Raw genomic sequence first — 96,193 nt, forward strand, 5'->3', positions numbered from 1 at the left:
ATAAGGTTACTCAAGGAGAAGCGCGTGGATAAGCGTTTATTGGATGTGTTGGTATGCCCATTGTGCAAGGGTAAGCTGTTATTAAAAGACGAGGAATTGATTTGCCGTTTCGACCGTCTGGCTTACCCTATTCGGGACGGCATTCCGGTTATGCTGGAGCAGGAAGGCCGCCTCATTCCCCTGGATGAGAAAGAAAAATTATGACTGACTTTCATGTGGTGATTCCGGCGCGCTATCAATCGTCGCGTTTGCCCGGCAAATTAATGATGAAAATTGCAGACATCACGGTGATTGAGCGGGTTTACCGTCAGGCCGTGCAGGCGAAGCCCAGGTCCATTGTCATCGCCACGGACAATGACGACATTGCAATGCACGCTGAAGCCTTTGGGGCGAAGGTCATGATGACTTCCATTGATCATCAGAGCGGTACGGATCGTATTGCTGAGGTTGTCCAAAACGGGGAATACCGTGAGGACGATATCATCGTCAATGTGCAGGGCGATGAGCCGTTTATTGCGCCGCAATTAATAAGACAGGTAGCCGACAGCTTAGCCAAGGCGGAAACGCCGATGGCGACGCTGTGCTGGCCCCTTGACGATTTGGAGCAGCTTTATAACCCCAATGTCGTTAAAGTGGTGCGGAATCAGTTTAATCATGCCCTCTATTTTTCGCGCAGCCCTGTTCCTGCTCATCGTGAGGACAGGGAGAGCCTGCGCATGGTGTATAGGCATATTGGCTTGTATGCTTACCGCGCTGCTTTTTTAATCCAGTTAACTGCCTGGCCTCCCTGCGAACTGGAGCGGCTTGAAGCGCTTGAGCAACTGAGGGTGTTATGGGCAGGGTACACCATTCGGGTAGACGAAGCCTGTGTGAAGCCCCTGCAGGACATTAACACCGCCGACGATTTGCAGTTGGCGAGAGAGTACCTTACCGCCTGATCAAGCCGCCGGAGACACCAGGCGGCTGGATAAGTCATGACCGAATTCAGCCAGCTCTCTTTCAGTACGGCAGGCGCCAAAGGTTACAAAGAAAAGTTCCTGGCTTCGTGATTTTAAATAATTGCCAAGATTAAACGACAAGGCCTGCAGGGGTTTAAAGACATTGATTCGCAGAAACTGCACCCATTTGTGGCGTATGCCGTCTGACAGTTTCTCCATGTTGTTATTTCTGAAGTGCTTGTCCGCACTGGCTTTTAACTCGGAAAAATAGGTTTCATCCTGGCTTAAACGGACATTTTCATTAATGTAATCCTGATTGATTCCTCTAAACTCCGCATGCATGCTGGCCAGGGTGTGAAGTCTGGGGTCCACTCTGTCCATCAGGGTTTTTTTACACTCCACCAGTGGGAGCTTGGGCAGGGATTTAAGCTGTTGAAGCTGTGCTAATTCGTTCTCATTGGAGGTTTTATGGATAGCCTGGTCAATGTATTTCTGGGTCAGGCGTTCAAACTCTGTTTCAAGCTTGGCCAGGATTTCACAGGATGTCTTATAAGTCTTTGTTTTTAAACGCCGCTCAATTTCCATGGCGTCCAGGATCTTTTGTTGGTAGTGCTCAAATGCCGAGATGAATCGTGTTTCTCCCAGCTTCCATCGGTTGGCCCATTCCTTAAACTCACTCCCTTGCAGTGTATCTAAACCGGCAAAGGCCCTATCCAGTGTTCCAAGCGTTTTTTTCAAGTTTTCATGCGCTTTTTTTAGACTGAATTGCAGGGGATTGTCCTCATCCAGAAGCGGGTAAGGGTAGTTCTCGTAGAGCGCGTTGGCTTTATTGAAACAAGGCGTTATATGGGCTTTAAGTTTTTCTTTTACCTGTTCGGTCTGACTTTTTAATTGATTAATTGCAACGTCAGTCTCCCGTCTTAACTTGAAGAGGTTCTCTTTACTCTCAGCGACTGTGCTCATCAGCTTGGTGGCCAGTTCCACAGCGCTCTTAAATTCGCTCGTTTCCTGTTCGTTGAAAGTCAGTTCGGGAGTGGATTGAATAAAACGCAATGCAGCCTCGGCATCGACCAGTTCGTCATTCAAGCGCTGTCTTAATCCCTTTTTCTTCTCTTCAAATTGTTGTTTGAGCATTTGGATTAATGGAGCGGCTTGCTTTTGCAGTTCTATTAAAATTTTCGTGCGGTTTGCGATTTGGTCCAGTCGTTTTTCCTGTAAAGAAGCCAACTGGTGAACTCTGTCTAAGGGAGAAACCAGTTCAAGAATTTTTTCCCTCTCCTCACCGTATGGGCCGGCCTCATTCTCCACTTCGGAACGGAAAGTCTCCAATTCGCCCAGCAGTTTACGTGCTGATTTCCAGGGACCATGCTCGCCCAATACTTCAGGCAACAGATGAAAATACTCTGAAAGCCCCTCCGTGAGCGCATCGATATCGCTTAAAATCATTTTCTCTTTGCTCAGGATTTGAAGGTGCTCTTGTACATTAATCTCTTTTAAAACATGGTAATTTTTAATGGATTGAATGGGAAATCCATCAATAAACGCAGTCAGGTTATAATAAGCAGCAATGGCCTTGCTGTACATTTGTCTATCGATTTTGGGCGGCAGGGCGACATCTAACAATTCGTTGCTTAACGCGCTGATGTCTTTCGCTTCCATTTTGGATAATGCGGTGCGCAAAAGCAAAAAGCGCTTTTTTTCACCGAGGTGCATCAGCAATTGATCATGAAGCTTGTCGAGCGCGCCGGAATGAACGATGGCAGGGTATTTTTGAAATTTTTGCTTTAATTCGTTAGTGAATTGCAGCAGATTTTTAACAAAAAACGGGGTATCTTTATCGTCTTTGTTGTTAATGTCGATAACGCAAAAAGTCAGCAGAAAGGTTTCAAACTGTTTTTTAAGCGCAATTTTGGCAGTCAGCATGAGTTGCTCCAGCACGGCCGGATCAAGCTCTGGGGGATAAACCAGGGCTTCACGGGCAAGGATTTTTTCTGCCAGTTCGTTTCGCTGCTGGTTAGTCTCTTTGAGCAGGCCTATCGTGCGCTGCAATTCGCTGATTAAAATGTCATGGTAGTCAGGGTATTCCAGGGTATGTTGGATTCGGCCAGTAATAAAAAGCCTTGCCTTATCCGCGTCAATGGTTTTTTCCTGGTAACGGGTTACCCAGTCAGACAGCAGACAATCCTCTGAGAAGCTGGGTAAAAACGACTGTTTGGCCAATTGGGTATGAATTTCAAGCTGTTCTTCAAGTTGAGCCCGTAGGACTTCGATCGTCTTAAGCAAAGGGGATTGCGGTTCTTTTGCTTCTTCTATGGGGGCAGCTAAGGTTTTGGGTTTGCTTTTATACGCCTTCGCTTTCTTTTTTAAACAATGGATGGTTTCCGGCAAAACGGGGCTTGCAGGAGATTGTTCCAGTTTCGTTATTATCCCATCAAATTCCACAAGCAGTTCCTGTGGCGCCCTGGCAGCTATTTTTTTACGCAGCATTTTGAGTGATTTGGTGATGGTCCGATTGTGATCGATGAGTTTAGCGGCCAGGTTTTCTGCGAGCATTTCCAATTCGGTAAGCGAAAGTGTGTTTTCCGGGGATGGATTCCAGGTCAGGTGCAATGGGGCTGTGATGTTATCCAGATGGCTTACAATACTATTTTTAATGAGCGATTTGAGTTTGACCAGACTGTGTTTCACATCAGAATTCGGTTCACTTTCAGACAGGCTTGACAGTTGAGAACGAAGGGATTGGGCACAAAGACGATAAGCATCAAGACTGTGTGGTGGAAAAGGAGTGATGGTTTCAACAACGGATAAAATTTTTTCTATTTTATCAAGCGCGTTTAACGCCTTATCAAACTCTTTACCCATTCATGTACACCTTATTATTTGAGTCGGGCCTTTGGTGAGATAAAGATACCATTGCAGGCTTAAGAGAATATTAAAGAAATGTATCAATATTGTAAAGCATGGGTGCGGTACGGCACGTGCTCTCCTTAGAGAAAAAGACCTGACATTATTGATGCTTTTTCTGTAAATGAAGTCGTCGCAGGTACAGGAAAAAGGCCGGAATAATCATGAGCACAATGCCGCAGGCAAACACCAGACGGTAATGGCTGGCATCGCCCATGTCCATGTTGCTTTCCGGGGGAATAAACCCAATGATTAAAGTAATAACGCAGCCTGTTAAACCCAACAGGCAGGTCAGGTAATAACCAAAACGGCCCAGCGGTATTTTAAAGGGGCGGGGTTTGTCGGCAAATTTGCTTTTCAGTCGAAACGCGGCGATAAACATCAACACGTACATCAGAATATAGAGTTCCGTGCTTAAGGCGGTAAATAGCCAGTAAATGGCATTGATGGTAGGGAACAGCAGGAAGCCGCCACAAAGCAGAGTGACTAATACTGCCTGCAGAATCAGAATACGGGAGGCGACACCATGGCGGTTTAATCGATAAAGCCAATGCGGTAAAAAGCCATTGTCCGCCGCCAGCAACATGCCTTTGGCTGGTGAAATAATCCAGTTGACCATGCTGCCCAAACTACCCAACAGCAATAAGCCGACAACAACCGGCATCAACGCACTCAAATGGTAGGCTTCAAAAAAGTTGGTGAAAGCCTGCATAACGCCATCCACCAGATTGATTTCCTTTTGCGGTAATACAAAGGCGATGGCCAATGAACCGAAAATCATGGTGGTTAAAATCAACAGAACCGAAAAAAACATGGCGCGGGGGAAGTTTTTTTGCGGATCGCGAACATTCCGTACATGAACGGCCGCCAGTTCCATACCAAGAAATGAGGTCATGATTGCCGTGAGTGAGACCCAGGATTGCGTGTCTTTCCAATGCGGAATCAAATGGGAAAAGCTTAAGTCGATGGCGAGAGGGTGGCCTTTGATTAACCAGATGAAGGCCAGAAATATAATGAGTCCCATGGGCAGAATCATACCAAAAATGGCGCAGACACTGGCAAAGGCGGCGGAGGCGCGAATGCCGGTTAAGCCGAGCAGGGTTAACGACCAGAAAATGATGAGAATCACGCTGATAAGGTAAAATTTATGTTCAGCGAGCGCCGGATTTATCAGATAGGCCAGCGTACCCGCGATAAACGAGAGGATGGTCGGGTACCAGACCATGGTATTAATCCATTGCAACCAAATGGTAAAAAAAGCGACGTTTTCTCCAAAGGCATGGCGAACCCAACTGTAGATGCCGCCTTCTTCATCAGACCAGGTCGAAGACAATTCTGCGGCAACGAGTGCGACAGGAATTAAAAAAACGATGGCTGAGAAAATAAAAAAGAAAATGAGGGAGGAGCCAAACAGGGCGGTGCCCGGTAAATTCCTGATGCTGTCAATGGCGCCGGTGATCAGTAGAACCAGAGCAAATGTCGATATTTTTTGTGTAGACCAGGATTTCATAGGCGAGGCAGGTTGCAGAATTGTCAAAAAGGTAAGCATTATAGAGGCGCAAGCCGTCTAAGAAAAGCGTTTTTTATTTTATTCGTCTGATTCACTGTACCATAAAACCTTGTCAGTTCCATGGCATTGCGGTTAAATAAAGAGTCATTTTAATAAGGAGTACACCATGGGCTGGACTTTTTTTAATCAACAACACCGTGTCAATGCGATTGCGCAAGGGGTTAATGTTGCTGTTGGCATTTTGGCCGTAGTGGATTTCATCACCAACCCGGAAGCCAACACCGCGATCTATGGCGCCAGCCTCTTATTGAATCTGGCCACGGGTGTTGCTCTCAGCGGTGAGTATGGGTTGGGTCAATTCGCCAGTATGGTAGTTAATGTGGCTTACGCTGGACTGGTTTTTGGTCAAGCCGTGAGCAATTGCAATGACGTCAGCAGCTCAACACTCCTTATGGAAGGGGTGGCCATGGGCACCAATCTGGCAGCGACGTTCTACAGTGCGGGAACTCATCATGCAAAAAACACCCCTCAAAAAGAAGCATCGCCTTCTTCCTCTATTGCACAGCCATCCTGATTATATTCCATGCACGGTGATGACTAATCGCCGTGCAGGTGCTGCGTTGCGATGTTCCGCCAGAAAAATACCCTGCCATTGCCCAAGCATCAGCCTCCCTTCGCAGACAGGCAGTGTGAGGCTTGCGCCCAACAGGGCATTTTTAATGTGCGCGGGCATGTCGTCCTCGCCCTCGAGGGTGTGCCGATACAGTTGATTGTCGTCTGGAACCAGGCGGTTTAAGTGGGTTTCCAAATCCATGGGCACATCGGTGCAGGTGTTCTCACTGATGGCCAGTGAAGCGGAGGTGTGCTTAAGGAATAAATGGACAAGGCCGGTATGAATGACCGGCGCTTGCCTGAGTTGCTCATGGAGAGCCGGCGTAATCAAATGAAATCCTCGCGATACGGGCTTCAGCACCCATTCGGTTTGCCAGTAAATGGGCGGCTTTGCTGTGTTACCCATGACGATACCCATCGCGGCAAGCCGGGGAGTTCATGACCTTTCCTTCCTTGTCCTGCCATTCGGCCGGAGAATACAGGTGCAGGCTCAAGGCGTGCAATCCGGTTTGCAATTCTTCAGCGAGCAAACGGTTAAGCAGGCGGTGGCGGGCAACCCGGTTTAAGGAGGTAAACTGATCGCTCACAGCGATGACTTTAAAATGAGTTTCCGCCCCTTCCGGCACATGATGACGGTGGGACTCATTCTCCACAGAAAGATGAAGGGGCGCCAATTGGCTCATCAAATGGTCTTCAATGCGTTGCTTACGGGACATGATCGGATGATTAGGGTTCAGAAGGTTAAAGTATACTCATTGGTTTGCCGTTTGTCATAGTTTTTGCCGATGACAAAGAATAAAAGTCATTTTGTGACAATATTGGGCGTAAATTTAGCTATTTTTGAATAAAACTACCTTCTTTCCCTTCTCATTATTGAGCAGCACGTCATCTCGCGTTATGCTTGTAAGTGCATGATTTGAGAGCGGTTATTGCTCAAGGCAAATGACAGGGTTGGGCATTATTGGTTTTTTGCTGGGAATGGCATTTATATTGCTCAGATAGTTCGTAAACGTTGTTTTATCGGAGGAGAGCAGCATGAAACAGAAGGGTTTTACACTGATTGAATTGATGATTGTGGTCGCGATTGTCGGTATTTTGGCAGCGATTGCAATTCCCGCTTACCAGGACTACACGATTCGGGCGAGAGTGACGGAAGGTTTAAACCTTGCGGCTTCGGCCAAATTGGCAGTCTCAGAAACAGCCATTACCAATAACGCCTTGCCCGCTACGCAGGCTGCAACAGGTTATGTCAGCCCTGCTGCAACACCGAACGTAACGTCCATTACGATTGGTGCTGGTGGCGTGGTGACCATTACCTACACGGCGGCTGCCGGCGGTGGCACGATTATCATGACCCCGACCCTGCAGGCGAACGGTGATGTTACCTGGGTATGCACCGGCGGTACGCTATTGGCTAAATACCGTCCAGCCAGTTGCCGACCATAATCCAGCTTGACCTGAAAAAGACCACGCAAGTGGTCTTTTTTTTTGCAAGCAGAGGGGTTCTTTCGTTTCTTATTGGTCATATAATGACCAGTTGTGTCACCTCTGATCCCTCTAATTCCACGTTGCTTTAAATCGGTTTAACGACGTTTAATGAACAATAACGCCGGACAGTCCCTTCTCTAAGCCTTATCTGGCTTGATTTTTTACAGTTGGCATTGTTGATGCATGACAGGAAGTGTAACGAATCAAACGAGAGGTAGTTATGAGACAGAAGGGTTTTACGCTGATTGAATTGATGATCGTTGTCGCCATTGTCGGCATTCTGGCAGCAATCGCTATTCCAGCTTATCAGGATTACACCATTAGAGCGCGCGTGACGGAAGGATTAAACCTGGCGGCGTCGGCCAAGCTGGCTGTTTCTGAAACAGCCATTACCAATAACGCCTTACCTGCTACTCAGGCAGCAACGGGTTATGTCAGCCCGGCGGCTACACCTAATGTCACCTCGATCACGATTGGGGCAGGCGGTGTCATCACCATCACCTACACGGCAGCAGCCGGTGGCGGTACGATTATCATGACGCCGACGCTGCAGGCCAACGGCGATGTCACCTGGGTATGTACCGGCGGTACGTTATTAGCGAAATACCGTCCAGCCAGTTGCAGACCTTAATTCCCAATCCAGGCAAGGTTTAATCCTTGCCTGACCACGAAGTCACGAGTCAATCAATAGCTGACGGCCCACTAAAATAACCTGTTTCAGAGGGCTTAAGGAGTATACCAGCATGAATGGAAAAGGCTTTACATTGATTGAACTTATGATTGTTGTGGCTATTGTGGGAATTCTCGCAGCAGTCGCCATTCCGGTTTATCAGGATTATTCTATCCGGGCTCGCGTAGCCGAAGGCCTTACCATGGCTGCTCCCGCCAAATTGGCGGTCAGTGAAACAACAATAGACACCAGTGTCTTGCCCGCCAATCAGGCGGTGACGGGGTACGTCAGTCCCGCCGCTTCGGTCAACGTGTCTTCCATCGTCATTGCCGCTGCCGGTGTAATCACCATTACTTATACTCCAGCGGCTGGGGGTGGGACCATTGTTTTAACGCCAACGCTGCAGGCAAATAATGACGTGGCCTGGGACTGCCGCGGCGGCACACTGGCGGCTAAATACCGCCCAGTGAGTTGCGTGCCCTAGCGTTGGCGTTGTGCATTAGTGCACGTGGCTCACAGCTTCTGCTCGACAAGCACATTCTTAAGACGGACATAATCCGGCAGGCCATTCTTATACGGAGGATAGGCTTCACCCTGAATCAGCGGCCGCAGGTAACGACGGCAGGCCTCCGTGATGCCTAAACCATCCTCGGTAATGAAATCAGGCGGCATGGCCTTTTCCTGGTTGGCCACTTGAGCCAGGGGCACGTGGTCTATGGACCAGCGGTACGGCCAATCCTGTTCCCGCTTGATGATGGGCATGATGGCATTGTGGCCAGTTAAAGCCAGTTCAACGGCTGCCTTGCCGAGGGCATAAGCCTGTTCCAGATCCACTTGCGAAGCAATATGACGGGCCGCGCGCTGCAGGTAATCGGCTACCGCCCAATGGTATTTGTACCCTAATTCTTTTTTAACCAGTTGGGCAATCACCGGTGCTACGCCGCCTAATTGCGCATGGCCAAAGGCATCGCGCAGACCCGCGTCGCTTAAGAATTGACCTTGTTCATTACGGATCCCTTCCGATACAACCACCACGCAATAACCGTATTGTTTGACGCTTTGATCCACTTTCGCTAAAAACCGCGAGGGTTCAAACGTGATTTCGGGTAAAAGAATGACATGGGGCGGTTCGCCTTCCGCCTCGCGGGCCAGTCCGCTGGCTGCGGCAATCCAGCCGGCGTGACGTCCCATGACCTCAAGAATAAAAACCTTGGTTGATGAGGCGGCCATGGATGCCACATCAAAACCGGCTTCGCGGGTCGAAATGGCGATGTATTTGGCAACGGAGCCAAATCCAGGGCAGGTATCGGTAAAAGGTAAATCATTGTCGACGGTTTTAGGAATACCAATGCAGGTAATGGGGTAACCCGTCTTGCTGCCCAATTGAGCAATTTTATTGGCTGTATCCTGTGAATCGCCGCCGCCGTTATAAAAGAAATAGCCAATGTCGTGGGCTTTGAAGACGTCAATGAGGCGTGCGTATTCCGCGCCATCGTCTTTTAATTTATAACGGCAGGAGCCAAACGCGCCGGAGGGCGTGTGCATCAGGCGGGCGATGTCCGCGTCGCTTTCCAGCGAGGTGTCGATGAGTAATTCATCCAGTGCGCCAATGATGCCATTCTTCGCCGCATAGACTTTGCCAATGCGGTCTTGGTGTTGCCGTGCCGTTTGAATAACACCGCAGGCAGACGCGTTAATTACCGCGGTTACACCGCCTGACTGGGCATAAATTGCATTTTTAACAGACATGATTTCTCCAGCTTGCTTGCTTCAGTTACTCGCCAAAATTCGAGGAACTGGTTTGGTAAATGTTCTCAAATTCATCCAGGACTTCATCGATGCTTTGAATCAGTTGGGCAAAAACGGTTTCCAGTTCATTCACATGCTTGGCCTTTAAGGCATGTGTCTCCAAACGGGTCACCTGCACCTGCAGATTGGGAACCCCGCAAAAACAGCAGGCGCCGTGGAGTTTGTGTGCCGCCGTACCTAATCCCTTGACGTTTTTATCATGGTATAACTGAATAAATTCCTTGCGATTTTCGCGCAGTTCTTCCACAAAGCGCCCTAAAAATTCTTTCGCCAGCGCCTGATTGCCGGATACCTTCTGCACACAAAGCGCCCAGTCAATGGCCGCCGGTTTGCTGCGTCTTAAAATGGAAAGCAGGGCTGACAGTAATTCCTTTTCCTCAACGGGTTTTTGCAGGTACAGATCAATGCCGGCTTTTTTGAGTTTCTCTTCACTCATGGCGGATTCATCGGCACTGATCACCACAATGGGCGTGGTAATATTGAGCGATGATTCCTGACGTATGCGTTTGGCGGCGTCCAAGCCGCCAAGCTTTGGCATTTGCCAGTCAAGCAGGATGATCTGGTAGTGTTTTTCGCAACAGGCCAAAACCGCTTCTTCGCCATCGTTCACCGCTTCGACGTTGGCGATTTCATTGAGAAAGGAATGAAGCAGCATGCGGTTAACTGGATTATCTTCCGCAATCAGGATATCGGGATGGGAGAGACGTAATTGCCCCCGCAGATTATCCAGTTCATGGTTAACCGCGGCAGGGGCAGGTTGAGACGGATTAATCAGGGTTTCAATGGTGTCATGGAGTTTCTGGATGCTGATTGGTCTGAACAGAAAGCCGCGGGCGCCGAGTCGTTGCGGTTCATGAATAATGGATTTGGAAATTAAAATGGAGGCTTTGGAGTACTTGCGCAGAATACCCGCGATTTTATCTTCAGAGTCTTCATCCACATTGACAAAAGCAAGGGTACAATCATCCCGTGTGGCCAAAGCCTTGTCCAGTTCTGACAGACTGGCGACAGCCACGCTTTGAATTCCGCAGTAGACCAGGCCGTTGCACATCGCTTCCAGATGCAAGGGATTGTCGTCATAACAGATGGCTTTAATGTTCTCAAACCGATGTGCCTGGTGCTTCTCGCTTTCATAGGCGGTTAATTTCTCAAGGCGTATGCGCACAGCAAAGGTCGAGCCTTTGTGCAGTTCACTGGTTAAGGTAATGCGTCCCTTCATTTCTTCGGCGAGTTTTTTGCAAATCACAAGCCCCAGGCCAGAACCGCCAAAGCGGCGGGTGATGGTGGTATCCGCCTGATTAAACGCATTGAACAGTTTGGTCTGATCATCACTGGAAATGCCCATGCCGGTGTCAATGACAGAGATACAGAACAGGTAATCTTTTTCGGTTTCCTGTTCAATGCAGGTTTTCACCAGGACATAACCGCGATCGGTGAACTTAACGGCATTGGTTACGAGGTTAGTCAGGATCTGCTTGATGCGAATGGGATCGCCGAGCACGGTCTTCGGTACATTCACTTCCGTGGAAGGAATCAAATCAATGCCTTTTTTATGGGCATTGGGTGCGGCTAAGGTTAATACTTCATCGACGCAGGCGCGAAGATCGAGCGGGATGCAGTCGAGGCTTAATTTCCCGGCATCCATTTTGGAGTAATCGAGAATGTCATTGATGATAGTCAGCAAATCCTGGGCGGAAGACTTGATGGTTTTGACATAATCCAGCTGCAGGGGATCAAGCTTGCTTTCCAGAAGGACATTGGTGAAGCCGATGACGCCATTCATGGGGGTTCGTATTTCATGGCTCATGTTGGCAATGAATTCTGATTTCTGGCGGCTTTTCTCCTCGGTTTTTTTCTTTTCAAGCGACAATTCGATGTTCTTTTCTTCGAGCAATTCAAGGCTTTGCTGTAAATCTTCGGTAGCCACTTCAATGTGATGGTTTAAGTCTCTGACCGTGTTCAGGTATTGCTGCTGCAAATGAGCGCAGCCGCGCTCGATAATTCCCAGTTCGCCGGGACTGGTGACTGAAATGTGAGTTTCGAATTCGTTACTTAAAATCTGCTTCATGCTGCGGCGCAGGCGGGCTAAAGGCAGGTAAATCCGTTTGGAAAGGAAATAATGAATGCTTAAGCTTAAAAGCAAACCCAACAGGATGATAAAAATGGTAACGATGTACATCTGATACTGTTTAATCACCGACGATTGCGTGTCGATGTCGATTGACAGCCAGCCTAAAATGTCATCCGGCTCCAGATTGGCCCGTTCCAGCGCCGACTGAAACACGCTCGCGGAATATAAATTGTGTTTGGGGATGGTAATCGGGGCTAAAAAATTAATTTCGTAAGGTTCAATCTGTTTGCTTTCGATGTAATCGCCGGTGTATTGCAGGGGTTTAAAGGGTTTTTTAATCAGGTGCTTGCCGCCGCGGTAGGCAATTAACTGGCCGTCCGCGCTGTAAAAAGCCAGCGCAATGATCTCAGGATTGACTGTCGAGGCATCCACCAGCGCCTGCAGGACACGGCGGTCGTTGCGCATCATCGCCAGCTGTGCGGCAGGAAGCAATTGGCGTATGTAGGCTTCGCCGAGCCGGGACATGTGCTGGTTTAAGTCTTTATTGAATTCGCCGTTGAAGAACACCGCAAACAACAAAGCGACCAGCAGGACTGGAATCAGGGTTGTGAGGCGCAGTTGGTATTTAATGCCGAGTTCTTTCATTACCTGCCTCTTGTGGGCTGATCAACAAGTCTCTTGCTGAGCAATTTTTCGTTGAATTGCCAAAAAAAGAAGCGCATTCGGTTACTTTCCGTTGCCTTTAAAGTCGGCTATTATAGCCCGATTATTTTATCGCTTACAACGGAGAACCGGATGGTTGTCAGAACTCGCTTTGCCCCCAGTCCAACGGGCTATCTGCATGTGGGGGGGGTACGTACCGCCCTGTTTTCATGGTTATATGCAAGGCATCATCACGGTCAGTTTGTTTTACGCATTGAAGACACCGATCAGGAGCGCTCGACTAAGGAATCCGTGCAGGCCATTTTAGACGGCATGGCCTGGTTGGGCCTGAATTATGACGAAGGGCCGGTTTATCAGACAGAACGCTACGGCCGCTATCGTCAGATTGCAGAGCAGTTATTAAACGAGGGCAAAGCCTATCGCTGCGTCTGTTCCAAAGAGCGCCTGGAGTCTTTGCGTGAAGCCCAGCTTGCCGCGAAGGAAAAGCCCCGTTATGACGGTCATTGCCGCGATAAGCAGTTGCCGGAAGGGGATACGCCCTTTGTCATTCGATTTAAAAACCCGCAGGAAGGGGTAGTTTCTTTCAGCGATCAGGTTTACGGCGATATCCATGTCGATAACCGTGAGCTTGATGATTTAATACTTGTCCGCTCCGACGGCCATCCAACCTATAATTTCGCTGTCGTCATTGACGATTGGGACATGACCATTACCCATGTTATCCGCGGCGATGATCACATCAACAACACGCCCCGGCAAATCAATCTGTTTAAAGCCTTAAACGCGCCAATCCCCGTCTTTGCGCACCTGCCGATGATTTTGGGCGAGGATGGCAAACGCCTGTCCAAACGCCATGGCGCGGTCAGTGTTCTGCAATTTAAAGAATTAGGCTTTCTACCGCATGCCTTGCTCAATTACCTGGTACGCCTCGGCTGGTCTAACGGCGATCAGGAAATTTTCAGCGTGGACGAGATGATCGCCAGTTTTGATTTAAAAAATGTCAGTCGTGGTGTGTCCAGCTTTAATTATGAAAAACTGCATTGGTTGAACCAGCACTATCAGAAGAGCGATTCTCCGAAGGAGGTGGCCAAGGCCCTGCAATGGCACTTTGAACAAAAGGGGATGGATTGGTCAAAAGGCCCGTCGCTGGCCGATATCGTGGCTGTGCAGGCGGAACGCTGCAAAACGCTGGCGGACATGTGTGAAAAAAGCAGCTTTTTCTATCGGGATGACATTGATTATGATCCGGATGCGGTGAAGAAGCACTTGCGTCCCGTGGTGCTTGAGCCGCTGCGTACGCTTTATGAGCGGCTGAAGCAGGTGGATGCCTGGGAAGCTAACCGCGTACAGGAATGCATTAATGATGTCAGTGCCGAGTATGATTTAAATCTGGGCAAGATTGCGCAACCGCTGCGGGTGGCCGTCACCGGCAGCAGCATGTCGCCAGCCATTGATGTGACGCTGGCGCTGATTGGCAGACAACGGGTGTTAAGCCGGTTGCAGCAGGCCTTGCAGATCATTGAGCAGCGGGCGGCTCAGGCGGCGGAATAACGAGTCCTGGATAAACCGAGGGTTAGCTATTTTTTTATCAATAATAGGTCAGGTTGTGATAAAATCTGACCTTATTTTTTATTGTTAGAAAAAATATGCACCATCTGGAAAACCTATTGTCCTTTTTGAGCGAAATTAATAAGCATCTGTTTTTAGCAAGCGAAGACGCATTGACCCGCAAAGAATTTAAGCGTAAGGGAATTACCCACGTAGTCAGTGTCATTCAATCCAAAGTCACTGTGGCTGACAGCATCAAACACCTGCACATCCCGCTCGCGGATTCGCCCAAAGAAAACATACGCTGTCATTTTGAGAAGGTATTGGCGTTTATTGATGAAGCCATAGCCCAAGGCGGTAAAGTGCTGGTGCATTGTGAAAAGGGCATGTCCCGTTCCGCCAGTTTCGTCATTGCCAGGTTGGTTTTACGTGCGTTAATTCTGTTTTTCATAATAAATACTAAACCATTACTGCGATAGTATAACACTACCTAAAATGAGATTAAGTAATAATTAACAAATCAGCAATTTGCTAAATTGCAATACTATTTACACACTCTTATTAAAATGAACAGCAAATAGAAAGGAAAAGCAGCCTTTCCTTTGATTTAACGCTATACTCTGGGTAATTCATCAGGTGTTTTCTATGCGTCTTCATTTTGATAACAGCTTTGCCCGCTTGCCGGATACGTTTTATACCCTGCTCGATGCAACACCCGTAAAAGACTGTGAGCTGATCCATGTCAATGAAAGGGTGGCTGCGCGTCTTGGGATGGGTGCTGACGTGTTAAGCTCCCCTTCATTCGCCCATTATTTTGGCGGCAATCAACGCCTGCCCGGCAGTAAACCTCTGGCCATGGTGTATGCGGGACATCAATTCGGCTATTACGTCCCGCAACTGGGCGACGGCCGCGCGCTGTTGCTTGGCGAAATCATTAATTCGCAGGGCGAGCGCTTCGACATTCAATTAAAAGGCTCAGGTCAAACGCCTTATTCCCGCATGGGGGATGGCCGGGCGGTGCTGCGGTCGACCGTTCGTGAGTACCTAGCCTCCGAAGCCCTGCATGCCCTTGGCATTCCAACCACTCAGGCCTTGTGCATTGTGGCCACGCATGAGGCGGTTTACCGTCATGTGCCTGAGCCTGGCGCGGTATTAACTCGAGTGGCGGAATCGCACATCCGTATCGGCCATTTTGAGTATTTTTACTATACCCGCCAATTTGAAGCGGTGAAGCAATTGGCTGATTATGTGTTAACACGGCATTATCCTGACCAACCCCACGATGAAAAAGGTTACGAATACCTTTTTGAGCAGGCCGTGTTACGCACCGCCCGCCTGATAGCGCAATGGCAGGCAGTGGGCTTTTGTCATGGGGTGATGAACACCGATAACATGTCGGTGTTGGGATTAACCATTGACTACGGCCCGTTTGGATTTCTGGACGCCTATGACGCTGCCCATGTCTGCAACAGTTCGGATGAGACCGGTCGTTATGCCTTTGACCGCCAGCCAGCCATTGCTTTTTGGAACCTGATGGCCTTCGCTCAGGCGCTAACCCCTCTGCTGCCGCAGGACACGTTAAGATCCCTACTGGATTTGTTTCAACCGGAGCTGGTTAATGCTTACAGTGAATGGATGCGCAAAAAAATGGGCTGGCAGTTACCGCAGGAAGAGGATATGGAGCTCGTCAATGCCCTGCTGGATTTAATGCAGCAGCACCGCCTCGACTACACCCTGTTTTTACGCACCTTAAGTGATTATGCGCTTCATCAGGATGACACCTGCTTTGACCGCCTGACCTGCCGGCCTCAAGCCCTAAAGCCGTGGCTTGAAGCCTATGCGGCGCGCTGTGCTCAGGAACCCGCTTTAGGTGACGAGCGCAGCCGGCAGATGAAACGTGTGAATCCCAAATACATTCTGCGAAATTACCTCGCGCAACAAGCCATTGATGCCGCTTATGAGCATCAGGATTACAGCGAAATCGACAGGCTCTTTCGCCTGTTGCAAAAGCCGTTTGACGAGCAGCCTGAGAGCGGGCATTACGCGCAATTGCCGCCGGAATGGGCGGCGCGGATTTCGGTGAGTTGCTCTTCCTAGGATGACTAAAAACGGTATTGGTTTTGCTGTTGCAGGAATTCCTTAAGCGTGATGGGTTTCGGATTTTTAAAAAAGCCAAAAACCAGTTGGCTTTCATGCTGGATGTCTGCATTAAAAATGGTTTCGTCATCGGTTCCTGGAACAACCGGATCGGACACGGAATCGTAGATGGACGCCACCGGGTGCGGCTTGCCCTGCTCATGCCAGTTTAATTTGGCATGGCAGGTGGGGCAGACTTCAATGGGTAATTGCAAGGCCTTGATGCGGTGTTTCTGCTGTTCAGTCAGGTAAATGCAATGGCCTAAACGGATTTTACCAAAAAAGGGATGCTCACTCTGCTCCGGATGATTTTTTACCCATTCTTCAAGCGTTGCAAGAATGGAGTCAGTGTCTTGACGTTCTTCGGGAGTATTCGCTTCGCCCATGTGGATGGCAAGACCGACATGATTGTCGAGCGCCAGTTGAATGGTTTTGACTAATTCCTGTCCCGTTAATTGACGCGGCGCCAGGGGTTGGCCGCTGATATCAATGCCTTTCAGCAAGCCGTCGCTTTTTAACACCTTCTGAATAAAGTATTCGGCATCCTTTGCCGTGTGATGAACTCGGTCTAAGCTCAGTAAGCCATACGCTTCTTTGCCCAAGGCAGTATCCTCTCTGGCATCGAGCAGGCCTTTTAAAAAGGCATCGATGTAATCGTCCACCGTGCAGCCGTTCATGGGTTTCGGGGTCGTACGGATCTCGAGGTAATTCCCGGCTGAGTTGGCAATGACATCGTAAGTGCCTTCCTGAATGTCTTTCAGTTTCTGCACCATCTTATGAACGAGAGCAAACTGTGCCCATATCAATTGAAGGCAGGCTTCCGTGTCGCGCGGTTCTTCCCTGGATTTATCCTCATACTGTTGCTGAACGTTGAGGAATTGCTGGTAAACCTGCGGACAATGGTTTCTTTCTGCAATTTTCTTAAGTAAGCCCTTGCTGAAACTGCCATTGAGGTGACAATGGAAATCGGCAAAATTCTGTTCCGTTTTAGTTTGCATGACAGCCTCTTTGAGTCGAAAGTCCTGCATTCTATCTGCAAATAAAGCCGACGTCAGCTTCGAGTAACCCTTGGCCTGGTACTCTGTCGTTCAGGCCGAATGGCTATTCCCGTTCAGGACGGTTTTTGCTAGTATGTGGGGCAACATGGAGACAGGGGCAGGCATGGCAAAAGTGCAATTTCAAGTGGAGCCGCATCCTGCACAGGAAGACGAAGCCCTGTTGCGCGCGGGCATTGTCGCGTTTAATGTCAGCTGCATTCATGAGCAGGCGAGCCATTTCTGCCTTTTCGCCAGAGACGACGGCCAATTGATTGGCGGTGCGTCCCTCTGGCAGCACAGTGACGCTTTTTACATCGATGTGCTGTGGTTTGAAGACAATTACCGTCGACAGGGCCTGGGTTCAGAACTTCTCGACAGGCTGGACCAGCAGGCGGTCAGTGCGGGCATCAGGAAAATTTTTGTCGATACCTTTTCATTTCAAGCACTTGATTTTTATGAAAAAAACGGCTTTGAAGTGATTGCCTGCGTACCGCAATACCTCCTGGGTCATGACCGTTATTTTCTTAAAAAAACACTGTCTTTCTGATCTGGCATCAAACTTGCTCAATGAAATGTCCATAGGCGCTTATGGACGCAAATCATGTTTTCGTTAAAGCCCATGTTTTCAAAACTGGTCGGTGTAGTCTTGTTGACGGCCGCTGTATCCGTCCAGGCAACCACCTGGTACCTGAAAGCCGGCAATACCCCCGGCAAAGGCACGGCCGAAGCACCATTTAACAGCATGGAGGCGCTTGGCAATCTTGCCGAAGAGGGGGACACCCTCATTATTCTTCCTTCCAACGAGGTTTTTAAAGGAAAAATCAAGCTTAAACCGGATCAAATCATTAAGGGCGGCGGTGAGATTGATTGCGCAGGAAAACCCTTTGTCTGCAAGGTCAATCAGGCGGGAGCCCAAATCACCAATCCCGATGGCGATGCCATTGAATTGGCGGAAAATACACAAATCATGGGCATTGAGATCATTAAACCCGCAGGCTATGCCATCTATGGAAAAAATGTTCGCAACGTGAAAATCAGCCACACCCGTATTGTCAGCGCCAATCAGGCGGCGAAGGTGCAGGACGAGTTTCTACCGCCGCCGGAGCTACGCGGCCTGATGACGTTTTTTCTGGGTAAACAATACAATAACAGGAATTTTCCCAAAGCAGCCATCGCCTTTGTCGGTGACAGCGATTATTCGCTGGATGCCATTGAAATCAGCCACAGCCTGATTGAAGGTGAAAACGATGGCGGTACGCGAGGATCAGGGATCAGTGTGCTGCTGGCTGAAAAATCATCGGCCGGCATTGCCATGGAGAATAACATGATCAAGGGCAACAGCGTCCTTGCGGGTGTGGTGCCTAATTACCATGCCGGCATTTATGTACTGGCCAAAGACGAAGCGGAGGGGCGGCTGAAAATTAACGGTCTGAGCATCAGCCATTTAAAACGATTCAATGACGGGATTGACCTGATGGCGTTTGATGACGCCAAATTATATGCCCACATTCAAGGTTATCAATTTTACGGCTCACCCTGGCAGGGGCAGATGAGCGAGGGGCTGGAAACCATTACCGCCTATGGACAGGGCAAGTTTGCGCCCCTGGCCAAAATGACGGCGACTGAGCATCATGCGCAAATTGTTCTTCGTGTGGAAGACAGTGTGATTACCGGCAGCGGCGGTCCTGGAATGGTGATGTGCAATTCGCTCGGCAATGCGCCTAAAAACATCATTGATCTGGGGCAGGGGCCTGCTGGCGAAACCGGCACGTTTATCGATAACCCCAGTTCGGGACATAATGAAATTTACAATAATTCACGTGCCTCCGGCAATGGCGTGGAAGTGGTCGTGATCAATGGCAGCGTTTACGCGCGAAACAATTGGTGGGGTGATCATGGCGCAATCAAAGGCAAAGGCGCCGACTTGTCGCTGGATCCAAAACTCGCCCGCCTTTGCGGCATCAATTTAAACGCGGAATTTTGTCAAAAAGGGGAGGTCAGTCAGTTGTATACTGAGCCCGCATTAAAAAAAGGAGGTGTTAAATCCCATTGATCTTGTCGTCATGTTGGTGGTTTTTGTCGTTGGGTGTGACTGCTTTGTTTACCTTGGTGAATAAGACAAACCCGTAGGAAGATGCGAATTAAGATAGTGAGTAAAATATGGACATTTTGATTAATACCTTAGGATACATCGCCTCATCGCTTGTTTTCGCGGCCTTTTATGTTAAACGGATCATGACGTTACGTCTGATTGCGATTGGCAGCAACGTCGCTTTCATTGCTTATGCAACCACGGCGCATCTTCTGCCTATTTTTATCCTGCATTCCCTGCTCCTGCCTTTAAATATTCACCGTATTCTCGAATTAAGACGAAATCTTAAACTGCTGGCCGAAGGTCGGGCAGATGAAAAATCCATTAAAAAGTTGCTGGGGCCAAGATGGATGAACAACAATGAAATGGTGTTTAAGGACGGTAAAACCACCTGGACCGTTTATCTGCTTAAAGCCGATTCAGATGGCGTCGCGTGCACACCCCAGGCACCCAGGGACAACGCGTCGATTTTTGATGACGGGCACCATCCTGACAATATTTATGTCATTAATCCTGAAAAACCGGCTGAGCCTGTTCTGCCGCTTAAATTGATTGGTTACGACAAAGCCAGTAATGTGGACATGGCCGGTACAATGGAAACGGCCTTGTAAACGAATCTGGAATAACGTCGACTGGTACCACTGAATTGCAAATAATTCTCATTTATATTATCGTTCCTGCTCACCAATGAAATAAGGACGATAATGAAAGGATTCACTCTTGTAGCGGCTATGCTGCTCACGGGTTTGCTTCACGCAGCCAGTGAGTGCCGTATTCATACCTGGCATGCGATCAACTCGCTGGATGGGCAGTGGAAGGTCACGTTAAAAATGATTAATCAGCAGGGTGTGTTTGCTGATCGCGATTGCAATCCCTTAACAGAAGCCTCTCTCATGGCAGAACAGCCCCTGATTTATGGCTTTGGCTTTCCGAACGATGCGGATTTCGATTTGGCCTATACGGTCACTGCGGTGAAACAGGAGGCGGGATTCCAATCGAAAGCCTGTGTTTTTGTCGTTACGGCCAAGGGGCCGGCGCAGCCAGACATTACTGCCATTGCCTACCATGGGGCCGAATGCCAGTGGAAAGTGGTTCGGGGTGTAGGGGAAGATTTTACAGTGAGTTAACGACTCTCCAATTCCGACCTCAGAATTGGAGAGTGAGATGCCTTATTGCTGGGATGTATTGCCGGATTGAGGGGCGGGGTTTTCAGAACTGTTTGATTTAGCCAGTTGGGCTGCGCAAGAGGCGGCAATGTCGTTGATTTTATTGTCGTACTCTTTGTCAGTCATGTTATCGGAGTTTTTAATCAGGGTTTTTAATTCCGATTTGGCACAGCCGCAATAGGATGTCGCCACTTGCTTTAAGCGATCATCCATTTTGGGATACACCAGACTCCAGCGATCATGACAGGATTCATCGATATCTGCTTCGGAGGCGCCGGTTAATTCATTGTCTTCTTCAAGGGAATTCAAGGCGTCGTGCAACAGGGTGCGGGTCATGCACACCTGCGCGGCTTTATCCACGGCAGCACTGTCCTGCAGGGGTTGTGTGGAGGCGCATTCGCAATATTGTTCACCAAAATTTTTATAATCGACTTTGTCCTTGGTGGTATTGTCACGACCGAGCCAGGCTTTGACACAGGTGGATTGAAAGGTTTCTTCGCTTTTCGGTGCGGCGGCATTGTCTGCCTGAACAAGTAAGGGAACACCAACAAAAACAACAGCCAACAGGGTTTTTATTGTTTTATTCGAGTGCATGGCGTGTTACTCCGTAGGGTTGATTAAAGGTAATTCTAATTTTCAGCATAGTTCACGGATGAAAACTAAGCGAATGGTTTTAAAAAAATTTTTTTGAAAAAAAGAGTCTTCTCCTCAAGCCTTTTCTCAGGGGGAGAGGGTGTTATCAATAAAGGATATCAGGTACGAATCTCTCTCGTTGGGCTTGAGGGAACGATCCAGGCACTAAAAAGGACGAAGACCGTCGAACGCTGTTTTTTCGCTATCGGAGGCAATCAGGGCTAAGGCTTCCAGGCAGACTGGATTCTTAAGACTGGCCTGGGTAGCCTGGTAACTGGTTTCTGCCAGTTTGACATAAGCCTCGGTTGCTGTGGCATTGGCTTTGTTATTCAGCTGGGTCCAGCACCAGAGAGTTATCCACCAGCTGACTAAGGGTTTGTAAACTTCAAACCAGGCTTCAATCGTGGGAGTGACTTTGTCAAAGTAATAGCCAAGCAACTGTTTTTCCTGCTCTGTGGACAGTTTTCCTTCCATGCAGAAATAAACCAAATCCCATAAAAAATCGTTATTACCGGAATATTCCCAGTCAATTAATTTGAACGATGTCAGTGACATCAGAAAATTGCCAGGGGTGGGATCATTATGGCAGGGTTTCAGCGGGATTTTATATTTGCCGCAAACGGCCGCAATTTTTGCCAGGCTGTCCTCAACGGCAGCCAAATCCTTGGGCAGGGGTAACTGAGCCTTGTCTTGAATGGCTTTTAATAACTCCTTATTGCGTTGAAAAAGATGAATGTCATTGCTGAAGCGATGCGATTGATGGAGGGTGCGAAAAATTCCCGCCACGTTTTCCAGCACGTGCTTTTCTTTAAGCAGCGCAGGAATCAAGGGTTTGCTGCTCTCAAAAAAGCGGGTTAACTGAAGACCGTCCTGGTCATTAAAAAATTCAATGGTCACATTAATCGCCAATTGACTGGTCTGCCTGGCGTTGTAGCCTTCATGTTGCCTGTTAATGAAGCTGGACGTGTTTTTGCCTGGGACACGCAGTACAAACCGTTCGGCCGGGGTGCTTACGCGTTTAAGCTGTTTGACAACATAGGTAAGATTGGTCATGCCGCCTGACAATTGCTTCAGTTTAAGCTGGTAAGGGGCTATGGCTCGCAAGCGCGGGATGTGCTGAATGAGGGGAGTAAGCCCATTGGTTTGCTTTGTTTTCTCTGCCAGCTGATTCCATTCTTTACAGACCTGTGTCGTTTTTGCCAGGGTTTGGGCATCAAGAAAGCTGAATAAATAAATGGCCAGGGGCTCGGGTAGTTGTTGATCAAAAAAAGAAAATTTCATTTCGCACTCACCAGGCAAGGGAAGCCTCGAGTCTAGCGAAATAATGATCTCATTGTAAAGATTATGGTAAGAAAAAGCGCCCGATCCTGTCGGGCGCGTTTGTTCAGTTTTTAAGCCGGTTGATACGGTCTGACAAGGCCTGTTGGGTAATAAAGCCCACGGCACTTAAATCATCCACCACCTGTCCCTCACGATCAATGAACAACAGGGTGGGGGTGCCGTAAATGGCAAAGGCCTGTTTGATCTCGTCCGTGGTCGGGTTGCTCTGGCTGATATCAATTTTTAAATTCAACAATCCGTTCAATGAGGAACGCAGTTGCGGTTGATTCAAAACCCTGGATTCAAGGGCCTGGCAGGCGCTGCACCAGGACGCGGTAAAAATCAGCAAGGCCGGTTTATGTTGGCTGCGGGCATTCTGAAGCTGCTTTTCAATGGCTGCCATGGAATCTGCCGCCACAAACACCGTCTGTTTCACCGCCTGTTGTCCTTGCGCAGCGTAAGGCGCTATCAGAGGCATGAGCGCGGCGTGGGCGAGCATCCCGCCAGCCATGATGCTGGCTACACCCAGGCTTTTTAACCACACAGCGCCTTTATGGGCGGCGCTTTGCAGGCCAAGGAAAAGGCTGCCGAAAACGAACAGAGACGCCCATAAAAGCTTAATTAATGAGTCAGGCAGGATTCGTGACGCCATCCAGATGGCCATGGCGAACAGGAGCAGGGCAAAGCATTTCTTGATTTTGAGCATCCAGCCGCCTGTTCTTGGCAACAGGGAACCATAACCCGAGCCCACCAGCAGCAGGGGCATGCCCATTCCTGCGGCCATGACCAGTAAAATGAGCCCGCCCTGTGCGGGTTCACCTTTCTGACTGATGTAGGTCAGTACACCGATTAAAGGGGCGGTGACACAGGGGGAGACCACTAGGGTTGAGGCAATGCCCATCAGCATGGCCCCGGCATAGCCGGATTTGCCGCGTTGCTTAAGACCACTGAAACGATGTTGCAGCATTTGCGGCAACCGCAGTTCAAACAGGCCTGACATGGACAGTCCCATCATCACAAACAAGGCACTGAAACTTAAGATGATTGCCGGTCGCTGCATGGCTGTCTGCAGGGTGCTGCCCAGATAACCGGCCATGACCCCGGCCGCGGCATAGGTTGCGGCCATGCCGATGACATAGCTTAAGGACAATTTGAAAGCCTGTGGCGTGGACAACGAATCACGGCCGACAAGAATGCCGGAGAGAATGGGGATCATCGGTAAAACACAGGGGGTAAACGACAGCAATAGGCCGAGACCAAAAAACGCGGAAAGATAAATGAGCGCATTGTGATTTTCAATAAAATGTATAATCATCGCCGGGTTGGCGCTGCCCAATTCACCGCTGAATGACCAGGCGCTTTCTGAAACAAGCATCAGCAGCGCCAGAAGGCGAAAGCCTTTCCATAAATTCATAATGAGTTTCCTCTTGGTAATATAACAGAAGCGAAGTGCTTAAACTCCGCCAAGGTTTTTAATTGTGATTAAATTGACCAGGAGGGACGAATGGGAGGGCGCAAAAGGCGTTTAAAGGGGGCCGCGGTTGCCCAGGTGGCGACCATGAAGCAAACCAGGGAAATCAAAAGGCCAAGATGGCTAAAAATACTGCCAGCCGGGTCTTCGCTCAGCAGGCAATAAGCCGTTGATGCGCAGGACATTGCGGTGACAAGGCGGCTTTGGCAGTCGTACTGGAAGGTGTAATGGGTGGTGTTTGGCTCGGCGGCAGAGGGCAGCAGCATGGGTTTAAGGGCCAGAATCAGCAGACTTAAAACCAGCATACCATGTAAAATGCGCAGGGATAATTTCATCCCATTATGATAAACCAATCCGCCGTAATTTGTAAAACCAGATCTTTTTGTCTAAAAATTGCCCGATTTTTATTGTAAATTCGGTCAAAAAAAGTAAAATGTCAGAATGTTACTGGTAGGGGATGCAAATGGGTAAAGCAACGGACGAGTTTCGAAAGCGTGATAATGAGAAAGGTGGTTTTGAAGATTGCCGCGAGTTTAATACCTGGTATGACAACGAAGATACCAAGCGTATTGCATGGACTTTGTTTACCCATTTACCTGAAAGCAAAACAAAGGCTCTTTTTTTATCGCCCCAGGTGCTGTTTGACGGTATTTACAGTCGAAACATCGGCGACGTGTTAAACATCGCGGCCGACTGGTTCAGAAAAACGCCTGAACACGTGCGCTATTTTCCGTTTATCTTTAAGCCCGAATTAGCAGGCGTTCATTACGTGGCCGGTGTTTTTGTCAAGGTGGCGGCACTGGGCATGAAGCTCGTGCTGTTTAACCCGGCTGGACAAATCAAGCATCTGGATTTAACCAAACTGGATAAACTCATTCCTGTGCATGCTTCTCCCCATGCGTTGCAAACCGCTAAAAAAGATGGAGGGAAACTGGTTTCCTGTGGGCCTTTAAGCCTTTATTTCCTGGAGTATGTCTTAAACAATCCCAACTGGCTTGAGACAGTGGATGAAAAATTTGTTTTGCCAGACGACCTGGCCCGGTTTAATGACGAGGAAACCTACAAAGACAATATTCTGAAGCTGAGAAAAGGGCATGATGAGTTGCTGCAAACGGTGACTGATGAGGACTTGGACCGGGTGACCGAGTTTTATGAGCCTTTCGATGCCGCTTTGTTAAGTGCTCTGGATACTCTCGATAAAAAAAGAGAAAAAGAAAGCCTGCTTCATTTCGATGATTTGTATGCCGAGGAGGGAAGCGATGATGAACCTCTGCTCTATAATCCGGAGGACGTCAGTGAAGATTATCCTTCCGGGGACGACGAGCAGGTTGATGAGGTTGTCTCCCAATTGACCGAGCCATCCGACGAGAGCCCTGTAGTCAGTTCAATTGAATATCCCACAGTCAGTTTTTCCAGGACCATGCAGGAGACCGATGAGCTAAAACGTCCACTCCCGGTAGAGGTTGAAGTGGAGTCTGCAGACGACATTGCGCCCAGGACATCATCGCTGCAAACGAACACGGCAAGCGTCGCGGACCCGTCGCTTCACATTGCTCAAACGCCAGAAGGGCATGATGAGGCTGAGGTGTCAGGGGTTGTGGCTGTCAGGGCAGAGATTGAACGTTTGCGGAAAAAAACAGGCCTTTTGTCCTGGGGATGCACGGACAAGAGTAACCGCATTGAACAGGCCTTGACTACAGCCTGTCAGGAAAAAAACGGGGATGTCCGCAGGAATCCAGCGGTGCGCGAGGCATTGGGTGCGCACCGTATCGGTTTCTTTGGTAAAGCGCAATCGTTACGCAATATCGACGAGTCGCTGACCAGAGAGGGCTATTCAGTTTTGATCTGAGGCTTTTCCGGCTTGCTTTGATTTAACAGCTTAATCCATTTTTCCCGGCGCTCGTTGTCCATGGGCGCCTCCTTGATGACATAGTGCAGCACATACATCCCGTCTTTGCCTTTGGTAATCAGTTGCAGTTCATCCTGTTTCAGATTTTCAGGTTCCGTCACCTGAAATTCAAACAGAACCCGATCGGGGCTTTCGCTTATCACGTTAATCACTGGGTCGAGTCCTGATTCTTTCAGATATTTTATGACATTCTGGCTGAATTCTTTCGGTGTCATCTTATCCTGAATACCGGGGATGAACTGGCTGGTCACCAGTTCCTGCCATTTTTCGATGTTGTCCCCTTTGGGGATGTATTCAATGGTGGTGATGGTGTCGGTTTTTTGTCCCCAGGCCGCTTTCCACTCGCGATCATCAAAAACGATGGTTTGCATTTCCATGCTTTCCAAATCGCCGGGTGCATTTTGCAGGCGTGAGGCTTTAGTACTGCAATAGAGTTCGCCGTTGTAATTATAATATTCCACGCAGTCGGTGTTTTTACCCTTTTCAACTTTGATTAAATCGGATTTGTCTGGTTCTGCCTGCAGAGGCGAGGCCAGGGCGTACAACAAACACAATGAAAACAGTGGTCTGTATCCGCTCATAATTTGTCTTCCCTGTATTCTTTTAATTCTAATTGTAGCAATTATTTTAGTTGACAAGGATTATAAACCCACATTTCAGGGGCATTGAAAACAAATCAAATCAAGGAAAAGGTGCTGGATAGCCTCTTCAGGCGATTGATTCATGGCGTCTGTCAGCCAATTTAAGTAAAGCAGGTTCTGTTGTTTGACATCGATTGAGGCGGCCTGCGGCTTATCCTTAAAGGCCCTGTAGAGCGAGTCCTGCTGCAACGATTCAGACAGAAGCTCAAGCTGAAGAACCAGTTCATAGTTGGCCTTTATCGCGACGTCTGCCGGCAGGGCGGCTAAGTATTGGCGAGCGCAACGCAAGGGTTCGGTCAGGCGCGACTGCTGTTCAGTCACCAAATCCACGGCACTTCGCATGTCCTTAAAGCGGATAAGCCGCTTGGTTTGACTTAACCAGGCACAGAATAACAGCAGGTTGACGTTGTATTGCCACTGATTTTGCAGGGTAAGGCAAATTGTTTTGACCTGAGGATTGCGGTACAGGTGATTGGAGAATTGCCAGAAGGGGTTGTCAAGAGGGGTAGTCATTAAAGAAAGTACAAAATAACGTGCATTTTTACACAACAGGCTAAGGCTGACTATAGTTATAGTAGAAAAATAACCATGAGCTCACGATGATGACGAAGTGGATGCGTTTGTTGTTGTCATTTCTTCTTTTTTTCACCCTGTCTGCTGAAGCCAAAGTAAAAATAGGTACGCCCATTTTCGATCCTCCTTTTGTGATGAATGACAACCATTTTGTCAATACCGGTTTTGATGTGGACTTGATGCAGCGCATCTGCAGCCGTTTAAAATGGCAATGCGAATTCGTCACCATGCCCAAGCAGCAATTGTTTGAGGCATTAGCCAGCGGTGAAATTGATTACGCCATGGGGTCTTTAGCGATTACACCGGAACGGGAAACCCAATTTTTATTCACCATTCCTTATTTCCTGTCCTCAGGCGGGTTCATCGTGATGGTGAAAAGCCCGCTGACATCCATTGAGCCACTCGCAGGACGACGCATCGGCGTAATGGAAGGCACCGTGTACGCTGATTACCTGCTTCACCATCCTGAACTCAAGGTCGATTTGCAGGTGTATTCCAACATCGGCGGTCTGGTAGAAGCCATGAAGACGGGTAAAATCGAGGCGGCCTTTATCAATTATTATTCTGTACTCTACCTGGAGCATCAGTACCCGAGCATTGTGAAAGCGTTAAAGGGGAGTATTAAGGTAGGCTACGGCATGGGCATTGCCACCCGGCGCGGCAACGAAAAAGAGATAGAGAAAATGAATGCCATTATTACTGAATTTGAAAATGATGGTACCTTCGTTATGCTGTACAATTACTATTTTACCTTCTTCGCCAAAGACGCGATGAAGTAAAGGATTTGAGTGGAGAAATAACATGCCCAGTAGTCCCATGCCAAGCCAGCGGCAACTCAATGAGGATTTATCCAAACAGGAATTAACCGCCGCTCTCATTATCCGCAATCAGCTGAGAGCCATTCTTGATGATTCAGGTTCGCACTTGAAAACCGCGGCAGCCAGAAAAGCAGTTAAACAATTGCAGGAACGCATTGATCAGGGATTGGTTGCCCTGCTTCATGCAAAAAGCAGAGAAGAATACGAGTTGCAGCAGAAACGCTTCAATCTGCTTCTTGATCAATTTAAAGAAGTGATGCAGCTTGAGGGCGATGTGGAGCTTGCCTTGAAGGATTTTCGTTTTTTCCATCACGTGCACCAGACTCTGAAGCTCGCGACCATCGAGAACAGGGGGGCCTTGCTTGAGCGTTTTGCCGAGAAGTTTCAGGATGATCCTGATTTCGATTTATGGTGCCGCCATTTTGAAGCGCTGCAAAGCTTACCCCCCAGTCAGTTTGAGGCACAGAAAAAGGCCTTGCTGGATGGCCTGGTGGCGGAAACCACTTACCTGGATTTAGGTAATTTGGCAGCCATGGGGTTAATTGAACGAAATGCCCAATTATTAGCCGATACCCGCTTAAGCTATTTAAAAGAAACCAATAACCGCAAATCCCTCCTGAAAGACATCGGTTGGATTGGATTGGGTATTGGCCTGGTTACTGCCGCGGCCGTTTTAGCCATCGCTTTTCCCGTTTTGGCGGTACCCGGCATCGTCGTGGGTTCCATCGTGATGGGGTACGGCATCATCGATTTCGCCAAGGAAAGCGTTGAACTTTACTCGGAATTGACTGAAGAGGAAAAGGACGGATTGAGCCTGGACGTGGAAGATGAATTGAAAAGCCTTGAGAATGACATTGAAGACATGGATGTCGAAGGGTTTCTGCGAAAACAACCCCACGCGCATCATGAGTGGTCAACAGAAAAAAAATGGGTTAAAGGCTTAGGCTATGCCGCGTCTTTTGCCGGTTTTGCTTTGGGTATTGTGGCTTTAGCCTTTGTTCTGCCCGGTGTCGCCGTGCCCGCGGCAGCTGTCATTGCGGTGACGGCAGTGGCCGTCGGCATTGCTGCCCTGGCCGGGGCTGTTTTAGGGTACAAGGTGTTCAATGAACAAAAAAAACTGAAGGAAGCCGAACAGGCGATGCAGCATGACGTGGTCAAGGACACCGAAACGCTGGATAGTGTTTCCGATCACCTGCTGGGCGCAAGCTTAAGCAGCGATGCCCGCATGAGTCAGCAATTGCAATCGTCACCTGCTAAAAAATCAGCGCTGGCGCCAGCGGATCGTGCGGCCAATCGTGACGAGGATGAAGACGATGAGCGTGAACGCGAAGGCGATGAGGATCGCGGCGCATTGACGGAGGAGCAGGATGAAGGAGACTCCGACACGGAAAGGGAGGGCGACGAGGAAGAGGGCGGTGAAAAGCCATTGCCCCATAAATAACGGCTCACTGAAGAAGGTATGTCGGTTAACCGGTCTTTAAACGCAGACGGAAACCATTAAACATTTCCCATGCGTCGATAAATAAAGAAAGGCAGATGCTTGATGACGGCCATGATAAGACGCCAGAAACCGGGATGGTAAAACAGGCGTTTTTTGCGGTGGAGATTATCCCAGCAGGCTTTGGCGCAGGCCTTGGGCGGTGAGGCGTAAAAGACACCCGGCATGCCATAGGTCTGTACGGTATCGATGAAACCGAGGCGCGCCACGGTGATGGTTGTCGAAGGCCCGGCCTGCTGCTGCAATCCCTGCAGATAGACTTCTATGGCGGCTTTACTGGCGCCGTATAAACTGTTTCGGGCTCGGCCGCGGCAGGCGGCGACTGAGCTTAAAAAAAGCAGTTGATGTTCGCTTTGTTGTTTATTCAGGTAAGTGTGAATCACCTGCACCGTGCTTGAAATGTTGGTTTTTACCACGTTGCTTATTGCCGCCGGGGTTAAGTGATTGTTTTCAACAATGGTACTGTGGGCGATGAACAATGACAGCTCCTGCTCCAGGGTTTGAATTTTCTTAAGCAGCTCCCGGATGTCTTGACTTAAATCGGCTGTCAGAACGTCGCAGACCACGCGATGACGCAAGGTGATATCATCCGCAATGACATCGAGCTGCAGTGTATCGCGGCCGACTAAAAGGAGTGGATGGCCCGCTGCTGCCGCGAGGTGTGCGAATTCATTGGCAATGATGGACGTGGCGCCGAGTATCATCCAGGTTTGTTTAGTCATGGGTAATCCCCAGGCGACGCCCCAGGTCGGATTGCATGCCGGCAGGGTATTGTTGCAGTAATGCCTTAAAGGATCCATGCTCAGGGTATTGGCCCATGAATTGATCGCGAGTCAGAAACAAATCCTTTGCCAGATAAACGCGGCCGCCAATGTCGGTGATGAATTGATTCATGGTTTCGATCGCTGCCCGAGCGTTATTGTCGTGGATAAAATCAACGGCGAGGGTAAAGCCTGGACGAACAAAACTCAATAAGCCGGCCCCCGGCCGGGTAAAATACTTCAATACACAGAGCGTGGGGGTTGCCTGCGTTTTAGCGATTAAATGCAACAATTGGGCTAACGTGGTCTCGGCCTGATCTTCTGCAAAGACTGCCTGAAACTGCACTAAGCCCTGCCGACCGTAAAGCCGGTTCCAATGCCTGATTTTATCGAGAGGGTTGTTAAATTCGATAAAATCCATACGCCGCATGCCGGTATCGGCGCGCTTGAAATAATATTGGTTAAGGTACTGCATGCTGTAGCGATGAATCAGGCGAAACGGTAATTTGGGCAGTGTGAAGGACCTTGGCGGCGGGGGAGCGGTGCCGTGACAATGAACCGCCGCGGACATCAGCGCTTGCGGCGAATTCAGCAAATCGAGCCAGGCCACGAGGTAATCGCATTGCCTGCTGCTTTCTTTCATGGCAGTCAGCAGTTTATCGAATTGGGTAAATTTTTCAGTGTGCACCTCCACGCAGCGGGGGGCTCTTTTCAGCGTTAAGGCAACGCGCCGGATAATTCCGGTTAATCCAAGTCCTGCCAGCGTCGCGGTAAAAAGATCAGAATATTTTTCGGAACTTACCCGCAGGAGTCGGGAGCCCTGCTGTAATTCTATCCATTGAATATGCTGTCCAAGACTGCCGGAGGACGCGTTGTTTTTACCATGGACATCATTGGCAATGCCGCCAGCGAGGGTGGCATGGACAGTACCGGGTACGACCGGCGGAATAAAGTCCGGATGAACCTCAAATAAATCAGCGAAGGTTACGCCGCCCTGGCAGTACAGTAATCCGTTGCTGTCATCAAAGCTCAATAAATGATTAAGCCGCGTGCAATCAATGACGTTTCCCTGCGTGTTAAAGCAACAATCGCTATAGCTCAATCCATAGCCGCGGGCAAGTACATTGGTCAGCGATGATTCAAACAAAGGAGGCAGCTGCCATTCATTGTCGGGACGAAAGCAGGTTGACTGGCTTAAAACGGCGCCGCTGAAATGAGTAAGGGTTTTAGTCTGGCTGCGCATAAAGGGAGGAAGCGTCTGTTATAATGATCATTTTGCCATGTTTGCTGAATTAAACAATCCTTTATTCCGTTTGCTTCTTTTTATGAAGCACTGACTATACTTTATAAGACGGAGTAATAAAGGATGACTCTTATGCGCAAAGCCCTCACCATGGTATTCTTCTTAACCGGTTTAGCCCCTGTGACGGTGTATGCTGCGGATTTACCCACAGTCGTTATCGGGTCTGAAAATTATGATCATGACATGTGTGTCAATCAATACACGGACAATTGCATCAGCACAGTGTGCATCACCTCCAGCGCCCTGGATTGCAATGAGCAATGCAAAGCCGCTGCCATTGATAAATGCGAGGAAAAGGAAGAAGAGTAGGACTTTTTGTGTCAAAAACTTGACTTTCTCCCTGCAGGCTTTTTATCTTAATCCTGTATCTTTTTGATTATTCACTCAATTTCTTAGGTGGCACGTGAATTGCTTGGACTCTGTAAAAGAGAAAAAGTAATGGTAAGAAAAAGAGTGTTTTCAATGGTTTGACAGGATGGTTATGGCTGAAAAAGATGTTTTATCACAGGAAGAAATTGATGCGCTCTTAAGCTCCGTTAGCGATGAGGAAGGGGCTGCTCCTGTCGCAGAAGGGAGTGAGGAGAGCAATCAGGGCGCCGCCACCGCTTCTGAAAATCCTGCCGACGAGAAAGCCGCTGAGCCGGTGAAAGAAAAGCCTGCTGCTAAAACCGTGCATCCGCCGAAAGACGCAGGACTTGAAGAAAAAATCCAGGTCTTGAATTTCGCCAGTCAGGAGCGCATTGTTCGCGGTGAATTGCCGGTGCTCGATAAAATTCATGATCGAGCCGCCCGTTTTTTTGGTAATGACATCTATCAGCTCATGGCTAAAGAGCTGGAAATCAAACAGGAACCGTTAAGTGTCGTCAAACACCGCGATTTTTTAGACAGCCTGCCAAACCCTACCTTAATGACCCTCTACCGTTTTAAACCCTTACGCGGTAAAGCCATTGTCCTGTTTGACAATACCTTTGTTTACGATCTGGTCGATTATTATTTTGGCGGCAATTCGCAGTTTCTGGCGCAGACGGACAAAACCGATTTTACTGCGGCGGAATTACGGGTGATGGAAATTGTGATTAACAAACTGGTGCATAATATTGAGCACGCCTGGGCGCCCATCATCAAGCTGGAGGCTATCCGCGTCAACGATGAGACCAACCCGCAGCTTGTACACATTGGCGAACCGGAGGACTTGCTGTTGGTCAGCCGTTTTCTCATTGATTTCGGCCGCGAGAAGGGCAGTTTCTCCTTTGTCATGCCTTTCTCGATGGTGGAGCCCATTAAACAGCAGCTTGAACTTGGCGCGGCAAGGCCGGATGATGAAATTGATCCCAACTGGATCATGTCGCTTAAAGAGGAATTAATGGATGTGGAGTTACTGGTCACCAGTGCCATGGCGCAAACGACCAGTACGCTTGGCAAAGTGATGGCGTGGCAGGTTGGCGATTTCCTCCCGCTTGAAATGCATGAAATCGTTACGCTGGATATTGAGGGAACGCCCAGTTTTACTGCGACCCTGGGCAGTGCCAACGATAAGCGGGCGTTAAAAATCATTAAAAAAATCAGTTATTAGGGGATGGACATGAGTGAGCAGAAGGACGCGATAGCTGCAGGTACGGCAACAGGGAATGGCAGTGCGGTGGATGCCAGCGGCGAAAAAATGGAGCTGATTCTGGATATCCCGGTCACGGTAACCGTGGAAATTGGTCGTACCAGAATGACCATACGCAATCTTTTGCAATTGAATCAGGGCGGCATCGTGGCCTTGGACAGGCTGGCTGGAGAGCCTCTCGATGTCCTGGTCAACGGCACCCTCGTGGCTCACGGCGAGGTGGTGGTCGTAAACGACAAGTTCGGGGTGCGCTTAACCGACATCGTCAGCAAAGCCGAACGGATCAAGCGCCTGAAATGAAAACATCACACGGGGTTTGGGGAAGCCTTTTTCTCCCATTAAACGCCATGGCTGCCGGGACGGAGCTGGCCAAAGGCAGTTCGGCTTTAGGCGCTCATGACATGTTGCGCCTGACGTTGGGTCTTTTGATGGTGGTGCTGCTGATTGTCTTTTTAGCCTGGGTTTTAAGGCGTTTAAATCAGGCAGGCATCGGCGTCAGCGGTGCGTTTCGCATCATTGCCGGCACAAGTCTTGGGCCACGTGAAAAAATCATGCTGGTTAAGGCGGGCGAGCGTTATTTACTGCTTGGTGTGGCTAATGGCAGTATCAACACACTGCATGATTTCGGCGAGGAACTGCCGCCAGGTTTTCAGACAGAAGCGAAAAGTTCGTTTCCTGAATTGCTTAAACACGTCATGAGGAAGTCCTGAAATGAAGCACAAGAGGACAAGACTCTTTCTCGTGATGGCGCTTTTATTTCCGGTGCTTGCCAATGCCGCATCCCTCAGTCTACCAGGCGTCACCGTGACACCTGGCACAGGCGGAGCCCAAACCTACAGCGTGAATCTGCAAATTCTCATCTTCATGACCCTGCTCAGCGTTTTGCCGGGGTTGTTGATGGCGATGACAGCATTTACCCGCATCATCATCGTGCTTTCTATTTTAAGGCAGGCCATAGGGATGGCTCAAACGCCGACCAATCAGATATTGATAGGTATTGCCCTGTTCCTGACTTTTTTTGTCATGGCCCCGGTATTCAATCAAATCAATGAGCAGGCGGTGCAGCCTTACCTCGCCGATAAAATCGAATTCACGCAGGCCTTAGGGCTGGCCCAGGGGCCGCTTCGTCATTTTATGCTCAATCAAACCCGCAAAAACGATCTGGCGCTGTTTGAGAAATTCAGTAACAAAACCTATGCCAACCTGGCTGAGGTCCCCATGAGCGTAGTGATTCCTGCCTTTGTGACCAGTGAATTAAAAACGGCTTTTCAGATTGGGTTTTTGCTGTTTCTGCCTTTTTTAATCATCGATATTGTGGTGGCGAGCGTGCTGATGGCCATGGGTATGATGATGCTGTCGCCGTTAATCATTTCCCTGCCGTTTAAGATCATGCTGTTTGTGATGGTTGATGGGTGGACACTGGTACTGGGCTCTTTAGCGTCCAGTTTTGCCATGAGCTAGGCCTGAGCTAACCCAGGAGGGGAAGATGACACCCGATGGCATTGTTTCAATTTTCAGCGAGAGCGTTTATGTGATGATCATCATCCTGGCCGTGCTCATCGTCCCGGGGTTGCTGGTGGGGCTTGTCGTGGCCATGTTTCAGGCGGCCACGCAAATCAATGAAATGAGCTTAAGTTTTATTCCCAAATTGTTTGTGACTTTCCTTGTGCTGGCGTTTGCGGGACCATGGTTATTAAAAACCATGATCCATTATACGGAAACACTGTTTATGAATATTCCTTACCTGATTGATTAATCATGGACATTGACTATAAGACAATGATTATTCAAATCAGCCAGGTGGTCTGGCCGATGCCGCGTATCAGCGGCCTGTTTCTGACCATGCCGGTCATTTCATCTATCTTGATTCCTGTGCGGGTGCGGGTGGTCATTGCCATGGCATTTTCCTTTCTGCTGTCCTCGTTTATCCCCTCGAATCTCACGCTTGAGCATTTCAATGCCTACTACCTGATTTATCTGGCCTTTGAACTGCTGCTGGGGTTGATGATGGGCTTTGTTCTGCAGATGGTGTTTCAGGTGTTTGTTATTGGCGGACAGATCATTGCCATGCAGGCCGGGTTGGGTTTTGCCACCATGATTGATCCCGCCAGCAAGGCCAGCGTGCCTTTAATCAGTCAGTTCTATTTGCTGATGGTCAGCCTGATGTTTCTGGCCCTGAATGGCCATTTGGCTGTTTTCGAGCTGTTTTTTAACAGTTTTACCATGCTGCCGGTTGGAAGTGTGCCGGTGGAGTTGTCGGATATTGGCCGAGTGCTGATTTTTTCGGGTTGGATGATGAAAGAATCCGTTCTGGTGGCCTTGCCGGCCATTCTCGCTTTGCTGGTTATCAGTCTTGCCTTTGGCATAATGACAAGGGTGGCGCCGCAGCTTAATATTTTCTCTATCGGATTTCCCATTACCTTGTTTATGGGGATTGTGATATTGCGGGTCAGTTTGCCCGGGGTGGCGGCACAGATTGCCGACAGCCTTGAGCAGGGAATGTTACTTATTAAAGGATTATTGTACTGATGGCAGACGATGAACAGTCCCAGGAGAAGACCGAACAGCCCTCGCCCAAGCGGTTAAAAGAAGCGAGGGAAAAGGGCCAGATTGCGCGTTCGAAAGATTTTAACGCCACGATCATCCTGCTGTTTTCCGGCGCGGGATTTTTGGTTTTTGGTGATTTTTTATCGACGCATTTCCTGACCATGATGCATCATGCCTTTGAATTCGACAGCCGTATTCTTTTAACCAGCATGGACATGATGTACAACCTTTATTTCATCATCCAGACCGGGGTAATGGCTGTATTCCCTGTTTTGATGGTTATCCTTGTGCTTTCCATCGCCGCTCCGCTGCTCATGGGCGGCTGGGTATTCAGCTTGCAATCCGTGCAGCCGCAGTTTTCGCGTTTAAGCCCATTGAAGGGCATCAAGCGCATGCTGTCGGTCAAAGGCCTCATGGAAATGCTCAAAGCCATGGCTAAATTTTTTCTCATCTCCATTGTGTCGATTCTGGTGCTGAAATGGAAACTTCCCGCGTTGCTGGCACTTGCGAATTCCCCCTTAAACAGTGCCTTGAGTGAAGGACTGTGGATAGTGGGCATTCTTTTTCTGATTATCAGTGCGAGTTTAATTCTTATCGCCGCGGTGGATGTGCCATTCCAATGGTATGAACACAACAAGCAATTGAAAATGACTAAACAGGAATTAAAAGACGAATACAAGGAAACGGAAGGAAAGCCAGAGGTTAAGGCTCAGATTCGCCGAACTCAACAGGAAATTGCAAGAAGGCGCATGATGAGTGAAGTGCCCAAGGCGGCAGTGGTGTTAACCAACCCCACGCATTACGCGGTCGCCATCAGCTACCGGCAGGATGGCACGCGCGCACCCATTGTGGTGGCCAAGGGCAAGGATTTGGTGGCATTGCAGATTAACCGGGTGGCCAAGGCCAACGACGTGCCCATTCTTTCCCTGCCGCCCCTGGCCCGAGCCATTTTCTTTTCAACCGATTTGAATGCCGAGATCCCGCGCGGGCTGTATGTGGCTGTCGCCCAGGTTCTCGCGTACATCTTTCAACTTGAGGATAAAAGTCGTTACGAGACGACACCGGGCTTTTTGAGGGATTTACCCATTCCGGATGAGTTAAAACGCGATGTGGAGGATGAAGCATGAACAATGTCGTGAGCGTTTTACGCCAATGGATGCAGCACGGCCTGGGTACGCCGCTGATGATGGTCATCATGCTGAGCATGATGATCCTGCCTCTGCCGCCTTTTCTGCTTGATATTTTCTTTACCTTTAATATTGCCTTGTCGCTGGTGGTTCTGCTGGCTGTGGTTTACAGCGACAGGCCGCTTGATTTTGCTGTTTTCCCTACTGTGCTGCTTATCGCCACCTTGCTTCGCCTGGCACTGAACGTGGCCTCGACCCGTGTCGTGCTGCTGCATGGTCATACCGGTACGGATGCGGCGGGACAAGTCATCGAATCATTTGGTGAGGTGGTCATCGGCGGGGATTACGCGGTGGGGATTGTGGTTTTCACCATTCTGGTGATCATCAACTTTGTGGTGGTCACCAAAGGAGCCGGGCGCGTGTCAGAAGTCAGCGCCCGCTTCACCTTAGACTCATTGCCCGGGAAGCAGATGGCGATTGATGCCGATTTGAACGCCGGCATCATTAATCAGGAACAGGCCGTGCAGCGGCGGGCGGAAGTCGCTCAGGAAGCGGATTTCTACGGCTCCATGGATGGTGCCAGCAAATTCGTGCGCGGGGATGCCATCGCCGGTATCCTTATCCTGTTCATTAACTTGGTCGGGGGCCTGGCTATCGGTATGATGCAGCATGGCATGAACTTTTCGGATGCCTTGCGCAATTATACGTTATTGACGATCGGTGACGGTTTGGTGGCGCAGGTGCCCTCGCTGGTTTTATCCACGGCAGCAGCCATCATGGTCACGCGGGTTTCAACCGCCCAGGACATGGGCAAGGCCGTGGTGCATCAGGTCTTTGGCAATCCCAAATCCCTGTTCATTGCCGCCGGCATTATTGGCGGTATTGGTTTAATTCCCGGCATGCCTCATGTTGCTTTTATTTTATTGGCGGCCGGTTTAGGGGGCATTGGCTATCTGCTTATCGAAAGAGAAAAGGCAGGCAAGCTGGTCGATAAGGAGACGGAAGCGGCAAGCCGTGTTGAAGAGCCTGCAACTGAATTGTCCTGGGATGATGTCAATCCCGTGGATGTCATTGGTCTTGAAGTGGGGTATCGCCTCATCCCCATGGTGGACAGCACCCAGGGGGGCGTGCTGCTGTCGCGCATCAAAGGCGTGCGCAAAAAGATTTCTCAGGAACTCGGTTTTCTCATCCCCACGGTTCATATTCGCGATAATCTGGATTTAAAACCCAACCATTACCGCATCAGCTTAGCCGGCGTGGTGATGGGCGAGGCGCCAATTTACAATGATAAATGGCTGGCGATTAACCCCGGGCAGGTCTTTGGCGAATTAGACGGTTTAAGGACGCTTGATCCAGCGTTTGGCCTTGAAGCAGTCTGGATTAACGAAAATCAGAAAGAACAGGCGCATACCTACGGGTATACGGTAGTGGATGCTTCAACCGTGATTGCCACGCATCTGAGCCAGATTCTGGAAGCCAACAGCCAGCAATTACTGGGTTATGAAGAAACTCAGCAATTACTGGATAAACTGGCTCGCACTTCACCCAAACTGGTGAAAGAACTGGTGCCGGATGCCTTGACACTGGGCGCGGTGAATAAAGTCCTGCAGGGCCTGCTGGTTGAACATATCCCCTTAACCGACATCCGTACCATTGTCGAAACCCTGGCAGAAGCCGCCAGTAAATCCAAAGACATTGATTACCTCATCGGCCAGGTCAGGGTGGCCCTGTCGCGCATGATCACTCAGAAAATAAGCGGTTTGCATGAGGAATTGCCCATCATTACGCTGAAACCGGAGCTGGAACAGTTATTGCAGAACAGCATCCAGAGCAACGCCGGTCAGGGTGTGAGCTTTGAACCTGGAATGGCCGATAAAATTCAGCACTCGCTGGCGCAACTGGCCGCCCAGCAACAGGCGAAAAATGAATTGGCTGTGCTCGTGGTTCAACCGGGGATACGCGCGGCGTTGGCACGATTTGTGCGTCACATTTCCAGTAATTTGCATGTTTTATCGTATCAGGAAATCCCTGATAACAAGGAGATTCGCATTATTGGTACGGTAGGTTAGTAGAGTGGAGAATCCATGAAACTGAAACGCTTTGTTGCACCTGATACTCGCACTGCCATGCAGCAGATTAAGACGGCGTTTGGCCCGGATGCTGTCATATTGTCCAGCAGCCGGGTGGATAACGGCGTTGAAGTGGTGGCAGCCATTGATTACGACGAAACGGTATTGAGTACGGAGGCGGCTGTAGCAAGCGCCGAACCGCCGCCATTACCCGCCCTGAAAGCGGTGGAATCGCCGCTCGATGAAATGCGTCAGGAAATCCAGACGCTGCGCGGCATGCTGGAAGCGCAAATCCGTGGCCATGGCGGACAGGGTGAGCCCCTGCACGCGGTGCTGATGCAAAAACTGCTTTATCTGGGGGTCAGTCAGCGAACGGCCGCGGCACTGGTCAGTCGTGTCAGTCCCACGCTGAATCAGCAAAAAGGCTGGCAGCAGGTGTTGAATGACTTTTCCATGCGCCTTCCCATTTATGATTCCCGTCGCATTGAGGAAGGGGGTGTTTATGCCTTTGTCGGGCCGACCGGGGTCGGGAAGACGACCACCCTGGCGAAAGTGGCAGCCCGCTTTGTATTACGTTTCGGTGCCGAAAACCTGGGCCTTGTCACCATGGACACTTACCGCATTGCCGCAGAAGAACAATTGCTGCTCTATGGCAAAATTTTAGGGGTACAGGTCTGCGTGGCGCAGGATGAAGTGTCCTTAAGCCGGGTTATCCGGCAGCTCAGCAATAAGAAACTGGTCCTGATTGATACCGCGGGTATGAATCCGGCGGATGAACGGGTTGCCCAACAAATGGATTTGCTGAGCACAAGGCTTCACTCCATTGCCACAGTCCTGGTGTTACCGGCTACCAGTCATTATCAGGTGATTGCCGATGCCATTCAACGGTATCAGGTCAATCGCGTCGAGCAGTGCATTATCACCAAGCTTGACGAATCATTGGCCTTAGGCGGCATATTAAGCGCGGTGACGGAGGCGCGGCTGGGCGTGAGTTACTTAACCCATGGCCAGCGGGTGCCCGAAGACATCAAAATGGCCACAAGGCATCAGTTAATTGAGCAACTGGCGGAGCAAGGCCAGGCCATGCAGCAACGGATCGAACTGGAAGGTGCGGCCATGCAACAGGCGGCGAGGGGGATGTATGTCGAAAGTTAAACAAGGCGGTGAAGTCGGCGATCAGGCAGACGGCTTACGCAATATCAGCCGCTCCAAACCGGTCAAAGTCATTGCTGTTTCGGCCGGAAAGGGCGGGGTTGGCAAAAGCAATGTGTCGGTTAACCTGGCCGTTGCACTTGCACAGAAGGATAAAAAAGTGCTGCTCCTGGATGCCGATTTGGGATTGGCCAACATTGACATCATGCTGGGGTTGCACACCAAATTCAATTTATCTCATGTCATTCAGGGCATCTGCAATTTAACAGACATCATGCTGACCGGTCCTTATGACATTAAGGTGATTCCGGCCGCCTCCGGTACGGAATACATGACCCAGCTCAGCGCAGCCGAGCATGCTGGCATTATTGATGCATTCAATGAGTTAACCGATGACTTTGATTACATGATCATCGATACGGCGGCCGGCATTTCCGATACTGTGCTAAGCTTTACTCGATCGTCGCAGGAAATTATTGTGGTGGTGTGTGATGAACCCACCTCCTTAACGGATGCTTATGCTTTAATCAAAGTCATGAGCAAACGCTATGAATGGACGCATTTTCATATCCTGGCCAACATGGTCAGAAGCGTCAAGGATGGGCGGGAACTGTTTAACAAACTTTACCGTGTTGCCGAGCAGTTTTTGGATGTCAGCCTGGATTATCTTGGGGCCATCCCCTTTGATAATCAGGTTCATGAAGCGGTAAAAAAACAAAAAGCAGTGTTGGTTGCTTATCCTGAATGCAGTGCGACAAAAGCAATACATCAGCTGGCGGAAAATGTTGAAGATTGGCCATTTAGGCGTTCGTTAGGCGGTAATACCAGCTTTTTTCTGGAGCGGCTGGTTGCGGGTGAACACTGAAAGGGAAGATTTTCAGTCAGAATACAGTAAGGAGAGCGTCGTGGATGCTTTGGAAGCATACGGCAAAGTAAATCAACAGACCCAGGAAACGCTGATTAAGACCCATGCCTTAATGGTCAAGCGTATTGCCCATCATTTACTCGTGCGATTACCTTATTCTGTACAACTGGATGATTTGATTCAGGCAGGCATGTTAGGTTTGCTGGAAGCGGTCAGGAACTATGATTCCAGTAAAGGCGCCTCCTTTGAAACCTACGCAGGCATTCGCATTCGCGGCCACATGCTGGATGAAGTCAGACGAAACGACTGGGTTCCCCGATCGGTTTACCGTAATGCCCGCATGGTGGCGGAAGCGGTTAAAAAAGTCGAAAACCGTTTAGGCCGTGATGCTAAAGATAAAGAAATTGCGGACGAATTAAATATAAGCCTGGATGAATACCATTCGCTTTTAAAAGACTCCGCCGGCAGCCAGTTGTATGGTTTTGATGATTTAGGTGTGACGGAGGATGTGTTGAAAGGCGAGCCGGGCAGTTCCTCGGAGCCGCATGAAAATGCCTTGCATGAGGACATGGTGAAGCGTTTAGCCGAGGTCATTGAAACGCTGCCGCAGAAAGAAAAGCTGGTGTTGTCGCTTTATTATGAACAGGACCTGAATTTAAAAGAAATTGGTCAGGTTTTGGGTGTCAGTGAGTCTCGTGTTTCACAAATTCATAGTCAGGCGACAATTCGCCTTAAAGCACGATTATCGGAATAGTACTTATGGATGCTTTGACCTTACTTGGATTGATAACCGGATTTTTGGCAATCATTATCGGCCAGATGTTTGAAGGGGGCGAGTTAAACTCGCTGTTGAATTTACCGGCGCTGGTGATTGTCATGGGCGGGACCATGGGCGCTGTCATGGTGCAAACGCCGCTGTCCACGTTTAAACGCGCCTTTAAAATCCTTCCCTGGATCATACGTCCGCCCAAGCAGAGTTACGATCAGACGCGTGAACAACTGGTTGATTTGGCAAGGCGTGCCCGCCAATACGGCCTGTTGTCGCTGGAAGATTTTATGGAGCAGGAGCCCAATCCTCTTATGCGGCAGGGCCTGGAGTTACTGGTGATTGGCGTGGACAAGAAAACCGTACGCCAGATCCTTGAGGCCGAAATTGACCGTCGTGAAGCCCATGATCTGCATGCCGCGCACGTTTTTGAAAGCATGGGCGGTTATAGCCCTACTATCGGGATTCTGGGGGCCGTTCTTGGTTTGATTCAGGTCATGAGAAACCTGGCGGAACCCGGTGAGTTGGGTGCCGGTATCGCCGTCGCGTTCGTGGCTACCATTTATGGCGTGGGTTTAGCCAACCTCATGTTTTTGCCTATTGCCAATAAAATCAAGAGCTGTGTAGCCAATCAGGTTCATCATGATGAGATGCTCGTCGAAGGTCTGGTGTCCATGGCCGGCGGGGAGAGTCCAAATATGCTAAGCTTAAAATTGAATAATTTTGGACAACATCATCAAAATGCGAAGAAAGAGAAACAAGGCAGTTCAGCATGAGGATACGCATCGGTGGATGGTTTCATACGCCGATTTCATTACCCTACTGTTTGCATTTTTTGTGGTCATGTATGCCATCTCTTCCGTCAACGTCTCCAAATACAAAGCGTTGTCTGAAGGCATGAACTCTGCGTTTAATTCCAAGGGAGTGGATCGCGCCCCAGTGCAATTTTCAACCAACAGCAAGGAAGGGAAAGCCTTACTGGAAATGAAGGGCAGCGAAAGCGAGCAATTCAATGCCCTGGAGAAGTCCCTGTCTGAACTGCAGGATCCCGATATGAATATTCACAGTGACAACGGCTGGGTGGAACTGGATATCAAAGCCGGCGCGCTGTTTGACAGCGGCAGCGCGGATCTGAAACCGGCTGGCATCGTCAAATTAATGAAAATTGCGGAAATTATCAGAAAAGTACCGTATCCTATTGCCTTGGAAGGTTATACTGACAATGTGCCCATCAATACGCCGCAATTCCCATCTAACTGGGAGTTGTCCACAGCTCGGGCTGCGGCTTTAGCCAGGGTGTTGACGATTTATGGCGTGGATCCAGGTAAAATCACGGTCACAGGCTATGGCGAACAATACCCTGTCGCTGACAATACCACAGAGGATGGACGGGCTAAAAATCGCCGTGTTAACCTGATTATTGCCAAAAACAAGACAGTACCCCGGTTTTTAAACCCGGATTTGAGCAGCAAGAAAGTCGAATCGCTGGATGCCAGAAACTTGAATCTGTCTCCGGGTGAAAGCCATCTGCAGCCAATAGGCAAGGAGAGTCAATGAGTTTAATCGTCATCATGGAGTTGTTATTAACCTTAGGCCTGGCCTATGTCATTTATCATCAGCGCCAGCAACTGCTGGATGTTGAGAAACGGCTTAAAACCTTAAGCCAGGCCATGGACCAGCATCAGCTGGAGCAGGCCGCGGTGGTGAATGCCGATTTGGTATTTGCCAAAAAACTGGCGGAAATTAACAGTCAATTGGTCAGTATGGATAATCAGCTGCAATCCCTGGAAACCAAACGTGATAACGACGGTGGTTATCAACATGCGTTAAAAATCCTTGAGATGGGCGGCAACAAGGATGAAATCATCAGCAGCTGCCACTTATCCAACGCGGAAGCAGAATTGCTGATGAATCTGCATGCCTATCGGGCGGTGATAAAAACACCAGCCTGAGTTCTCTTCAGACCCCCTGCCGGGGAAAACTGCTCAATCGCTCAACAAAACGGTACAGGATTGATTAAAGTCCGCCAGATCCGGATTGGTGGTTGCCTCACTGGAGGGACTTTGGTTAAAAAAGGAAAGTTTTTGTTGATAAAGCCTTTCATTGCAGCGCAACAGGGTTTTATTTTCTTCACGCAACGCGTTGTTTTGCGCTGTAAGCGCTTCGTTTTCGAGTTCCAAACCCCTGATTCTCTCCTGCGCCTCATTTAACTGGGCCTGCTTTTTTTCATCCTCCGCACGAAGCTGCGCCAACTCGGTGAGGGTTCGCTGTAAATCGCCATCCAGTTCGAGAATAAGCCGACCTGCATTTTCTTTAATTCTTTCTTTTCTTTCTTGTCGCTTCAACGCATAGTTCTGAAAGACGGGCGATTTGTTTAATTCGTTTAAAACCTCGCTGAATGAGGGGAGCAGGGGGGGCTCTTGCGCTGTCCTGGCCTTTTTGGTCTGTTCATGGGTTAGCTCGTCTGTTGCCTTGGTTTTCATACGGGTTCCTCTTAAAAGCGGTCTTTATAACATAAAATGAACATAAATTAAACTATAAGTATTTATTTGAATCCGTCTGGCCTCTGGTGATTCATTTCTTAAGCTTCCGTTAATGTGTCTCTGATACCCTTTCTGTCCGTTATTTGGTATGAGTCGTTTCATGCAAAGCACAACCAGTATTTACGAGCAGATTAAACAGGATAAAAAATCTTACTCGGGGGTGACACTGTCTTACAAAGGGGCGCTTTATACCCCGGACCATTTTGAGCAAGGCAAATACATTGATCCTAACCCTGATTTAAGCCCGCTTGCGGCGTTTACCGAACGATTCAAAAATATCGGGGCTCTCGTCATTCGATTTCATCTGGGGCAGGGCCAGCGCGCCGGATTACTGCAGCAGGTGGCCGAATTTGATTATCGCGATAATCCTGTTGAACGCCGTGCCCATGGCGATGATGAGGCCAACCTGTTCTTCAGCGAAATCGAATCTACCCATCCCAAGGCGGTAGGGCAGTCACTGGAATTTATCAGTCACTTACCCTTGGGGCGTTCAAAATTATTAAACGAACGGGCTCAGCCCTTAGTGCATATCAATCGTCAGGGCACTTATGGCGAACAGGGTCTTTGGGATATTCTTCATGCCCCGGTATGGAATGTGGGTCGTAATCTGCGTTATGAATTAACGAAACAGGGATTTATTTATCTGACTTGTCCCGCTGAGTTTTCTCCCAAAGACAGGGCGTTGCTGGATAATGAGCTTCGCACTTCCGGCAAACCGTTTGCCGTGGTGGTGGAGCAGTTCGCTGCCCAATCACAGACAGCGGTCATCAGTAAGCTTCGTTTTTATATGGACGATAAACAGGAATTTACCCGAGAGGCCAATGGCCTGGCGATTGCCGCTGACAAGGCATTTGCGCCCTTAGGCTGGATTATTCATGAAAAAACCGGCGACATCCTGCCTCAGGGAATCACCGAAGACATTATTCGCGTTTCAGCGATCGCCGAAGGCGGTTTTTATGAGAAGCGCCCGATGCAGCAAAAATTGCTGCAGTCTGGAAACCTGGTTAACAGCAGCGGTCTTGGTTTGTTTATCCAGAATCAGGCCTTTAATGCCATGTATGTGATTTTTGATTACCTGCAACAATACCAGTTTGATCCTCGACCGCTGTTAGATACGTCGCTTCAGGTGGTTTATAACCGCCTGCAGGCTGCGTTAAAAGACGATCCCTCCGTTATTGACGATTTCTTAACCGGCGCTTTGCAGGATGAGATGGTCCAGCCGCTTAAAGTCAGTCAACCACGCAGTAAACGTACGGTTTTGCCTGTTCGGTTCACCAATCCTCTTGCTGTCATTGAGAATAATCTTAAAGCCATCGCTTATGCCTTTGATCTCAAAGACAGCACAGGGCAACCTGTTTTCCGTTCCTTTGATGACGTGGCGGTAATTGAACAACACGATCAGCTGATTGATGTGAAACTGAACGGCACGCTGGTTTTACCTTCTTTTAATACCGGCAGTCATGTGGCCTCGGTTTTGTCAACGGCCTTGCTGGTTGCCGAGCAGATGATTGTCGAGCAGTTGCTTTCAGATGCCGTGACAAAGGGCACTGACAGTGATTTCAACTGCCTGTTAAAAGCTCTTGAGCTCAAAGACACGGAGGCTTTCTCCCATTTCATGGCACTCCTTGCCCATTTTCCCGAGGAGGATAAAAGACCGGTGGTTGGAGCCCAGTTTGATTATTGCCAACCTATCTTGCATTATCTGCGAAAGCTGCTCGATTTTGATAAGTTACCGGGTTTGATCTGCCGTTTTGCAGAACCGGGCATGAGTACAGAAGCCGTTCTTAAGCATTTAAAGGCAGAAGAGCTTGAAATCCTGTGTCACGCGTTACGGACGCTTTACCTCATCGGCAATAAGCTGCAGCAGTTCCCATTGACCAGTGCTCAATCGGCAGCGTCTCGTGGTATCAATGCGGGCTTGGAACCCTTGATTGCCCGTTTATTCCCTTCATTAGCGAAAGAATTATCGATTGATGCCACCCACAAACAGTATGCCGAAGTCGATTTGCCAGATCCTGAAAAAATGAAAGAACGATTATCGGTTAAAAACATCAATAAGTGTCCTTTCTTCAGTCAAAAAACGAAAACACCGTGGCTGGAAGAGAAACAACAACCACCGCAGGCGCCAGAGCAGGAAAAGAAAGCCAGGTCGGATTCAACAGCCCCTTCGCCGGGCTTTTTCAGCCGCGTGTGGGAATATAAAGGCACCATTGGTTTTATTGCCGGAACGGCGGCGACGGTGGCTGGCATTATTTCGCAAATGTGACGCTCTCAACGAAGCTGGGCTTTCATGCCCGGCTTCTTCATTGCCTTCGTGCATAAATTAAAATCGACAACATCACCAGGGCCATGCCCATAAGCTGCAGCATCGACAAGCCTTCCCCGAATGCGGCCCAGGCAATAAGGCTTGTAGCAACAGGCATCAGAGCGGTAGACAGGGAGGCCAGGGTGGCATCATTCCTGCGTGCACCGAAATACCAGAAGACATAAAACAACCCCGAACTTAAACCCAGAAGCAGGACAAGGGCTGCCATGAGAGGATGCCATGGCTGGTGCGGCCAGTTTAACAACCCAACCGGCACCAGTAAAAGCGCATTGATGCCGTTCATTAAGGCTGACAGCAAAAACACCGGCAGTTGCACGACTCGCCACTGACAGAGCAGATAATACGTGGCTTCCGGTAGTAAGGATAAGAAAATCAGCAAATCCCCGCGCAGGGAATGGTGCGAAGCATGGAAGGAGTGGCCGGCAAGGCATAAAAGGCCCAGGCAAGCCAGGGCGATGCTGGCTATTTTCTGCTGAGACAATTTTTCCTTGAGGAAAATAAAGGCCAGTAAGGAAATGAGGGCTGGTAACGCGCTGGTAATAATGCCGGCCGCAGCCGCATGGGTGTAGTGCAGGCCCAGTAGCAGAAAGCAATTAAACAATAAACCGGCTGACAGGGCTTGAGCAAGTAGTAAAAGCCACTGTCCTTCAGGCAGCGATTGAAAGTAATCAGCCACCGTGCGTTTCCTTGCCGGTGTTAACCAATGCAGGGGCAAGAGCAGCATGGCGGCTAAGCTAAAGCGCAGCAATAACAAAAACCAGGCAGGACTGTAGGTGAGGAGGTATTTGGAACAAACAATATTCACTGCCACCATGGTCTGGGCGGCGACAAGCCATAAAAAGGGGATTAAACGTCTGGGCATTCCGGCCTCCCGTAGAACAAAGAGGCTTAGTTTACTTTCACCGGGACAGGAGTCCCTTACCATTAAAACGCATTCGCTTTGCTGAAAAAATCATGACGCCACTGTGTGGGGGATGTGCCAGACCAGGCCGAAAAGGCGCGGCTGAAGGCGGCCAGGTTCTCATAGCCCACGTCCAGTGCAATGCGTTGCAGGCTGTGAGGAGAGGTTGTCATCAGGGTTTGGGCGGCAAGCAGACGCTGGTTGCGCCAGTATTGTCCCGGCGTTTGCCCCATGGCCTGTTTAAAACGACGCTGTAGCTGGCTGATGCTCAAATGGCAATAAGCGGCTGGCCTGGCAAGCGAAATGGGCTCTCTGTAATGCTCATCAATCCACTGTTTGGCCAGCAGCGCTCGTTGATCCATCAGGGGATTTAAATCCTCATTCAAGGCGGCAAGCAGAGTCTGAACTATGGCTTGCGTGCTGTTGTGCCTTGTCTTCTGAAGAAGGTAATGGTGGATAAATTTTAACAAATGCCCAAGCATGGGATTGATAGTTAAAAACGCAGGTTGTGTTGTGGCTATCCGTGGAGGCTGCGGCAAGTCCATGACTAAAAATAAATTGTCCTCACTCCCGGCAAAACAGTGTTGATGCGATGGTGCAATAAAGGCGGCGCGATTTCCCGTTAACAGGCCGCCGCAGTGATTGATTTCAATCTCGAGACTGCCCTGTAAGGGAAACACATATTGCGCATAGGCGTGGCTGTGGCTGTGAGTTTCTTCCGTGTAGCGCCTGAGTTCAAGTGCTGCGAGGGTCAGGGAATCGGGGTGCTGGGTCAACATGGTTTTAGTTAAAAAATAAATCATCCATAGTATAACGCCTGTTCAGGTTGAAGGAATAGCCCCTCTGCCGCGCAGCAAACGAGAGCGGCTGATTAATCTGCTAATTTATTGTGCATTTTTTATGGGTTTGGCTGGTTAAGAGGAGGCTTTCCTTGTAAACTAGCGTATTTGAATTTATTTTACCGGGAAAAGCATGTTAGAAGTGAACCAGATTACGTTCAATTTAGGCGATTTGAATGACCGCATTCAAGCGCTTCGGGGGTATCTTTGAATTCGATAATAAACGGGAACGGCTTGAGGAAGTAGTCCGCGAACTGGAGTCGGCTGACGTCTGGAATAATCCTGAACAAGCCCAGGCCCTGGGTAAGGAAAGGGCTCAGCTGGAAGCCGTGGTTCATCAGCTTCAGGACTTAAGCCAGAGCATGGTGGATTTATCCGAGCTTTTTGAAATGGCCCGCGCGGAAGAGGATGAGGGCACAATCAGCGACATTACCCAGGAATTGGAAAAAGTGGAGAAACAGGTCGCCGATCTGGAGTTTCGCCGCATGTTTTCGGGCAAAATGGACCATGCCAACGCGTACCTTGACATTCAATCCGGCTCCGGCGGCACCGAAGCGCAGGATTGGGCGGAAATGCTTCTGCGCATGTACCTGCGTTGGGGTGAGCACCATGGTTTTCAGTGTGAACTGATTGAATGTTCAGCCGGCGACGTGGCCGGTATCAAGAGCGCCACCATTCATTTCAGCGGTGAATACGCCTATGGCTGGCTCCGAACGGAAACCGGCGTGCATCGTCTGGTGCGCAAATCGCCTTTTGATTCGGGCAACCGCCGCCACACGTCCTTTTCTGCCGTGTTTGTTTCGCCGGAAGTGGATGATGACATCGACATTGAAATCAACCCCGCGGATTTACGCATTGACACTTACCGTGCCTCGGGGGCAGGCGGCCAGCACGTAAACCGTACCGATTCAGCGGTAAGGATTACCCACGTGCCTACAGGCATTGTTGTTCAATGCCAGACTGACAGAAGTCAGCACAAAAACAAAGACCATGCCATGAAGCAGTTGCGCGCCAAGCTTTATGAATTGGAAATGCAGAAGAAAAACGCCGAACAACAGGCTCTGGAGGCCAGTAAATCGGATATAGGCTGGGGTTCGCAGATTCGATCCTACGTGCTTGACCAGTCGCGGATTAAAGATTTACGCACCGGCGTTGAAACCAGTAATACCCAGGCCGTTTTAGACGGCGATCTGGATCAGTTTATTCACGCCAGTTTGAAAGCAGGAGTAGGGGCAGCATGACAGAAGAGATTTTAGATGAAAGCGAAGTCTACCAGATTCGCAAACAAAAGCTTGGCGAGTTGCGCCAGCAGGGCTTTAATTTTCCCAATCATTTTCATCGACAGCATTTGGCCGCTGAGTTATTGAAAGATTACGAAGGGTTTGAAAAAGACGCATTAGCCGAACAGGCGGTAAAGGTAACCATCGCCGGCCGCATTGTGTTGCGGCGTATCATGGGCAAGGCGAGCTTTTTCCATATCCAGGATGTGTCCGGTCGAATCCAGGTTTATGTCCGTCAAAATGATTTGCCGGAAGTGTATGAACAATTTAAACATTGGGATTTGGGTGACATTGTCGGCGTCAATGGGCTGCTCTTTAAAACCAATACAGGGGAATTGACTGTTCATGCCGAGCAGGTTGTACTGCTGACTAAGTCCTTACGGCCTTTGCCGGATAAATACCACGGCTTGTCCGATCAGGAAATGAAATACCGTAAACGGTATGTCGATTTGATCGCCAACGAAGAGAGCCGCAAAACCTTTACCACACGCACCCGTCTGATTAAAGCCTTGCGCCAGTTTATGGACGATCACCAGTTTCTGGAAGTGGAAACGCCGATGATGCATCCGATTCCGGGCGGCGCATTGGCGCGTCCCTTCGTCACCCATCACAATACCCTGGATATGCAAATGTTCCTGCGCATTGCGCCGGAACTGTATCTTAAACGGCTGGTGGTGGGCGGTTTTGAGCGTGTGTATGAAATTAACCGCAATTTCCGTAATGAAGGCATTTCCACCCGCCATAATCCTGAATTCACCATGATTGAGTTTTATCAGGCCTATGCCGATTACGACGATCTCATGGATTTCACCGAGCAATTGCTGCATTTCCTCTGTGATGAGGTGCTGGGCAGCCGTCAGGTAAGCTACCAGGATTGGGTTATTGATTTTGCCAAACCCTTTGCCCGCATGACTGTGAAAGAGGCTGTTTTACACCACCATCCGCAAATTCAGGCGGAACAATTGGAGAATGTGGATTCCTGCCGCGACATTCTAAAGCAGAAAGGTCTTGGGTTTAAACCCACCGACGGGTTAGGTAAACTGCAAATGATTCTTTTCGAAGAAACGGTTGAGCATTTACTCATCCAGCCGACTTTCATTACCGGTTACCCGACCGAGGTCTCACCGCTGGCCAGACGCAGCAACAGCAATCCGGAAGTCACCGATCGGTTCGAATTCTTTATTGCCGGACGCGAAATTGCCAATGGCTTCTCAGAATTAAACGATGCGGAAGATCAGGCGGAACGCTTTCACAGGCAGGTGGCAGAAAAAGATGCCGGCGATCTGGAAGCCATGCATTTTGACAGTGATTACATTGAGGCGTTGGAGTACGGTATGCCGCCGACAGCCGGGGAAGGGATTGGGGTGGACAGGCTGGTCATGCTGTTTACCAATTCTCAGTCCATCCGCGATGTGATTCTATTTCCGCATTTACGTCAATTATAAAAGAAGCCCTCACCGTGCATCACGGTGAGGGCTTCGCATGAGTTGTCGGCGTTATTGCACCGTAATGTTCAGTAAATCGGTTCGGCTGGGTTGAGAGCATAAAAACTGACTCGGCACATTGCCGCCGCCCGCCACAGTTTTACAGATTTCAGGGCCGTTGTGCACGCCGCTTGCAAAATTGGAATTAAACACCAGATTTAAGAAACAGCTTTGGCCATGGGCAAGCACAAAGGGATTCTGGCAGGCGTTGGGGCCTGCAGTAATCTGCTGAACGCCGGTGAGCGGAACCAGCGTCAGTTCACGGGTAATCAGGGTATTGTTGGTGACCAGGTATTGGGCTCCCACGATATCGCCTGGCGCAATCAGCGCGGGTGGTCTTACGGTGTTTACAATACTGAATTTGGGCTGCGTTCCGGCATTGCCTAAAGAGGAAAGCAAAATGAGTCCGAAGCCGAAAATGCCAGGTATCCTTTTTTTCATGAACGTGTCCCTTAAGAATAATGTTAAGCGGTAATGAGTATTCCATGGAATGCCTCAGGTCGAATCTTATAATTTCACATCCTTTCAGGCAAAAGCAACTGCGACAGGTGTTGCAGTGACCATGGATTAATCCCTGGAAGCCGTCGTCTTAAGCGACACAGACGTTGATGGGGAAACCCCGTTACCCCGAAGTCAATGCCCCTGGCGTTCGGAAAGCGCGTGGCAATTTTTATATTTTTTCTGGCTGCCGCAGGGACAGGGCGCATTGCGCGAAATGGCACGTTTATGCTGAGGTTTGGCATAAAGCGGTTTATGAGCCGCTGTGTAAAACCATTGCCCATCGACGCGTACAAATTCACTGCGTTCATGAATGGCCTGTAATTTGCCGCCATCACGCAGGCTGGCTAAAAATTCAACATAGCCCCGATCCGGATTGTCGGCGTCGAGCTTGCAATTGACCACTTGAAGACTAAGCCAATCGACTTTAGCAGCCCATTGCGATACCTCCTGTTCATGAAAGCCAAGCAGGGGCTCGCCTTTCATGGTGTTTTTAATGTACGTCATGTTGGCTTGCGTATAAGCCGTGTAACGTGAGCGCATCAGGGCTTCAGGGGTCGGCGGGCGCTGCGATTGATCAATGTATAAACCGCAGCATTGCCTGTAGTCTTTAAGTGAGCCGCAAGGACAATCAGCCATTCATTAACTCCCGCAATAGTACTTTGATGCCAATAATATCATGAGTATAATCAAGATGTTCATATAAAATGCCAGGTGGTTGCGCGCCAGCCCGGCGTGTTGTCCATTTGTAAAGGAATAATCAACCATGATGACTCTTTATCAGTTCCCCTGCCATTGGGGTTTGCCCAATGCCAGTCCCTTTTGTTTAAAGCTTGAGACTTATCTGCGCATGATTGAAATGCCTTATGAAATCCGTTTTGTCATGGATCCGCGAAAGAGTCCAAAGGGAAAGCTGCCCTGCCTTAAGATCGAAGGAGAACTGCTCTCTGACAGCGAACTGATTATTGACCACCTGAAGGAAAAATACGGCGATGTACTCGATGGCCAGCTCCGTGAGGATCAGCGCGCCTTAATGACCCTGCTGGACAATACCTTCACGGAGCGCCTGTACTGGTTCATCGTGTACTACCGTTGGCAACAGGACGCGGGCTGGGCTTTTGTGAAAGAGGGCTTTTTCGGCAAACTTCCATGGCTTGCCAGACTATTTGTCCCCAACAGCGTCAGGAAGGCCACCCTTAACGCACTCCATCAGCAGGGGACCGGCCGCCATAAACCGGAGGAGGTATTCAAGCTCGCCACAAAAACCCTGGATGCCATTGCCATAACCCTGGGTGACAAAAAATATTTCCTCGGTGCAGAGATGACCAGTATTGATGCAACGGCTTTTGCTTTTCTGGCCAATATTGTCTGGGTCCCCTACGAGGATCCTTTAAAATCCTATCTGCAAAAATACAGCAATATTTTGAATTATTGTGAACGAATTTGGAGCATTTTTTATCCTGAAATAGAGAGACCATTCCCGTTGGTGAAATGATTGTCTTTTTCCTTAATCGTAGCCAGGATATTTACTTTGCAAGCGTATTTTATTTTGTTAAGATTTATTTGCATAAATAACAACAGAGGTAGAAAATGCCTATTATTAGTGGGAATCGTTTCCAGAAAAAAGAAAAAATCAAGGCTGAAATCAGCAGTGAAACTTTCGAGAAAATCAATGCTTATTGCGCTTGGGCTAATATTGACGACATTGGTTTTTTCATTGAAGAAGCAGCCGGTTTCGTTTTCAACAAAGACCGTGAGTGGAAAAAATTAAAAAAACAAGCCAAAAAACGCTCTGAAACGACTTCAGCCTGATTTAAAAGCGGCACGTCAAGTGCCGTTCTTTTACTTGCATTATCTACCATGCCCTCATTAAATTAAGCTTATACTATTGAGGATAACTTCAATAGCCATTTCTGCTGTCATTGTTTTAATCTCAAGCAATAAAATCGTGGATTATTTTCCCAGGGAGGGGATATGAAACATACACCGTTATGGAAAGTAATCAGTGCCAAATCCCGGTATTATCCTGAACTGAATCAGTCGATTGATGTCGACGTGGTCATTATTGGCGGCGGCATAACCGGGGTGACTGCGGCCATGGAACTGATAAACAGCAAAAAAACCGTTGCCCTCAATTGAGGCGCATCAACTGGGCGGTTCTGGTGGCTGGCAACCATCATAAAACCGGGCAGGAGAATTCAGCCAGGAGTCGTTACGACACGCTGAAAACGTTTTTACACCAGGACCTGGCGATGACCGAGGTTGCGAATTACTGGTCGGCACAGCATTTTCAATCGGCCGATCACATCCCTTACATCGGTCTTGCCAGACGGCATCACAAGCAGGTGTATATGGCAACCGGGTATTTTGCGGATGGCTTGGTGTATGGCACACTGGCGGGATTACTGATTGCTGATTTAATCAGCACCGGGCAGAATAAGATCCATTGTTTTGAGTCAACGCGAACTCAATGGCTCGCCTCTTTTGGTTTTTGGCTTAAAGAGAATCTCAATGTCTTTGGACGGTACTTAAGTGATTTGCCGCACATTGCCGCCAAAGACTGTGCCGAGGTCGGCCAGGGCGAGGGTAAAATTGTAGAGTTTAACCGCGAGAAATGGGCGGTCTCTCGCGATGAGCAGGACCAGGTGCATGTTGTGTCGGCCGTATGTACCCACATGAAATGCCTGGTGCATTGGAATGATGCCGAAAAAACCTGGGATTGCCCCTGCCACGGCAGCCGGTTTTCGCCGCAGGGTGACGTGCTCGAAGGGCCGGCAACAAGAAACCTGCGGCCTATTAATAACAAGGAGGTGTAACCATGTTGATTTTTGCTATTGTTGTTTTTGTTTTGGCCGCTTTATTAGGCCTTTATCTCGCCAGTTTCATTTTAACCAATAAGAACACACCCAAAGGTGTGGCGCTGATTCATGGCGGTTTTGCCTTGACAGGCATTCTATTGCTTAGTGGGTATTCGCTGATGTATGACACACCGGTCTGGGCGCTGGTGTTCTTTCTGCTGGCCGCCATGGGCGGTGCATTCATGTTTTATCTCGATTTGACGGGTAAAAAGATTGCTAAGGTCCTGCCTTTGGGGCATGGCCTTATTGCTGCAGTTGGGTTAGTGCTGTTAGTCCTTTATGTTTATCAGGGGCATTCATCATGAGGCAAAAAAAACGCTACCTCTCCTGGTCGGCTATTTTTGCCGGCGCAGTCGCCGGGGTGGGGCTTAATTTCTTGCTGAATCTCTTGTCGCTCGGATTAGGAATCAGCAGTTTTTCGATCGACAGCGAAGGCAATACTTTTTTTTCCTTTGCCGGCTTTTTGTGCTTTTGCCTGGCGGCCATCCTAGCCATGTTCTCGACCGGCTGGATTGCTGGAAAATTAACCCCGGTGGTGGTAAAGGCCCGGGCCTTTGGCCTATTAATCGGATTTATCGCCTGGTCCATGCTGCTGATCATGACGATTATTTTAATCACCAACATGATTCAGTACGCGGCCTTCCATTCCAATTTTACTTCGAATCTGGTAGCTATCAAATTAACCAATGATGCACCCATGCTGACGGAGACCGTGGCTGATACCAGGAGAAAATCGCCGCTTCACATCAACATTGAGACCCGCAGGAAAGTGCTGACCTTAAATGCCTTTCTTACTTTTGTCCTGTTTTTTATCGGTTCCCTCAGTGGGTGTGTGGGAGGATTTTTGGGCTATACGCGATCGCCTGAAACCAATAGCCCGATGGGGGATTCTCCATGAAAATCATGATTTTAGGCGCCAATGGTTTTCTGGGTGAACACGTGACGAAACGTTTGCTGGACAGTGACCATGAGGTTCTTTGTGCAGCGCATCATCCTCACGAGGTTCTTAACCAATTCCCGAAAGCGCAGGTGATCGCCTGCGATTTTCTAGAGGATACCGCCTCGGCTATCTGGTTGCCGAGGCTTGAAGGCGTAGACGTGATCATTAACTGCGTCGGGATTTTTTATCATTTCAACAAGGCTGTGATTTGGACCCTGCATTACTTAGCCCCCAAAGCCCTTTACACCGCAGCGGAAAAGCAACAGGTAAAAAAGATCATCCATGTTTCAGCGCTCGGCATTGAACGGTATGACACGGAATACGCCAGAAGCAAGCTGGCCGTGGAAGAATGGTTAAAAACCTCGACGGTCCCCGCGTATGTGCTTCGTCCGTCATTTATTTATGGTCAGGGCGCCCGTGGCGGCATTGCCTTGATGGCCAGTCTCGCATCATTGCCCATCATTCCTTTACCAGGCCATGGCGAACAGTGTTTACAACCCATCCACATCGATGATTTGAGTGAGGCCATTCATCAATTGGTGGACAAACCGTTATCGCGGTTTGAAATCTTAACGGCCGTGAGCAGTCAGGAAATCAGTATCAGGCAGCTGTTGCTGAGCCTGCGGTCCTGGTTAAAGCTTAAACCCACGTTCATGTTGCCGCTGCCGCTCGGGTTATTAAACATTGCCGCATGGTTTGGCAATTTCATCTCGGGCTCGCGCATTAACAGTGCAGCACTGCAGATGCTTGAAAAAGGGAATACGGCCAGCCGGGAGGAGGTTCTTCAATTTGAACAGACAACCGAGGTTAAACCAAGGTCTTTTGACGAAGGGTTGCGGCAAACCCCGAGCACAGAGGGCGATCATCTGACCGCCCGGTTCATGGTGTTGACGCCGTTGCTTCGCCTAAGTCTGGCGTTCATGTGGATTGCCAGTGCGTTAACCAGCTTTTTTTACGGCAGGGACCATTCTTATGCCTTGTTATCGGAAATCAACATCCCTTCAGCATGGCAGCCCGGGTTACTCTATGGTGCAGCCACTCTGAATGCCATCATTGGGATGGCGCTGCTCCTGCACATCAAAACCCGTTTCTTTTGTTGGGTGCAACTGGCGGTTATTTTGGTTTATACCCTTATCATTTCCATCGCCTTGCCTCATTTGTGGTTGGAACCGTTTGGTCCGGTGGTAAAAAACATACCTATCCTGGTGGGCATTATCATGTTATGTGTTCTGGAGAGGGATTAATGCTTTATTTCTGGCTTAAATACATCCATGTCTTAAGTTCCACCGTTTTATTTGGCACGGGTCTTGGTACGGCCAGTGTGATGTTATACGGGCACTGCACCAAAAACGTCTCCTTAATGGCCGGCATCAACCAATACGTGGTCTGGGTCGACTGGCTGTTTACCGGCTCTTCAGGGGTTATTCAGGTTGTGACAGGACTGTGGATGGTGTATCTCGCAGGCTATTCCTTTACTTTGTTCTGGATCTGGGGTGCCATAATCGGTTACACGGTTACCGCCATCTGCTGGTTTATTGTGGTGTACCTGCAAATTAAAATAAAAAACATCACGGTTGAGGCCGCCAGGGCTAATCAGGCCCTGCCGCCTGCCTATTACCGTCACTTTAAGTGGTGGTTTCTATTGGGATGGCCCGCCTTCATCAGCCTGTTGATTGTTTTTTATCTGATGGTGATGAAGCCGGTCTCTGCCCTAGCTGTGTTTGGTTGAAAAGGCTGGGATTTGAATGCTCATGAGATTGCTGCTCGGGCTGTGTGGTTTAAAAAACAGCGAAGGAGTGCCCTTTGGCTGGTATGGGTGGTCCATGGGATAGAACACCAGGAGAGAATCAAGCGTGGAGAAGAGAAAGTCCATCAGAGATTTTAGTCTGGAATTGGATGATAAAACACCATAACCGTCTTTAATGGCACCCTGCATTTCCTTAAAAAAACGGAAAAACTGATCGCAGCGGTTGCCTTCTGCATGGAGGTTGGCAATAGCCTTGTACATGCGGCCAACAAGCGTGCCTGCCGCCAGTTTCAGTTCAGGATCCAGGGAGGCGATTTCCATCTCCAATTGGCTTAAGGTCTGACACAATTGCAGATAACATTCGGCTTCATGTTGGTGTCGACAAAAACCGAGTACAATGCTGGCATGGGGTGCTGTGGTTTCTGAAAGAAAAGCGGTTTCTTTGTCGTTTAAGTTAAATTTTTTCGCACGGGCAATTCCCCTGATCTGCCAAGGTTCTTTATGGGTGAGTTTGACCAGATGAAACCCTTCAAAGCCAGCTTCGATGGCTTCAATCAGCGCGCGGGCTTTATCCATATCGTCTACGTTTACCCGAATAACATTTTTCTTAAAGTAGGTTGCCAAAAATTTAACAGGCTGTTGTTTGGCAACCTGTTGCGGCGCTTCAAAGCAACCCTCTTCAACCAGAGCCGCTTTCATCGACAGGTTGGTTGTGTCTTCCAAAGCAGTCAGCATGTCTTTTTTTAATGTGGGGGAATTCCGGTGCTTTTTGTAATATTCCACAATAATTAAGGCTTTGTCGCTATTGTGCAGCAGGGATTCATAAACAAGTCCTAAACCCAATTGTGCGGTAATCAGGATGGCGGCCAGTGTCATGGCTGTGTCATTCACACTGAACGTCGTGCTGTCAAGGTAGCTGGACAGCTTGAGTTGAGTAACCATCTCCTGGGTTAAAACACTGACCTTTTCTCTGTCTTCTTTCAAAAGGTATAATTTTCCATTGACGTACTCCAACACCTGAGGCATCGATAGTACCCGTTTTAAGGCAATGAGGTCGAGGCGCTGCCGGGTGGGTATGGGGGCGTTAAAGTCCAGCCAGGGCAGGTAAGTGGGTGTACCGCATAGTGATGTCGCGGGCATTGTCGGGTTGGTATCTGAAAACCCATGGTCAATGAAGTGACATTGACCTCTGGCATCGATGACAATGTTCTCTGGTTTGATATCACCATGGCTGTAAGGTGTACCGGATTTTGAACTCAAGCCCCGATGCAGAGCATCCAGTTCCAGACAAATGTCGATTGCGATTTGCAAACGGCGGTCATTATCCAGCGAGAGAGGAAACAGACCCTGATGCGGGTAGAGTCCGAGCGAAGCATGGATCCGTTTTTTTAATGGTTCATCCATCAGGGTGTCGCAAAGCGCATGACCGATGTAATGGTATTCTCCGGCAGGAGTGGCTCTGATGATTTGATTCGCCTGTGTCTTAAAGGCATAGTTTAAACCGTTGTCCATTAGGTAGAGATAGAGTCTGTTCTGTCTAATCGCGGTATCCAGAGGCGGCTTTCTGCAGAAACAAGGGGTGAGATTTTTTTCCGCGCCGTCGATGTTTGCTTTTAAACGTTCAAAATCGCTCAGGGTATTTCGAACGCATTCCTCAATGGAGGGATAATCCTCATTCACCGGGAGGTCCAGCCGGCTTACGGCATCGCCTCCTTTCAGTTTATGGTTTTTATTTTCCATGAATTTACATTGCAGCTTATTGTCCTTTTGATAAAGGTAAAGCGTGTGGTCGTTGATGGTCTGATCAGGCGGTTCAACGAGGCACACCTGCAATTCGTAGTTTCTTAACAGTGTAGAGAGCGATACCCCAAGATTCGCCTGATGAGTATAAAATTTAGTTTTCTCTGGATGTTTAACTTTTCCACGTGAGAAAGGCGTGCCGTTGCTCAGCTTGAGATCACTTAAAATCACGGCTTCCTTCGGTGTTTCATTGTGTGTCTCTATTTTAACAACCGCAAGTTCCCCTTTTTTATTTTGTATGAATTTAACCTTTCCAAAACTCCCCTGGCCCACAATGGCTTCTGGTGTTTTACCCTGAGCCAGGGCAAAAATTTCGCCGTCTATTTTGATAAAGGAATGGAAGGTATTGCTTACCGTGCCGGTTTTGTCTGATGTATAGGTATTGAAAAGCTCGGGGCGTTTGGTGCGGGCGGCCATGTCCCCTGAGGCGGTTCGTACAGCAGAATAGCGTAGAATCGTGCCATCGGGTTTATTGCTTAACTGGTATTCTGCGACGCGCCATTCTTCAGGGGATAAGTACATGATTTTTTTGTCATTGTGTAAGCAGGACGCACATTGTACATTGTAAATACTTAAGGGGATATTAATAAGTTCAGTCCGGGTCCTGGAAAGACGTGATTTAAGCAGTTTAAATAAAAAGGAAAAAATCGTGCGCCATCATTTGTTGATTTTTTGAACTACGAAGAGGTCGCGGGTGGCCATGAAAAAGAATTCCTGCGTTATTCGCAAAAATTGCTTGACAGTCATTGAGGGCCTAATTAAACTTCGAATCTCAATTTTAGGGGCTATAGCTCAGCTGGGAGAGCGCTTGCATGGCATGCAAGAGGTCGGCGGTTCGATCCCGCCTAGCTCCACCATCAACTCTCGGGTTGATGAATAAGTTCCAGGTCCCCATCGTCTAGAGGCCTAGGACATCGCCCTTTCACGGCGGTAACGGGGGTTCGAATCCCCCTGGGGACGCCATTTTTGGTGTGTGTTACAAATCGCGTTACAAAGTCAGGGTCCCCATCGTCTAGAGGCCCAGGACATCGCCCTTTCACGGCGGTAACGGGGGTTCGAATCCCCCTGGGGACGCCATCGTTTTCCAACGATGGCTTTACAATCGCTCAAAAATCGTTCTTGTATTAAATCCAAACAATCGTTCGTGCATGCGGTAGGCGTATTCATCTGTCATGTTGGCAATGTAATCGCAGACAATACGAAAGGCTTCCTGATCACTGCGTGCCTCATTAAACAACTGCCGGTTTTTCATGTCGAGCAGACTGCCGGGGTTGGAACTGATGGCTTCAAACAGACGAAGCACCACCGTTTGCCCGCCGTATTCAAAGGTTCTTGCCTCCTGGGAATCAATCACATGGCGATAAATGCAATCCATTAAATAACCTAATAATGCCTGAGCTTCCGGGATTAAAACCATGTTGTGTTTTAACAGATTGTCACTGAAATCAGGATTGATAATTCGCACCTGCGTGGAGGTGATGAGGTAATTGACAATCTCACCAATGGCTTGTTTGCGCAGAAAAATTTCACTGGCAAACAGATTATCCAGAAGCGCTGCCTGTTCCCGGCCCAAAGGCGTGGCCTGAAGCAACTGCCGGAAGGTGTCATTGTCCAGTTGATCCCTGTCAATCAGGCGTAAATGAATCGCATCCTCCAGATCATGCACACCGTAGGCAATGTCATCGGCGATGTCCATGATGGAACAATCAAAGGAGTGGTAGGCGGCCTTGCCGTGCTGGCGGCCTGACGGATTGGATTGCAGGGATTGAAACAGGGTGCGATCCTCCTCGCAAAACGGCGACAGCAACCAGTCCACCTCCGGTTGTTCACAATCAAAATAGGCTTTAGGCGGCAGCCAATCATTGATCCGGATGGTTTTATGCATCATGGGCGCGTGTTCAGGCCGTTCAGGGGCGACCACCTGGCTGCGGCTGACGGGGTATTTAAGCAGCCCAAGCAGGGAGCGACGTGTCAAATCAAGCCCAAAGGCGCCGTAACTGTTTTCGACCTTGGTCAGCAGGCGCAGTGTCTGTCCATTGCCTTCAAAACCACCATAGTCACGCATCATGAAATTGAGGGCCACTTCACCGCCATGGCCAAAGGGCGGATGACCAATGTCATGTAAAAGGCAGATGACGGTAATCAGGTCGTCGCTGGGCAGAAGGCTCAAGACAATGCCTTCCCGGAGATTAGTGGCTAAATTACGCACGATGCTGTGCCCGATGGAGGCGACCTCCAGCGAATGGGTGAGGCGGGTACGATGAAAATCGCCCTCGTCTGTGCCTAAAATCTGGGTTTTTCGCTGCAGGCGCCGAAACGCCGGGCAATGGATGACCCGCGTTCTGTCGCGTTCATAAGGGTCGCGGTGATCGTGGGTGCCGCGTTGATGGATTTGCCCGGAGCGTCGATGAGTCCACATAAGTCAATTCAACCAAAGGAAATGGAATACTTTATGCTATCTTTGTTATAGAACTCAAGATTTCACTGCAACACAGGGAAGAATAAGAAAAAGGGGGCATTATGAATCGTTTACAACGACTGGTTCTTGGTTTGGGCGCCGGCGCCTTATGTTCCTGTACGGTCAATGACTCACCAGATTACAGCCAGTATGCGTCTTACAATTATTCCGAGTTGCAATACAGCCAGACTTATGATGTCAATCCGGATAACTATTCACAATATCCCATTACCGGCAGCGGCATGGTGACGGTTCCCGAAAGCTACCACGTGGGCGCTTACCATTCACCCACACGGGCTAAGGATCGAGACAGAAATTGGGTCAGTAACCAGAATCCCCAAGGGTATACGATTGAAATAGCCAGTGATCAAAAAGCCTCGAAAGTGGCCGGCAAACTGTATAAAGCCCCTAAAAATGACCGCATGGCGGAAATCAAATACCATCAAAACGGCAGTACCTACTATAAAGGCCTCTATGGCAGTTACAACAGCTATGAAGAAGCACAAAAAGCCTTAAACGCCTTGCCGGATGATTTAAAGCAAGGGGCAGGAATTAAAAATTGGGGCAGTGTGCAGAGCAACATGGCGGACTGAGGAGTTCGCCTGATTTCTTTCGTCATCAACAACGGCGTCAAAAATACCTACGATTCCTATCGCGGGCTTTTTGCCTGGCCATATGTTTCAAGCATGGGCATTGTGATATAAAATTATTCAGATAAAGGGTCGATGCCTTCTCCTGTTTTGAAAAGGAGAAGCACTGAATCTAAACATTCTGGATTCTAAAGTATGCACAATAAATTATTTCATCACCTGGGGCTGATGTATAGCGTATCCAGTGCGACTACTTCGCAACGTCATACAAGTACCATGACCCATGATTTGGATTTACCGCGTTTGCTGCAAGGGAAAAAGGATTGTTGGCGCTTGCCCAAGGCCATCAGTCAGCTTAAAAAGAAAAAAATCATTCTTACCCGTACTGAAAACAAGACTCAGGCATTTGAGCAGGATGCCATTTTGTTATGGACCGCCTTGCTTAATCAAGGTTATGAACTTTATGCGTACACAGAGACATTAATCCCAATAAGAACCCAGGCTGATTTAGTCCGATTATTGCCTCAGACCTTGCCGCCGTCCCACCGAATGATGCGGCAATTGGCTGATGCGAATATCAGTCGTGATGAAGCATTTGTGGCTAACCCCAGGCAAGTTGAAAAGTTAATGCATTCCTTTCCCAAGAAAATATGGCAAAAAAAAACCAGTGATCCATGGTATCAATCGGTCAATGCCATGGACATAAAAGATGCCTACGCGTTTCTGGATAAAAGCGAGCCTATTCATGTGACTATCGACTCGAAGGCGGGCCTAGAGGCTTGGCAGAGTAAAGAAAACCAGTCTGTGCGTCAATCGATTCTCAAAGGCAATGTTTTCATTTTATTGAAATACAATAAAACCATCGGCAGTTCCTTAATGCAAGAGAGTGGGCTACTGGGCACCATTAATGGATTAATCATCAACGAAACCCAGGAGAATCTGCCGTTTAATAAACTGTTGTCCTTAATAAAGACATGCCCTCATTTAAAACACCTGGGTTTTTCTGACTACACTTTCCAAAGCGGCGAACTTGCTCAATTGATCAATGCCTGCCCCCGGTTAACCGGTTTGAATTTAGGACTGGCTAATTTGGAAAAAGGGTTTACTCAGCAGCTCGAAAAGCACGCGATGAAGAACCTGACTTATCTCAATTTAAGTTTGACGAGTATCGAAGACGATGATTACGTTCGCTTAATCCACCAAGCCTCGAATCTGACGGAATTACTCTCACCTCCGGTATCCCAGATGACCTCACCTGAGGCAGTGGTCCACCAATTCAGCCCCAAAACAGTAGCCAATCTTGAAAGTTACCAACCCAAATTAAAAAAAGGGAAGCTCATTCATTATCTGAATCATCCTGGTATGATGGAATCGGATACCTTCGGTTTTAAATCCTTCATGCCATCTTCTCTTTTTTCGTTAACCGAAGACAGGTGGCGCTTCGTGATGCAGCGGATGCCGCGGCTTGAGCACCTGAAAATCGATCCTAATTTTAGCCCGGGTGACACTTTCTTTTCTGAGTTGGGTGAATTTCCCAGTCTGACTCATCTTGAGGTTACACAAAGTAATCGTCTCGGACAAGGACTGACTAACGAGAGCATAGGATTGTTACTTGGCCACTGCCCTCAACTGCGTTCGTTACAAATTGAATCCAATGCACTGATTGATAACGTAACTGCTGGTTTACATCAAAAGGGGCTTACCCATTTAATTTACCTTGATTTGGCCGGTCCTGTGAGTGAATCCGGGCTGGCTTCCCTGCTCAATGCGTCGTCGCAGTTAATGATGCTTACTGTGAGGCACATCGAAGCAGAGAAGGGGGATTTTTTATCTTATTTGAACCCAGAGAGTCTTGCCTGTTTGCGTGTATTGAATATTGCGTGCGATGGAAACGATAACCTGTTTATCCCTCTGCTCAATCAGGCCCGCCAGTTAACCGAATTAAATTTTGAACTAGTTGTCAATGTTCCTTTAACCTACATCACGAAGCTGGTCCAGAATGACTTATTACAACGGTTGTCTTTAAAAGGGGTTACCAATCACAAAGACGCTACGTTAGATATTTTTCTGCAAAAATTTCCAGCAATAACCCAATTGTCATTAACCAATTGCAGTTTCGATAGCAAAAATGGCTTTACGTTTCCAGAATCACCGGCATTGGAAAATCTAAAGGAATTGGTCATTGCAAAATCTTACATCACCAATGACGTGTTAGCGGCTATTTTAAACCGTTGTAAACAGTTAACGACCTTATCCATCGATCCATCCTCCTCCAACCAGCTGACGGAAGACCTGCTTTTTATGCTGGATGCGGAAGCTCTGGACAGGGTTTATACCCGTTTTCCTGCTTTAGTGAAAAGCCTTCGCAAGAGTGAGAACTATTTTAATAATCAATCGAAAATGGAGGGCGGTTCACTTGAAATCAACGAATACTCCTCCCAATATTCAACGAGCGGCCATTCAACAAGTAGCCATTTCCCAGACAAGGCTCAACACACTCTCAGGGGAAAAAATAAACCATCGAAGGAAATTGATAAGAACACTGGCTTAAAAAACGTTGACGTCAGCACCTCCCAGGTGTTTTATTACAAACCGGACTCAAAATACCTCTTACCTGATCATTACCGAAACCAGGTCTTTCCAAAACTGCAGCGGAAAGGGCAGGTTAAACTCGTCGAAACCAACGACAAACAATTCAAGGCAGTGAAGGTCGATCGTGTTGACGATCTGAAGTCCGTGTATTTCAGTCAATATGAAACTAATCTCACTTATTATCTGGGTAAACAAATTGTTTCAGGCGAAACAGCACTCCCCTCATTATCCCCCTCTGATCGCCTGGTTGGCTTTGAAACCAACCCAAAGGTTGATGTAGAAATCGTGTATTGCGAGGAGGAAAATTTATACTACGTGAGGCCTAAGGATCCCTCAAAGACGATTTTAACGGTGACCTATTTAATCCAGTCGGATTATTATTATGAAATGACGCAACCAGCGCCTGCTCTGGATAAAGTCAATCCTGAGGATATTCTGGCACTGCAGCAGGTGATGTTTGATGAAAACGGCGATTACCTCGACACGCCTGCATTAAAAAAAATAAGATCCTATCCTTATGAGCAACGCCGCAATGTACTGATGGCCTTTTGCCAATTTGATCTCAACGATTTAAAGGGGAATACCAACAGCAGCGTCGCAATCTTAAACAGCATTATTCATGAGCGCCAGGGAGTCTGCCGGCATAGAACTTGGGCCTTTATGGCCCTGGCAGACGTGCTGAATCTCGAGGCGCGGGCCATTTACAATGACTGCCATGCCTACATTGAAGTCAAAGAGCAGGGCGGCTGGCGTCGAGTGGATTTGGGAGGGGCTCCTGTCAATCAAAAAATTGAGACCTTAGAGACCAGCAAGCCAAAATCCAGGGCCATGCCGGCTAAAGAACAGAATAATAACAATCCAGCCATCGTACCTAAAAAGGCAGTTTCTTTAGACAATAACAAATACAGAACCTGGGATACTCTCCGCTCAACAGCGACCAACTATTCCCACTATGCTGACGAGTTGTTAAAAGCAGGTGCGCAGTTGCCGGATGGCCTTCAAACGATTTTATGCACCTTAAAATCAAACCAGATCGAATCCGTGCATGCCGCCTTATACCAGCGTGTGATCGAGAAAAAAAACCGATGTTTCTACATCAACAGCCTCGATGACATCAGCGAATTCTCCTGTGTAATCGATAATGCTACCGGAGACTATCATCGCGTCGACAGCCCGGTGATGCGCTTTGTTAAAGAAGCCAAGCCGGGTGATGTGTTATGCATCAACTGGTCAAATTTCGAGGCACAGCATGTCGGCTACAACTCGATAATGGATAAAATAAGGACATTAAACGGGGTGAAGCTGCCGGAAGGGCTGACGGTCATTGGCGTGTTGCCCGAGGGGCAGGCCATGGGTGAAGATTTCTACTCGCGCTTCCGTGTAAAAAGCCAATGTTCAGCGGCATTAAAGGGAGAGCCCCCAACCCCTGCTGCCGTATCGACACTGACTAAGGAGCAGGAAAACTGGGCTAAGATTGATTTTTTTGGGGAGGACTGGGAGTCTGAATTAAAAGGCCAGTTTCAAATCCAGGGTGAACGTTATCAATTTTTAGAATCGGAACTGGTGGCGGCATTAAAAGGCAATAAACCCGGCCTCATCTTGAGAAATGCCCCCTGGCATGACGAGGCCTTTCGGCTGTTTATGCGCGAAATCAACCTTAATCGCAAAATCACCATCAATGGTAAAGACTATGCCATACCGGAGCATTTTCAGTTTATTCGTCTGGATGTCCCGTATGACTACGGTTTAGCGAAATACACCATTGAAAATAAAGCATCAAGCCCGCCCGTCAAACAACAATGGGTGCTGAATGCCTATACTGTCAATCATTTGTTCAAACACTACCGTGTCGAAAAAGAAGGGCTTGTTGAATTACCGGGTTTGTTGGCGGCCTATAAAAATAAAACCTTACCGCTTCATGTTACGGACACGTTAAGTAAAGAACAGTGGGCCCGCATTATCATGGAAGCTGGCAAACAGAACACGTCGTTATACATTACCTGTTCTCCTGATGTGACCATCCCGGCTGAAATGAAGACCAGCCAAACAGCCGTCAAATTCAGTGTTGACGAGGAGAAGCCGGAGTGCAAGTCCGCCGTCATAGTGACCAATGACATTCATTTTGCAGAAAAACAACTGGATTGGAAGGATCCTTTGGTGATCCCGGTCGATGAGCACACAACCTATGCCGATCTCATCGAAAACATTGCAATCCGTGATGGGGACAATGGCAAAAAGCGGTTTAACCATCAAATCGGTGCAATCCCCAGCCATGCCGATCGCTCCATTGTTTTAAAAGGTCGATTGTCGCCTGTTTTAGCCAGACAGATTGAATCGCTGTTTTTACCCGATGGTTACATGATTTTAAATGGCGACCGAATCAAAGCCCCAAAAAATAAACTGGTGTTGATTACCGATGATGTAAATCCTTTCCCCACAGCGAGAACCAGTGATCTCCGCTATACCCAGGAAGCGTACTGGCAGGCTTTGAAAAAAGACTATCCGGATGAGGTTGAGCGATTAATCCCCGTTTGCCGTGAATATTGCAAGCTAAGCGGTTCCAGACCGTTTGATTACATTCAATGGGTGACCATGCTTGCGTTCATGAAAACCCATCCTGAAAGTAATCCGTTGAAACAGATTTTACGATTGGAAAAAACGTATCAGGCCAACAAAGCCTTTGCCGAAATGGCATGGGGAACAGCCTTTGATAAAAAAGTAAAATCGGACGCCGTGCTTCCCATTATGGAGAAACGCCGTGAAAAACTGTTTTCTCATCTCCATGTGTCGCCCTATGTGTTTATCGTTGGAGCGTCAGGCGTAGGCAAGACTACGTTTATACAACAGGAACTGAAAAAAGCCCATGGAGAAGATTACGCACTCTTTACTGGACTGGATAAACTCAGCGCCTGGCTGCAATCCGACAAAGAACACAATTACCTGTTTATTGACGAAGCCAATTTGCTGGCACCCGGGGTTTTGGATCGTTTCGAAGGGTTATTCAGCAATCCGCCTTCTGTGCTGGACGGTGATCTCAAGCCTGTTTCAAAAAAACACCAGGTTATTTTCGCCGGTAATTTTGGTTATTTTGCCGATCGTGAACGGCATCGCTTTCTTGCGGATCGAGGCCATGTTATTACGTTTAAAGAATTACCGGATGGCTTCCTGACAAAGCATATCATTGCGCCGGTGGCCAAGCCCTTATTTAAAGACGATCCTACCCCGATTTTTAATGAGGTCTTTTTAAAAGCGTACCATCGCGTGAACAGCCAATTTCCGGATAAACACCCGGTGACTGCCCGAAACCTGCAGATGATGGTGTTGCGGGCATCGCAATCCCACCTCAAAACCGGTGACATGAAAACAGCGGCTTGCCTTGCAGTCTACGATGAAATAAGCGGCATGATGAACCGGGAGCATCGAAAAGCATTGCAAGAATGGCTTGCGGAAAATTTTGGCGTCTCGGTGAAACAGGTCAAAGCCGAATTAAAAAAGCAGACGCAATTTAAAAACGATGCTTTTTTAATGACTAAAAAGCGCATTAATCCCCTGCGCATACTCAATGATGCATTCAATATCAGGGAAATCAAAAACAGCGTGACAGGGCTTCAGGCTGTGGGGACGTGTGGACTGATTTTTGAAGCGGAAGCCGGGGAAGGCAAGAGCCGTATGGCCATGGAGTTTTTGAAGTCAAGAAACATCAGTCCAGCCAATCCCGATGGGGTCAACACCAAAGACAATTATTATTATCTCACGCCGACGGATCCAGCGACCATGGAAAAGCGGTTGGTCAAGGCTTTCCATGAGGGGGCTGTTGTCGTGATTGATGAAATGAATTCCTTACCCCTGGAGCGGGTGCTTAACGCGTTGCTTTCAGGTGTTGATTTGGAAGGAAAACCGGCAGCAAATCCGGGTTTTTTTGTGATCGGTACACAAAATCCCATCCACTATGGTAAACGGCAGGCCTTATCTGATGCGCTGCTTAATCGGTTTCAGAAAGTGAATCTTAAGCCTTATACAAAAGACGATTTGGTTTTAATCAAAAGTCAGCTTCTCGGGAGCAGTAAAAAGGCCATGCAGGAAGTGGATGAATTTTAGCGGCAAGAGAGTATGCGCTGAAAGAGGGATTATCACCGGCTCCCACTCCCCGCGATTTATTCAGCTAAACCGCGCATCCGGGTTTTAAGTTGCAGCCAGCAGAACCATCAGCTTAACGACCCCGGGGGTTTCGGTTTTATCCATATGAACTTGTTTGAGCGTCACCGTGTAGTTGTTGTTTAAGGTCCACAACCAGCGAAGGATCGCCGCATAAGGGACCTGTTCAAAACTCAGCTGGATATCGCCGACGCCGGTTTGTTCGAGCTGGTAGGGGAATGGGCTGAAGGTCTTGTTGCTTAATTGCGAGGCGATGACGGACAGTAATTTGCTGTTATCAATGGCCTTAAGGGATTGGCGTTGCCCACCTTGCCGCTTTATCCCCTGCATCCACACCAGGGTTTCGCTTTTTTCTTTTAATTGTTGTGTGTGGGTGCTTACCGCAGTCGTCAGTGGGGAATAAATGAATAAATAAAAACCATACACCATCACCGACAGGGCGGCAATCACGACCATCCAGCGTTCGCGTTCGTTTAAATTCTGCCAGTAAGCAATCACAGAGTAAGCTCCAGGGTACTGACCACTTTGTCCTCGACCGTCGAGGCCTGGTTTTGTTTTACTGCTACTTTGTCGCTTTTCAGACGGTTTTGCAAGGCTTCAAGGCTTGCGAAGTCGCTGGTGGATAAACTGACCTGCAGGGTTTTAGTCTGAAAACGCAATTGATCAATCTGAATGGTTGATGCGTTGGTTGCGGCTGCGAATTTATTAAGCAGCACAAAGAAGGGCTGATCCTGGGTGCCCTGATTGCTTTTTAAATACTGGGTGATACGAAAGCGCGGACTAATCACCTGTTTTGCCTCTGGGAAAAACTGCCGGTAAATCACAGCAATCTGGCTGTCGATGGCCGCGATTTTATTGTTTAATTCCTGAAGCTTAATCCAGTTGACGGCGATAAGGCTCGTTACCCAGAGGAGAACCATGGCCGCTGCGGCAATCAGCCAGTGTTTCAGGCTGGCTTTGGCTGAGCCGTATGTCAGGGATCCCTGGCCCAGATCAAAGGGTTTGTTTTGTAATAAGCGCCCAGCCAGCCACTCATGCGACTCTTTGTCAGTCGCCAAGGCATGGGCAGGAATGCGCTCAGCCGGAGTGTCGGTAAAAAAATAGACCTTTTGTTCGCTCTCTTCAGGCAGGAGGTCTTGCAAATCCTTCGTCAATGCGCCACGAAAAGGGTCGCTGTGAATTAATGAATACTCGGGTAGAATACAGGCTTCGTGGGGGTTTAAGGCAAACCAGTCCACGGTTAATGCGTCAAAGTCAATGCCGTTGTCCTTAAGACGCCCAATGATGTCCTGAAGGTAGGTCCTGTCACTGACCACCACCAGATAATGGCCTTCGCTGTAGTATTGGCGGTCAAAGGCAAAATGCAATTCATCGACATTCTGAGCCAATTGATCTTCCAGGGCATAAGGCAGGGCGGCTCTGGCTTTCTTGTCGCCAAGCCAGGGCAATTGCACGGAATGGAAGGTAAAATGCGTGGCCGGAAGCACCACGACGGTTTTTGTACCGCTTTGCAGTTGGCGTATGTCTTCAAAACGACGCAAAGCGCGGCCTTGAGCAACCTGATTATCCTGCTCGATAACCACGCTGACACACCCTTCATCCGTTAATGACTCAGCAAAGAGAAATGTGGTAGCCACGCTAACATCCTTGTTTAATGATACGGCCTGTTGCCAAGGGGCAGCAGGTCTTGAGTACCCTGAGTTCCTCAGGCATAGGCAAATTGTTTACCCTTTTGATTCGCTGTCCACTGCGCCTTTAACTGCTGCGACAGCAGGTACACGGCTAACGCGTATTGCGGACTGGAATTGTAACGGGTAATGACATAAAAATTGGGATAGGCTAACCAATACTCGGGGCCGGTTTGCGTGGTTAATTCAATTAAGCCGGCTTTCTGCGGTTGATTGAGCGCGGCAGTCAGCGGTTTGACGCCGGCGGCAGCCAATTGCCTCATGCTGTAAACAGCGCTCCGATAATTGGTATTGATGCGTTTGACGCCATAACCGTTGACTTTGGCCGGCTGCGCGATGCCCTGATTGTTTTTCCAGCCATGCTTGTGGAAATAATTGGCGATGCTCGCAATGACCGCCTGATCATCGTTCATTAAATCCTTTTTGGGGTTGTTGGTGAAATCGGCGGCAAAAGTACGGTAACTGCTGGGCATGAATTGTGGTTTGCCCATGGCGCCGGCATAAGAGCCCATGTACTGTGTGGGTTTCACGTGGTGTTCGCGGCATAACAGTAAGAATTCGCCCAGTTCCTTAGTAAAGAAACGTGAACGTTTGGGGTAATTAAAAGCCAAGGTCGACAGGGCATCGATGACGCGGTAATTGCCCTGATTTTTACCGTACAGGGTTTCCACACCAATGATGGCGACAATGATGTTGGCAGGAACCCCGTAGTGTTTTTCAGCTTTGGCCAGTGTGGCCTGATTGGCTTTCCAGAATTCCAGGCCACCCTGCAGACGCTGGGGTGTCAGGAACAGTTGCTTGTAAACATCCCAGGTTTTTTTCTCATAGGGTTTTTCCATGGATTCAATGATTTGCGGCTGTAACTGCACTTCGCTCATCACAGCTGTCAGTTCCTGGCGGTTAAAGTGGTGTTGTTTAACCATGGTGTTGATAAAATTTTGAACGTCTTTGCGTTGCGTAAATGCGCGATCGGCATGGGATAAACCATGGGTTAACAGAGCCAGGAGGGTAAGGCAGAAAGTAGCAAGTCGTCGCATGGGGCATCCCTTTAAATGTTTGATCAAAAAAGCCGATTGTAGTAAAAAATTAAAACAACAGCAAATCGAATTGGTCACTTTTGACTAAAAATAATCCGTTATCTTGGCCAGTACGGGTTAACCAATCCTAGACCCAGTGGATCATCGCTATTTTTACAGCATTTTGCAATCACAGCGATTTTTTCGGAATAAATTGAGGCATACATGGCTTGAGAGACTTTCTGCCGGACGATTATTGAGCTAAAATGCCCCCTTTTATAAACAGGTTTTCCACTTGAGCGACTTAACTCGAATCCGCAATTTCTCCATTATTGCCCATATTGACCATGGTAAATCCACATTGGCTGATCGCTTCATACAACTCTGCGGCGGCTTGAGCGACCGGGAAATGGCGGATCAGGTGCTTGACTCCATGGACATTGAGAGAGAACGGGGGATTACCATCAAGGCCCAGAGCGTCTCCTTAAACTACAAGGCCCGTGATGGCAAAACCTACCTGTTGAACTTTATTGACACCCCCGGACATGTGGATTTCAGCTATGAAGTATCCCGATCGCTGGCGGCCTGCGAAGGGGCCATTCTGGTTGTCGATGCGGCTCAGGGTGTGGAAGCCCAGACCGTGGCAGTCTGTTACACAGCCATTGATCAGGAACTCGAAGTCCTTCCCGTGTTGAATAAGATTGATTTGCCGCAGGCTGAACCCGAGCGGGTTATCGCTGAAATTGAAGACATCATTGGCCTTGAGGCACACGATGCCATTCGTGCCAGCGCGAAAAGCGGGCTGGGTGTGGAGGATGTGCTTGAAGCCCTGGTAGCGCGTATTCCGCCGCCAGAGGGCAAGATCGAAGCGCCCCTGCAGGCCTTGATCATCGATTCCTGGTTTGACAGTTATCTGGGCGTCGTGTCGCTTGTCCGTATTATGAACGGGGCCATGCGCAAAGGCGACAAGATGAAAGTCATGTCCACGGGCCGGACTTATGAAATCGATCAGGTCGGTATTTTTACACCCAAGCGCACCCGACAGGAGGTGTTGCAGGCCGGCGAAGTGGGCTATGTGGTGGCGGGTATTAAAGACATTCAGGGTGCGCCGGTCGGTGATACCTTAACCCTTGAAAAAAATCCTGCCGCAGCGCCGCTTCCCGGGTTTCAACGCGTCAAGCCCCAGGTTTACGCCGGCCTTTTTCCCATCAGTGCCGATGATTTCGAAGCCTTTCGCGAAGCCCTGGCCAAATTAAGCCTCAATGACGCTTCACTGTTTTATGAACCCGAATCGTCAGAAGCCTTAGGATTCGGTTTTCGCTGCGGCTTTTTGGGCATGCTGCACATGGAAATTATCCAGGAACGTCTGGAGAGGGAATACAATCTTGATTTGATTTCAACGGCACCCACCGTGGTGTATAAAGTCGTCACCACCAAGGGTGACACGGTGATGATCGATAATCCCTCACAATTGCCGCCAACGCAGCAAATCAAACAAATGTTTGAACCGATTGTCCGCGCCAACATTTTAGTGCCTCAGGATTATCTGGGGCAGATCATCACCCTTTGCGTCGAGCGTCGCGGCGTGCAGGTTAACATGATGTACAGCGGCCGTCAGGTGTCGGTGACTTATGATTTGCCCATGAGCGAGGTGGTGTCAGATTTTTTTGATAAATTAAAATCCGTCAGCCGCGGTTATGCGTCACTGGATTATAATTTCCTGCGTTTTGATGAGGCGGACATGGTCAAAATGGATGTCCTTATCAACAGCGAAAAAGTGGATGCGTTGGCGGTGATTGTCCATCGCGATGCCGCTTATACCCGCGGCAAGGCCCTGGTTGAAAAAATGCGTGAACTCATTCCGCGCCAGATGTTTGATGTCGCTATTCAGGCAGCCCTTGGCAACCACATCATTGCCCGCCAGACGGTGAAAGCCCTGCGTAAGAACGTAACGGCCAAATGTTATGGGGGTGATGTAACCCGTAAGCGTAAACTGTTGGAGAAACAGAAAGCCGGTAAAAAGCGCATGAAGCAGGTAGGCCATGTGGAAATCCCACAGGAAGCGTTCATGGCTGTGTTCCAAACCGACAGGAAAAAATAATTGAAGGCCGCAATTGATTTTATAGGAAATCCAACATGAATTTTGCTTTATTGCTAGTTGTTTTATCCGCTGTATCCGGGTTCATCTATTTATTGGATATTCTTTTTTGGGCAAAAAAGCGGGAACCGGATGAGCAACCTGGAAAAATCATTGAGTATTCCCGCTCCTTTTTTCCAGTCTTTTTTATCGTGCTTCTTTTGCGATCGTTTTTAGTTGAACCCTTCCGCATTCCTTCCGGTTCTTTGGAACCCACGTTGCTGGTGGGGGATTTTCTGGCCGTGAATAAATTTGCCTATGGCCTCCGTTTGCCGGTCTGGGAAAAGAAAATTATCCCCATTGCCAATCCTAAAACCGGCGAAATCGCCGTCTTTCGCTGGCCGCCCAATCCAAGCTATGATTATATAAAGCGGGTTATTGGTGTTCCGGGTGATAAAGTCAGTTATCGTAATAAGGTACTCTACATTAATGGTCAGGAGGCCAGGCAGAAATTCATCGAGTACACAACGGATGAGAGCTCCGGTAAGGCCGTGGCGCGGTACAGTGAGAATTTAAACGGTGTTGAGCATGATATTTATGTTCGCCCGGATATCCCGGCATCCGATTTTGAAATTGAAGTACCGCCGGGTTATTATTTCATGATGGGCGATAACCGTGACGACAGTGCGGACAGCCGCTTCTGGGGGTTTGTTGAAGACCAATACCTGCGCGGCAAGGCCTTTTTTGTGTGGATGAGCTGGAATGGTAAAACCGACAGTCTGCGTTGGTCTAAAATAGGGCGTTTTATTCATTAATCAAGGAAGGAATCAGGATGCGTAAACAACAGGGACTCACGTTAATCGGTATGTTGTTCACGGTTATTGTCGTTTGTATCGCCGGTCTGGTCATTATGCGGGTCGTTCCGGTCTACATTCAGCATTTTGAGGTCAAACGCTCCATCAGTGCGCTTGAAAACATTGATGCGGCGGAATTCAGCACGGACACGGCGGCCAATGCGATGGTTTTACGCAAGCGTCTGGCGAACCAGTTCACCATCAATGGCCTGGATGATATCAAACTGGATGAGGTCAACATTGTTCCCGACGGCCGGGGCAATTTTAACATTAACGTCAAATACACGGTGGTCAGACCCTTGTTTTATAACATCAGTCTGATGTTCAATTTTGACGAGACCAAAGAGGTTAATATTGGTAAAAAGTGATTTACAGCGCCTTTGCAGGCGCCTGGGTTATGAATTTAAAAGCATTCATCACTTAAAGCGGGCCTTAACTCACTGCAGCATGGGCAGTGAAAACAATGAACGCTATGAATTTCTGGGCGATTCCATTCTCAGTTTCATTATTGCCGATGCTCTGTTTCAATTATTTCCCGATTGCAGCGAAGGTAAACTAAGCCGCCTCCGCGCGTTTTTAGTCAAAGGCGAAATGCTGGCTGAGATTGCCATGGAACTTGAGCTTGGCGATTACCTTTATCTTGGACAGGGCGAATTAAAAAGCGGCGGTTTCAGAAGGGCATCCACATTAGCCGATGCCCTGGAAGCGCTAATCGCCGCGGTGTACCTCGATGGTGGTATTGACGCCAGCCGCCAGATGATTCACCACCTGTTTAAAAGCCGTTTGCAGGACGAAAGCCTGCATGACAATTTAAAAGACGCAAAAACCTTGTTGCAAGAGTATCTTCAATCGCAAAAAATGCCGCTCCCGGAATACCTGCTTGATAAAACGGAAGGGGAAGAACATGATCAGGTTTTTTATATCACCTGCAAAGTGCAGGGCGTGAACGCAATGACCCAGGGCGTTGGCGCTAGCCGACGTAAAGCTGAGCAGATTGCAGCCCGATTATTGTTTCAACAGTTAAAAAACAAGCCCTGATTCAGGGCTTACTCCTCCAGTGAGCTGACAATGGCCAGCCATTCCTCTTCGGCCTCAGCCAGGGCTTCCCGCTGTTGATGTTGTTCAGCCAGCAACGTGTTTAATTTATTCTGCTGGTCAGGTTCATACAGGGAGACATCTGCCAGGGCCTGTTCAAGCGCGGACAATTGAGTTTGACGACTTTCAATCAACTGCTCCAGCTTTTTCATGCGGTTTTGCAGACTGCGCTTCTCTTTGTATTGGTTGGCGTTGTTGGCAGACGGGGTTTCCTTTTGACTGTCTTTGGTCTGCAGCCATTGGTAATAATCATCCAAGTCCCCTTTAAAGCCCTGCACCTGTTGCTGATACACCAGATAAAAATCATCCACTGTCGTTTTTAACAGGTGGCGATCATGAGAAATCAGAATCAAGGCGCCTTCATAACTTTGCAGGGCAATCTCAATGGCTGCCCGCATGCCCAAATCCAGGTGGTTGGTCGGCTCATCAAGGAGCAGCAGATTGGGTTTTTGCCAGACCAGTTTGGCTAAGGCAAGCCGGGCTTTCTCTCCGCCTGAGAAGTGGGTGATGGGGTTAACGGCCATGTCGCCGATAAAATTAAACCCGCCAAGGTAATCACGAATGGCTTGTTCCCGCGCATCGGGCGATAAGGCCTGGATGGTTTGCAGGGGACTGGCCTTATCGTCCAGTTCATCCAACTGGTGCTGAGCATAGTAGCCGATTTTCAAATGCGGCGAGCGGTGAATGTCGCCGGCCAAGACAGGCAGGCCGCCGGTTAAGGTTTTAATGAAGGTTGATTTACCTTCGCCGTTGGGGCCGAGCAGGGCAATCCTGTCGCCTGGGTTTAATATCAGATTCAAGCGTTTAAGAATGGGGCGGCCAGGATCATATCCGGCAGCAACCTGCACGCAGTTAAGCAGGGGATTGCCGGCACGCGGACAAGGGTAGAATTCGAACGAAAACGGCGAATCCACCTGGGCCTGGGCGACGATGTCCATTTTGGCAATGGCATTCAGACGGCTTTGTGCCTGCTTGGCTTTGGATGCTTTGGCGCGAAAACGGTTCACATACGCCATCATGTGGCTGATTTTCTGTTGCTGCCTTTCATACATGATTTGCTGTAAAGCCAGCTGTTGGGCGCGGGTTTGCTCAAAACGGCTGTAATTGCCGCTGTAAAGCGACAGGGTCTGATTTTCAATGTGCAGAATATGGCTGACAAAGGCATCCAGAAACTCACGATCATGTGAAATCAGTAAAATACTGCTGGGTGACTGTTTCAACCATTTCTCAAGCCAGAAAATGGCCTCCATGTCGAGGTGGTTGGTGGGTTCGTCAAGCAGCAGCAAATCCGCCGGCTTCATGAGACAGCGCGCCAACGACAGGCGCATGCGCCAGCCGCCGGAAAAACTGTTGACCGGATGTTGTTGTTCGGACGGTTTAAAGCCTAAGCCGGACATGATCGCGGCAGCCTGAGACGGTTTACTGTAACCCCCGGTTTCGTTTAAGCGGGTGTGGCAATCGAGCACTGCCTCATGGTTGCCGCTGGCTTCGGCTTCCTGCAATCGTTTTTGCAGGTTGAGATACCCGTCATCGCCGGCCAACACAAAATCAAGCGCCGCCTCGGTACTGTCTGGAATTTGCTGCGACAAATGGCTGATGCGTGTGTGCGGATTAAGGAACCATTCCCCGCTGTCATGGCCAAGCTGCCCAAGGAGTAGAGAAAAAAGGCTGGATTTACCGCAGCCATTATTGCCGACAAGACCGACTTTCTGTTTTTCATAAAGGGTCACGCTGGCATTCTGCAGAAGCACTTTATTGCCGCGGGACAGGGTAATTTGCCGCAGGGTTAACATAGCCACATCAAATCAATACAAAGAGGGGCTATCCTATCATAATTTAATCCCTTTTAGACCGCTTTTTCTTGCCAGCGACTATGCCATCCTGCCGGAGTCGCAGTATAATACCGTCAATTTGCTTTACAGGTTGCCTGATGTACAAACACGATTTTTATTTTGACTTACCCGAAGAACTGATTGCGCAATACCCGCTGCCCGGACGAAGCGATTCCCGTCTCCTGGTTTACCACCGGGATGATGAGCAGTACCGGCATCAGCAATTTAAGCAATTGCCCGATTTTTTAAATGAAGGGGATTTGCTGGTAATGAACAACAGCAAAGTCATTCCTGCACGTTTTTTCGGGAAAAAGCCCAGTGGCGGTCAGGTCGAATTCCTCATCGAACGCCTTAAGCCGGACAATCAGTTTATAGCCCATATCAAAGCCAGCAAAGCCCCCAAAGCCCAAATGATCATTGATTTGGCGAATGGGTGGCAGGTTCAGATTCTTGCCAAACAGGACGATTTGTACCATTGCCAGACGCTGGGCGATTTGGAAACCATGCTCGCAGACATTGGTCACATTCCATTACCCCCCTACATTACCCGCCACGATGAAAAAGCGGATTTTGAGCGCTACCAAACCATTTATGCCCGTCATAAAGGCTCTGTGGCAGCGCCCACGGCCGGTTTGCATTTTGATGATTCCCTGATGGAGCGGCTTCAGCAAAAGGGTGTTCAGATTGCCTATTCCACCTTGCATGTGGGGGCGGGAACATTCAGACCGGTTCGCTGCGAAGCCATTAAAGACCACAAAATGCACAGCGAACAATTGATCATCAGCGACGCGCTTGCTGAAGCGGTGAACCGCACGCGTGCGTCGGGTAGACGCGTGATTGCCGTCGGAACCACGGCCCTTCGCAGCCTCGAAAGCGCTGTGGTTGACGGACGACTGCAAGCCTGCGTTAAAGAAACGGATATTTTCATTTACCCGGGCTATGAGTTTAAAATCTGTGATGGTTTAATCACCAATTTTCATCTGCCGGAATCCACCTTACTGATGCTGGTTTCTGCATTCATCGGTCATGCCCGGGCGATGGATCTCTATCGCGAAGCCATTGCAGAGCGTTATCGCTTTTTCAGTTATGGCGATGCCAGTTTATTGCTTTAATTACCGAGACTCTTATGCCGACAACGCCCAGCCTTGTTCCTGTTTTAACGTCCCATGCCGGCAGTTGCCTGACTTTAGACAACTGGCAAAAAGCCGGCATTACCCTTGCGGCCTTGTACCTTGATGCCCTGCTGATGAAGCCCGGTCTGGATTTTCTTAAATCCTTAAGCGGCCTGAAAAGCTATTATCCCTGGTCGGGGGAGTTGGTCCTGAACGCATCGACCCTGAAAGAAAACAAAGCAGGGCATTACCGGGTGCGATCCCACTACGATGGGGAAATTATCCAGTTGGACGCGGCCGCTGTTTTTGCATTAATCATCGCTTTAAAACCGGACTATGCCGTACTGTCCCCGAGCCTTGCAAACCAGTGCCAGGTGCTTAAACCCGAGTGGCAAGGGATTCGGCTTCTTTCTGATGAAGAGGGAACTTATCGTTACAGTAACCGTCTGGATGCGTTTCTGGCGGTCGAAGGGAACGCTGGACTGGTTGAGGCCGACTTTCCGGCGGATGACGCCATCAAGGGCCATGTGTATGATCAGGGGCAGGTCATGGATCTGCTGGATAGTCAGTACAGCCAGGATTTTACTGTGCTGTCAGCAGGATGCACCTGCCCTGTCTGTCGTCAGAATTATACCCGCGCCTATTTTCATCACCTGCTTCAGCATACGCCTTTGCTGGCCCAAAGGTTTTTAATCCAGCACAATGTTCATTATTGTCAAAACCATTGATAAATAGCCACTCATGCGATGAATTTCCCGTGAATGTTCATTTACCTTGGCGTGAAATCTCGCTATGATGTCACGCTATCTTGGCTGCCCGCATCGTTTCATGCGGAGCAGGCAGTGAACTTGAGGAGAGTGTGATGAGTTTTTTTATTAGCGATGCAATGGCGGCGGCAACATCGGCTGCGCCGGCTAACCCATCTGAAAGTGCGTTTTCACTGATTATGATTGTGGCTATTTTTGTATTGTTCTATTTTATGTTGATAAGACCTCAGAACAAGCGTGCCAAAGAACATCGTGAAATGGTTACTGCACTGAAAAAGGGCGATGAAATTGTCACGTCTGGCGGCATTGTCGCTAAAGTAGTCAGTCTTGATGAGCAATTCATTAAAGCCAGCATTGCGGAAGGTATTGAAATCAGTATCCAGCGTAATGCGGTGAGTAATGTGTTGCCCAAAGGCACGATTAAATCCCTCTAAGTTTGTCACAGGGAAAGGAAATGCAGAATAAATACCCCCTCTGGAAAAACCTCGCGCTGCTGGTGATTGCAGTCGTTGGTCTTATCTACTCCATACCTAATCTGTACAGCGAAGATCCTGCCGTGCAGGTGAGTTCACAGTCCGGTGCCAACACCGAGGAGTTAAAGGATGAAGTGACACAACTGCTTGAGCAGTCCAAACTGGATTACAGCTCCATCGAGCAAGGCAGTGAAGGCGTGGAAGTCCGTTTTCCTTCCACGGACACGCAACTGTTGGCTCAGGATGTCATCAAAAATGGCTTGGGCTCCGATTACACCGTGGCGCTAAACCTGCTTCCTTCGACACCGGAGTGGCTGCGCCGCATTGGTGCGGAACCGATGAAACAGGGGCTCGATTTGCGCGGCGGGGTGCATTTCCTGCTTGAGATTGATGTCGACAGTGTGGTGAACCGCCGCTATGAAGGCTTGATGAAAAACATCGGGCAGAATTTGCGTGAAAGCGGTATACGCTATGCGGGCATCCGTTACATTAATGAAAAGGGAATCCAGATCCGTTTTCGTACACCCAAGGCGATGAGTGATGCCGAGGAAGATGTACGTGAGAATTTCTCAGGCTTGGTTTTTGCCTCCTCGCCTAAAACATTGAGCATAACCGCCTCCTTATCGCCCGATGAATTAAACACCATTCGCCAGAATACCATCGAACAGACCATGAGCATTCTGCGTAACCGCGTGAATGAACTGGGTGTGGGTGAGGCCGTGGTGCAGCAACAGGGTGCAACCCGCGTGGCGGTGGATTTACCGGGCATTCAGGATGCAGCCCGCGCCAAGCAGATTCTTGGTGGTACGGCCACTCTGCAATTCCATTTGGTCGATCAGGAAAATGATCCTCAGGTGGCGAAACAAACGGGTGCTGTGCCTGTTAACAGCAAGCTGTACATGATGGACGGGCAACCGATTCTGTTGAAACGTCAGGTCGTGTTAAGCGGCGATTCCATCACCAGTGCGGTCTCCAGTTTTGATCAGCAAACCGCAACACCGGCTGTTCAGGTTCAACTGGGCGGGGGCGGTGAAAATCTGTTTACCAAAATCACCCGTGAAAACATTGGCAAGCGCATGGCAATTGTCTTTGTGGAAACCAAAACCAGCATTCAGAACGTCAATGGCGTGAACAAGCGCATGACTCGCCGTGAAGAACGTGTGATCAGTGCGCCGGTCATCCAGAATGCGTTGGGCAATAACTTCCAGATCACCGGTCTGTCCGACAGTAAGGAAGCCAGCAATCTTGCCCTGCTGTTAAGGGCGGGTGCCTTACCCACGGTCATTTATCCGGTTGAAGAGAGAACGGTAGGTCCTTCCCTGGGTAAAGAAAATATTCGCCGCGGGATGGTGTCCCTGGAAGTGGGTATGGGATTGATTCTGGTGCTGATGTTGGTGTATTACCATTTCTTTGGTCTTGTCGCCGACATTGCCCTGTTCCTTAACCTGATTTTGTTAAGCGCCATCCTGTCGATTATGGGCGCCACGCTGACATTGCCCGGTATTGCGGGATTTGTGTTAACCGTGGGTATGGCGGTCGATGCTAACGTACTCATCTACGAGCGCATACGAGAAGAATTACGCAATGGCCTGTCACCGCAGGCAGCCATTTACGCAGGGTATGATCGTGCATTCTCGACCATTCTTGATGCGAACTTAACCACCTTGATTGTAGGGATTGTTTTGTTTGCCATTGGTACTGGCCCGATCAGAGGCTTCGCCGTGATTCTGTCCCTGGGGTTAATTACTTCCATGTTGACCAGTATTACTTACACGCGCGCCATTGTGAACTGGTATTACGGCGGTCGTAATGTCAAAAAACTGTCTATTGGTATTTAATGCGAGGCTTAGATGGAATTTTTTAATCCAAACTCAAATGTCGATTTCATGGGGGCGCGTAAATGGACTGCCCTCCTGTCAGCGCTGATTTTTATTGTTTCCATCGCGGCCTTGCTTATCAATGGCCTGAACTGGGGACTTGATTTTACCGGCGGTACCCAGATTGAGGTCACCTACACTGACGCCGCGGATTTGACGGCTATTCGCGAGAACCTGTATCAGGCGGGTTTTAAAGAAGCCCAGGTTGTCAGTTATGGCACGTCAAAAGACGTGCTCATCAGCATTGGCCCCAAAGCGGACATGGAGCAAAGCGAGCTGGTGGACAAGGTGATGAGCGCCTTGCCTGGGGCGGCCAAACAACGGGTGGACTTCGTCGGTCCCCAGGTTGGGGAGGAGTTGGCGACTAAAGGGGCTCTGGCGATCATTGTCTCGCTGCTGGCCACCATGATTTACATCGCCATGCGTTTTGAATACCGTCTGGCGGTCAGTTCGGCTGTCGCGCTTATTCATGATCCGGTGTTGATCCTGGGTGTTTTCGCCATGTTCGGTATTGAATTTGATTTAAAGGCGCTGGCTGGTTTGCTCGCCGTCATCGGTTATTCACTGAACGACACCATCGTTGTGTTTGACCGTGTACGCGAGAATTTCATTAAAATTCGCCGTGCTTCGCCGCTGGAGATTATGAATATCTCCATTAACCAGACCTTGTCGCGAACCATCATGACCTCGGTCTTAACCTTGTTTGTGGTTGTGGCCCTGTTTGTCTACGGCGGCGAGACCATCCGCGGCTTCTCTCTGGCGCTGATTATCGGTATTGTGGTCGGAACGTATTCTTCGATTTACGTGGCCGGGGCTCTGGCTGTCGTGATGGGATTGGATCGTAAGGACTTCCTCCCCGGTGAGCGTAAAGCAATCGATGACAGGCCTTAAGCGGCCTTTGAAAGCAATAAAAAACCCGCTTGAAGCGGGTTTTTTATTGCAAAAATTTATTCAAGCAACGCATCCACTTTTGCGGCACAAATGAAATCGTTCATGGATAACCCCTGTAAAGCATGGGTCATGAAACGAACGTGGCAATAGTTATAGCCAACCTCCAGATCGGGGTGGTGGTTTTCTTTGTTGGCCATCCAGGCGATGGCATTGACAAAGGCCATGGTTTCATAAAAATCGGCAAATGAAAACGACCGTTTGATTTCTTTGCTGTTATTCATCACTTCCCAACTTTGATGCAGCTGCGGCATTAAGTTTTTGACCTGCTCGGCGGTGAGCGCCTGACCTATACCCTCACAGGATTCACAATGCTTATGCTGCAAATCACTTTTCATGTTCTAGCTCCTTACGATGATCGTGTAAACACGTGGATAAAGCATTTAAGAAACGAATATTCTGCTGCATGGTTCCTATGGTCACCCGTAAATGATTAGGCAAACCAAAAGGAACAAGAGGACGTACAATAACCCCCTGGTTTAATAAACCTTCATAAATCGGCAGGCTGCTCATGCCGCAGTCAAAGCTGATAAAATTGCCTTTCGACGGCAAGGCCTGTAAATTCAGTGCCTTGAGTCCCTTTTCCATTTGCTGCATGCCTTGAGTATTGGTAATCAGTGTCTGGGTGACAAAATCAAGATCGTGAATGGCCGCATAACCGGCTTCAAGCACTGCCTGATTGACTGCAAAAGGTGGCTGAATGCGTAACAGCATGTCAATAATAGCCGGATTGGCCATGACGTAGCCCAGCCTCAGGGCAGCCAATCCGTAAACCTTGGAGAAGGTGCGGGTGATGACCAGGTTGGGGTGTTCATTCAAGAGGTTGAGGGTGCTTTTATCGCCACGGGGATAAGCAAACTCATAATAGGCTTCATCGAGCACCAGAATCGTGGTTTCCGGTATGGCATTTAACAGCCGTTTTACTTCATCAAGCGGAATAAAAAGGCCGGTCGGGTTATTGGGATTCGCTAAAAAAAGGATGGCGGTTTTGTCATTGCACAGGCTAATCATCCTGTCGATATCCACCTCGTAATTTTCCCCCACAGGCGATGTCACGACCGGAATACCAAGAATTTTTGCCTGGATGCTGTAGGCGACAAAGGCGTGGGCATGGGTCAGCATGTGTTTGTCCTGATGCAGGGCAAACAGCATGAGCAACAGGGAGAAGAGGGTATCCGAACCATTGCTGAAAGCCAGCATGGGCTCTTTAATGCCCAATTTTTCAGCCAGTGTTGCGCGAAGCGGGTGGTGAATCATCGAAGGGTAGGTGGCCAGTTGAATACTGGATAGCTTAGCCAGCGCCTCCTTGACTAATGGGCTGCATCCCAATGGGTTTTCATTGCTGGCCAGCTTGATAATATTATCCAATCCTTTTTCCTTGGCCAATTCGTCAATGGATTTGCCTGGAACATAGGGGCTGAGTGAGCGAATCCCTTCATGAGGCAGCAGATGATAATCGCAGGGCAAAGGTCTCTCCTTGAAAATAATTTCGCCCCATCTTACCGCAACCCATACCACAAGTGAATGATTAAAATAATGCAGAGTGATCTTGTCAGAAGCAGAGAATCACGCTAGGCTATTGCCGGCAACCAACCCAGGGAAAATGGAATATGACCTCTTCGCAAGGATTCTCCCTGATTGAAGTACTGATCACGCTTTTGGTGATTTTAGGTACCTCATTCGGACTTTTAACTCAGCAGTGGCAGAGTCTCTGCCTCTTTAATCAGGCGAAAACCCAATTCAGCGAGCGCTTAACAAGCAGTAATAAGTATGAGCTGCAATTAGCAGGCCTTCAGCATCTTCCTTTGCTTGAAGGAGGAAAAAAATGACAAGACAAACGGGTTTTAGCCTCGTTGAAATCATGATTGGCTTACTGCTTGGCAGCATCCTTTTAGGCGCACTGTTTAACCATTACCTCATCACCCGCCGCCACGAAGCCTCGTTTCAACAGCAGGTGACAGCGAGTGACGATGTGCAGATGATCATTGACCTGTTGCAGGATAATATACGCCAGGCCGGGTTTACGCCCTGTGCCGGAATAGGCTGGTTAACCGCAGCAGACCGACGCGGCCAGCGGCAATCCTTAGCAGCCATTACCCTGTCAGGCGGCACTGAAAGCCGCCTTGCCGTCAGACGCATGAGTGAGGATTTTACGGCCGTAAACCGCATTTTAAGTCCATCGCATGTGCTGGTGGAGGCGGGCTCCCGATTATTCCCTCACCAGGCCATTCTGATTGCGGATTGCTTTCATGCGGAGGTAACCACCATTGAGCGCATGAAGGCGCAGGGTGATAGTCTCCGCGAACTCACGCTCAAAGAGCCGCTGCAATTTCCCTATACGTCGCCTGCTTATGTGGGGGAGTGGCTTGAGGAACAATTCTTTGTGCAGAAAAACAAAAGCGGTGAACCGGCGTTGTTTTATCAATCCCGTCATGCAGAAGAATTAAGTGCGGCCATCCAGTCTTTTTTTGCCCGGTTGCACGCCGTCAACAAAGGGCTAATCCTGACAGTCAGGCTGGGGCTTGCCGATAACCAGCACCGGATTGTCAATACCCTGGTGCGTATCCCGTGAATTCCAAAGGCTTTATTCTGGTTACTGCCCTGTTGTTTTTAAGTCTGATGATGCTGTTGGTGTTATCACAGCAACAACGGGTATGGCTTTATCACAAGTCACTGAACCAGTTGATTCATAAACAGAGGGCTGTTCAGGTGATGGAGAAAAAATTGAGGCAAATCATCGAAAAAGGCGCATTCAGGGCATGGCCTTCCTGCCTCCTGCATTCAGACAAAGCCAATCAGGTCATTGAGCGTCTCCTGCAGGGGCAGGGTTGTCCTTATGAAGTCAGAGGATTGCATTACCGGTTCTTCATCGAAGCGATAGGAATTTATCCCTGCATGCAGTCTGTCGTGGAAAATCGCAGACACAGCACTTACCACTGGCGGGTCACCATGGCCTCTGCTGATCGCAACGTGCTGCAAATCCGGTTGGCACAGTTGGTGGCTGAACAACCCTGCACATCGCAATCCCCCCTTTTTGTTAAACCGGGTCTCTTGAGTTGGCGATTGCTACTGGTCTAGGGACAAATCGGCCTTGTTTTCACCCTGAAACCATTTGTGTGTTTCGGTTCTGGGGAGCGCTGTCACACCATGGGCTTCAATAAAAGCCACCAAAGCCCAGCGTGAGCAGGGTTTGCCGATGAAGGTCTCATCGAGCTGGATGACGTCATGCCAACCCGCGGTCAAATCATCGGCAGGCATGATTTGCTTGAAATTACTGGACAACATAAAAATCGCATGGCCAGGCTGATGTTGAACCAGTGTTAAGTCATGCGGGCCGCTGCCAATGCGAAGACCCGGACCGCTCTCGGCGATGGCTAAGGTCATGGAGCCGGCGTCGAAATGGGGTTTGGCCAGGTACTTACCGGATTGTTGCCAGTTGTATTTCAAAAAACGTAAAAGAATATGGACGTCCTTTGTGTCAAAAACACGGTCGACTAGTCCCGGAAACGGCTGCTGAAGCGTTGTTAACAGGGCATGCACCGTGGATGCAACCGCTTGCCAGATGGGTTCTGCTTTCAGCATAAAATCATTAACTACCGGTTGCTGAGCGAGAAACGTGCCGCAGCGTTCAAAATGGCAGGATGAAAATGAAAAAATTCCTTGCTGTCATTGTAAATGTCTTCACCGGGATCCCGTTGCTTAAAACCCACATCGCCGCGACGATGCAGGGGGGCCACGGTAAAATCGATGTGTTCCCGGATGGCTGGGGGCTCGTCTAAAAATCGGAAAAAAGCCGCCATGGCATCATGGATGACAGGGGACGGTAAGGCAAAGGGCACAAGCACGTAGTTTTGTTGCCGTAATTGCCGCATAATATCCTGGTGGGTCAAAGTCATGGCGTTTCCGATTGGCAATTCATTTTGCAGCGTGGGCACTACTCTCCACAAAGGCGCTGCGATTAGCTATATTGGTATATTTCATTCAACGTTGCAAGGGGATTGCGGTTAATGGACAAGGAGCGTTTTCTGGCATTTAAATATTGGCCGCACGTGATCACTGTGACGCTCATCGTCTTAGCCTTTGCCGGTTACCGCTATTTTGCTTATTACGATACGCGTTCCAATGATGCCTACGTTTCAGCCAACGTGATTAATGTTGCCTCGTTGGTTTCCGGTCCCATCAGCGCCATCTACATTAAAGAAAACCAGAACGTCAAAAAAGGACAAAAGCTGATAGAGATTGATCCTCGCCCCTTTAAATATGCCATGGAAAAGGCTATGGCGGATTATAAAATGAGCCAGATCAATTATGAAAACAACAAACTGGCCATTACTGTGGCTGAAGAAAAGCTCAGACAAACCCAATCCATTCTGGCATTAAGCAAGGATCATTACCGACGCTATCAAAAGCTGCAGACTCAGGGCGCTTTGGCTGAAATTCAACTGATTAACATTGAAGCCAAAATCAAGGAACAGGAGGCACAGGTTATCGCCGCTAACGAGCAGTTGCGCATCGCAGAGATTAATCTCGATGACAACGAAGTGCGTGCGGCCAAAGCTAAGTATGACAAAGCAGTCTATTTGTATGATAACACGCTCATTACCGCGCCAGCGGATGGTTATGTCACCAATTTTAATTTACGCCGTGGTCAATACATTGCCACAGGCGAAGGGCTGTTTGCACTCATCGAAACCAAACGCTGGTGGGTCGTGACCCGCTACCGTGAAACGGCCATTCGCTTAATCCAGCCAGGCGACAAGGCCACCATCAAACTGGACATGTATCCCGGTAAAACGTTTCACGGCCATGTTGGGAGTATTGGTTGGGGCATTAATCGAGTGCAGGCCGGCAGTGTTGCCCCATCAACCCTGGCTTATCTCGAAGCCACCGAGGATTGGATTAAAATCGCACAGCGCTTTCCGGTGCGCATTTACATCGACGATGTTTCCCCTGAATACCCTTTAAGGATAGGTGCCAGTGCGACAACCGTTACCTACCGCTGAGGTCCTGGCCTGGTTTAAACCATTCATCCCTCAGACCAAAGAAAACCGCGCTGCTGTGCGCACGGCCGTTTCAGCAGTGGCGGCTGTGTTGCTGGCGTTTGCTCTGCACCTCGACAAACCCTACTGGTCGGGCATGACCACCGTCATTCTAGCCAATATTTATACCGGAAGCATCATTGATAAAGCCATCATGCGCATTGCCGGAACCCTTGCAGGAGCCTGGGGCGGTTATTTTCTCGCCGGTTACATTGCTAACAGTTTTCTATTGTATCTGTTGTCAGCCTTTTTATTAGTCACCATTGCTGTTTATTACTATAACTTCAGTGTCTATGCTTATGCCTATCTGCTGGGCGCGATCAGCGCCTTTATTGTTATCGCCGATCTGGCTATCGCCCCTGAGCAGGCCTTCTGGGTGGCGGTGTGGCGTCCGATAGAAATCGGTTTAGGGGTTCTGGTATCCGCCGCAGCTGCTTTTTGCCTTTTTCCAATTAATATTCATGAAGCATTGGATAAGGAAGTGGGGCAGGTATTTACCGGATTTCAACAGTTAATCAGGGAGGTGCAGAATAATCTCCTATTGGGGCATTCGTCTGTGGATGAACTGCGAAAGAACATGCAGAAATTTAAAAAATCGGTTGTCAAAGCCACGGACATGTTAGGGTACATGCGGCGTGAGGTGGGGTTTAAGCGCGAAAAAATCGATCAGCTGCGTGTGCTGTTTGATTCCTTTTACAGTTTAAACCGCAGCCTTCATTTTTTCATTTCGTCCCAGCAGTATGCCGGTATTCAGGCAGAACTGACAGCGGTACCGTTGCCTCTGGCTGAGGTTTTTTCAGCGATTATCGAGGATATTGACTGCATTAAGTACCATTTTCTAAAGCAAACGGACGATGGAAAAGAACTGAATAGTACGCAGGCCTTGCAGTCTCTGGACGCGGCCCTGTCCGTGCTTACGGCGCGAAGCAGTCAACATCAGCAAGCGGTTTTTGCCATCAGCCATCTGTTGCGGCAGTTAGTTAATAAACTGCAGTCGTTGCAACTGGTTCTAGTCAAAGGTCAGAAATTCACCGCTCCCCATGCCCGACTCATCAGCAGGAAGCAGCGGTTGCAGACGGATCCCGACATTATCAAGCACAGCATTAAAGCCGGATTAAGTGTCATTCTGGCGCTGTGTTTCTGGTTAATCAGCAATTGGCCGGGTGGGTTAAACGGACTAATCAGCAGCATTGTGATTTCCATTCGAAAAAGCATTTATGAAATGAAAAACATCAGCCTTTACCGTTTGCTGGGTTGCCTGACAGGCGGCGGACTGGCGCTGTTTTCTCTCGCCTGGATTCGGATGGATTTGTATGATTTGATCATCATTTTACTGTTTGGCGTCTGGGCGTTCAGTTATTTCTCATTTAAATACACGACGTATGCCTACATCGGCTTGCAGGCCAATATAGCCCTGATTATTACTCTGGCGCAGGCCGGCGGCCCACCGATAGCATTGGATCCGCCTCTGGAGCGTTTGGGTGGTATTCTAATTGGCATCGCATCGACTTTCCTGGTGGCTAACGCCCTGTGGCGAAGCAACATGCTGACGCAGTTGACTGGCCGGTTACATAAACTGTCGCGATACCTGCATTATAACGTCAGGCAGCTTTTAGCCCCTGATTTGCAAAAAAAGCCCTTGTATGATTTGACGTCTCTGTTCTGGTTTTGCCGCGGTTTGCTGGAAACCCTTGAACAGGATGAGTTGCCGCCTAAAAAAAAGCCTGTCTTTGATGAGGCAAAGCAGGATTTCCAGAACCAGGTGTTGCTGCAGGCTACCATCACGCATGTTTATGATTACATCGATCAGGAAAAATGCCGCCAGGCTGCCGCTAAGGCTGGCTGGGACCTGAGTGTGCTGGAGGCAAAGGTTGCGGCCCTGTTTGAAGAAAAGCAAGTCAATACAAATCATTGTGAGATAAAAAAACAACTCGAGGCGTTAAGGGATGCGCTTTTGGCGGCTGCCGAAGCAGAAAAAGTCAGTGCAGACGACATGGAAAACAGCGTGGTTTACTTAGGCTCCCTGATACAACTGGCCATCATCGCCGAAGCCATGGCCAGGAACAGAAATAATCAATGGGTTGATGGTTTTGATCAGGAACAGGCTACTGCGTGAGTATGGACTCTCTCTGATTGCAGGGGCTGGTTTTCATACACCCGTATTTGCTGAGCCAGGCGGCAATAAATCCCGTGTGTGGCTTCGGTACGTTTCCAGCTTTTATGTTCCTTCATTCCGTCATACCCTTTGGCCGCTAAGATGGCTTTAATGCCCTCAATTTTTCGACTCGCGAGCATGTCGTTATCATCCAGTAACTGATTAATGGCAATAATCCCTTTGGGCAGGCGAAATTCTGGCTCGGCCAGTTTCAGAAACTCAACCGCATACTCCGGGTTCATGAGCATGACTAAATTTTTACCAAATTCTCTGACCCAGTTGTAGCGAACCTGGGATTGCCACTGCTGTTCTTCGGCAATGATGGCGTGAATGGTTGTGAGTAATTCCTCAGCCTGCATAGTATTTCCTTGTCTGTGAATTGAACTAAAAGATTGCACAATGGCTGGAAAATTGCAAGATGTTCATCGGGGGTGGCCAAGCCTTGGTAATAAGATAAAAATGAACAAAAAATGTGCTTTCACAATGCGTAAGCTCTATTAAACCCCTACAGTACTTTTTAAATTCAACTTAAAATTTTATATTTCAATAAGTTATTTTGTACAATACCTCGCCTGAGTGATCATTTACCTTCTCCAATTCTTTATCCGAAAGGTGTCAATTACCTGGGGTTCCAAGTAATCGTCAAGGAAATCAATGATCGTGATTCAGTTCACTGAAGGGCCAAGGCTGCATTTTCACCGTAAGTGCTACTGATAACGTCAGCTAACTGCTCATACATGTCAAGCACCAACTCATAACGGCTGCTTTTGGGCTTCTCTTTTTCTTTCACATTAAGCCAATCGTCCATGGCCTTTAAGAGAGCCTCATCGTTTTCTTTCGATGGTTTTTTCTTATCATGCTGTTTAAAGGCTTCATCCAATGCTTCGGTTTCTTTTGTCTTAAACCAGGAGGCTGCTTTACTGCCTTCCGTCCAATGTTTAAGAAAATACCCTGTTTCCTTAAGCACCTCACGATTTAATGCAGCAATTTCCCTGTCTTCAACACCAATCTCTTTCAAACATTCAAAAACATGGGCCCTCAGGCTTTCAACCTGGTAATAGCGGGACGTGGCGGTATTTTCTTTCAATATGAGCCAGCGCTCCGCTTCTCGAAACAGGGTAAGCAGCGTGTCTCTTTCGGTGAGAAGCGTCTCCCTCAAGCCGCCTGCCTTTCCAAGAAGATGGCTTAATTCTTTCGTCAGTGGCGTTGGGAAGCCCGAGATTTTTTTATCATGGCGTTGCCACCAGGCAAACAGCGTTTCGTTCTTATGCCATTCCATCCCCCTGCGTGTCAGCCGGTTAGGATGCAATTTATCGGTATAACGATAAGCCATTTCCTTTTTTAAACCAAAAAAGCGTTGCATTTCACTGGCTACAGGGAAATAAGTAGGGGGGTCGTTGTCATGCAGGCTGTACGTCTGGCGGGCTTTTTCCTCTTTTTCTTTTACACTGCCTTCTTTGACCAAACCCGGTTGTTGTGCATTGGGATTGTGATTGGAGTCCAGGTATTTGGCTACCTGCCAGTGCAGGTGCTCATCACCGTCAGGGGCGTTAACGCGGGTCTGGTGATGACTGTCACGAGGAATCACGATCAGATCGCGGTGCGCTTTTCGAGGTAATCTGGGGAGAATCTGGGAAAAAAATCCTCGGTGAACACCGCTGGTATCCTTAGACAGGGCCCCTTCTTCAATTTTTTCTGTTGTTAGCCATTTGAAACGGTTAGTTGGAATGGAATATTTTTTTTCTTTCGTCGGGTGAATATCAAGAAGGTTCAGAGTGTAACCAGTGTTGTATCTTTCATCAAAAGAAATTTGTTTGGCCTTTCCCTGGGAGTCTACATAGTAAAGAGCCGCATTCGAGTCAAAATTTTTGACTGCTTCACCCTTATCGTTGGTTGTTTCGGTGGTAGTGTACACGGGATTACCTACCAGCAGGTAAGTGTTTTTATAGGCGCTCAATGAGGCGGGCATTTGTTTTTTAACTTGTAAATTGACATTGAGCAATTCACCTGTATAAGCCCCTAAAATGACGCTGACGTTACGGAGATTGGATAAGTCGCTGCAATCCGCAATGCGTCGTGCATTCGTTAAAGGCCCTTGATACGCATTGCCCGGAACAGGTTGATTGGCCACGACATCGACAGGAACAGGTGTTTTGGAATGAGGATTAAGTTCATGCAATGCTCTGGCCGTCTCAAAACAAGTGACAGCCCCGCGGCTATAGCCGCATAACGTGATGCTTTCAATTTTTTCGCCTGCATTGGCCGCATCAATGTCCGTGCAATCAAGACGGATACCCAGGCCTTTTAAAATCCTGTTTTCAGGTGTATCCTCAGGATCTTCTTTTTGAGGATCGCTGGTTTTCCCTACCTTTAATTTTAAAGTATTCCCGTCACGCTCAATTAAAGTGGATACAAAACGATGGGCAAAGCCTTTTAAATCGGGAAACAGTCCACTATTGCAGACTTCGGGCTCGTCACACCCTTTAACCAGAATGGTCCGAACCCCAGCGTCTTTATTAACATAATCATACTGATCAGGAAAACCATCACCAGAATCGCCAGTCCCACAAAAGTAAATGACTAGGTGCATTATTTTATCCCATTTTGTCTTTATTTGATTTTATATGATAATTATTAATGCAATATTAAATGGGAGAATGGAGACAGCAGGATCGTATCCCGGGTTTTTAGATAACCGCTGAGAACAGGCTTGGTGGCAGCGGCTTTCTGAGCATTGCCAGGCAATGAGAAGCGCTTAATGAATGCCTGTTAACGGAGGGAGGTGAGCGGTGCCGGTTTGTTGTAAATGCTGACTCATCCACCGAAATAAGTCGCTGGTAAGCAAGGCTTTGCTCGGAGCCTGTAAATCCGGCAATTGCGTGGAGGATAAACGATTGGCCATCGCAACGATGAATGATTCATTGACTTTTAGCTCCTGTAAAAACAAAGCCAGATGCTGGGCAAAGGCTAGGAAATGGGAGGCCAGAGAGGGGGAATGACCATAAAGGTGTTCTAATGCAGCAACGATGGTTTCGCTGGAATAAGCGGTGAATGAATCAATCACCGGTTGAAACGATTGGCCTGGTTGCCTGAAAAAACCGGTGATCAATTGATGGATGGGTAATTTGTTTCTGGTCGTCAAAGTGTAGAGCTTTCTGCTGTGTAAATCCGTGACCGTGTCGCTGTTGGCGTCATCCATTAATTTTTCATTGCTTATAAGCTCCAGGCATTGATGAAAACGTTGAGACAGCTGAAGAAAAATCGCTTGAATCTCCTGCGAAAAAACGGCGTTTCCCGCGGCCTTCAGGCAGTTCTCGGCTAAATTGTTTAACAGGGATTTTCTCTGCTTTCTTTTCTCCTTGACCGCATGCCTTAAGTCGTTTTGAGGATGGACAATCATGTCCGTGAATGTCGGTTCATGGCCTGGCGCGGATTTTTTCCCTTTCGCCTGTAAAATCAAACGATCGGTTTCAGGGATGGCTTGAATCAGTTGGCCAAAGTCAAGGGTGGCTTTAGTTAAAGCCAGTGCCGATTTAGATAAAAGAAACAGGATGGTAAACAGAAAAACAGTCAGGCAATAGACAAAGAAGGGATTCTGGTAAAAAGCGGTCAGCCCTCTCAGCTGAAAGCCTCCAGGTAATGTATTCATATGGTTCCTTGCCCTTGAGAGGGTTTTGTAATCCGCGAAGTCGATGTATCGCTGGCTAAATCGATCCGCAATGAGCTTGAAAGGAATTTTCTGATTTAACAGGCTATTTGCTGCTAAAATCATGTGTGCCGCTCCTCCGCACATGCCGTAGAGGACCACCCGTTGCTTTTTTTTCACAAAATAGCGGGCAAAGGCGACCACATCCTCAGCCAACTCCTGGGGATGAGCCGCGAATTTGTTGGAACGCCTGGAGTAATTCCGATGGTTGATAATGACCAGTTGCGTATCAAACAGTGCCTGAAACGAATAAAAACTGGTGTTCAGGTAACTATGCTCTGCTTGAAAGTGCCCAATCAGTGCCAGAACAACTGTTTTGTTTTTTTTGTTTTTTTCTTTAACAGAAAGTCCTTCGAGGACAATGCCATCGCGGGCCTGAATGAATAATTTTTCTACTAAATGGGTTTTGGTCTGGCTGGCTGCCATGGGGAAAAAAAACGACTGATTGAAATTAGCAGTAATCAGTTTATTGATCGCAATGCCCATATTGAATGGATTGACTTTGGTAATCGAGGGCACATCATTGGCAGCCTGGGTGACCCATGGACCCGGTTGCGGCTGGGATATCGAAAGCTCTCCCAGACAGGCTTTTTGGGTGTGCTCAAGAATTTTGCGATCCGATGAAGACGGGCAGGATTGGTAATTGATGGTTTGAACTAACTGAATAAAAGCAGTCAGGATGGTGCGGGGCTCCTGCACTAACAAGAGAAAATGACCATTATAGTAGTCAAGCATCCCAAACAGGGTGTTTTTTAGCACCCTAAACGCCGCGGAGTGTCTATCTAACAAACTCATTTGTTTGTCCAGTAGCAGAATGCAAAAATAAACCGCATCAATGCATTGTTGGCACTTCGTTGTTAACCGGGGCTTATGAATCATTTCGCGAGAAATGTTGGAGCCCAGCCAAAAGGCCAGGACCCTTTTGAAAAACAGGTTTTTCTCATTTTCCGAGGCATGAACCAATTCCTTGATGAGGATGTTCCTGTCGTCAAAATGGTTCAAGGCCTGTAGGAGCCTTTTTTTTGAAATCAGCATAACGGTTACGGCATGGAAGAAAGCAGGGCATTATAATCTGGTTTTTTTGAATAATTGAAGGGTAAAGGGGGGGAAAGTCATTCACGGTGTTCTAGTCCTATGGGACTCCGACCTAAAAATGGGGAACAAATTGTACTTTATTTAAATCGACAGACGGTTGGCGCCATAGAGTTCGTTGACGATGTTGATTAAAAGTACCGATTATCTTTACAATAATCCTATCCTATTAGGATTTTAATCGGTTGTTATAGTATTTTTAAATTTAATCCTACCACAATGGGATTAATAAATAATAAATCGAAACGCTTATATTAAGTCTGCTCCAGTAGGATTATATGGCCAAGCAAATTAAAAAAATAAAGACTCCCAACCTTCAACAGCCGTTAACTGATCCTCTCCCCAAAACAGAGCCGCCAGAAATTAGAAAAAACGGACATCCGAGATTTTCTGCCTAAACTGATTTGGGGTCAAATTGTTCAGGGAGGTGATCATTTATTCAGGTCGAATAATACAAAAGACATCGACTTCTTATGCCTTTGGCAAATTTTCAAACTATGGTCGGCTAGTGTCAAAAATCCTCTTCTGTTAGAAATCATAGTCAATTCGTCAAGTGTGGCTAGTTGAATCGATTTTATTTCTTGCTCAATCATCACGCCTAAATCTCTAAGCAATTGTTGGTCTTCTTCATTCATTTCTCGTGGTTTGGGATCTATAAGACATAGAGTACCAAAATTTATCCCTTTTCTAAGTTTCAAGGGATAGCCTGGCATAGAAGCGAATGTTAGGATCATTAATTACCAAGGGGTTATCCATAAAACGCACATCTTCGATAGCGTTTGGTATGATAAATAAGCCTTCTTGATTAATGGCATGGCCACAAAAAGAAATTTCCCGAGGGGTTTCACTGGCGTCAATTCCTTGTGCAGATTTAAACCATTGTCGATGCTCATCAACTAAACCAACTAATGAAATCGAGACACCAAACAGTTATTTTTTAACAAACCGAGGGTCTTGTTCAATAATATTATTGAGGTATTTGATTGTCTAACCTTTATTTGAAGAGGTATGCCGCCTAAAATAAACAGGATAACCAAATGAAGGTTAAGCGTGTCTATGCCGGCCTTGTTGGCGCCACTTTTATCCATGGTCAGTTTCTCTGGAATAGCGCTTGAACCTGTGCCTTTAACGTAAATAGTAGAGTGATCGACTTTTAAACCGCGCTCTAAGACCAACTCCACTCAGGGAATAAGCCAGATAACATCGCACTAACATTAAAATAATATCTTTTTTAAAGTGTTTCCATTTAAAACTGAGTATTAAGGGAACCTCTGAAAAAAATAAAATTTAACATGTTCCAATATTTTTTCGCGACAAAACCTTAAATTTTGATCTACTCTTAAAAAGTACCCTATTGTTATAGGACAAAATCATGAAAAAGTCTTCAAAAGATATATCTAAAAGTAAAGTTAAGGAAAGTCTTAAAAGAGAGGATTTAAAAAATGTTTCTGGGGGTGCTCGCCTAAAAGATATATTAAATCCACCAGCGACCCATGAAGGCCCGCTTGATATAGATGAGATTGAGCGGTTAATTAGGCAGGGAATCAAAAATCGATGAATAATTATTTTAATTAGGCAATCGGAAGCTCCGACCATCGTGTTGTGTAATGTGGGGATTTCAGTTGTCGCTTCATCGACTTGGATTTACGAAACCCTTCGGATCTGTAAATAATTTTGTGTAATTAGTCATAGCATATAATCTGTCGGCACTGGATAGTGCTGACAAATATGATGAGAACAAC

The 96,193-nt window shown here is 48.5% G+C and carries 94 protein-coding genes, 3 tRNA genes and 1 pseudogene (1 of these 98 only partly in view); 63 read left to right on the plus strand and 35 right to left on the minus strand.

What is annotated here, in order from left to right; translation table 11 throughout:
• The 3 genes in view from tsaB to kdsB are tightly spaced (each overlapping or abutting the next) and all read left to right on the plus strand, a layout consistent with a single transcriptional unit that may run on beyond the window.
• Window positions 1-32 carry the 3' end of a tRNA (adenosine(37)-N6)-threonylcarbamoyltransferase complex dimerization subunit type 1 TsaB gene (tsaB, locus tag Lrub_RS10675; protein ID WP_058532085.1) on the plus strand. It extends 643 nt beyond the left edge of the window, so 32 of the gene's 675 nt are visible here — the last part of the coding sequence; the start codon falls outside the window, past its left edge; it ends in the stop codon at window positions 30-32.
• Window positions 25-204 carry a Trm112 family protein gene (locus tag Lrub_RS10680; protein WP_058532086.1) on the plus strand — a complete coding sequence of 60 codons (180 nt, stop codon included), beginning with the start codon at window positions 25-27 and terminating at the stop codon, window positions 202-204. Before tsaB ends, Lrub_RS10680 begins: the two co-directional genes overlap by 8 nt.
• Window positions 198-938: a 3-deoxy-manno-octulosonate cytidylyltransferase gene (kdsB, locus tag Lrub_RS10685; protein ID WP_133134036.1), complete on the plus strand. Its 741-nt coding sequence runs from the start codon at window positions 198-200 to the stop codon at window positions 936-938. The genes Lrub_RS10680 and kdsB overlap by 7 nt, the downstream gene beginning before the upstream one ends.
• Here the strand turns inward: kdsB and Lrub_RS10690 are convergent, their stop codons facing one another.
• Both Lrub_RS10690 and Lrub_RS10695 read right to left on the minus strand, forming a co-directional pair.
• Window positions 939-3,800 (minus strand): hypothetical protein, encoded by a 2,862-nt coding sequence (locus Lrub_RS10690; protein ID WP_058532088.1) that lies wholly within the window; start codon window positions 3,798-3,800, stop codon window positions 939-941.
• Between the two features lie 145 nt (window positions 3,801-3,945).
• A complete protein-coding gene (locus tag Lrub_RS10695; protein WP_058532287.1) occupies window positions 3,946-5,352 on the minus strand; it encodes an amino acid permease in 1,407 nt (468 codons plus the stop codon).
• Window positions 5,353-5,518: 166 nt separating this feature from the next.
• Here Lrub_RS10695 and Lrub_RS10700 point away from each other — a divergent pair, with 166 nt between their 5' ends.
• On the plus strand, window positions 5,519-5,926 hold the full coding sequence (locus Lrub_RS10700) for a hypothetical protein (protein ID WP_058532089.1): 408 nt from the start codon (window positions 5,519-5,521) through the stop codon (window positions 5,924-5,926).
• Here the strand turns inward: Lrub_RS10700 and Lrub_RS10705 are convergent, their stop codons facing one another.
• A complete protein-coding gene (locus Lrub_RS10705; RefSeq protein ID WP_193392356.1) occupies window positions 5,927-6,370 on the minus strand; it encodes a secondary thiamine-phosphate synthase enzyme YjbQ in 444 nt (147 codons plus the stop codon).
• The gene (locus Lrub_RS10710; protein ID WP_058532090.1) at window positions 6,363-6,680 is read right to left on the minus strand and encodes a BolA family protein; all 318 of its coding nucleotides are present in this window, start codon (window positions 6,678-6,680) and stop codon (window positions 6,363-6,365) included. Before Lrub_RS10710 ends, Lrub_RS10705 begins: the two co-directional genes overlap by 8 nt.
• Window positions 6,681-6,999: 319 nt before the next feature.
• On the opposite strand from Lrub_RS10710, the gene Lrub_RS10715 reads away from it, so the two are divergent.
• The 3 genes from Lrub_RS10715 to Lrub_RS10725 all read left to right on the plus strand — a co-directional run bounded on the left by Lrub_RS10715 (window position 7,000) and on the right by Lrub_RS10725 (window position 8,606).
• The gene (locus Lrub_RS10715) at window positions 7,000-7,410 is read left to right on the plus strand and encodes a pilin (RefSeq protein ID WP_058525546.1); all 411 of its coding nucleotides are present in this window, start codon (window positions 7,000-7,002) and stop codon (window positions 7,408-7,410) included.
• Between the two features lie 262 nt (window positions 7,411-7,672).
• Window positions 7,673-8,083 (plus strand): pilin, encoded by a 411-nt coding sequence (locus Lrub_RS10720; RefSeq protein WP_058532091.1) that lies wholly within the window; start codon window positions 7,673-7,675, stop codon window positions 8,081-8,083.
• A 112-nt stretch (window positions 8,084-8,195) separates the two neighbouring features.
• Window positions 8,196-8,606 carry a pilin gene (locus tag Lrub_RS10725; protein ID WP_058532092.1) on the plus strand — a complete coding sequence of 137 codons (411 nt, stop codon included), beginning with the start codon at window positions 8,196-8,198 and terminating at the stop codon, window positions 8,604-8,606.
• A 29-nt stretch (window positions 8,607-8,635) separates the two neighbouring features.
• Here the strand turns inward: Lrub_RS10725 and Lrub_RS10730 are convergent, their stop codons facing one another.
• Both Lrub_RS10730 and letS read right to left on the minus strand, forming a co-directional pair.
• Window positions 8,636-9,871, minus strand: a complete 1,236-nt coding sequence (locus Lrub_RS10730) for a 6-phosphofructokinase (protein ID WP_058532093.1) — start codon at window positions 9,869-9,871, stop codon at window positions 8,636-8,638.
• A 25-nt stretch (window positions 9,872-9,896) separates the two neighbouring features.
• A complete protein-coding gene (gene letS, locus Lrub_RS10735; RefSeq protein ID WP_058532094.1) occupies window positions 9,897-12,647 on the minus strand; it encodes a two-component system sensor histidine kinase LetS in 2,751 nt (916 codons plus the stop codon).
• 150 nt (window positions 12,648-12,797) lie between these two features.
• Between letS and gltX the strand changes: the two genes are divergently transcribed.
• The 3 genes from gltX (at window position 12,798) to Lrub_RS10750 (ending at window position 16,310) form a co-directional block, all read left to right on the plus strand.
• A complete protein-coding gene (gene gltX, locus Lrub_RS10740) occupies window positions 12,798-14,216 on the plus strand; it encodes a glutamate--tRNA ligase (protein WP_058532095.1) in 1,419 nt (472 codons plus the stop codon).
• 95 nt (window positions 14,217-14,311) lie between these two features.
• Window positions 14,312-14,692, plus strand: coding sequence for a dual specificity protein phosphatase family protein (locus Lrub_RS10745; protein ID WP_058532096.1), 381 nt, complete (start codon window positions 14,312-14,314; stop codon window positions 14,690-14,692).
• A gap of 166 nt (window positions 14,693-14,858) precedes the next feature.
• Window positions 14,859-16,310, plus strand: coding sequence for a protein adenylyltransferase SelO (locus tag Lrub_RS10750; RefSeq protein ID WP_058532097.1), 1,452 nt, complete (start codon window positions 14,859-14,861; stop codon window positions 16,308-16,310).
• Between the two features lie 5 nt (window positions 16,311-16,315).
• Here Lrub_RS10750 and Lrub_RS10755 read toward each other — a convergent pair whose 3' ends face one another.
• Complete coding sequence (locus Lrub_RS10755) at window positions 16,316-17,347, minus strand: amidohydrolase family protein (RefSeq protein ID WP_058532098.1); 1,032 nt, start codon at window positions 17,345-17,347, stop codon at window positions 16,316-16,318.
• A 163-nt stretch (window positions 17,348-17,510) separates the two neighbouring features.
• Here Lrub_RS10755 and Lrub_RS10760 point away from each other — a divergent pair, with 163 nt between their 5' ends.
• The 4 genes and pseudogenes from Lrub_RS10760 (at window position 17,511) to Lrub_RS10775 (ending at window position 20,605) form a co-directional block, all read left to right on the plus strand.
• Window positions 17,511-17,933 carry a GNAT family N-acetyltransferase gene (locus Lrub_RS10760; protein WP_162263138.1) on the plus strand — a complete coding sequence of 141 codons (423 nt, stop codon included), beginning with the start codon at window positions 17,511-17,513 and terminating at the stop codon, window positions 17,931-17,933.
• Window positions 17,934-17,987: 54 nt separating this feature from the next.
• Window positions 17,988-19,439: a hypothetical protein gene (locus tag Lrub_RS10765; protein WP_058532100.1), complete on the plus strand. Its 1,452-nt coding sequence runs from the start codon at window positions 17,988-17,990 to the stop codon at window positions 19,437-19,439.
• Between the two features lie 107 nt (window positions 19,440-19,546).
• A pseudogene (locus tag Lrub_RS15260) lies at window positions 19,547-19,762 on the plus strand (hypothetical protein); the annotation flags it as partial.
• A gap of 420 nt (window positions 19,763-20,182) precedes the next feature.
• Complete coding sequence (locus Lrub_RS10775; RefSeq protein WP_058532101.1) at window positions 20,183-20,605, plus strand: hypothetical protein; 423 nt, start codon at window positions 20,183-20,185, stop codon at window positions 20,603-20,605.
• A 42-nt stretch (window positions 20,606-20,647) separates the two neighbouring features.
• On the opposite strand, the gene Lrub_RS10780 is transcribed toward Lrub_RS10775, so the two are convergent.
• From Lrub_RS10780 to Lrub_RS10795, 4 genes are all read right to left on the minus strand, one after another.
• Window positions 20,648-21,238, minus strand: coding sequence for a hypothetical protein (locus tag Lrub_RS10780; RefSeq protein ID WP_058532102.1), 591 nt, complete (start codon window positions 21,236-21,238; stop codon window positions 20,648-20,650).
• 204 nt (window positions 21,239-21,442) lie between these two features.
• On the minus strand, window positions 21,443-22,558 hold the full coding sequence (locus tag Lrub_RS10785; RefSeq protein WP_058532103.1) for a phosphotransferase family protein: 1,116 nt from the start codon (window positions 22,556-22,558) through the stop codon (window positions 21,443-21,445).
• 103 nt (window positions 22,559-22,661) lie between these two features.
• Entirely contained in the window at window positions 22,662-24,011 is a 1,350-nt protein-coding gene (gene dsbD / locus Lrub_RS10790; RefSeq protein ID WP_058532104.1) for a protein-disulfide reductase DsbD, read from the minus strand.
• Window positions 24,012-24,079: 68 nt separating this feature from the next.
• Window positions 24,080-24,403, minus strand: coding sequence for a lpg1681 family protein (locus Lrub_RS10795; RefSeq protein WP_058532105.1), 324 nt, complete (start codon window positions 24,401-24,403; stop codon window positions 24,080-24,082).
• Between the two features lie 128 nt (window positions 24,404-24,531).
• On the opposite strand from Lrub_RS10795, the gene Lrub_RS10800 reads away from it, so the two are divergent.
• Entirely contained in the window at window positions 24,532-25,917 is a 1,386-nt protein-coding gene (locus tag Lrub_RS10800; protein ID WP_058532106.1) for a hypothetical protein, read from the plus strand.
• Here the strand turns inward: Lrub_RS10800 and Lrub_RS10805 are convergent.
• Both Lrub_RS10805 and Lrub_RS10810 read right to left on the minus strand, forming a co-directional pair.
• On the minus strand, window positions 25,899-26,558 hold the full coding sequence (locus Lrub_RS10805) for a hypothetical protein (RefSeq protein ID WP_065235748.1): 660 nt from the start codon (window positions 26,556-26,558) through the stop codon (window positions 25,899-25,901). The genes Lrub_RS10800 and Lrub_RS10805 overlap by 19 nt on opposite strands.
• A gap of 75 nt (window positions 26,559-26,633) precedes the next feature.
• Entirely contained in the window at window positions 26,634-27,131 is a 498-nt protein-coding gene (locus Lrub_RS10810) for a TIGR02444 family protein (protein ID WP_058532107.1), read from the minus strand.
• 86 nt (window positions 27,132-27,217) lie between these two features.
• Here Lrub_RS10810 and Lrub_RS10815 point away from each other — a divergent pair, with 86 nt between their 5' ends.
• Both Lrub_RS10815 and Lrub_RS10820 read left to right on the plus strand, forming a co-directional pair.
• Window positions 27,218-27,970: a transporter substrate-binding domain-containing protein gene (locus Lrub_RS10815; RefSeq protein ID WP_058532108.1), complete on the plus strand. Its 753-nt coding sequence runs from the start codon at window positions 27,218-27,220 to the stop codon at window positions 27,968-27,970.
• 22 nt (window positions 27,971-27,992) lie between these two features.
• Window positions 27,993-29,450, plus strand: a complete 1,458-nt coding sequence (locus Lrub_RS10820) for a hypothetical protein (protein WP_133134035.1) — start codon at window positions 27,993-27,995, stop codon at window positions 29,448-29,450.
• 56 nt (window positions 29,451-29,506) lie between these two features.
• Here the strand turns inward: Lrub_RS10820 and Lrub_RS10825 are convergent, their stop codons facing one another.
• A complete protein-coding gene (locus tag Lrub_RS10825) occupies window positions 29,507-30,229 on the minus strand; it encodes an SDR family NAD(P)-dependent oxidoreductase (protein WP_058532110.1) in 723 nt (240 codons plus the stop codon).
• On the minus strand, window positions 30,222-31,511 hold the full coding sequence (locus tag Lrub_RS10830; RefSeq protein ID WP_058532111.1) for an FAD-binding oxidoreductase: 1,290 nt from the start codon (window positions 31,509-31,511) through the stop codon (window positions 30,222-30,224). Before Lrub_RS10830 ends, Lrub_RS10825 begins: the two co-directional genes overlap by 8 nt.
• 132 nt (window positions 31,512-31,643) lie before the next feature.
• Between Lrub_RS10830 and Lrub_RS10835 the strand changes: the two genes are divergently transcribed.
• The 15 genes from Lrub_RS10835 (at window position 31,644) to Lrub_RS10905 (ending at window position 43,661) form a co-directional block, all read left to right on the plus strand.
• Window positions 31,644-31,880 carry a hypothetical protein gene (locus Lrub_RS10835; protein ID WP_058532112.1) on the plus strand — a complete coding sequence of 79 codons (237 nt, stop codon included), beginning with the start codon at window positions 31,644-31,646 and terminating at the stop codon, window positions 31,878-31,880.
• 172 nt (window positions 31,881-32,052) lie between these two features.
• The gene (gene fliM / locus Lrub_RS10840) at window positions 32,053-33,144 is read left to right on the plus strand and encodes a flagellar motor switch protein FliM (RefSeq protein WP_058532113.1); all 1,092 of its coding nucleotides are present in this window, start codon (window positions 32,053-32,055) and stop codon (window positions 33,142-33,144) included.
• A gap of 9 nt (window positions 33,145-33,153) precedes the next feature.
• Window positions 33,154-33,483 carry a flagellar motor switch protein FliN gene (fliN, locus tag Lrub_RS10845; protein WP_058532114.1) on the plus strand — a complete coding sequence of 110 codons (330 nt, stop codon included), beginning with the start codon at window positions 33,154-33,156 and terminating at the stop codon, window positions 33,481-33,483.
• Window positions 33,480-33,893 carry a flagellar biosynthetic protein FliO gene (fliO, locus tag Lrub_RS10850; protein WP_058532115.1) on the plus strand — a complete coding sequence of 138 codons (414 nt, stop codon included), beginning with the start codon at window positions 33,480-33,482 and terminating at the stop codon, window positions 33,891-33,893. The genes fliN and fliO overlap by 4 nt, the downstream gene beginning before the upstream one ends.
• 1 nt (window position 33,894) lies before the next feature.
• Window positions 33,895-34,644, plus strand: coding sequence for a flagellar type III secretion system pore protein FliP (fliP, locus tag Lrub_RS10855; RefSeq protein ID WP_058532116.1), 750 nt, complete (start codon window positions 33,895-33,897; stop codon window positions 34,642-34,644).
• A 25-nt stretch (window positions 34,645-34,669) separates the two neighbouring features.
• Window positions 34,670-34,939, plus strand: coding sequence for a flagellar biosynthesis protein FliQ (fliQ, locus tag Lrub_RS10860; protein ID WP_058525518.1), 270 nt, complete (start codon window positions 34,670-34,672; stop codon window positions 34,937-34,939).
• Between the two features lie 2 nt (window positions 34,940-34,941).
• The gene (gene fliR, locus Lrub_RS10865; protein WP_058532117.1) at window positions 34,942-35,712 is read left to right on the plus strand and encodes a flagellar biosynthetic protein FliR; all 771 of its coding nucleotides are present in this window, start codon (window positions 34,942-34,944) and stop codon (window positions 35,710-35,712) included.
• Window positions 35,712-36,857, plus strand: coding sequence for a flagellar biosynthesis protein FlhB (gene flhB, locus Lrub_RS10870; RefSeq protein ID WP_058532118.1), 1,146 nt, complete (start codon window positions 35,712-35,714; stop codon window positions 36,855-36,857). Before fliR ends, flhB begins: the two co-directional genes overlap by 1 nt.
• Window positions 36,854-38,926, plus strand: coding sequence for a flagellar biosynthesis protein FlhA (gene flhA, locus Lrub_RS10875; protein WP_058532119.1), 2,073 nt, complete (start codon window positions 36,854-36,856; stop codon window positions 38,924-38,926). Before flhB ends, flhA begins: the two co-directional genes overlap by 4 nt.
• Before the next feature lie 15 nt (window positions 38,927-38,941).
• Entirely contained in the window at window positions 38,942-40,081 is a 1,140-nt protein-coding gene (gene flhF, locus Lrub_RS10880) for a flagellar biosynthesis GTPase FlhF (RefSeq protein ID WP_058532120.1), read from the plus strand.
• Complete coding sequence (locus Lrub_RS10885) at window positions 40,068-40,943, plus strand: MinD/ParA family protein (RefSeq protein WP_058532121.1); 876 nt, start codon at window positions 40,068-40,070, stop codon at window positions 40,941-40,943. Before flhF ends, Lrub_RS10885 begins: the two co-directional genes overlap by 14 nt.
• Before the next feature lie 40 nt (window positions 40,944-40,983).
• On the plus strand, window positions 40,984-41,697 hold the full coding sequence (locus tag Lrub_RS10890; protein WP_058532122.1) for an RNA polymerase sigma factor FliA: 714 nt from the start codon (window positions 40,984-40,986) through the stop codon (window positions 41,695-41,697).
• 5 nt (window positions 41,698-41,702) lie between these two features.
• Window positions 41,703-42,485, plus strand: a complete 783-nt coding sequence (locus Lrub_RS10895) for a flagellar motor protein (RefSeq protein WP_058532123.1) — start codon at window positions 41,703-41,705, stop codon at window positions 42,483-42,485.
• Window positions 42,451-43,266, plus strand: a complete 816-nt coding sequence (locus Lrub_RS10900; protein WP_065235749.1) for a flagellar motor protein MotB — start codon at window positions 42,451-42,453, stop codon at window positions 43,264-43,266. The genes Lrub_RS10895 and Lrub_RS10900 overlap by 35 nt, the downstream gene beginning before the upstream one ends.
• Entirely contained in the window at window positions 43,263-43,661 is a 399-nt protein-coding gene (locus tag Lrub_RS10905; RefSeq protein ID WP_058532124.1) for a DUF2802 domain-containing protein, read from the plus strand. Before Lrub_RS10900 ends, Lrub_RS10905 begins: the two co-directional genes overlap by 4 nt.
• A 33-nt stretch (window positions 43,662-43,694) precedes the next feature.
• On the opposite strand, the gene Lrub_RS10910 is transcribed toward Lrub_RS10905, so the two are convergent.
• Window positions 43,695-44,192 (minus strand): hypothetical protein, encoded by a 498-nt coding sequence (locus Lrub_RS10910; RefSeq protein WP_058532125.1) that lies wholly within the window; start codon window positions 44,190-44,192, stop codon window positions 43,695-43,697.
• Between the two features lie 148 nt (window positions 44,193-44,340).
• Here Lrub_RS10910 and ceg17 point away from each other — a divergent pair, with 148 nt between their 5' ends.
• A complete protein-coding gene (gene ceg17 / locus Lrub_RS10915; RefSeq protein ID WP_237760799.1) occupies window positions 44,341-46,518 on the plus strand; it encodes a Dot/Icm T4SS effector Ceg17 in 2,178 nt (725 codons plus the stop codon).
• A gap of 37 nt (window positions 46,519-46,555) precedes the next feature.
• Here the strand turns inward: ceg17 and Lrub_RS10920 are convergent, their stop codons facing one another.
• A complete protein-coding gene (locus Lrub_RS10920; protein ID WP_058532290.1) occupies window positions 46,556-47,440 on the minus strand; it encodes a DMT family transporter in 885 nt (294 codons plus the stop codon).
• A gap of 62 nt (window positions 47,441-47,502) precedes the next feature.
• Window positions 47,503-48,258, minus strand: coding sequence for an AraC family transcriptional regulator (locus tag Lrub_RS10925; RefSeq protein WP_065235768.1), 756 nt, complete (start codon window positions 48,256-48,258; stop codon window positions 47,503-47,505).
• 193 nt (window positions 48,259-48,451) lie between these two features.
• Between Lrub_RS10925 and prfB the strand changes: the two genes are divergently transcribed.
• Window positions 48,452-49,559 (plus strand): peptide chain release factor 2 gene (prfB, locus tag Lrub_RS10930; RefSeq protein ID WP_133134034.1). Its coding sequence is split into 2 segments (ribosomal slippage): window positions 48,452-48,526 and window positions 48,528-49,559, totalling 1,107 coding nucleotides; the frame shifts between segments, so codons are not numbered across the junction.
• Entirely contained in the window at window positions 49,556-51,043 is a 1,488-nt protein-coding gene (gene lysS / locus Lrub_RS10935) for a lysine--tRNA ligase (protein ID WP_058532129.1), read from the plus strand. The genes prfB and lysS overlap by 4 nt, the downstream gene beginning before the upstream one ends.
• 51 nt (window positions 51,044-51,094) lie before the next feature.
• Here the strand turns inward: lysS and Lrub_RS10940 are convergent, their stop codons facing one another.
• Window positions 51,095-51,523 carry a hypothetical protein gene (locus tag Lrub_RS10940; protein WP_058532130.1) on the minus strand — a complete coding sequence of 143 codons (429 nt, stop codon included), beginning with the start codon at window positions 51,521-51,523 and terminating at the stop codon, window positions 51,095-51,097.
• Between the two features lie 192 nt (window positions 51,524-51,715).
• Window positions 51,716-52,219, minus strand: a complete 504-nt coding sequence (locus tag Lrub_RS10945; protein WP_058532131.1) for a YchJ family protein — start codon at window positions 52,217-52,219, stop codon at window positions 51,716-51,718.
• A gap of 127 nt (window positions 52,220-52,346) precedes the next feature.
• On the opposite strand from Lrub_RS10945, the gene Lrub_RS10950 reads away from it, so the two are divergent.
• From Lrub_RS10950 to Lrub_RS10980, 8 genes are all read left to right on the plus strand, one after another.
• Window positions 52,347-53,075 carry a glutathione S-transferase family protein gene (locus Lrub_RS10950; protein ID WP_058532132.1) on the plus strand — a complete coding sequence of 243 codons (729 nt, stop codon included), beginning with the start codon at window positions 52,347-52,349 and terminating at the stop codon, window positions 53,073-53,075.
• 95 nt (window positions 53,076-53,170) lie between these two features.
• Window positions 53,171-53,392 (plus strand): hypothetical protein, encoded by a 222-nt coding sequence (locus tag Lrub_RS10955; RefSeq protein WP_058525500.1) that lies wholly within the window; start codon window positions 53,171-53,173, stop codon window positions 53,390-53,392.
• Between the two features lie 162 nt (window positions 53,393-53,554).
• Window positions 53,555-53,719, plus strand: a complete 165-nt coding sequence (locus Lrub_RS14835) for an FAD-dependent oxidoreductase (RefSeq protein WP_133134033.1) — start codon at window positions 53,555-53,557, stop codon at window positions 53,717-53,719.
• 23 nt (window positions 53,720-53,742) lie between these two features.
• Window positions 53,743-54,396 (plus strand): Rieske (2Fe-2S) protein, encoded by a 654-nt coding sequence (locus tag Lrub_RS10960; RefSeq protein WP_162263139.1) that lies wholly within the window; start codon window positions 53,743-53,745, stop codon window positions 54,394-54,396.
• Between the two features lie 2 nt (window positions 54,397-54,398).
• Window positions 54,399-54,743, plus strand: coding sequence for a hypothetical protein (locus Lrub_RS10965; protein ID WP_058532134.1), 345 nt, complete (start codon window positions 54,399-54,401; stop codon window positions 54,741-54,743).
• Window positions 54,740-55,336: a hypothetical protein gene (locus Lrub_RS10970; RefSeq protein ID WP_058532135.1), complete on the plus strand. Its 597-nt coding sequence runs from the start codon at window positions 54,740-54,742 to the stop codon at window positions 55,334-55,336. Before Lrub_RS10965 ends, Lrub_RS10970 begins: the two co-directional genes overlap by 4 nt.
• Window positions 55,333-56,622, plus strand: a complete 1,290-nt coding sequence (locus tag Lrub_RS10975; RefSeq protein ID WP_058532136.1) for an SDR family oxidoreductase — start codon at window positions 55,333-55,335, stop codon at window positions 56,620-56,622. Before Lrub_RS10970 ends, Lrub_RS10975 begins: the two co-directional genes overlap by 4 nt.
• Window positions 56,622-57,107 (plus strand): DUF2269 family protein, encoded by a 486-nt coding sequence (locus Lrub_RS10980; protein ID WP_058532137.1) that lies wholly within the window; start codon window positions 56,622-56,624, stop codon window positions 57,105-57,107. The genes Lrub_RS10975 and Lrub_RS10980 overlap by 1 nt, the downstream gene beginning before the upstream one ends.
• Here Lrub_RS10980 and Lrub_RS10985 read toward each other — a convergent pair.
• Complete coding sequence (locus Lrub_RS10985; protein ID WP_058532138.1) at window positions 57,090-59,447, minus strand: serine/threonine-protein kinase; 2,358 nt, start codon at window positions 59,445-59,447, stop codon at window positions 57,090-57,092. The genes Lrub_RS10980 and Lrub_RS10985 overlap by 18 nt on opposite strands.
• Window positions 59,448-59,706: 259 nt before the next feature.
• On the opposite strand from Lrub_RS10985, the gene Lrub_RS10990 reads away from it, so the two are divergent.
• The 3 genes from Lrub_RS10990 to Lrub_RS11000 all read left to right on the plus strand — a co-directional run bounded on the left by Lrub_RS10990 (window position 59,707) and on the right by Lrub_RS11000 (window position 60,002).
• Window positions 59,707-59,782: transfer RNA gene (locus Lrub_RS10990), tRNA-Ala, on the plus strand.
• Between the two features lie 30 nt (window positions 59,783-59,812).
• A tRNA-Glu gene (locus Lrub_RS10995) sits at window positions 59,813-59,888 on the plus strand.
• Between the two features lie 38 nt (window positions 59,889-59,926).
• A tRNA-Glu gene (locus Lrub_RS11000) sits at window positions 59,927-60,002 on the plus strand.
• Window positions 60,003-60,021: 19 nt separating this feature from the next.
• Here the strand turns inward: Lrub_RS11000 and Lrub_RS11005 are convergent.
• Window positions 60,022-61,344 (minus strand): anti-phage deoxyguanosine triphosphatase, encoded by a 1,323-nt coding sequence (locus tag Lrub_RS11005; RefSeq protein ID WP_058532139.1) that lies wholly within the window; start codon window positions 61,342-61,344, stop codon window positions 60,022-60,024.
• A gap of 101 nt (window positions 61,345-61,445) precedes the next feature.
• On the opposite strand from Lrub_RS11005, the gene Lrub_RS11010 reads away from it, so the two are divergent.
• Together Lrub_RS11010 and Lrub_RS11015 are read left to right on the plus strand one after the other, a co-directional pair.
• Window positions 61,446-61,976, plus strand: a complete 531-nt coding sequence (locus tag Lrub_RS11010; protein ID WP_058532140.1) for an SPOR domain-containing protein — start codon at window positions 61,446-61,448, stop codon at window positions 61,974-61,976.
• Window positions 61,977-62,168: 192 nt separating this feature from the next.
• Window positions 62,169-68,663, plus strand: coding sequence for a hypothetical protein (locus Lrub_RS11015; protein WP_058532141.1), 6,495 nt, complete (start codon window positions 62,169-62,171; stop codon window positions 68,661-68,663).
• A gap of 84 nt (window positions 68,664-68,747) precedes the next feature.
• On the opposite strand, the gene gspM is transcribed toward Lrub_RS11015, so the two are convergent.
• From gspM to mltB, 3 genes are all read right to left on the minus strand, one after another.
• Complete coding sequence (gspM, locus tag Lrub_RS11020; RefSeq protein ID WP_058532142.1) at window positions 68,748-69,218, minus strand: type II secretion system protein GspM; 471 nt, start codon at window positions 69,216-69,218, stop codon at window positions 68,748-68,750.
• Window positions 69,215-70,357, minus strand: coding sequence for a type II secretion system protein GspL (gspL, locus tag Lrub_RS11025; protein WP_058532143.1), 1,143 nt, complete (start codon window positions 70,355-70,357; stop codon window positions 69,215-69,217). Before gspL ends, gspM begins: the two co-directional genes overlap by 4 nt.
• Window positions 70,358-70,425: 68 nt before the next feature.
• Window positions 70,426-71,445: a lytic murein transglycosylase B gene (gene mltB, locus Lrub_RS11030; protein WP_058532144.1), complete on the minus strand. Its 1,020-nt coding sequence runs from the start codon at window positions 71,443-71,445 to the stop codon at window positions 70,426-70,428.
• A gap of 274 nt (window positions 71,446-71,719) precedes the next feature.
• Between mltB and lepA the strand changes: the two genes are divergently transcribed.
• From lepA to rnc, 4 genes are read left to right on the plus strand one after another with little or no spacing between them, the layout of a single operon-like run.
• The gene (gene lepA, locus Lrub_RS11035) at window positions 71,720-73,525 is read left to right on the plus strand and encodes a translation elongation factor 4 (RefSeq protein ID WP_058532145.1); all 1,806 of its coding nucleotides are present in this window, start codon (window positions 71,720-71,722) and stop codon (window positions 73,523-73,525) included.
• Window positions 73,526-73,560: 35 nt separating this feature from the next.
• A complete protein-coding gene (gene lepB, locus Lrub_RS11040) occupies window positions 73,561-74,316 on the plus strand; it encodes a signal peptidase I (RefSeq protein WP_058532146.1) in 756 nt (251 codons plus the stop codon).
• A 17-nt stretch (window positions 74,317-74,333) separates the two neighbouring features.
• The gene (locus Lrub_RS11045; protein ID WP_058532147.1) at window positions 74,334-74,723 is read left to right on the plus strand and encodes a DUF4845 domain-containing protein; all 390 of its coding nucleotides are present in this window, start codon (window positions 74,334-74,336) and stop codon (window positions 74,721-74,723) included.
• On the plus strand, window positions 74,707-75,393 hold the full coding sequence (gene rnc, locus Lrub_RS11050; RefSeq protein WP_082651506.1) for a ribonuclease III: 687 nt from the start codon (window positions 74,707-74,709) through the stop codon (window positions 75,391-75,393). Before Lrub_RS11045 ends, rnc begins: the two co-directional genes overlap by 17 nt.
• Before the next feature lie 8 nt (window positions 75,394-75,401).
• Here the strand turns inward: rnc and Lrub_RS11055 are convergent, their stop codons facing one another.
• Window positions 75,402-77,243 carry an ABC-F family ATP-binding cassette domain-containing protein gene (locus Lrub_RS11055; protein WP_058532149.1) on the minus strand — a complete coding sequence of 614 codons (1,842 nt, stop codon included), beginning with the start codon at window positions 77,241-77,243 and terminating at the stop codon, window positions 75,402-75,404.
• A gap of 137 nt (window positions 77,244-77,380) precedes the next feature.
• Between Lrub_RS11055 and queA the strand changes: the two genes are divergently transcribed.
• The 5 genes from queA (at window position 77,381) to secF (ending at window position 82,402) form a co-directional block, all read left to right on the plus strand.
• The gene (gene queA, locus Lrub_RS11060) at window positions 77,381-78,394 is read left to right on the plus strand and encodes a tRNA preQ1(34) S-adenosylmethionine ribosyltransferase-isomerase QueA (RefSeq protein WP_058532150.1); all 1,014 of its coding nucleotides are present in this window, start codon (window positions 77,381-77,383) and stop codon (window positions 78,392-78,394) included.
• 14 nt (window positions 78,395-78,408) lie between these two features.
• The gene (locus tag Lrub_RS11065) at window positions 78,409-79,122 is read left to right on the plus strand and encodes a hypothetical protein (RefSeq protein ID WP_058532151.1); all 714 of its coding nucleotides are present in this window, start codon (window positions 78,409-78,411) and stop codon (window positions 79,120-79,122) included.
• Window positions 79,123-79,256: 134 nt separating this feature from the next.
• Entirely contained in the window at window positions 79,257-79,595 is a 339-nt protein-coding gene (gene yajC / locus Lrub_RS11070; RefSeq protein WP_058532152.1) for a preprotein translocase subunit YajC, read from the plus strand.
• 20 nt (window positions 79,596-79,615) lie between these two features.
• The gene (gene secD, locus Lrub_RS11075; protein ID WP_058532153.1) at window positions 79,616-81,472 is read left to right on the plus strand and encodes a protein translocase subunit SecD; all 1,857 of its coding nucleotides are present in this window, start codon (window positions 79,616-79,618) and stop codon (window positions 81,470-81,472) included.
• Window positions 81,473-81,484: 12 nt separating this feature from the next.
• On the plus strand, window positions 81,485-82,402 hold the full coding sequence (secF, locus tag Lrub_RS11080) for a protein translocase subunit SecF (protein ID WP_058532154.1): 918 nt from the start codon (window positions 81,485-81,487) through the stop codon (window positions 82,400-82,402).
• Window positions 82,403-82,458: 56 nt separating this feature from the next.
• On the opposite strand, the gene Lrub_RS11085 is transcribed toward secF, so the two are convergent.
• Window positions 82,459-82,797: a 4a-hydroxytetrahydrobiopterin dehydratase gene (locus Lrub_RS11085; RefSeq protein WP_058532155.1), complete on the minus strand. Its 339-nt coding sequence runs from the start codon at window positions 82,795-82,797 to the stop codon at window positions 82,459-82,461.
• A complete protein-coding gene (hisC, locus tag Lrub_RS11090; protein ID WP_133134032.1) occupies window positions 82,787-83,926 on the minus strand; it encodes a histidinol-phosphate transaminase in 1,140 nt (379 codons plus the stop codon). The genes Lrub_RS11085 and hisC overlap by 11 nt, the downstream gene beginning before the upstream one ends.
• 143 nt (window positions 83,927-84,069) lie before the next feature.
• Here hisC and Lrub_RS11095 point away from each other — a divergent pair, with 143 nt between their 5' ends.
• The 3 genes from Lrub_RS11095 to Lrub_RS11105 are packed head-to-tail and all read left to right on the plus strand — an operon-like array spanning window position 84,070 to window position 85,537.
• Window positions 84,070-84,288 carry a type IV pilus modification PilV family protein gene (locus Lrub_RS11095; protein ID WP_058532156.1) on the plus strand — a complete coding sequence of 73 codons (219 nt, stop codon included), beginning with the start codon at window positions 84,070-84,072 and terminating at the stop codon, window positions 84,286-84,288.
• Complete coding sequence (locus tag Lrub_RS11100; RefSeq protein ID WP_058532157.1) at window positions 84,285-85,031, plus strand: PilW family protein; 747 nt, start codon at window positions 84,285-84,287, stop codon at window positions 85,029-85,031. Before Lrub_RS11095 ends, Lrub_RS11100 begins: the two co-directional genes overlap by 4 nt.
• Window positions 85,028-85,537, plus strand: a complete 510-nt coding sequence (locus Lrub_RS11105) for a hypothetical protein (protein ID WP_058532158.1) — start codon at window positions 85,028-85,030, stop codon at window positions 85,535-85,537. Before Lrub_RS11100 ends, Lrub_RS11105 begins: the two co-directional genes overlap by 4 nt.
• Here the strand turns inward: Lrub_RS11105 and Lrub_RS11110 are convergent.
• A complete protein-coding gene (locus tag Lrub_RS11110; protein ID WP_058532159.1) occupies window positions 85,526-86,041 on the minus strand; it encodes a hypothetical protein in 516 nt (171 codons plus the stop codon). The genes Lrub_RS11105 and Lrub_RS11110 overlap by 12 nt on opposite strands.
• Before the next feature lie 11 nt (window positions 86,042-86,052).
• Window positions 86,053-86,394, minus strand: coding sequence for a hypothetical protein (locus Lrub_RS11115; RefSeq protein ID WP_058532160.1), 342 nt, complete (start codon window positions 86,392-86,394; stop codon window positions 86,053-86,055).
• 72 nt (window positions 86,395-86,466) lie between these two features.
• Between Lrub_RS11115 and Lrub_RS11120 the strand changes: the two genes are divergently transcribed.
• Window positions 86,467-87,462, plus strand: a complete 996-nt coding sequence (locus tag Lrub_RS11120; RefSeq protein WP_058532161.1) for an HlyD family secretion protein — start codon at window positions 86,467-86,469, stop codon at window positions 87,460-87,462.
• Window positions 87,437-89,614: an FUSC family protein gene (locus tag Lrub_RS11125; RefSeq protein WP_058532162.1), complete on the plus strand. Its 2,178-nt coding sequence runs from the start codon at window positions 87,437-87,439 to the stop codon at window positions 89,612-89,614. The genes Lrub_RS11120 and Lrub_RS11125 overlap by 26 nt, the downstream gene beginning before the upstream one ends.
• On the opposite strand, the gene Lrub_RS11130 is transcribed toward Lrub_RS11125, so the two are convergent.
• From Lrub_RS11130 to Lrub_RS15010, 4 genes are all read right to left on the minus strand, one after another.
• Window positions 89,593-90,012 carry a hypothetical protein gene (locus Lrub_RS11130; RefSeq protein WP_058532163.1) on the minus strand — a complete coding sequence of 140 codons (420 nt, stop codon included), beginning with the start codon at window positions 90,010-90,012 and terminating at the stop codon, window positions 89,593-89,595. The genes Lrub_RS11125 and Lrub_RS11130 overlap by 22 nt on opposite strands.
• A 311-nt stretch (window positions 90,013-90,323) precedes the next feature.
• The gene (locus Lrub_RS11135) at window positions 90,324-92,243 is read right to left on the minus strand and encodes a hypothetical protein (protein ID WP_058532164.1); all 1,920 of its coding nucleotides are present in this window, start codon (window positions 92,241-92,243) and stop codon (window positions 90,324-90,326) included.
• 165 nt (window positions 92,244-92,408) lie between these two features.
• Window positions 92,409-94,394 (minus strand): alpha/beta hydrolase family protein, encoded by a 1,986-nt coding sequence (locus Lrub_RS11140; protein WP_058532165.1) that lies wholly within the window; start codon window positions 94,392-94,394, stop codon window positions 92,409-92,411.
• A 488-nt stretch (window positions 94,395-94,882) separates the two neighbouring features.
• Window positions 94,883-95,086, minus strand: a complete 204-nt coding sequence (locus Lrub_RS15010) for a diguanylate cyclase domain-containing protein (protein ID WP_202813752.1) — start codon at window positions 95,084-95,086, stop codon at window positions 94,883-94,885.
• Window positions 95,087-95,823: 737 nt separating this feature from the next.
• Between Lrub_RS15010 and Lrub_RS11150 the strand changes: the two genes are divergently transcribed.
• Entirely contained in the window at window positions 95,824-96,009 is a 186-nt protein-coding gene (locus Lrub_RS11150; protein WP_058532166.1) for a hypothetical protein, read from the plus strand.
• Window positions 96,010-96,022: 13 nt separating this feature from the next.
• On the opposite strand, the gene Lrub_RS15265 is transcribed toward Lrub_RS11150, so the two are convergent.
• Entirely contained in the window at window positions 96,023-96,124 is a 102-nt protein-coding gene (locus tag Lrub_RS15265; RefSeq protein WP_133134056.1) for a DUF4113 domain-containing protein, read from the minus strand.
• Between the last annotated feature and the right edge of the window lie 69 nt (window positions 96,125-96,193).

Source organism: Legionella rubrilucens (assembly GCF_001468125.1).
In the GTDB taxonomy this organism is placed as follows: Bacteria; Pseudomonadota; Gammaproteobacteria; order Legionellales; family Legionellaceae; genus Legionella_C; species Legionella_C rubrilucens.

Bases quoted from the DNA above. Each gene is read 5' to 3' on its own strand.
- Lrub_RS10760 (WP_162263138.1), top strand. From the start codon at position 17,511: ATGGCAAAAGTGCAATTTCAAGTGGAGCCGCATCCTGCACAGGAAGAC.
- Lrub_RS11150 (WP_058532166.1), top strand. From the start codon at position 95,824: ATGAAAAAGTCTTCAAAAGATATATCTAAAAGTAAAGTTAAGGAAAGT.
- flhA (WP_058532119.1), top strand. From the start codon at position 36,854: ATGAACAATGTCGTGAGCGTTTTACGCCAATGGATGCAGCACGGCCTG.
- Lrub_RS10830 (WP_058532111.1), bottom strand. From the start codon at position 31,511: ATGCGCAGCCAGACTAAAACCCTTACTCATTTCAGCGGCGCCGTTTTA.
- Lrub_RS10985 (WP_058532138.1), bottom strand. From the start codon at position 59,447: ATGTACTTATCCCCTGAAGAATGGCGCGTCGCAGAATACCAGTTAAGC.
- Lrub_RS10945 (WP_058532131.1), bottom strand. From the start codon at position 52,219: ATGGCTGATTGTCCTTGCGGCTCACTTAAAGACTACAGGCAATGCTGC.
- Lrub_RS10700 (WP_058532089.1), top strand. From the start codon at position 5,519: ATGGGCTGGACTTTTTTTAATCAACAACACCGTGTCAATGCGATTGCG.
- Lrub_RS10695 (WP_058532287.1), bottom strand. From the start codon at position 5,352: ATGAAATCCTGGTCTACACAAAAAATATCGACATTTGCTCTGGTTCTA.
- fliO (WP_058532115.1), top strand. From the start codon at position 33,480: ATGAAAACATCACACGGGGTTTGGGGAAGCCTTTTTCTCCCATTAAAC.
- Lrub_RS10725 (WP_058532092.1), top strand. From the start codon at position 8,196: ATGAATGGAAAAGGCTTTACATTGATTGAACTTATGATTGTTGTGGCT.
- Lrub_RS10885 (WP_058532121.1), top strand. From the start codon at position 40,068: ATGTCGAAAGTTAAACAAGGCGGTGAAGTCGGCGATCAGGCAGACGGC.
- secF (WP_058532154.1), top strand. From the start codon at position 81,485: ATGGAATTTTTTAATCCAAACTCAAATGTCGATTTCATGGGGGCGCGT.
- flhB (WP_058532118.1), top strand. From the start codon at position 35,712: ATGGCAGACGATGAACAGTCCCAGGAGAAGACCGAACAGCCCTCGCCC.
- Lrub_RS10965 (WP_058532134.1), top strand. From the start codon at position 54,399: ATGTTGATTTTTGCTATTGTTGTTTTTGTTTTGGCCGCTTTATTAGGC.
- Lrub_RS10815 (WP_058532108.1), top strand. From the start codon at position 27,218: ATGATGACGAAGTGGATGCGTTTGTTGTTGTCATTTCTTCTTTTTTTC.
- Lrub_RS14835 (WP_133134033.1), top strand. From the start codon at position 53,555: ATGAAACATACACCGTTATGGAAAGTAATCAGTGCCAAATCCCGGTAT.
- Lrub_RS10715 (WP_058525546.1), top strand. From the start codon at position 7,000: ATGAAACAGAAGGGTTTTACACTGATTGAATTGATGATTGTGGTCGCG.
- Lrub_RS11015 (WP_058532141.1), top strand. From the start codon at position 62,169: ATGCACAATAAATTATTTCATCACCTGGGGCTGATGTATAGCGTATCC.
- dsbD (WP_058532104.1), bottom strand. From the start codon at position 24,011: ATGAATTTATGGAAAGGCTTTCGCCTTCTGGCGCTGCTGATGCTTGTT.
- Lrub_RS11120 (WP_058532161.1), top strand. From the start codon at position 86,467: ATGGACAAGGAGCGTTTTCTGGCATTTAAATATTGGCCGCACGTGATC.
- letS (WP_058532094.1), bottom strand. From the start codon at position 12,647: ATGAAAGAACTCGGCATTAAATACCAACTGCGCCTCACAACCCTGATT.
- Lrub_RS10730 (WP_058532093.1), bottom strand. From the start codon at position 9,871: ATGTCTGTTAAAAATGCAATTTATGCCCAGTCAGGCGGTGTAACCGCG.
- Lrub_RS11085 (WP_058532155.1), bottom strand. From the start codon at position 82,797: ATGAAAAGTGATTTGCAGCATAAGCATTGTGAATCCTGTGAGGGTATA.
- Lrub_RS10750 (WP_058532097.1), top strand. From the start codon at position 14,859: ATGCGTCTTCATTTTGATAACAGCTTTGCCCGCTTGCCGGATACGTTT.
- yajC (WP_058532152.1), top strand. From the start codon at position 79,257: ATGAGTTTTTTTATTAGCGATGCAATGGCGGCGGCAACATCGGCTGCG.
- Lrub_RS10775 (WP_058532101.1), top strand. From the start codon at position 20,183: ATGAAAGGATTCACTCTTGTAGCGGCTATGCTGCTCACGGGTTTGCTT.
- Lrub_RS10825 (WP_058532110.1), bottom strand. From the start codon at position 30,229: ATGACTAAACAAACCTGGATGATACTCGGCGCCACGTCCATCATTGCC.
- Lrub_RS11045 (WP_058532147.1), top strand. From the start codon at position 74,334: ATGCGTAAACAACAGGGACTCACGTTAATCGGTATGTTGTTCACGGTT.
- Lrub_RS11010 (WP_058532140.1), top strand. From the start codon at position 61,446: ATGAATCGTTTACAACGACTGGTTCTTGGTTTGGGCGCCGGCGCCTTA.
- Lrub_RS10780 (WP_058532102.1), bottom strand. From the start codon at position 21,238: ATGCACTCGAATAAAACAATAAAAACCCTGTTGGCTGTTGTTTTTGTT.
- fliM (WP_058532113.1), top strand. From the start codon at position 32,053: ATGGCTGAAAAAGATGTTTTATCACAGGAAGAAATTGATGCGCTCTTA.
- Lrub_RS10980 (WP_058532137.1), top strand. From the start codon at position 56,622: ATGCTTTATTTCTGGCTTAAATACATCCATGTCTTAAGTTCCACCGTT.
- Lrub_RS10765 (WP_058532100.1), top strand. From the start codon at position 17,988: ATGTTTTCGTTAAAGCCCATGTTTTCAAAACTGGTCGGTGTAGTCTTG.
- Lrub_RS10970 (WP_058532135.1), top strand. From the start codon at position 54,740: ATGAGGCAAAAAAAACGCTACCTCTCCTGGTCGGCTATTTTTGCCGGC.
- Lrub_RS11110 (WP_058532159.1), bottom strand. From the start codon at position 86,041: ATGCTGAAAGCAGAACCCATCTGGCAAGCGGTTGCATCCACGGTGCAT.
- Lrub_RS10920 (WP_058532290.1), bottom strand. From the start codon at position 47,440: ATGCCCAGACGTTTAATCCCCTTTTTATGGCTTGTCGCCGCCCAGACC.
- Lrub_RS10905 (WP_058532124.1), top strand. From the start codon at position 43,263: ATGAGTTTAATCGTCATCATGGAGTTGTTATTAACCTTAGGCCTGGCC.
- mltB (WP_058532144.1), bottom strand. From the start codon at position 71,445: ATGCGACGACTTGCTACTTTCTGCCTTACCCTCCTGGCTCTGTTAACC.
- Lrub_RS10940 (WP_058532130.1), bottom strand. From the start codon at position 51,523: ATGAAAAAAAGGATACCTGGCATTTTCGGCTTCGGACTCATTTTGCTT.
- flhF (WP_058532120.1), top strand. From the start codon at position 38,942: ATGAAACTGAAACGCTTTGTTGCACCTGATACTCGCACTGCCATGCAG.
- gltX (WP_058532095.1), top strand. From the start codon at position 12,798: ATGGTTGTCAGAACTCGCTTTGCCCCCAGTCCAACGGGCTATCTGCAT.
- Lrub_RS10955 (WP_058525500.1), top strand. From the start codon at position 53,171: ATGCCTATTATTAGTGGGAATCGTTTCCAGAAAAAAGAAAAAATCAAG.
- Lrub_RS10720 (WP_058532091.1), top strand. From the start codon at position 7,673: ATGAGACAGAAGGGTTTTACGCTGATTGAATTGATGATCGTTGTCGCC.
- ceg17 (WP_237760799.1), top strand. From the start codon at position 44,341: ATGAGTCGTTTCATGCAAAGCACAACCAGTATTTACGAGCAGATTAAA.
- Lrub_RS10755 (WP_058532098.1), bottom strand. From the start codon at position 17,347: ATGCAAACTAAAACGGAACAGAATTTTGCCGATTTCCATTGTCACCTC.
- Lrub_RS10705 (WP_193392356.1), bottom strand. From the start codon at position 6,370: ATGGGTAACACAGCAAAGCCGCCCATTTACTGGCAAACCGAATGGGTG.
- Lrub_RS10805 (WP_065235748.1), bottom strand. From the start codon at position 26,558: ATGAGCGGATACAGACCACTGTTTTCATTGTGTTTGTTGTACGCCCTG.
- Lrub_RS10710 (WP_058532090.1), bottom strand. From the start codon at position 6,680: ATGTCCCGTAAGCAACGCATTGAAGACCATTTGATGAGCCAATTGGCG.
- lepB (WP_058532146.1), top strand. From the start codon at position 73,561: ATGAATTTTGCTTTATTGCTAGTTGTTTTATCCGCTGTATCCGGGTTC.
- lysS (WP_058532129.1), top strand. From the start codon at position 49,556: ATGACAGAAGAGATTTTAGATGAAAGCGAAGTCTACCAGATTCGCAAA.
- Lrub_RS11140 (WP_058532165.1), bottom strand. From the start codon at position 94,394: ATGCTGATTTCAAAAAAAAGGCTCCTACAGGCCTTGAACCATTTTGAC.
- Lrub_RS11095 (WP_058532156.1), top strand. From the start codon at position 84,070: ATGACCTCTTCGCAAGGATTCTCCCTGATTGAAGTACTGATCACGCTT.
- Lrub_RS10820 (WP_133134035.1), top strand. From the start codon at position 27,993: ATGCCCAGTAGTCCCATGCCAAGCCAGCGGCAACTCAATGAGGATTTA.
- Lrub_RS10910 (WP_058532125.1), bottom strand. From the start codon at position 44,192: ATGAAAACCAAGGCAACAGACGAGCTAACCCATGAACAGACCAAAAAG.
- fliP (WP_058532116.1), top strand. From the start codon at position 33,895: ATGAAGCACAAGAGGACAAGACTCTTTCTCGTGATGGCGCTTTTATTT.
- Lrub_RS11005 (WP_058532139.1), bottom strand. From the start codon at position 61,344: ATGTGGACTCATCGACGCTCCGGGCAAATCCATCAACGCGGCACCCAC.
- Lrub_RS10745 (WP_058532096.1), top strand. From the start codon at position 14,312: ATGCACCATCTGGAAAACCTATTGTCCTTTTTGAGCGAAATTAATAAG.
- Lrub_RS11065 (WP_058532151.1), top strand. From the start codon at position 78,409: ATGCCGACAACGCCCAGCCTTGTTCCTGTTTTAACGTCCCATGCCGGC.
- Lrub_RS10950 (WP_058532132.1), top strand. From the start codon at position 52,347: ATGATGACTCTTTATCAGTTCCCCTGCCATTGGGGTTTGCCCAATGCC.
- Lrub_RS11055 (WP_058532149.1), bottom strand. From the start codon at position 77,243: ATGTTAACCCTGCGGCAAATTACCCTGTCCCGCGGCAATAAAGTGCTT.
- queA (WP_058532150.1), top strand. From the start codon at position 77,381: ATGTACAAACACGATTTTTATTTTGACTTACCCGAAGAACTGATTGCG.
- fliN (WP_058532114.1), top strand. From the start codon at position 33,154: ATGAGTGAGCAGAAGGACGCGATAGCTGCAGGTACGGCAACAGGGAAT.
- Lrub_RS10925 (WP_065235768.1), bottom strand. From the start codon at position 48,258: ATGTTGACCCAGCACCCCGATTCCCTGACCCTCGCAGCACTTGAACTC.
- Lrub_RS10810 (WP_058532107.1), bottom strand. From the start codon at position 27,131: ATGACTACCCCTCTTGACAACCCCTTCTGGCAATTCTCCAATCACCTG.
- secD (WP_058532153.1), top strand. From the start codon at position 79,616: ATGCAGAATAAATACCCCCTCTGGAAAAACCTCGCGCTGCTGGTGATT.
- Lrub_RS11100 (WP_058532157.1), top strand. From the start codon at position 84,285: ATGACAAGACAAACGGGTTTTAGCCTCGTTGAAATCATGATTGGCTTA.
- Lrub_RS11135 (WP_058532164.1), bottom strand. From the start codon at position 92,243: ATGCACCTAGTCATTTACTTTTGTGGGACTGGCGATTCTGGTGATGGT.
- Lrub_RS10795 (WP_058532105.1), bottom strand. From the start codon at position 24,403: ATGAAATTATCCCTGCGCATTTTACATGGTATGCTGGTTTTAAGTCTG.
- fliQ (WP_058525518.1), top strand. From the start codon at position 34,670: ATGACACCCGATGGCATTGTTTCAATTTTCAGCGAGAGCGTTTATGTG.
- Lrub_RS10895 (WP_058532123.1), top strand. From the start codon at position 41,703: ATGGATGCTTTGACCTTACTTGGATTGATAACCGGATTTTTGGCAATC.
- Lrub_RS11130 (WP_058532163.1), bottom strand. From the start codon at position 90,012: ATGCAGGCTGAGGAATTACTCACAACCATTCACGCCATCATTGCCGAA.
- Lrub_RS10900 (WP_065235749.1), top strand. From the start codon at position 42,451: ATGCGAAGAAAGAGAAACAAGGCAGTTCAGCATGAGGATACGCATCGG.
- Lrub_RS10800 (WP_058532106.1), top strand. From the start codon at position 24,532: ATGGGTAAAGCAACGGACGAGTTTCGAAAGCGTGATAATGAGAAAGGT.
- Lrub_RS10835 (WP_058532112.1), top strand. From the start codon at position 31,644: ATGCGCAAAGCCCTCACCATGGTATTCTTCTTAACCGGTTTAGCCCCT.
- fliR (WP_058532117.1), top strand. From the start codon at position 34,942: ATGGACATTGACTATAAGACAATGATTATTCAAATCAGCCAGGTGGTC.
- Lrub_RS10785 (WP_058532103.1), bottom strand. From the start codon at position 22,558: ATGAAATTTTCTTTTTTTGATCAACAACTACCCGAGCCCCTGGCCATT.
- Lrub_RS10975 (WP_058532136.1), top strand. From the start codon at position 55,333: ATGAAAATCATGATTTTAGGCGCCAATGGTTTTCTGGGTGAACACGTG.
- Lrub_RS15010 (WP_202813752.1), bottom strand. From the start codon at position 95,086: ATGAATGAAGAAGACCAACAATTGCTTAGAGATTTAGGCGTGATGATT.
- Lrub_RS10690 (WP_058532088.1), bottom strand. From the start codon at position 3,800: ATGGGTAAAGAGTTTGATAAGGCGTTAAACGCGCTTGATAAAATAGAA.